This window comes from Salinimicrobium flavum, assembly GCF_042684505.1.
In the GTDB taxonomy this organism is placed as follows: domain Bacteria; phylum Bacteroidota; class Bacteroidia; order Flavobacteriales; family Flavobacteriaceae; genus Salinimicrobium; species Salinimicrobium flavum.
Genome location: NZ_JBHULT010000008.1, coordinates 1 through 115343 on the forward strand (window position 1 = coordinate 1; position 115343 = coordinate 115343).

Here is a 115343-nt window from a genome sequence, read left to right on the forward strand (position 1 = left end):
TGTTAAGCCTGCCGCTAGCGTTCATCCTGAGCCAGGATCAAACTCTTCATCGTTAAATCTTAAATAAATTTACAATTACTAAGGAATTCCTCTCCGTCCCGATTTACATCAGGACAAAGCTCAAAACGTTCTTCTAGTCTTAATTCTTATTTGCATTTGTTGTTTATAAAAACAACATACGCGCTGTCAATTCAATATGTCAATGAACTTACCCCTCTTGTGCATTCCTCTCGCTTTCGCTCGTCGGATGCAGACCGGACATCTCCCCTTAAAAAAGGGGAGAAACTATTCCTTATTCAGGAGGCGTTTCTTGTGGAAATAAAAGGAGTTGAACCTTTTCTCTGTTACCCGTCCCGGGATTCCTTTTCAGTATAATTTAATGAACATTCGCTCTCGTTCTAAGCGGCTGCAAATATACAACCGATTTTAAAACCTGCAAGAAAAAAATTTTATTTTTTTTCAGGGAACTCCCCGAACTTGTTTTGTCACAAAAGCGGATGCAAACTTACAACCTTTTCCCGTTACAACACAAACAAAATTTCAATCTTTTTTCAGAGAACTTGCCAACCAATCAAGGTGGGCTTTTTCGCTTTGAGACTCCTGCCCTATTGGGCTCGCAACTCCCGGTCTAAAGACCCTTTGTTGTTTCTCAAAGCGGCTGCAAATATACGCCTGTTTCTTTCTCCCGCAAGTCCACAACCCATCTTTTTTAAGGTTTTTTTAAGCCTGTGGAATAAGGGGCTGAAAATGTGGTTTTTGGAGGGGATTTTTTTAGATTTCTTTGAAACCCTGTCGGGGATCAAAACTGCTGACAGGGTTGATAACGAAAGGGCGAGAACCGGTAATTTGGTCGTATCGCCGTTAGCGGGTGGAGCGGCATCTTTTAAAGCGCTTCCACATAAGGCGCTTTAAAAATACAGCGGAACACGCGACCCACCAAAGCCCTTTGCGAAGGTGGGGAACGCCCACATTTAAAAAAGAAAAATTCTACTCATATATATAATAGTATTGTAAAGCACCTATTATCCTGTTATCTTTGCAGCTTAATTGAGAACTATGATAAAGATTACGTTGCCAGATGGCAGTATTAAAGAGTTTGAGAACGGCACTACTCCCCTGGAGGTAGCTAAAAGCATTAGCGAAGGACTTGCCCGGAATGTACTTTCGGCCAAATTCAACGACACGATTGTAGAATCTACCACTCCTTTAACTACCAACGGCAGCCTTACTTTATATACCTGGAATGATGACGAGGGAAAAAAGGCTTTCTGGCATTCTTCTTCTCACGTGATGGCACAGGCCATCCAGGACCTTTATCCCGGTGCGAAACTTACCATTGGGCCGGCGATCGAGAATGGATTCTATTATGATGTGGATTTTGGCGAGCAAAAGATCTCTGAGAACGATTTTAAGAAGATCGAGGACCGCATGCTGGAAATCTCCCGTGGAAAGCATGACTTCCAAATGAGGGAAGTTTCCAAACAAGAGGCACTTGATTTCTATAAAAAGGAGAACAACCCCTTCAAAGTTGAGCTTATCGAGAACCTGGAAGACGGAACCATTACTTTTTGTGATCACGACACCTTTACTGACCTTTGCCGAGGGGGACATCTTCCCAATACGGGGGTGATCAAAGCTGTAAAGTTAATGAGTGTTGCAGGAGCGTACTGGAGAGGGGATGAAAAGAATCCGCAGCTTACAAGGGTCTACGGAATTTCATTTCCCAAACAGAAAGACCTGAAGGAATATCTGGAATTATTGGAGGAAGCCAAAAAAAGAGACCACCGAAAGCTCGGAAAAGAACTCGAATTGTTCACTTTTTCACAGAAAGTAGGTCAGGGGCTGCCATTATGGCTACCTAAAGGTGCAGCTTTAAGAGAGCGCCTGGAGAACTTCCTGAAAAAGGCTCAAAAAAGAGCCGGCTATGAAATGGTAGTTACTCCTCATATTGGCCATAAAGAATTGTATGTGACCTCGGGTCATTATGAGAAATACGGGGAAGACAGTTTCCAGCCTATCAAAACCCCGAATGAAGGGGAGGAATTTTTACTGAAACCCATGAACTGCCCTCACCACTGTGAGATCTACAACAACGGGCACTGGAGCTACAAAGATCTCCCCAAAAGATTTGCCGAATTCGGAACTGTTTATCGCTACGAGCAAAGCGGGGAATTACATGGCTTGACCAGGGTTCGGGGCTTTACCCAGGATGACGCCCATATTTTCTGTACACCCGATCAATTGGATTCAGAATTTAAAAAGGTGATCGACCTTACCTTATATGTGTTCAATTCTTTAGGATTTGAAAATTTCACTGCGCAGGTATCTTTAAGGGATCCTGAGAACAAGGAAAAATATATAGGATCTGACGAAAACTGGGAAAAAGCGGAGAGTGCTATCATCAATGCAGCCAGGGAAAAGGGGCTAAACTTCGTGATTGAGACCGGGGAAGCCGCTTTCTACGGCCCAAAGCTAGACTTTATGGTGAAGGATGCCCTGGGAAGACAATGGCAATTGGGAACCATTCAGGTAGATTATAACCTTCCCGAAAGATTTAATCTTACCTATAAGGGAAGTGATAATGAAATGCACCGCCCGGTGATGATTCACAGGGCTCCTTTTGGAAGTATGGAACGCTTTGTAGCTATCCTGCTGGAACATACGGCCGGAAATTTCCCTCTTTGGCTAATGCCGGAACAGGCTATTATTCTCTCTCTCAGTGAGAAATATGAAAAATACAGCCAAAAAGTTTTAACTTTGTTGGAAAATCACGAAATTCGCGCCCTTACAGACAACCGAAACGAGACCATTGGGAAGAAAATTCGGGAAGCTGAAGTGAACAAAGTTCCGTATATGCTGATCGTTGGAGAGCAGGAGGCAGAAAATGGAACGGTTTCTGTACGTAGACACGGGGAAGGCGATATTGGCACTATGTCGGTTGAAGACTTCGCAGAAATCATAAATAAAGAAGTAAACAGTACTTTAAAATCATTTGAAGTTTAATTTAAATATTTGAGCCATAGCAATACGTAGAAAAAGATCAAGAAGACCTCTTAGAGAAATCAAAGAAGATCCGCACAAAATTAACGGTAAGATCCGTGCGGAGGAAGTTCGCCTCGTAGGCGATAATGTGGAGATGGGTGTATATCCTCTCAAAAAAGCTTTAGCCATTGCTGAAGAACAGGAACTGGACCTGGTGGAAATCTCTCCCAACGCCAAACCTCCTGTAGCCAAAGTAATGGATTACAAGAAGTTTCTCTACGAACAGAAAAAACGTGAAAAAGCGCTTAAAGCCAAAGCCACACAGGTTGTGGTAAAGGAAATACGTTTTGGACCGAATACTGATGATCATGACTATGAGTTTAAGAAGAGGAATGCTGAAAAGTTCCTGAAGGACGGTGCCAAATTAAAAGCCTTTGTATTCTTTAAAGGACGTTCTATCGTTTTCAAGGAACAGGGGGAAATTCTCTTGTTACGCCTTGCCCAGGATTTAGAAGAAGTTGGAAAAGTGGAACAAATGCCGAAGCTTGAAGGAAAGCGAATGACGATGTTCCTCTCTCCGCGCAAAACCAAATAACACACTTAGAAATTTCAAATTTTTAAGTTTACAATAATTAGTGAGATAATTAAAAAGAAGGACACAATGCCTAAAATGAAGACGAAGTCCAGTGCCAAAAAGCGTTTTAAGCTTACCGGTACCGGAAAAATTAAAAGAAAGCATGCGTTTAAAAGTCACATCTTAACAAAGAAGACCAAAAAACAAAAGCTTGCGTTGACTCACAGCACTTTGGTGCATGAAGCCGACGAAAAAAATATCAAACTTCAATTACGTTTAAAGTAATTGGACCTTTGATGGTTTACCAAATTTAATAACCCTGGAGTTGGGCAAATAAAAGTATTCAGAATTCAAAATTCAAAATTTTGAATGTATGGGTCGCCTGCTACAAAAAAATTTAAAAATATGCCAAGATCAGTAAATTCAGTTGCAAAGAGAGCCAGAAGAAAAAAGGTTCTTAAGCAAGCAAAAGGTTACTTTGGACGTCGTAAAAACGTTTGGACAGTAGCTAAAAACGCGGTTGACAAAGCAATGTTATATGCTTACAGAGACCGTAAGACCAAGAAAAGAAATTTCCGTTCACTATGGATCATCCGTATCAACGCTGGTGCCCGTATGCACGGAATGTCTTATTCGCAGTTCATGGGGAAAGTGAAAGCCGCCGGAATCGAATTGAACCGTAAGGTTCTTGCAGATTTGGCGATGAACCACCCTGATGCGTTCGAAGCTATCGTCAAAAAAGTAAAGTAATTAAAAATTTTATCTCACTATAGAAAGATCCCGTTCGAAAGAGCGGGATCTTTTGTTTTAATCAGATTTTGAGTTTTTTTGCCACGAATTCACTAATGAATTATGTTTTCTTTCTGCGGAAGGGTTCTTTTGTCATTCAGAACGGAGCGCAGCAGAGTGATGAATCTCCTGACCAGGCACAAGCAAGGATTCCTCCTGCGTCGGAATGACAATATCCCGAAAGGATCCTGAAACAAGTTCAGGATTACGGTTCTTTCTTCCTGCGTGGTGGGAATGACAAAGATTTATTTCTCCCCCATAATAGTAAGAACCAGTTTCCTGCTGCCGCCGTTGTTCCTGTGTTCACATAAATAAATTCCCTGCCATGTCCCAAGATTCAATTTACCGCGGGTGATGGGAATTTGTAGTGAGGTATCGAGTAAAGAAGATTTGATATGTGCAGGCATATCGTCTGGACCCTCCAGGGTGTGTTTGTAGTAAGGCTGATTTTCAGGCACCATTTTATTAAAGTGGCTTTCAAAATCCTCTCTCACGGTAGGATCGGCATTTTCATTTATGGTAAGGCCGGCGGAAGTGTGTTTAATGAAGATCTGAAGAAAACCTACAGAGATCTCTTTTAACTCCGGAATTTGTTCCACCACCTCCTCTGTTACCAAATGAAAGCCTCTTGGTTTAGCCGAAAGTTTTATTTCCTTCTGAAAAATATAATCCAAATTTCCCATTTTCAATACCTATGATTTTTCGGTTTTCATTTTTTAATCTGGTCAAAATCTTTCGATCGCCGATGACTCCTTAATAGGAAGTGCTTAGAATCAGGGTGTATCTTGAATGTTTTTATGATCTACTTCTGTAACTACCATTTCTGAAGCTGTTTCATTGGCATCTTCCTTATTAGTCTCCAAATAGTCTTTCACGTATAATTCTTCAATAATCACTATAAGTGCAGCAAGAATTGGAGTAGCCATTATAAGTCCGAGAATTCCTGTAAGCACTCCTAAAAGTACCATCCAGAAAAGAGTAAGCGCGGGAGGGAGATGAACCATCTTCTTTTCGATCATAGGAGTAATTAAGTAACTTTCTACTATCTGAATACCGAAATAAAGTATAAGAACATAAATAAACATATTACCTCCCTGCATTAAAGCAATCAATACTGCGGGTGCCAGAGCCAGATAAGGACCAATATTGGGGATAAATGAGAATAAAGCAGCTATTAAGGCCAGTGCATAAGGCATAGGCATTCCTAGAATTTCGAGACCAATGGCAGTAAAAACCCCCACTACTAACATGGAGATCAATTTGGCCATCATCCAAAGGCTAAGGGAATATTGTGTCTTCTCCATTACTTCTCTTAATCGCGGACGAAAATCTACCGGAAACAACCTGGTAAAACCTTTCGTATAAATACCTGGACTTGAGGCCAAAAAAATTCCGGTTACAATGATGATAAAGAAATTTGCTATAGCACCAACGGTTGTCGAAAACGAGCCGACGATCCGGGACATTACTTCTTCCCTGTTTTCTAACAGGGCGCCAAGATCAGAAGGAAGTTCTTCAAATAAACTTCGCCCAATAGATGTTTCTTTTATCTTATCTCTAAGATTCTGAAGAGACCGGGGTAAAGTATCAGTCATATCCTGTACCTGCTCAACCATAGAGGGGCCTATTAATCTAATTATCAGATACAAAATCCCCGTCATGAAAAGCAGAATGAGAAATAAGGCCAATCCATATTTTAGTGGTGTCTTACTAACTATCCAGCTGGAAGCAAAATTTAGCAATACTGAAAAAAAGATACCCGCAAAGACTAACAGGAAAAAATTAGCGTGAAAAATAAGAAGAGCGAAAGCTGAAAGCATCAGCAATGCGATAAAAATCGTTTTAGTGGTCTTTTTGTTGAAGTTATCTGATTTATCCATAGATGAGTAAAGATAGGAATTACTCCCCTAGGTTTTTTGTTTCTGTTTTTTGGCAGCGGGAAAAAGTACGTTGTTTAGGATGAGGCGGTATCCCGGGGAGGTAGGATGCAGTTCCAGTTCAGTTTTTGGATCTCCCACCATGTGCTGATAATCTTCGGGATCATGGCCTCCGTAAAATGTGAAAAATCCGCTTCCCTTTATTCCATGCAAATATCTCGCTTCCCCGTTTATCTTATTCTCCCCCAACACTAACACAGTGGGTTTAATGGTTGCGGGATCATACGCTGTAGTTTGCCCCATAAAACCCTTCACCAGCATGGTATGGTTCTGAGTGAGCATAGTGGGAATAGGATCCCATTTTGCAGAGAATTCCATAAGGGTAAAATAATCCACATCCATGGGAACTTTTCTTTTGTTGGTCATATCAATTGAAGAAAATTCATAGACCATGGGATCCCGTTCAAGCACGAAATCTGTAAAAGCGAAACTTTTACTGTAGTCTATACTTTTTTGATAATCGGGGTCACTGGGATCGCCATCGAACATAGGTTCAGCAATATCCACGCCTTCTGCAGCAAGAGCAATATCAAAACTGTCTGTTGCACTGCACATGGCAAACATGAACCCACCGCCAACCACATAATCCCTGATCTTAAGGGCCACCGCCAGTTTCTCCTCAGAAACCTTGTCATATCCCACCCGGGCAGCAAGGGCTTCGGCTTCTTTTTTATCTTCAATATACCATGGTGCTGTACGGTATGCGCGGTAAAATTTTCCATATTGCCCGGTAAAATCTTCATGATGCAGGTGCAACCAGTCGAAAAGCAATAAGGCATCGTTAAGGACTTCCTCGTCATAGATGGTCTCATAGGGAATTTCAGCATAAGTAAGCACCATGGTCACGGCATCATCCCAGGGTTTATTTCCTTCAGGGGAATAAACCGCGATCCTTGGAGCTTTCTCCAACAGGACAGCCTCCATATTCTGCGACGGACTACTGATCTCTTCCAGGATCTCTCCGGTTTTCTGATCACTCAACACCTCAAAAGAAACTCCGCGAATTCGACATTCTTTTCTTACCTCTTCAGAATCGGGCATAAGGAAAGAACCTCCCCTGTAATTCAGGAGCCACTGTACATTTACCTTCTTTTCCAGCAACCAGTAGGTAATTCCGTAGGCTTTTAAATGGTTTTTCTGGGTTTCAGCATCCATAGGAATAAGGATCTGTGATGAAAAAGCCGGAATAGAAATCAGGAATATGAGGACCGGAAGGATCATATATCTTACAAAAAAACCGGATCGGGAAGAACTCCCTGATCCGGTTTTCGGTTTATTAAAAACAAAAGAATTTTTTCCGGATATCCGGAAATCAGAGTTTTTAGAATGGCACGTCGTTATCATCATTAAGGTCATTCATTGAGCTTCCAAAAGCTTCATCGGCACTAGGAAAATGGCTTGTACCAAATCCATTATCCCCCGAATCATCATCATTCATCTTTGAATAGAATTCTGAAGGGGAATCAAAGTCATCTAAGTTATCGAATTTACCTAAATGTCCAATGAATTTCAACCTGATATTCTCGAGACCCCCGTTACGGTGTTTCGCGACGATAAACTCCCCTTGTCCATCTGTTGGTGATCTCTCTTCATCATCCCATTCTTCTATCTTGTAGTATTCGGGACGATAGATAAAGGAAACAATATCGGCATCCTGCTCAATTGCACCGGATTCCCTAAGGTCACTCAATAATGGTCTTTTACTTCCTCCCCTGGTCTCTACTGCCCTTGATAACTGTGAAAGTGCAATCACAGGAATGTTCAATTCCTTTGCAAGCGCCTTAAGGTTTCGGGAAATTGTTGAAATTTCCTGTTCCCTGTTCCCTCCTTTTTGGCTTCCCCCTGCGGTCATCAACTGGAGGTAATCAATCACGATCAATTTAATGCCGTGTTGAGAGGCAAGCCTCCTTGCCTTGGCCCGAAGGTCAAAAATAGAAAGAGAAGGGGTGTCATCTATGAACAAAGGTGCTTTTTCCAGACCTTTTACTTTTACGTTCAACTGCTCCCACTCATGCTTTTCAAGATTTCCCGTTCTCAGTTTTTCTGAAGACAATCCGGTTTCCGAAGAGATCAATCGGGTGATCAATTGAACTGAAGACATCTCAAGGGAGAAGAAAGCTACAGGAATATTCTGTCCCACGGCAATGTTACGGGCCATAGAAAGGGTTAAAGCGGTTTTACCCATACCCGGACGAGCGGCCACAATGATAAGGTCACTGGGTTGCCATCCCGAGGTAAGTTTGTCCAGTTTTTCAAAGCCGGAAGGAACCCCACTTAAGCCTGATTTGTTAGAGATCTCCTCTATCCTCTTCTTTGCCTGCATCACAAGGTCCTGGGCAGTCTCTGAAGAACGTTTGATGTTTCCCTGGGTTACTTCGTATAACTTTGACTCTGCTGTGTCCAGGAGGTCAAAAACATCTGTGGTTTCATCGTATGACTGTTCAATGATCTCATTGGAGATCTTAATAAGGCTTCTCTGAATATATTTTTGAAGAATGATCCTTGCATGGAATTCAATGTGTGCAGAGGAGGATACTTTTTGAGTAAGTTGCACCAGGTAAAAATCCCCTCCTGACTGCTCCAGTTTTTGATCTTTCTTCAATTGATTGGAAACCGTTAATAAGTCCACCGGTTCAGAATTTTCAAACAACTTGAAGATAGCTTCATAGATATGTTTATGAGCACTCTTGTAAAATACCTCGGGATGCAAAATATCTATGATCTCGTCAACTCCTCGTTTGTCGATCATCATAGCTCCCAGTACAACTTCCTCTAAATCAACAGCTTGTGGCGGAATTTTTCCTTTTTCAAGATTAATGACATTTCCTGGGCTGTAATTATAATTCTGGGGGGACTTGGCTTTTTCCATATAGCGAAAGTAGAAAAATAGACTTTAGAACGGTCTTGTAATTCGGTTTACTTAGTTCACAGGTTATGAACAATTTAACTGTTAAGAACTTTAATATTTTGTTGATAAGGCTAAAAAAATCCGAAGCAGCTGCTCCGGATTTTGAAGGTTGTATATGTTTACGGGTATTAACCCTTAAAAACACCCATAGATGAATATTTATCCATTCTCTTTTTCACCAGGTCTTCTGGTGATAAGTTTTTAAATTCGTCATAAGCATCAATAATAGCATTTTTGACAGTTTCAAAAGTCATTTCCCGGTTGCTGTGAGCTCCACCCACAGGTTCCTTTACGATCTCGTCAATTAGCTTTTGCTTTTTCATATCCTTAGCGGTCAGTTTTAAAGCTTCCGCAGCTATCTCTTTGAATTCCCAGCTTCTCCATAGAATTGATGAACAGGATTCCGGAGAGATCACAGAATACCAGGTATTCTCAAGCATCAAAACCTTGTCTCCTACTCCAATTCCCAAAGCACCACCACTGGCACCTTCGCCAATGATCACCACAATGATAGGCACTTTAAGCCGGGTCATTTCCAGTATATTTCGGGCGATAGCCTCTCCCTGTCCACGCTCTTCGGCTTCCAGACCCGGATAGGCTCCCGGGGTATCCACAAAGGTCACTACAGGAATTCCAAATTTCTCAGCAGATTTCATAAGGCGCAGGGCCTTGCGGTATCCTTCAGGATTAGCCATTCCAAAGTTGCGGTACTGGCGGGTTTTGGTATTATATCCTTTTTGCTGACCCACGAACATATAGCTCTGGTCTCCAATCTTTCCAAGACCGCCAATCATGGCTTTATCATCCTTGACATTACGATCCCCATGCAACTCTAAAAAAGAGGCACCACAAATGGAATTAATATAATCAAGGGTATAGGGGCGATTTGGATGTCTTGACAGCTGCACGCGCTGCCAGGCAGTCAAATTCTTATATATCTCTTTCTTGGTCTCGATTAGTCTTTTTTCTATCTGCCTGCAGGTTGCGGATACATCAACTTCACTCTCCTGACCAATGGCACAAGCCTTTTGGTACTGCTCTTCCAACTCCTTTATAGGTAATTCAAAATCTAAATATTCCATAATGAGTTATGGGGTTTGTTTAAAATTAGCTTACAAATATAAGAAACTTTAAAAGGTAGCTTTCCTTTGTCTTTTAATTTTTCGTTTCGTTTTCAAGATTCCATTAAGGATCACGGTAGACAGGATTATTACTGCCCCATAATAGAAACCCGGAGACATTTTTTCTTCACTTCCAAAGATCCAGAAAGCCAATAAAATTCCGTAGACCGGTTCAAGGTTAATCGTCAGCATAACGGTGTAAGGACTCAAATGTCTCATTACTGCTACGGATGCTATAAAAGCGTATGCGGTACAGACCGAAGCCAGAATGAGAAGATACATCCAGTCTTCGGCAGACACACTGAAGAATGCCGGACTAAAACCATTATCGCTTCCCAGGAAGGTAAGGATCAGCAAATAAATACTGATTGCCACGGTTCCTGTAAGAAGTTCATAAAATGATATTACCGAAGCATCCTCTTTTTGGGCCAGTTTCCCGTTGATGAGTGAAAAAACTGCGGAAAGGAATGCGGAAGCCAGGGCAAGTAGTATTCCAAGCACATATTCTGTTTCCACTTTGAAGATTATATAAAGCCCCAGAATTACGATCAACCCGAACAGGATCTCATACCAGATCACTTTCCGTTTATAAAAGATGGGTTCCATTATTGAGGTAAAAAAAGCGCCGGTTGACAGCAGAGCAAGGGTGATAGATACGTTGGAAACTTTGATAGCACCAAAGAACGTGAGCCAGTGAAGTGCGATCACTACCCCGGCAATAAGCATTACCCAGGTCCTTTTGGCGCCCAGTTTAAGGTCTTTTTTCCTCCATTTGATCCAGAGAAGAATAAAGAAACTGGCCATCAACATCCTGTACCATACCAGCGGCACAGCATCTAAAGATATTAAGGCACCCAGCACTGCGGTGAATCCCCAAATGAAAACGATCAGGTGAAAATGCAGGTAACTGCGCAGCTTATCGTTTGGCATTGAAAAGCAGGTAAATAGCTAAAATTCCGAAGAGAACATTAGGCGTCCATACGGCGATCAACGGGGAAAAGCTGCTTTGTTCGGCGATGGTCCCAAATACTTTGTCCATAAAGATGAACACGAAGGCCAGGGTGATACCCAAAGCCAGATTTACCCCCATTCCTCCCCTTCTTTTGATTGATGAGACAGCGACAGCAATAATGGTAAGGATATAGGCAGACACGGGCAGACTCCAGCGTTTATAGGCAACAACCCTATACCGGTTGATATTACCCGACCCTCTGCGCTGCTCCTGCTCAATAAATGCAGCCAATTCATCGTAATTCAGCGTTTCTGCCATATAGGAAACAGGGGTAAGTTCGTCAAATTCAAAGGGAAGTACCGTGTCTTTACTTATCTCGGTAAGGATCTCATCTTCATTTTCCCCAATGACCCTTTTATTAAAATTAGTGAGGGTATAGGTAGAATCCTCCTCATTTAGTTTTAAACGTGAGGCACTGATTTTGAACAAAAGTTTGTTCCCTTCAAAATGTTCAAGGGTAAAATTACGGGCCGATTTTGTTTGCGGTTGAAAATGCGAAGCGTAGATATATTCATTATCATTGATCTGCCTGTAGACATCACTGGTCTCCTGCACATCACTACCTCTTTTTAAATAAGTATATTTAAAATCATTGAAACCCTTACTTGCACTGGGAGCAAGATACATACCCAGGACCAGGGCACCCAAACTTACCAGGGTCGCACCAATTATATATGGCCTCAGAAACCTCCAAAAGGAAACCCCGCTGCTCAAAAAGGCAATGATCTCTGTGTTCTGCGCCAGTTTTGAAGTAAACCAAATTACAGAAAGGAACAGGAATAACGGAAACAGGAGATTGGCAAAGTAAATCGTGAAATCTATATAGTAGTTCACTACCTCCCAAAACGGAACTTCATTTTCAAGGATCTTATCTATCTTTTCTGCAAGGTTAACCGTTATCCCAATAGGTATAAAGAGAAGGAGCATCATTATAAAGGTGCCCAGGTAGCGTTTCAATATATACCAGTCGAGTATCTTCAAGTTACAAACGTTTATCCATTTGCTGTACCATCCTGTTCTTCCAGGATGCGAAATCTCCCGCTAAGATATGTTTTCTGGCCTCACGAACCAACCACAGGTAGAAGCCCAGGTTATGCATGGTGGCAATTTGTTTGCCGAGCATTTCATTTACCGTAAACAGGTGCCGCAAATAAGCTTTGGTATAAAAGGTATCGACATAGGTGACGCCGTTTTCATCAATAGGAGAAAAGTCATCTTCCCATTTTTTGTTCTTGATATTAATGGTTCCGTGAGAGGTAAACAGCATTCCGTTCCTCGCGTTCCTCGTAGGCATAACGCAGTCGAACATATCAACACCCAATGCTATATTCTCCAGGATATTTATGGGGGTACCAACGCCCATGAGGTATCTGGGTTTTTCCTTCGGAAGGATGCTGGTCACCACTTCAGTCATGGCATACATTTCTTCAGCAGGCTCCCCAACAGAAAGTCCCCCAATGGCATTTCCTTCAGCCCCGGCATTTGCTATATATTCTGCAGACTGTTCTCTTAGATCTTTATAGGTACTTCCCTGTACAATAGGAAAAAGTGCCTGTGAATATCCATATTCAGGTGGGGTTTTATCGAAATGAGTTATACAGCGATCAAGCCAGCGATGAGTGCGGTGCATGGAATTCTTCGCATAGTTATAGTCACAAGGATAGGGAGTACACTCATCAAAAGCCATGATAATATCTGCCCCTATGAGGCGCTGTATTTCCATAACATTTTCAGGGGTGAAATTATGAAATGAGCCGTCAATGTGGGACTTGAACCTTACTCCCTCCTCCTTGATCTTTCTTCTCTCAGAAAGGGAGTAAACCTGGTACCCGCCACTGTCTGTAAGAATATTTCGGTCCCAGTTCATGAATTTATGAATTCCTCCCGCCTTTTTAAGTATTTCGGTATGGGGACGTAAATAGAGGTGATAGGTATTTCCCAAAATGATGTCCGGGTTGACCTGTTCTTTCAGGTCTTTCTGGCTTATGCCCTTTACTGTAGCAATGGTCCCCACCGGCATAAAGATGGGAGTTTCAATGGTTCCGTGGTCGGTAGTAATAATTCCTGCCCTGGCACTACTGCCGGGATCATTAACTGCTAATTCAAATTTCATAGAATTCTTTAAGGGCGCAAAGATAACCAACTTGAGGCCATTTTTTAAAATTCAATACCTAAATTGGCTTCTTCTATTAAAGAGGTGCAAGAATTGACCGGCATTGGTTTTCAAAGCATTATTAAAATGCTATTTTTGCAGCACATTTAATCAAACACAAATGCCAAACACACAACAACTAAACGATTTTGTTACCCAGGTGAGAAGGGACATTCTCAGACAGGTTCATAAGGTAAATTCGGGACATCCCGGAGGTTCTTTGGGCTGTGCTGAATTCATGACTGTCCTGTTCCAGGAAATTATGGATCGCAAGGAAGGTTTTGACATGGACGGAAAGGATGAAGATATCTTCTTTCTTTCAAACGGACATATCTCCCCTGTATTCTATAGTGTATTATCCCGAAGCGGTTATTTCCCTGTGGAAGAACTAAACACCTTCAGACTTATCAACTCCCGCCTGCAGGGTCATCCTACGACTCATGAAGGACTTCCGGGTATAAGGGTGGCCTCAGGTTCACTGGGCCAGGGATTATCTGTAGCCCTTGGAGCCGCAAACTCCAAAAAACTTAACGGGGATAACCACCTGGTGTATTCCCTGCATGGTGACGGGGAACTTCAGGAAGGACAGAATTGGGAAGCGATCATGTATGCAGCCGCAAAAAAGGTGGATAATATTATTGCCACAGTAGACCGCAACCACCAGCAGATCGACGGATGTACAGATGACGTACTACCTATGGGAGATCTTACTGCCAAATTTGAAGCTTTTGGATGGGATGTGCTGGAGATCAAGGATGGGAATAACATTGAAGAAGTAATAAATGGGCTTAAGGAAGCCAAAAGCAGGACCGGAAAAGGAAAGCCTGTTTGTATACTTATGACCACCGTTATGGGCCATGGGGTAGATTTCATGATGCATACTCATAAATGGCACGGAGTTGCCCCAAATGATGAGCAGCTTGAAAACGCGCTGTCGCAAAACCCTGAAACTCTCGGAGATTATTAATCCCACCTGTCAAAGGTCAAAAAACAGATTTCCGCCTGCGGAAATGACAAAACTGAAACAATGAAAAAATATACAAATACAGGAAATAAAGATACTCGTTCAGGATTTGGGGACGGTCTTACTGAACTTGGTAAAAAGAATCCGAATGTGGTAGCGCTTTGCGCCGATCTTACAGGATCTTTAAAAATGGGCGACTTTGAGAAAAACCATCCCGAAAGATTCTTCCAGGTAGGTATTGCTGAGGCTAATATGATGGGAATCGCAGCAGGGATGACCATTGGTGGAAAGATCCCATTCGCGGGTACCTTTGCAAATTTTGCAACAGGACGCGTGTATGATCAGATAAGACAATCAATCGCCTATTCAGACAAGAATGTGAAGATCTGTGCCTCTCACGCCGGCTTAACCCTGGGTGAAGATGGCGCAACCCACCAAATCCTTGAGGATATAGGATTAATGAAGATGTTGCCCGGTATGACCGTGATCAACACCTGTGATTACAACCAGACCAAGGCTGCAACCCTTGCAATCGCCGAACATCATGGTCCTGTTTATTTACGCTTCGGAAGGCCCAAAGTTGCCAACTTTACTCCCGAAGACCAGAAGTTTGAAATAGGAAAAGCTAACACGATGACCGAAGGAAATGATGTAACCATTATTGCTACAGGTCACCTTGTATGGGAAGCTTTGCAGGCAGCAGAGCAACTGGAGAAAAAAGGGATTAAAGCTGAAGTTATTGATATTCACACCATCAAACCGCTTGACGAAAAAGCCATTCTGGATTCTGTCAGAAAAACAGGTTGCGTGGTAACTGCCGAAGAGCACAATTTCCTTGGTGGCCTCGGGGAAAGTGTGGCCAGAACTTTATCTCAGCACGATCCCGCCCCACAGGAATTCGTAGCTACACAAGATACCTTCGGGGAAAGCGGAACTCCCGAGCAACTTATGGAAAAATATGGGCTCAACGCTGAAGCTATCGTGAAAGCGGCAGAAAAAGTGATGAAAAGAAAATAAACCTGATTTTTCTTAACTTAAACAAAACCCCTTTAAAAGTAATTTTTGCAGGGGTTTTGTTTTTATTTGAAATATTATCAATAAAGGATCGTTTTATTTCCTACAAAAACAAACCTACAATTATGAAAAAAGGAATTTTAATTTTAATGCTAATAATCTCGGGAGCAGTAATGGCCCAAAGCGGGTTCGGGGTTAAAGCCGGACTCAATTACGGAGATAACGGGGATGTTGAATATACAGATGTTACAGGTGCGGGAGAAGATATCATGAAAGGTGGTGACAGCAAAGTAGGATATCACTTCGGACTTTTTTACCGGGCAGAAATGGCAGGATTTTTTTTGAAACCCGAATTGTTGTATACCCAGACAAAAAGTTCATATGACTTCAACAATGAGGACGCAGAATACAAGATCTCAAAAATCGATCTTCCGGTACTTCTTGGTATCAGGGTATTAGGTCCTGTAAATGTATTTGCAGGCCCCTCCTTTAAGTATATTCTTGATAACGACTTTCAGGGAGTGACCGTTGGGGATGTAGAAGATGAATTTACCATAGGTGCACAATTTGGTGCCGGGATCCAGTTCAAGGGGATTGGGGTAGATGTTCGATATGAAAGAGGCCTAAGTGATAACGAAGCACAGGTGTTGGACCTGGATAACCCCAATGGGGTTAAAAGGGTGGATGCCCGTCCCAACCAGTTTATTTTAAGTTTATCCCTTAACCTGTAATAGAACCATCTCAAATAAATATAGACCATCAAAAAAGCCTCAGAAATGAGGCTTTTTTGATGGTCTATATTTTTCTTTAATTCTTGGGATCCAGGTAATCTGGCGTTCCATCGCTGTTTGTATCAGGGAACGTTATGCTTCCGTCTTCATTGATGATGATCTCTTCACGCGTTGGTATAAAATCCCCGTCATCATCTGTATCAATGTAATTTGGCAGGTTGTCAGCGTCTGTATCGTCATTTCCAATGACCTCGTCTCCATCAAGGTCTTCCATCCATGAAGGAATTCCGTCACCGTCGTGATCAGCCTCATTCACACCATACAGGTGGAAAGTAAACACCAGCGGACTGTAAGATGGAATAGTAGTTTGAGAGGTAGCGAAATAACCAAGCCCTGAAGGCATGAACACGGCACCAATTCCATAGTCGTTCTCCCACTTGATCGTATTGTCACTTAAGATCTCAAAGCCTGAAGCCCCTTTAAATTCGGTCATAGCCTGCCCAAATCCGGGAATAGTCCTGGTAAGGTCAAACCAAATAGGAGTTACCGAATTATCGAACATAGAACGGTCAAGTAGTTCACCCCGGTAACTTACAAAAGTAGAATCTGTAAATTTTGGCTGATCCTTTGCCCCTTCCCTTACTTTCAAAATATATACAGTATAGTCAACTTCGTTCCTGGTAACGATCTTGGTTTCCAAAAGATCAGATTGGATCAATGGCATCTTATCTGAATTGGCTTCATTGATGGTATCGATACGAATGGTGTAGTCAAAAGATTCAGCCGGATTCTCAAAATCTTCATAATTATAGAAATGAGTTTCCAGGTAGGCCTTTAACGCTTCCTGGTCCTCTATTTCTTGTTCAGTCCTATCCCTTTCGGGTATTGGTTCAAAACCCGGATCATCGTCCTTATCACAAGACATCAGCAAAGCTGTCGAAAAAACACAGGCAATTAAAAACTTATTCAATCTCATCAATACTTAATTTTAAAGGCCGCAAGATACAATATTCTTGTATTTTTGTTTAGGAATAACCGAGTTTTACTGCAAAAATATGAGAGTAGATAAGTTTTTATGGGGAGTGCGGTATTATAAGACCAGGAGCATTGCTACAGAAGCTTGTAAACAGGGGAAGGTCAGGGTCAATGAAGCAGTGATCAAACCCTCCCGGGATGTTCATCCCGGTGATAAGATAAGCATACGAAAGAACCAGATCAATTACCAGATAGATGTGCTTGACCTGCCCCCTTCCAGAGTAGGTGCAAAACTGGTAAACTTGTATATAAATGACGTTACTCCAAAAGAGGAATTCGATAAGCTGGAACTACTGAAATATTCCCGTGATTATTACAGAAAAAAAGGAACGGGAAGGCCCACCAAAAAAGACCGTAGGGAACTGGACGATTGGTTTGAAGGACCTGAGGAGGAGGAAAAGAAAAAGGAAGAATAAGTATTTCCTAAATCAAAGCAACAACCCAGACAGCAGTTTAGTATATTTAAAAAAACAAGATCCCCATGAACAAGTCAGAAGTTTTTATCCTTGACCATATCCAGATAAGTCACAAGATCAAAAGGATCGCTTACCAGATCTATGAAAGCAACGTGGAAGAAGACAGGATCGTGCTCGCCGGAATTTTAAAAAACGGTTTTGAACTTGCTAAAAAACTAAAGGATGATCTTGAAAGGATCTCAGATCTTGAGATTGAACTTTGCGAGGTGAAGATCAACAAGAAAAACCCTCTGGACGAGATCGAGACTTCACTGCCTTCTTCAGAATATGAAAACCGCTCGATCATCCTGGTAGATGATGTTCTAAATTCAGGAACTACTTTGATCTACGGGGTTCGACACTTTCTTAAAGTTCCTTTAAAGCAATTCAGGACTGCCGTCCTGGTAGACCGAAGCCATAAAAAATATCCTGTAAAAGCAGATTTTAAAGGGATCTCACTTTCTACATCGCTCAATGAAACCGTGAAAGTGGATTTTACGGAAGGAAGGAACAGGGTAGAGTTAATTTAGGCATTTGAGAACTTCCTCTGCCACTGCCTCGGCAGTTTTCCCATCCGTACCAATTATTTGATCACTTTGATTGTAATAGAAGGTGCGCTCAAAAAGATGTTTTCTAATAAAATCTTCCAGGGCTTCAGGTGAATCCAGGTGAGCTATCAGGGGTCTTTTATCCCGTTCCTTAAAAAGCCTTTCCTTAAGCTCCATAAGGCTCGCCTTAAGATAAATAAGGGTACTGCCGGGATCTTGCTTTAGCAATTCGACATTTTTCCCGTAACATGGGGTTCCCCCTCCCAAAGCAAGTACAAAGTCCTCGGGAGAATTAAGCAGGTCCTTCAAAATTTCGGTTTCTTTTCTTCGGAAATAGATCTCCCCTGACGATTTAAAGATCTCGGAAATACTTCTGCCTTCTCTCCTGCTTATTTCATGATCGAGATCCAGAAACCGGAAGCTCATTTTTTTAGCCAGCAGTGTGCCTACCGCCGTTTTTCCGGATCCCATATAACCTGAAAGAATAATTTTCATGCCCTTAAAATGATGATTTTGAGGAGGTTTTCCTACCCATTTATATAGATGCACAAATTTATATCATTTTGTCCTTGAAAAATAAATTAATGATGGTATATTTGCACCCGCATTAGCAAAAATGCAACAAGGAAGATCTGGTAGCTCAGTTGGTAGAGCATCTCCCTTTTAAGGAGAGGGTCCTGGGTTCGAGCCCCAGCCAGATCACTAAATGAAATTCTGATCTTTCTGGGCGAGAAGCCTGTCCCGAGCAGCTGAACGAAGTGAAGCGTGTCGAGGGAAGCCCCCCGTCCGAATGGTGTTTGGCCCGGCGGACAGCCAGATCACGAAAAATGTTCAGGTCTTGTTAGATGGGAAATTCTCCCAACCAAAGATCTTCTTATTGTTTTTATTTCAATGATCTGGTAGCTCAGTTGGTAGAGCATCTCCCTTTTAAGGAGAGGGTCCTGGGTTCGAGCCCCAGCCAGATCACTAAATGAAATTCTGATCTTTCTGGGCGAGAAGCCTGTCCCGAGCAGCTGAACGAAGTGAAGCGTGTCGAGGGAAGCCCCCCGTCCGAATGGTGTTTGGCCCGGCGGACAGCCAGATCACGAAAAATGTTCAGGTCTTGTTAGATGGGAAATTCTCCCAACCAAAGATCTTCTTATTGTTTTTATTTCAATGATCTGGTAGCTCAGTTGGTAGAGCATCTCCCTTTTAAGGAGAGGGTCCTGGGTTCGAGCCCCAGCCAGATCACTAAATGAAATTCTGATCTTTCTGGGCGAGAAGCCTGTCCCGAGCAGCTGAACGAAGTGAAGCGTGTCGAGGGAAGCCCCCGTCCGAATGGTGTTTGGCCGGGTGGACAGCCAGATCACGAAAAATGTTCAGATCTTGTTGGGCGAGAAACCTGTCCTGAGCGAAACCTTTTAGCGAAGTCGAAGGAAGCCCCAACCAGATTTATATTTATTGCCAGGTCTTTTGAAAAGGATTTACCAGGCCCGAGGCCGACAGATTTCCGTTATTTTCACAAGCAAAATTGCCCAGGTGCTGGAACTGGTAGACAGGCATGGTTGAGGGCCATGTGTCCATTAGGGCGTGCGGGTTCGAGTCCCGCTCTGGGCACTTTTTTATTACTTATTACCCCTTTCAAACTTTCTCCGCTAAAATTCTCTTTTCTGTTAAAAGCATCAACCTTTTACAGAATCCCCTTACATTTATACTAAAAATCTGTTAATCACTCATTTACAGAATGAAGAAGCTGAAAAAATTTCTATTTTTATAATAGTTAATAATAACAGGCTCACAGGAACGTCATGCAAATTCAGTTATACTCCCAGCTACTACGCCTAGATCTTTCTAACGATCATCTTCTTCAGATGTATTATGTTCTTTATTATGATCTGCCGCAGGAAGAAAAGGAAATGACTGATAATATAGCACGACTCATCGAAATAAGAGAAAAGACCAAGCTCGAATTAAGAAGACTGTTGTTCAACATCAAGAATTCCCTTCACCTGAATAAGATCACTACAGCTATCCTGGAGTTTCTTCCTGTATTTCTGAAACTGGATTATTTGGCAAGAAACACCTTCAACACCCCTAACTGGAAGCTGTGTTATGAAAAAGAGAAAAAGAATATCAGATTGTATTACGAAACCCTCTACAATCAAAACATCCCGGCTTCAACAGTAGATATGCTGGTGAAACAAAAAAAGAAGCTGGAGTCCCTACCATAACATAATAGATGAGAATCAGAGTAATTTTTACTGGGGGGCAAAAATTACTTTACGAAACTTCGGTGGTAAAACACCGGAGCCTTCTCATCTACTTTTTGAGAGGCAATCCTTTTGGATTGCCTTTTTTGTTTCTTTATTATTCAATCAGGCATCCCCACCCTTTAACAAAGAATTGATCTGCTGATTCATTACAGCAAGCTCCTGTTTAAGATGGTCTACAACCTCCTCCAGAGACTTTATTCTCCCCTTAAAGTCCTTATTGTCTGGAGCCAATAGAACACTACTTATTTTTCCTTTAACCAGCATGAGCTCCCGGAGTTCTTTTCTGGAAATATTTTGCTCCTGTAGTTCACCATCTTCAGGATTATCACTTTCAAGCAGAATAACGTCAGGATCTGGATTCACCCTGAAACGTTTGATAAGTATCCTATCTGTGAGTACCGCAAGTACGACCGAACCCTCGAGGGTATTATCTATTTCTTTTTGAGGCTCACAGATCACGATGTCACCCGGTATGATAGTGGGTAACATACTTTTACCATCTACCTCAAAAAGTTTCTGGCCTTCGATAGGTTCAAAACCCGGTATGCGGTACCAGTCATATTCCTGATGGTTTTCCTTGTCGGGATAATTCTTTAAAAATCCCGCCTGTGCTTCTGCACGTACCAATGGGATGAATCCGCTTGAATTGGAGATTTCCACAAGGTGTTTGTTACCAGTAAGAATATAATCTGCAGGAATACCATAAAGCTTGCTTAATTTAATGATGTGTTCAGCGACGATACCGTTTTGCGAATTTTCTATAAGCGAGTAGGCTGCCTGAGAGATAAAGAGTTTTTGGGCAATAAATGATTGAGAAAACTTACGGGACTTCCGCAGTTCCTTTATGCGCTTTCCTATTGCTTCTCTGGTTTTCATGTAGGGATGATGACTTACCAAAAACAAAGGTCGCACTAATAATGTTTTATTCAATAAGTTATAACTATTAATAATAGAACCTATTAAAATTTAGCTAAAAGAACATAAATATTACCATCAGTTTTAAGAGGAAAATTCCGGTCTTATTAATGGGCTGATGATTCAATCCATTCATTACGGAAATTAAAATTTTTTTGCCGGTTTTAACATTGCAGAATTATTGAATGTTAACATATTGCAGAAAATCTTACAAAAAAACTCCCGCCGGTGGCGGGAGACTTAATCATATATTTTTTGACCTGTTTATGCAGCATTATGCTTTTTGATAAGATTAAGAGCAGAACCTTCCTTGTACCATTCTATTTGGGGTTGATTATAGGTATGGTTTGCCTTAATGGTATGGTTGCTACCGTCTGCATGTACGATCTCAATGGTCAGTTGCCTGTCTGGCGCGAAATTTTCAAGATCTGTAAAGTTAAAGGTGTCATCTTCCTGTATCAGGTCATAATCACTTTCATTAGCGAAGGTGATCCCAAGCATTCCCTGTTTTTTAAGGTTTGTCTCATGAATACGGGCGAAAGATTTAACCAGCACCACTTTCACCCCTAAATGTCTTGGCTCCATTGCCGCATGTTCCCGGGAAGAACCTTCCCCATAGTTATGGTCACCTACAACCACCGTTGGAACTCCTGCTGCCTTATACGCACGTTGTACATTAGGTACACCATCATACTCACCGGTTATCTGGTTCTTGACAAAATTGGTCTTTTTATTGAAGGCATTTACAGCGCCAATCAACATGTTATTCGAAATGTTATCCAGGTGACCTCTAAAACGTAACCACGGCCCGGCCATGGAAATATGGTCTGTAGTACATTTCCCGAATGCCTTGATAAGGAGTTTCGCACCCATAAGGTTCTCACCGTCCCATGGCGTAAAGGGCTCCAGCAATTGCAGTCTTTCTGAAGTAGTACTCACTTTAACTTCTACCGAAGCTCCGTCTTCGGTGGGAGCCAGGTATCCAGGATCTTCTACATCAAACCCTTTTGGCGGTAATTCCAATCCTGTTGGTTCTTCCAGTTTCACGTACTCCCCGTCTTCATTCAATAAGGTGTCTGTTGTAGGATCAAAGTCCAGTCTTCCCGAGATCGCTATTGCGGCCACCATTTCAGGAGAACCAACAAATGCGTGAGTATTGGGATTTCCGTCTGCTCTTTTAGAGAAGTTTCGGTTAAAGGAGTGTACAATGGTATTCTTCTCCTCATCTTTGCGGTCACTTCGGTCCCATTGACCAATACAAGGTCCACAGGCATTCGTGAAGATAGTAGCATCAAGATCTTCAAAGATCTGTAACAAGCCATCTCTTTCCGCAGTAAAACGTATGGTTTCAGAGCCCGGGTTAATCCCAAAATCAGATTTCGCTTTTACTTTTTTCTCAACTGCCTGCCGGGCAATAGATGCTGCACGGGTAAGGTCTTCATAAGAGGAGTTGGTACACGAGCCTATAAGCCCCCAGTCCACATTGATAGGCCAGTCGTGCTCTTTTGCTTTTTGTCCCATTTCTGAAATAGGGGTTGCCAGATCTGGAGTAAAAGGACCGTTTAGGTGAGGTTTCAACTCAGAAAGGTTGATCTCTATCACCTGATCAAAATATTGCTCAGGATTAGCATAAACTTCAGCATCGCCGGTAAGGTGTTCCTTCACTGCATCAGCAGCCTCAGCTACATCTGCCCGGTTTGTAGCCCGCAGGTATCGAGCCATAGATTCATCATATCCAAAAGTAGAGGTAGTTGCTCCTACCTCAGCTCCCATGTTACAGATAGTTCCTTTTCCTGTGGCAGACATAGATTCTGCGCCTTCTCCAAAGTATTCAATGATAGCTCCTGTACCACCTTTTACAGTAAGTATACCGGCCACTTTTAAGATCACATCCTTAGGAGCGGTCCACCCTGAGAGTTTTCCGGTAAGTTTGACTCCTATTAGTTTCGGAAATTTAAGTTCCCACGCCATTCCTGCCATAACATCAACAGCATCTGCCCCTCCTACTCCAATGGCCACCATTCCAAGTCCTCCTGCATTCACGGTATGTGAATCTGTCCCAATCATCATTCCTCCGGGGAAAGCGTAATTCTCAAGGACAACCTGGTGAATGATACCGGCTCCCGGTTTCCAGAACCCTATCCCGTACTTATTGGAAACAGACTCTAAAAAGTCAAAAACCTCATCGCTTGATTTCTTTGCACTGGGAAGATCGAACTGAGCTCCCAGCTTTGCTTGTATTAGGTGATCACAGTGGACGGTGGTTGGTACCGCAACATTCTTTTTTCCAGCCTGCATGAATTGCAACAAAGCCATTTGAGCTGTTGCATCCTGACAAGCTATCCTGTCCGGAGCAAATTCCACATAATCCTTACCACGAGTAAAACCTTTTGTTGTATTTCCTTCCCATAAATGAGAATAAAGGATTTTCTCTGAAAGGGTTAAAGGTTTTCCAACGACTTCACGTGCAGTATTCACACGTTCTGCCATTTGACTGTAAACCTTTTTGATCATATCAATATCGTAAGCCATAATCTTGAATTTTATTTTTTTCTGAAGTCCAGCAAAATTACTAATTATAGACGGTAATTAAAAATTACAACCAAATACGAATATTAAATGAATTTAATTCAATAATTGTAAAAAATTACCATCGTAATTTAAGCACAAGGCATAATTTTGGGTTAGAAATGAGAAAATGATAATTTCGGAAGGCTTTTTATCGCTTTCTGAAAAATGAAGTTTGAAGATGTTTTAATTTTTTCCGCAGAAAGAGGTAGATCGCCGGGGCAAGCCAGGGGAAGATTAGCATAGAAAACAACCAGAATGTTTTGTTGTAAATCTCAGTCCTTATCATGTCGGTCAAAACTATGATCCAGAACGATGAAAGGAAAAGTAAGCTGATCCATCCCGGAATTTTGAGACTTTCCAGGTGCAGGAGACTATTGTTACCCGACAACCATAAAAATTGGAAAAGGAAGAACAATATAATTAAAGGGATACGGTATCTAATAAAGTGACCAATCATTACCCAAATATAATAAAATACTTAAAACAAGGTCTTTATGATGTCTTCTTCAGAAATCCCTTCGGCTTCGGCCTTATAATTCTTGATAACGCGATGCCTTAAAATACCGTAAGCTACCGCCTGTACGTCCTCTATATCCGGAGAAAATTTACCATGTACGGCCGCATTTGCCTTGGCTCCTAAAATGAGGTTTTGAGATGCTCTTGGTCCTGCACCCCAATCTACGTATTCCTTCACCAGATCTGTAGATTTATCACCGGCCGGTCTTGTCTTGCTAACAAGGTTGACAGCATATTCCACCACATTGTTGGCCACAGGGATTCTCCTTATCAAATGCTGGAAATCCACAATCTCCTGCGAAGTAAACAACGGATTGATGGTCACCTCCACGTCTGAGGTCGTGCTTTTTACAACATCAATCTCTTCCCGGAAGGACGGATAGTCAAGCTTAATGGCAAACATGAACCGGTCAAGCTGAGCCTCAGGTAATGGATAGGTTCCTTCCTGTTCTATGGGATTCTGAGTGGCCAGTACAAAATAAGGCAGGTCAAGTTTGTAGTGCTGCCCGGCCACTGTTACCGCCCTTTCCTGCATTGCCTCCAGCAGAGCAGCCTGAGTCTTGGGCGGTGTTCTGTTAATTTCATCTGCCAGGATAATATTCCCGAAAACGGGGCCTTTGATGAATTTAAAATGCCGGTTCTCATCCAGGATCTCCGAACCGAGGATATCACTTGGCATAAGATCTGGGGTAAACTGAATCCTTTTGAAGTTGAGACCCAGTGCCTGGGCAATGGTATTTACCATAAGGGTCTTGGCAAGACCCGGCACCCCAATCAATAGCGAATGTCCTCCCGAAAAGATCGATAAAAGGATCTGGTCTACCACCTCGTTCTGTCCAATGATCCTCCTTGCAATTTCCTGCCGGAGCTCTTGGTGACGGGTGACCAGGTTCTTTACCGCTTCTACATCAGACATAAAACTTTTTTATTTTTTCAACCAGTTACTGCTATATTCACAGTCCCTGTATTCCCCGTTTACCTTGATATAGGTTTCCCGGATCTTTTCTTCCATCCATTTTTCAATCGCCTGCAGCTGCTTATCCCGCAAAGCTAGATCTTTTATTTTGTTGTAATCCTGTGCATAATTTGCCTCATGTTCAGGATATCTGTTTGTGACTGTGATGATCTTGTAAAAAGGTCTTCCGGTATTATCCTGATCGGTTAATACGGGTGATATTTCCCCTTCTTTAAGGTTCACTACCTGCTCGTACAGCAAAGGATCGATTTTCGTTAGCTCAAACCTGGTATCTCCTGTGGTAGGGTTGACCAACTGGCCACCGCTTTCCCTTGTTTCTTCCTCATCTGAAACGTCACGTGCGGCATCTGCGAAGTCCAGTTCCCCGGCTTCAAGTTTTTGACGTACATTCTCTATTTCCTCACGGGCCTTTCTTTTAGTTTCCTCGGTTACATCAGGGATCAAAAGAATATGCCTCACGTCTACCTGCTGTCCACGAATCTTATCTACTGTTAAGATATGAAATCCGAAGATAGTTTCAAAGGGCCTGCTCACTTCTCCCTCCTGAAGGCTGAAAGCTGCATCTTTAAATTCCTTTACGAATGGATCTTTCCTGGAAAGGGTGATCTTACCCCCAGAAGATTTGGATCCAGGATCCTGGGAATACAATACCGCTTTGGTATTGAAACTTGCCCCATTTTCTACGACATCCTCTCTCATATCATTGAGCCTGTCAATGATCTTCTGCTTTTCTTCCTGAGGAATTTCAGGTTTGATCACGATCTGCGAGATCTCTACTTCATCACCAAACACCGGACGTTCGTCTTCAGCGATACCGGTAAAAAAGGTTCGCACCTCTTCAGGAGTGATTTCAACATTGTCAACTATCTTACGTTGCATCTCTCCCGCAAGTCTGTTTTGCCTGTTGATCTCAAAAAGCTCTGCTCTGAAATCGGCTTCATTCTCTTTCTTATAAAATTCAAGCACCTTTTCTAAAGAACCAACCTGTTGGGTCATATAGGCGATTTGCTGGTCTACCTCTGCTTCTATTTGGGCGTCGGAAATGATGATACTGTCCTGGATGGCATGATGGGCATATAATTTATTCTCCATAAGCCTCCCAGCAAGGCTACAGTTATTCACATCTTTGATGGAAGCACCCTGGCTCTGCATCTCGATATACATTTTGTCAATATCGCTCTCCAACACCACGAAATCACCTATTACGGCTGCAACCCCGTCAACTTTAAATTTCTTAAAAGGCTTAATACTGTCTTGTGCCGGGATTACTTCATCATTGATCGCGGTACTGTCTGTCACCACTACTTCCTGTGCATAGGCTGTTCCCGCTACCGAAATAAGCAGAAGAAAAGCTGCCCGGTTAATTATAGATCTCAAAATTGTCATTTTTAATTGCATCTTGGGTAATATCTTTTTCTAGTTTCTTGATAAGTTCCAGCTTCCGTTTATTCAGCAGGATCTGTTTAATGTTTGGCAGTGAATACTCCAGGGGGGCTTGTTCACTGCGCAACCTGGTATCTTCAACAGAGATCAAATATACTCCTAATGAATCTTCAAGTTGTAAAAAATTCTGTTTTTTTAGGAATTGTCCTTCCATATCAGGGGATAAGGGTCTTATTTTGTCGTAAACCTGTTTGGTCTTCACCCATACAGAGTCATTCAGAGAATAGGAGTTGAACTGGATAGCCATATTCAGTAATGCCTCCTTGTCCTCTTCATTAAAACGCCTGAAACGGGTCCTTATGTCGTCGAAGTCCTTGTTGTCTTTGGTAAGGTTAATATATCTTAATTTAACAAGGTTCTCATTGAGTATGAAGTTCTCCCCGTGCATCTCATAATATTCCCGGGATTCCCTCCTGCTCACAGCAGTATCCAATTCCCTGCCTATAATGGCATCTGTATACGCTTTTGCATAAAGTTCGTTGTGATAATTCTGCACCAGCATATCAAATTCCTTTTGCTGTTTCTCGCTAAGATTGACACGGGCACGGTCTATAAGCAATTTTTGGGTAGCCCAGCGATTAATGTAATTGGAAACTATAAAAGCGCTGTCTTCCGGGGAGGTGTTCTCAAAAATGAGGGAAGCGATATCATCCTCATACAGATAGGAGTCATTCACCCGGGCAATGACCACCCGGTCTTCAGTTTCTTTAAATAAATTGCAACCGGTCACCATGATCAGCAACAATGATACAATGGTTACTCCTTTTCTTTTACTCAACTTTTTCTTCAGGATTTATGAATAGGCAAAAATAAGAATTCTACTATGTTTACCAACTTCTATGGTTAACGATACCCGCTAAAAAAAAGTACTTTTACAACTATTTTTCAGCTTTGTAAAATACACACAAATAAAAGACCAAAAATGGAACCGGAAAGAAAACTTAAACTTATATGGGATTTTAAAGGTCCCGATGCCAATATCACCGCCCGTCATCACGCTGCACATCTCAGGGATTTTATTCACATTAACAAACTTTCAATGGAGATAGTGAAAGTGGAAGAACTCTCCCCCGCACATTCAATCGCTTCTATGGTTGTAGCAGATAGCGAAATGCCATCGGTTAGGGATGCCCTGAAACCTCACCGCGGACAGGTTTACGAAAATTAAATTTAAAAATCTTCATGTAAAACAGAAGAATAAACAACCACCCCTTTATATTTGCCACCAAACAATAAGATTTATGAAAAAATTTATAGTATTATCCGGTTTGATCCTTTTAAGCTTTTCAACTTTGGCCCAATCTAAAGTAGGTAGCATTGATGCTGATTATATCCTGGCCAACCTTCCTGAAATGGCTGAAGTGAACGAAGACCTTAAGTCCTATAATGAGGAGTTGCAAAAGGAGCTTCAAACCAGCATTCAAAGTTATGAGACCCAGGTGAAAGATTACCAGGCGAATAACGCTACCTTTTCTGAAGAAGAAAAAAAGGTAAAGGAAGAAGAGATCATCTCCCTTGAAAATGAAATCAAAGGCTTTAGACAAAAAGCCGGGGTCATGATGCAAATGAAACGAAATGAACTAACCCGTCCCCTTTACGAAAAGATCAACACCGCAATGCTCAAGGTTATAGAGACAGAGAATTACACCCAGATCCTGCACGCAGGAGGTAACAGTATTGCCTACTCCTCTCCGGAATTTGATATCACCTTGAAGGTACTTGAACTGCTTGGGATCACTATTGAAAACTAGCACCTTTAAATAATTATATATAGAAAAGGCTTTACCAAATGATAAAGCCTTTTTTTTGTTCTCTACCAGAAGATATACTATCTGCTGTAGTTAGGGGATTCTGCAGTTATGGTCACGTTGTGCGGATGACTTTCGTGAATTCCTGAAGCCGTGATCTTGACGAATTTTGCAGTTTCCTTTAAGGTAGCAATATCTTTAGCGCCACAATATCCCATTCCTGCACGTAGACCGCCGATGAACTGGTGTATGCTTTCAAAAAGGTCCCCTTTATAGGGAACACGGCCCACAATCCCTTCTGGCACCAGTTTCTTGATATCATCTTCCACATCCTGAAAATAACGGTCCTTAGAACCTTGTTTCATGGCTTCTACAGAACCCATTCCGCGGTAAGATTTGAATTTTCTTCCTTCGTAGATAATGGTTTCTCCAGGAGATTCTTTAGTACCTGCCAGTAATGAACCAAGCATCACGCAATCGGCTCCGGCTGCAATAGCTTTTGGTATATCCCCGGTATATCTTATTCCACCGTCGGCGATAACAGGTACGCCGCTGCCCTTAACTGCTGCCGCTACTTCAATCACAGCTGAGAATTGAGGGAAACCGACCCCCGCCACTACCCGGGTAGTACAGATAGAACCGGGTCCAATTCCTACCTTGATGGCATCTGCTCCAGCTTCTACCAAATATTTAGCAGCTTCGGCAGTTGCAATGTTTCCAACTACCACATCAAGCTCCGGAAAATTCTTTTTAATATCCTTTAATACGGTCACCACTCCTTTGGTGTGACCATGGGCGGTGTCTATAACGATCGCATCTACTCCTGCATTCTTCAGGGCACGAGCCCGGTCAACAGCATCCGGCGTAACCCCAATAGCAGCTGCAACCCTAAGCCTACCGTAGGTATCTTTATTGGCTATAGGTTTTTGGGTGAGTTTGGTAATATCTCTGAAAGTGATCAAGCCTACCAGTTTTTTCTCTTCATTCACTACAGGCAGTTTCTCAATCTTATTCTGTTGCAGAATTCCTTCAGCTTCCTGTAGGGAGGTGCCTTCTGCCACTGTCACCAGATTTTCTGAGGTCATAACCTCTGAAATGGGTCGGGAATTGTTCTTCTCAAACCTAAGGTCACGATTGGTTACGATCCCCAGCAGTCTACCCTGGTCATCTATAATAGGTATTCCCCCAATACTGTGCTCCCGCATATTGTCTTTAGCATCTTTTACGGTAGCAGTGATTGGTAAGGTAACAGGATCAATGATCATCCCGCTTTCTGCCCTTTTGACTTTACGTACTTTCAGGGCTTGCTGTTCAATGGTCATGTTCTTGTGCAAAACTCCTATTCCTCCTTCCCTGGCCATGGCAATCGCCATACTGGATTCAGTTACGGTATCCATGGCTGCGGAAACAATGGGTACATTAATAGTAATATTCCGGGTGAATTGGGATTGAATGTTGACTTCGCGCGGAAGGATTTCCGAAAAAGCGGGAACTAAAAGTACGTCATCGTACGTAAGTCCTTCGCCAACAATTTTAGAGTTGTGTGCAATCATGGCAATTAATATTTAATTGCGTGCAAATATACGTTCTTTAAATAACAACAATAGAATAAAGAAGTGTAATTATTTGCTTTTCCAGCATTTACATGTTTAGATGGAAGAAGCTTAATGAGAAGCTCTCGTTTTTACCTTTTGGAAGAGCAACTGGTAAAGCACAATGCTTACTGAAGTGATGAAGATGACCGTCATTAAAATACCTGAAACCAACACAACATACTTCATCCAGTCTACCCCTTTCCAAACAAAATAGATCCCGCCAAAGGTGGCCAAAATAGAAAAGAAGGGTTCCAGAATAAGAAAAAATTTCAATTTCTCAGGAAGATCTGCAAATACAAGAATACCTCCCAGCAGGAAAAAAATAAAAGATATGGAAAGGATATGGGTATGAATAATGGTGAGCATTTCCCGCTCCCCTTTTTCAAATTTCATTACTTCTGCATCGGGATCATCTTCATTTCCCAGATAATTCTCTTCGATGCCTTCAGGAGTAGTGGTCTCGGTTTGACCAACAAACAATAACCCGGTAAAATAACCTACACTCAGCACTACCACAAAAATGGCTAAAAAAGATTTTATTTCCCGCGGAAGGGTGAGTAGCAGCGCATTATATTGCATTAAAGCACACTATTTTGTTCCATTATTTCAATACTTGAAAGAATATTTTTAACTGCCTTTTTCATTGACCTCACAGAAATAGTAGCCCCTGAAATGGCTGCAATATTATCAAGTTCCCCTGCTTTTGATTTTCCCGTGAACTGTCTCAACCAGCGTCGGCTGCCAATTTCCCCTCCATATTCTTCCCGGTATACCAGCACTTTAGTACGGGCAATAGCCAGGTCTTTGTCAAAGATAACCAGATAATCAAATTCTGCAGTTTTACTGGGCGCCTGGTTCAGGTAAACATATCCCAGTAATTCACCTTCACTTTTAAGCCTGAAAAAATTATCATTTGAAACTCTTGACGGCATTTGTTGCTGAAGTTCTTTTGAAACCTCCACCCCTTCGTGGGTATAATGGGATACTTCGAATTCATCTTTTATTTCGCGGTCTATCTTTTTTTCCAAACCCTTCATAATACCAAAAGATAGTATCACAGGCAGGGCCATTAAAAGCGCGATAAGAATGCTGAGTTTTTTCATCGGTTCAAAATTAAGTATTTATTACCTCATTAGGCAAATTATATGCCAACAGTCGGAAAGAACCAACGCTCTTCCCGACTGCGACATAATCAATTTTATGATTTAGAACCAAACCCCAACGCCAAAGTTGAGCTGGTTCTTTGCATCTGCGCCTTCAACAGCGTTGTCCTTGATTTGATAATCTCCTTTGAAAACAACACCCGGTGCAATGTGGTAACTTAACCCAAGAGTTACGTCATTCCTGTCATAAGCAGGGTTTTCAATAAGACTTCCCTCAGTTTCTGCATGGGTATCATAATCTTCGTAACGTGCGAAAGCAAAAAGTTTTTGTTCATTGCTTATTGGTAAAAGGTTGTATGCAGCTTCTGCGTACCAACCTGAAAGGGCACTACCAAGATCCCTTCCGGTTAGAGTATTGTAATCATCGGTATCTGAAAGTGAGGCATAGATGAATTCACCTCTTGCAGTGAAACGTTGATATACATAACGCGCATCCAGACCTACCATAGACATTCCAACATCAGCACCGTCAAGCATATCCACCTCATCTGCAGCCTGGGTTCTTCCGAAGTAACCGGCAAGACCCAATCTCATTCCCAGGATACCATAGTATTCAAGCTTGGCAGAAAGGTTTGGAGTGTTGACCGTAGACTGGATCCCTTTTTGGCGCCCACCGCGAAGTCCGCTGCTTCCACCAATAAGACCTTTACCACTGGCATCTGTTGATTTAAAACCGTTGAATACATAAGCCTGGTAAGTCAAAGAAGCCGAGTTGATCCTTCCGGTCACCCCAAGCCCGATTTCTCTCCAGGTAGTAGGAACAATTGAACCTGCAATAGCCGGTCTTTCTACTCCATTAAAGGTAGTAGGTTCGTGGTATTCATTGATGATCCCCATTGGCACCAACATAAGACCTGCTCTCAAATTCACATTACTGGCAATGTTGTAATTCACAAAAGCCTGCTCTACATATACTTCTTCTACGTGCTCAAATTCAATTTCGGTAAAGAACTGCACTCTATCACTAAACTGGTATCCCAACAACATAACAAGACGCTGCACATCCAGCTCTCCATTGTCTCCTTCTGGTTGGTTATAGGTGATCTCCCCATAAGCTCCAAGAGTTACGGCTTTATTGTCAGCAGACAAAACCCGCTGGGCAGAGTTTTGTTGATATTGAGGATCAAAAGTGATCGAATCCTGCTGGGTTTGTGCAACTGAAACTGCCGCAGTGGCTCCTATTGCTAATGATAATAAAAAATTTTTCATGATTCTTATTTAGACTTGTTTAAAATAATAACGCAGCAAATATATATCAGCAGCATATTTCTCCCAAGCTTATTTAGATTAAATTCAAATAAAATTTATCGATCAAAAAGCCTCAAATGCATTGTATTTACTAATGATAGGCAGAGAAAACTTTAGTTGCTTCATTATGAGCAGATTCAAAACTCATCATTTTGACATGGGTCTCTGCTTTTCGCGAGGTAAAGTAAGAAAGAAGCTTTTCTGTAGGCATATTTCCGGTCAATTCATCCTTGGCCATAGGACAACCACCAAAGCCCTGGATGGCTCCGTCAAACCGCACACAGCCAGATCTATATGCAGCATCAACTTTTTCAAACCAACTGGAAGGCGTAGTATGAAGGTGTGCGCCAAACTCTATTTTTGGATACTTCGGAATAAGATTTGAAAACAGGTATTCAATGACCTCGGGGGTCGAACTTCCAATGGTATCAGAAAGTGAAAGTATCTTAACGCCCATCCCTGAAAGTTTCTCGGTCCACTCCCCCACTATCTCCACGTTCCAGGGATCACCGTATGGATTTCCAAATCCCATGGAAAGATAGGCCACCACTTCTTTACTGCTCCTGCCGGCAATATCCAGGATCTCCTGCAAGGTTTCGACAGATTGCGCAATGGTTTTGTGCGTATTCCGCATCTGGAAGTTTTCTGAGATCGAAAAAGGATATCCCAGGTAATCTATTTCCGGGTGCTGCGAGGCATCCTGTGCCCCACGGGTGTTGGCAACAATGGCCAGTAATTTACTACGGGTCCTGGAAAGATCAAGTTTAGAGAGTACTTCGGCGGTATCGGCCATTTGAGGAATGGCTTTGGGGGAAACAAAACTTCCGAAGTCAATGGTATCAAATCCGCAGCGCAACAGCGACTGGATGTATTGCACTTTTTGCTGAGTGGGTATAAATTCCTTAATGCCCTGCATGGCGTCGCGCGGACATTCGATTATTTTAATTTCGGCCATGGGTCAAATATAGAATTTAGATTTGAGATATGAGAATGGAGATCTGAGATCTTGAAAGGTAGAAAAAATACGTCTTTGCGAAGAAGCCGGCAAGACTACTAAGCAATCCCCTGATGGTGGAAAACAGCCTAATCTATTCTGCGAAAATTTGTGTTACCCGGGAAAATTAAGCGCTCATTCCAAAAGCTAATGGCCAAAGGCCAAAAGCCAATAGCTAATAGCTAATAGCTGAAGGTTAACGGTATTTTCTCTCCACCTATACTAACTACTCTATATCAATATAAAGATCCCGATCCCTATAAATACCAGAACCTGAACCCATTTGAACACCACCCCTGAACGCGGATGTTTTTGAAGATATACCGAGATCTTTCCTGCCAGGACCGCCACGGAAGAAAAGATCACGAAAGCCTGCAGCATGAACAAAAAACCCAGCAAAAAGAATTGATACACCGTATTCTCTTGTGGCTCCCACAGGAATCCCGGGAAAAAAGCCAGGAAAAATATCGCCACTTTTGGATTGAGGACATTCATTAGAAACCCCCTTTTAAAAAGGGAAAAAAGCTCTTTCTTTTGACCCTCGGTACCTGCAGACACTTCGATTTGTGCCTCACTCCGAAGAACCTTGTAGGCCAGAAAAAATAAATATAAGGCCCCAAGGATCTTGATGATCAAAAACAAGGTTTCTGATTGTTTAATGATGGCAGATACTCCGAAGGCTACAAGGCTGGTATGGACAATGATTCCCGACACCAGGCCAAGGGTAGTGACGATCCCGTGCTTCTTCCCATTGGTCATTCCCTGCACCAGCACATAAATAATATCGGGGCCCGGGGAAATGGTCAACAAGATTGAAGCCGTTAAAAAAGGAATGATCTGCTCCAGCACTACGAGCGTTTTAAAATTTCCTTATTGATATCCCTGATCAATCCTGGTCCTTCATAGATAAACCCGGTATAGACCTGGACAAGGCTGGCGCCGGCTTCCAGTTTCTCTATGGCATCTTCGGGAGACATGATCCCCCCCACTCCAATTATTGGAAAGGCTCTGTTACTTTTTTCTGAAAGGAACCTGATCACCTCTGTAGCACGATCCTTTAATGGTTTTCCGCTTAAACCGCCTGCCTCATCCCGATCCCGAGAGGTAAGACCTTCACGTGAAATGGTCGTATTAGTAGCGATCACCCCTGCAATCGCGGTCTCTTTGACAATATCAATAATATCCAGCAACTGTGAGTCAGTAAGGTCTGGAGCGATCTTTAAAAGGATAGGCTTGGAAACCGGTTTTCCGTTATTTCTCTTCTGAAGGGTATTTAAAAGATTGGTTAGCGGTTCTTTGTCCTGAAGCTCCCTTAAGTTGGGAGTATTTGGCGAACTTACATTCACAACAAAATAATCTACATAGTCGAAAAGAGCATCAAAACAAATTATATAGTCGTCAACCGCATTCTCGTTAGGAGTTATCTTGTTTTTCCCAATGTTTCCGCCAATAAGTACATTTTTGTTCTTCTTCAAACGTTTTACAGCATCCTCTACACCGCCGTTATTAAAACCCATCCTGTTAATAATGGCTTTGTCTTCTTTCAGCCTGAAAAGTCTTTTTTTCTCGTTCCCCGGCTGTGGCTTGGGAGTAAGGGTACCTATTTCGATAAATCCGAAACCAAAATTGGAAAGCTCCTTATAAAGTTTTGCATCTTTATCAAATCCCGCAGCCAGGCCAACCGGATTTTTGAACCTCAGGCCGAAAACTTCCCGCTCCAGCCGTGGGTCGTTCACCAGGAACTTCCGCCGAACTATTCCCGCAAGTGCAGGTATGCTGAATAACTTCCGAAGCATGGAAAAGGTGAAATAATGAACCTTTTCAGGATCCATTTTAAAGAGAAGCGGCCTAACTACACTATTATACATAGAACGGGTTTTCAGCAAAATTAAAATAAACCGTATTAATAGCAGGCGGAAAAGATAAAACGTTTTGAAGCTGACCGGCAGTTCATTATTTTTGATGAAACTAGACTAAGCATGACCAATAAACAAGAGATCATAGACCGATTTTTAAGCTATGTAAAAATAGACACCCAGAGTGACGAGAACAGTCAGACCACTCCCAGCACACAGAAGCAGTGGGATCTTGCCAATAAATTAAGAGATGAACTCAGTGAGATGGGGTTACAGGACGTAAGCATCGATGAGAATGCCTATGTTATGGCCAGCTTACCTTCAAATGTAGAGCACGAGGTGCCGGTGATTGGATTTGTCGCACATTTTGACACTACCCCCGATTTCTCGGGCACCAATGTCAATCCTCAGATCATCGAAGATTACGACGGAAAGGATATCGTACTCAATAAAGAGAAAAACATCATTCTTTCCCCAGATTATTTTGAGGACCTGCTTCAGTACAAGGGACAGACCCTTATAACGACCGACGGGAACACCCTTTTGGGGGCCGATGACAAGGCCGGGATAACTGAGATCATGGAAGCTTTAAAATACCTGCTCCAAAATCCTGAAATAAAACACGGGAAGATAAGGGTGTGTTTCACTCCCGATGAGGAAATTGGGCGGGGAGCGCATAAGTTCGACGTGGAAAAATTCGGGGCCGAGTGGGCCTACACTATGGATGGCAGCCAGATAGGTGAACTGGAATATGAGAATTTCAATGCTGCCGGTGCGGTGGTGACCGTTTCTGGAAAAAGTGTACATCCGGGATATGCCAAAGACAAGATGATCAACAGCATGTACATCGCCACAGATTTCATTAATTCCCTTCCCCGCCTTGAAACCCCTGAACACACAGAGGGAAGACAAGGATTCTTCCACCTTAACGGAATAGAGGGCGATGTGGAAGAGACCAAACTGCATTACATTATTCGTGACCATGACAGGGAGCATTTTGAAGCACGGAAAAAGATGATCCAGGACCTCGCCGGAGAAATTTGCAGCCAGTATCAAAGGGAATGTGTACAGGTGGAGGTGACAGACCAGTATTTCAACATGAAGGAAAAAGTTGAACCCGTAATGCATATTGTTGACATAGCCGAAGAAGCCATGCAAGAGCTGGGAATCCTCCCGGATATCAAACCCATTCGCGGGGGTACAGATGGGGCACAGTTGAGTTTTATGGGACTCCCCTGCCCTAACATCTTCGCAGGAGGCCATAATTTCCACGGAAAATATGAATATGTTCCGGTAGAAAGTATGCAAAAAGCGGTGGAGGTGATCGTTAAGATAGCTGAGTTAACTGCGGAAAAATATCAGCAGTAGTTATAAAGTTCAGCAGTTATCAGTCGTTGGTCCCATTAACCAATCAATAATTAACCAAATAAAAGAATGGCTATAAAATCAGCTGAAGATTACATTTCTGCTCATCCAAAATGGGAAACTGAGCTAAGGGAACTAAGGGAGATGATCCTCACTACCGAAGTGGAAGAAACCATAAAATGGGGTGCTCCCGTTTACACCGTAAATGATAAGAACGTGGTTGCTATAGCTGCTTTTAAGAACCATGCGGCACTTTGGTTCTACCAGGGTGCGTTATTAAAGAAGCATACTGCCCTACTTGAGAATGCGCAGGAAGGGAAGACAAAGGCATTGCGCCAGGTGCGGTTGGAAAAAGGAAAAGAAATTCCGTTGAAAGAACTCCGCAATTATGTTCTTGAAGCCATTCAGAATCAGAAAGAAGGAAAAGAAATAAAACCACAGAGAGGTAAAAAAGTAGAGATCCCGCCTTTTCTGGCAACTGCATTTGAAAATGATGACGACCTTAAAAAGGCCTTTTTTGCCCTTACTCCCGGGAAACAGCGTGAGTACTGTGAACATATAAGTGAAGCTAAGAGAGAAACCACTAAATTCAGCAGGTTGGAAAAGATCTCTCCCATGGTCAAGGAAGGACAGGGGCTTCATGATAAGTATAAAAACTGTTAGAACCCTTACGGTTTGGAATTCTGAAAGGTTGATCCACCCACAGACCTACAAGGTTCCAAAAACCATGCAGGTCTTTTTTTTTCATGAAAAACCTATAAAGTTCAAATAGGTCCTTGCAGGTTAAATTGGAATTCCAAGCTCCATAATCAAAATACAAAAAAAGCCCCACGCGAGCGATTGCGTGGGGCTTTTAAATGAAATCCTTCAGGATCTATTTCTTTTCCTTCACAGGTTCATTCAGCTTGCGGCTCATCTCCATGGAAATGGAAGATCTGTCGAAAGTGATTTTTCCAGCTCCGGTCTCAATGATCACAGCATTTTGTTTTTCACTAAAGTCAATAATTTTACCGTGCATTCCACTTTTAGTGATGACCTTATCACCTCTTTTAAGTTCTGAAGCGAATTGTTTTTCTTGTTTGGCACGTTTCATTTGTGGGCGTATCATAAAAAAATACACCACTACAAACATTAAGATAATTGGGGCAAACTGGGTTAATTGATCCATAGATAATTTTGTTGCTCTTGCGACTTCTTAAGACTGTGTGTCTTTAGGATTTACAAAAGCTTTAATTTTTAATTGTTCTTTCCCAGTTTCGGTGTTTGCAGTAATATTTACTGTCTTTGTAACCTGGTTCTGGCCGGTACCATTGAATTTAACAAGCATTTCTCCTGTTTCACCCGGAGCGATAGGGTCTTTTGTCCAGGTAGGAACGGTACATCCGCAAGAGCTGGTAGCATTAGTGATCACCAATGGTGCTTTCCCGGTATTGGTAAAAGTAAAGGTATGTTCAACATTGGTTCCTTGTTCAATGGTACCAAAATCGTGCTCGGTTGCATCAAAACTGATGGCAGGATAAGTAACTTCCTGTGCGTCACGTGCTGCAGCTTCCTCTACATTCTCTGCTTTTACTTTGTTAGAGGCATCCTCTTTACAGGAAGTGAATGCCATAGCAATTACTGCTAAAAATAAGATTCCTTTTTTCATGATTTACAATTTATAGTTAAAGGTGATAAAATTATAAAAATTTGCAGGACTACATAAGACCCCTGCCCATTTTGTTTAGTTTGCCCTCCTCTTTGTACTCTTTTGAGAGTTTATCAAGGATCCCATTGATAAAAATACTACTTTTTGGAGTACTGTATTCCTTAGCAATTTCTAAATATTCGTTAATAGTCACCTTTACCGGGATAGATGGAAACTTTAAAAATTCACAAATTGCCATTTTAATAAGTATGGTATCCAGGTCGGCGATGCGTTCTTTATCCCAGTTTGGCGTTTTGCCTTCCATTTCCTGAGCAAGGTCTTCATCATTCAGCAGGGTTTTCCGAAAAAGCTGCACCGCATATTCCTTGTCCTCCTCATTCTTGAAAAGACGGGTGAGTGCATGTTGTTTGCCCTCCTGCAGCTTTTGAAGCATTTTTACAATGGCCGTGTTGACGAGCGGAAGGTCGTCAATCCAGGTGATCTTCTTATCTTCCAGGTAATCATACAACTTTTCATTTGGCGCGATCACCTCTTTAAAGATCCTGATAACAAATTCCTTGTCGTCCTTAAAAGTGCTGGTCCTTGACGCCATGTAAGATTCAAAAGCATCACTATTTCTTATCTCATCCCAAAGTATCGCGACATATTCGTCATCATTTTTCCAGTTATTGAGTTTCCTGGTTTCCAATCCGGTTTGCAGGGCCTGATTCTGTTCCAGAAGTGCGATCACTTCATTGTTGACAAACTTGCGGTTTGGATCAATCTCTTCCTCAGAAGGCAGATGTTTTTGCCGCGATTTCTCCATATACTCCTCAGAATAATCCTTTATCTCCACAAAAAGGTTCAGAAGTAAAAGGTACAGGTTGTACATCTCATCCATACTTTTCAGAAGAAATTTTTCTTCCGATTTCAAATCGTCATTTTCACTCTGAGAGTAAGCATACAAAGACTGCATTACTTTAACTCTTATGTGTCTTCTGGTTAACATAGCTGTAAAAGAACTTTTTAAAAAATTAAAGGGCGAAAGGTTTTCCTTTCGCCCCGCAAAAATACTATTAAATTGAAAAATGGCTTAGCTTATCTTCGATTTTTTCTATCGGCGATTCGCTGCTGCGCCACCCTCAACGCAGCCTCATGTGTTGTGATGTTTTTAACATCTGCCTCATTCAGGATCTCAAGTGTGGTGTGGTAAATATTCTCGGTCTTCTCCATGATCTCCTTCTTACCATATCCTTCTATTTCAGCATATACATTGATGATACCACCGGCATTGATGAGGAAGTCTGGCGCATATACAATCCCTTTCTCCCTTAGCACAAGACCGTGTTTGCTGTCATCTGCCAACTGGTTGTTGGCAGCACCTGCGATAATGTCTGCCTTGAACCGTTCGAGAGTAATGTCATTAATGGTAGCTCCCAGAGCGCAAGGCGCATAGATATCAACATCTGCTGCGTATACATCTTTGCCTTCAAAAATAGTAGCATTGTACTGCTTGCTTACCTGTTGCAACCGCTCTTCATTGATATCGCTTATAATTACTTTAGCCCCTTCTTTGGTCAGGTGGTCTACAAGTGACTCCCCTACGTGTCCTATTCCCTGCACCAGTACAGTTCTGTTCTTTAAATTATCTGAACCATATTTGAATTTTGCAGCAGCTTTCATTCCCATAAATACCCCATAAGCGGTAATAGGTGAAGGGTTACCCGCGCCACCTTTATCTTCAGAGATCCCAGTAACATAAGGGGTCACTTCGCGAACGATATCCATATCGGCAGTTTCCATACCTACATCTTCAGCGGTGATATATTTACCACCCAGCGAATCCACAAATTCACCAAACCTTCTCATAAGCTGTGGAGTCTTTTGTGTTTTGGCATCACCAAGGATAACGGCTTTACCGCCTCCAAGATTTAGACCGGTGATCGCACTTTTGAAGGTCATTCCTCGCGAAAGTCTCAAGACATCATTTACCGCATCCCACTCACTGCTGTAGTTCCACATACGGGTACCCCCCAATGCAGGCCCTAAAACTGTGTTATGAATTCCAATAATTGCCTTTAAACCTGTATCTTTGTCGTTGCAAAAGACCACTTGTTCGTGGTCATCAAAAGAAAGCTGCCCAAAGACCGGAGCGGCTTTTTTAAGTTCATTTGCCTTTAGAACATCCACTGTCATAAATATTGATTAAGTTATTGTAATCGAAATTATTATTGGCAAAAATAAATAATATTTCAATTTGAAAGGGGTTTTTCATTTGATAAATAGGAAATCGCCAAAAAACATCCGGATTCATCCGCTATGAAAGAATTAAAACATCTTAATAAATATTTCTTCAAGTATAAATGGCATCTCATAGGAGGTATCATTATTACTATCATAGCGCGTATTTTTGCCATTTTGACCCCCAGGTTCATTGGGGAATCTACAAGTGCCATTGAGAGATACATCAATGGGGAAACCACATCAGAAGCTGCGGTGCGTTCTGAGCTAATGACCAATATTTTACTCATTTTAGGAGCTACCATCATGGCAGGGCTTTTCACCTTTTTAATGCGACAGGCCATAATCGTGGTTTCCCGGCACATTGAATTTGACCTGAAAAACGAGGTTTATCAAAAATACCAGGATCTATCCCTCAACTTTTACAAAAAGAACCGTACAGGAGATTTGATGAACCGTATTAGTGAAGACGTATCCAAAGTCAGGATGTATGCCGGCCCCGCCTTTATGTACAGTATCCAGACAGGGATCCTTTTCATCATTGTGATCCCATATATGTTCCTGCAAGCCCCTGAGCTTACTCTATACGCTGTGGCCCCATTACCCATTCTCTCTTTTGCCATTTATAAACTAAGTGTGGCGATCAATTACAGGAGCACCATAGTGCAGCAATACTTGTCCAAACTGAACACTTTTACCCAGGAAACCTTCAGCGGGATCTCGGTTATAAAATCCTATGGACTCGAACCTCAGACAAATAACGGGTTTGTCAATCTCTCTAATGAAAACAAGGACAAGAACATAGACCTTGTAAAAGTTCAGGCCTTCTTTTTTCCGTTAATGGTGCTGCTTATAGGAGCAAGCAACGTGCTGGTCATTTATATTGGCGGTAGAAAATTCATCTCCGGTGAGATCGATAATCTGGGGATTATCGTAGAATTCCTTCTGTATGTGAACATGCTCACCTGGCCTGTGGCCACAGTGGGATGGGTAACCTCTATCGTGCAACAGGCCGAGGCATCTCAAAAAAGGATCAATGAGTTTCTAAAAGAAGTTCCCCAGATCCTTAATCCTTCAGAAGGACATGAGGATATAAAAGGATCAATATCCTTTAAGAACGTTTCTTTCACCTACGAAGACACCAATATCACAGCACTTAAAAACGTCTCTTTTGATGTAGAAAGCGGGGAAACCCTTGCCATCATTGGAAAAACCGGTTCGGGTAAATCAACCATTCTGGAGCTTATAGGTCGGCTTTACGATGTGGAATCGGGGGAGATCTGTATTGATGGAAAGAACATCAGGGAAATGAACCTTCGGGAATTACGGGACAGCATAGGTTATGTGCCTCAGGATGCCTTTCTGTTTAGCGACAGCATTGGGAATAATATTAAATTCGGAAAAGCAGATGCCACGCAGGAAGAGATCGTCACGGCAGCCAAAAATGCTGCGGTTCATCGAAATATTCAGGGCTTCAGTAAAGGTTATGATACTGTGCTGGGGGAAAGGGGAATTACTCTTTCCGGCGGACAAAAACAAAGAGTTTCCATTGCCAGGGCTATCATTCATGATCCAAAAATCCTGCTTTTTGACGATTCACTTTCCGCAGTAGACACTGAAACTGAGGAAGAAATCCTTAACAACCTCTTCAAATTATCCCGAAACAAGACCACAATTATCGTGAGTCACCGAATCTCTTCAGTAAAAAATGCCGATAAGATCATCATCCTGGAAGCCGGTCAGGTCGTCCAGCGGGGGACACATCAGGAACTTCTGGGCACAGAAGGTTACTACAAAGAACTTTACCTGAAACAATTAAGTGAAAAAGAAATGTAAAAATTTGTTGTAGAATGTTAATTTTTTTTGGATTTTTGACATTATGATTTACAAACCGTAAAAGATATTTTGATTATGAGCGACAATGGAACGATTGAAAAAGAAGAGATTTTTTCCAAGGTCTTAAGAGCCGGAAGACGCACCTATTTTTTTGATGTTAGGGCAACTAAGGCAAACGATTATTACCTGACCATTACTGAAAGTAAAAAATTCACTAACGAGGACGGATCTTTTCATTACAAGAAGCATAAGATCTACCTTTATAAAGAAGATTTTGCCGGTTTTAATGAGATTTTAAAAGAGATGACAGATTACATTCTTGACGAAAAAGGTGAAGAAGTGATCAGTGAGCGCCACCAAAAAAACTTCAAAAAAGAATTCGAAGACGAGGCTGAACCAAAAGCCGAGCCAGCAGGAACCCCTTCTGCCGCTGCCTTCACCGACATTAGTTTCGAAGATATTTAAAAAGAAATAATGCAGATCATTTAAACCGTCCGGGCGCAATCCGGGCGGTTTTTTTATATTAGACCCTCAAAAAAAATTCCATGAACAAGATCCTTTTTTCCCTTATCCTACTGTTAAGCCTGCAACTCACCGCTCAGGAAGACCTGGACCTTTCCTATTATTTACCACAGGACGTCTCCTATAACGATGAGATTCCCAAGCCTCAGGACATCCTGGGATACATTCCCGGGGAATGGCATGCCAATCATGACCAGGTAGTTAATTATATGAATACCCTGGCTGAAGCCTCTCCCAGAATAAGACTTGAAAATCGTGGCCGCACCTTTGAGAACCGGCCACTTATCCTGTTGATCATCACTTCGGAAGAGAACCAGGAAAACCTCGAAGAGATACGCCGGCAACATGTCGCGCTCACAGAACCGGGATCTGAAGATCTGGATCTTGAAAACATGCCTGTAGTGGTGAACCAGGGCTTCTCTATCCACGGAAATGAGGCCAGCGGTACAAATGCCGCTTTACTTGCAGCATATTATCTGGCTGCCGCCGAAGGGGAAGAAATTGAAGATTTACTTGAGAATACCGTAATTCTATTTGACCCTGCGTTCAACCCTGACGGCCTTCAGCGTTTCTCCTACTGGGCCAACACCAATAAGAGCGCCAATATCAACCCCGATCCCCAGGATAGGGAGTACAGTGAAGTATGGCCGGGAGGTCGTACCAACCACTACTGGTTTGACATGAACCGGGACTGGTTGCCGGTTCAATTACCCGAGAGCAGGGTAAGAATAGAGACCTTCCATCAATGGTATCCTAATATCCTCACAGACCACCACGAAATGGGACCCAATGCCTCCTTTTTCTTTCAACCGGGAATCCCCTCCAGGACGCATCCCCTCACTCCTGCCCTTAATCAGGAACTCACAAAGGAAATTGGGACCTACCATGCTGCCGCATTAGACAATATTGGGTCTTTATATTATACCGAAGAGAACTTCGATGATTTCTACTATGGAAAAGGTTCTACCTTCCCAGACATCCAGGGAAGCATCGGGATCCTGTTTGAGCAGGGAAGCTCCAGGGGACACGCCCAGGAAACCGATAATGGGATCCTTACTTTCCCATTCACTATAAAAAATCAATTCACAGCAGCTTTCTCTACTTTGGAGGCGGCGCAAAAAATGAGGGTTCAGCTTTTGGATTACCAGAGAAATTTCTACAGGAATGCCCGCAGGGAAGCTAAAAAAGGAGCTTACGCCTTCGGGAATTCCAAAGATGCTTCTTCGGCTTACCATTTAGCCGAAATTTTAAAACGGCACCAGGTGGAAGTGCGGGAGGTAAAAGAACAATTCAACGTCAAGGAAAAGACCTTCAAACCCGGAAGCAGTTTTATTGTTCCGAAGGACCAGAAACACCACCGACTGCTGGAAGCTATGTTTGAAAAAAGGACTCAGTTCACAGACAGCCTTTTCTATGATATTTCTGCCTGGTCACTGCCTCTTGCATTCAACCTCGATTTCACCGCAGGTGCTCCAATAAAGAATGCCGGCCAGACCATAGACAGCCTGACCGGGCCGGTAATAACCCTGCCCGAAAAAAGCCGGTATGCCTACTTGATGGAGTGGCATCCATATGAAGCACCTAAGGCGTTAAACCGCATCCTGAATCAGGGTATTAGAGCTAAAGTTGCTATGCAACCTTTCAGAAATGCAGAGCGCACTTTTGACTACGGCACCATTATGATCCCGGCTCAAAATCAGGATATGGATGCAGAGGAAATACACAAGTTCCTGGTCGATGTTGCTGAAGATGCCCACATTGGGATCACTGCCATAGAAACCGGATTGACCGCAGGTGTTAACCTGGGCAGTAATCAGTTCCGTGCCCTGGAACCTCAAAAAGTAGCCCTGCTGGTAGGTGACGGGATCACTCCTTATGACGCCGGCGAGGTATGGCACCTTTTTGATCAACGGTATGATATGAAGATCACCAAACTCGATCTTTCCCGGTTCTCCCGTGCAGACCTCAGCAGGTATACAGATATCATTCTTCCAAATGCCTGGGGAAATGCCGTGGGGGAAGAAGAAATGAAAAAATTAAAAGAATGGGTTCAAAACGGGGGTACTCTCATTGGATTTAAAAATGCCGCACAATGGTTTGAAAAAAATGATTTCATGGACCTGGAATTTATTGAAAATGACGTACAGGCCAAAAATGTCACTTTTGAACAACGTCGGGATTTCCGTGGTGCCCAGGGAATTGGGGGAGCCATTTTCGAAGCCAAACAGGACAGGTCGCACCCTGTCAACTTTGGATATAAAGATGATAAACTCGCTCTTTTCAGGGATACTACCATTTTTGTGAAAGCAGATTCCACCTCCTATAAAAATCCTTTGATGTATACTGAAGAACCCCTTTTGAGCGGGTATATCAGCGAGGAGAACCTGGAAATCCTGCCGGGAACTGTGCCGTTCAAGCACAACTCCATGGGTAGGGGAAATGTGATCCTGTTCACAGACAACACGAACTTCAGGGCTTTCTGGTATGGAACCAATAAGTTGCTTATGAACGCGATTTTCTTTGGTGATGAAATGTGATTTAGTAATGAGTAATGAGTAATTAGTATTGAGTATTGAGTATTGAGTATTGAGTATTGAGTACTGAGTATTGAGTACTGAGTACTGAGTATTGAGCTCTATATTCACTAAAAAAAAGAGGTTTCAAAAATGTGATTTTTGAAACCTCTTTTTTTTTGGCTAAAGCCCTGTATTTCTTGTTTTCCTCAACCCTCGGCTGAAGCCGGAGGTAATTTATACAAAGGGCTTTAGCCCAATGCGATCGTGTTATCAGTTTTTATAACCTGATCTTCACTCCCCCATTAATTACAAAACCATCAACAGGTGCATAAATATCCCTGAATTGTGGATCTGAAATGGAACCGGTGTAAATAGTATCGAAGCCGGTTTGGCGGGTATCGGTGAAGTTCTCAAAATTCAGGAAAATAGAGAAGCTCTCCCATTTTTTCTCTGTCATTAGTCCGAAGATCCAGTACTCCTGCCCTGTGGCACCGTCACCGAGTTCCTGTGGGCCAAAATAATAACCTTCAAGACCTATAACGAGGTTATCCTCCAGTTCATAAACCAGCACATTATTAAGTCGGTGCTGCGCCACCAGGGGCATTTCAGTTGACTCTCCGCCGTAGTGCTTATTGACATCGGCCAGAGTATAACCTGTGAACAGCTTAAAATTGCCGTAACCGAACCTCATGTTCGCTTCAAGACCTTTGGTGTCAATATATCCCTCCGGTTGAGTGTACTCGTAGAATTCCCCACCGGCATTACTAAGGATCAACGGGTCATCAACCTTAGTGTAAAAAAGTAAAGTATTCAAGCTGAAATCAATAGTTTCAAAAAGTTCAGTGCGGTAGTTAACATCAAGGTTGAGACCTATAGACCTTTCCGCTTCTGTTTCAGAAACATCTATTGGCATTACATTCTGGAACTGTATCCTTTCCGCATCTTCGGTAAAGATCGTCGGGGTTTTATAGCCCAGCCCCCCGCCTACCCTGGCGGTAACATTTTCAGAAAAATTGAACATGGCCGAAAGGCGCGGTAACAGGAAAAATCCGTAGTCATTTTGGTAGTCGGCACGTAGCCCTGATTCCAGGCTAAAGCTCCTGGATACGCTCCAGTTGTTCTGTAGAAAAGCCCCATAAGTGATGTGGTTATAGTCCACCACCTGTGAAGAAGGATTTGGATCTTCCTCAAAACGGTCAACGTTCAGGTTAAGACCTGCGATCCATTCCATCTCTGTGCTTCCAAAATTGTAAGCCACCTCATTAAAAGAAGCGAATTGATTTCCCGAAAAAACAAAATCGGGGATCTCGATCTTCCTGTCAAAAAAGCTGAAACTGTTCTTAATACTTAGATAAGAGCCGTCCAGGTAAAATTGATCAAATCCTACACGAGTAGTGATGCGCTCGGTATTATTGCGTTCAAAATAGGGATTCTGCACCTGCTCCCCTTCGATATAGTCAATATTCCCACCTGTTCTTTCCTCCACCACGGTATTTACGCCCACCTCTAAAGTAGTGCGGTCATTGAAATAGTAGAACAATCTAGGGTTCACGGTATACCGATTGAATTCGGGAATCGCGGTAAGCCCAATATCTGCCGGGTCATAAGGATTTCCGTAGTTATAAGAAGCAAAGACAGTAGTCCCTATCTTGTTCCAGGTATTGGAATAAAAAGCGCTCGCGTCAAGGCCGAGGGCAGAAGTTCCGTTCAGCAGAAGGTTAAGTTCTCCCTCCTTAGCTGGTTTTTTGGACACCAGGTTAACCAGGCCGGCAATGGCCCCGCCCCCGTACAAAGTGGAAGACGCCCCTTTGATCACCTCAACCTGTTGCAGGTCCAGTGGTACGATCTGTAAAAGACTCAATCCTCCCGAGAATCCGGAGTACAAAGGATAACCATCCTTGAGCAGCTGAGTGTACTTACCATCCAGTCCCTGTATCCTTATACTGGAATTATACGAGGTGGCAGATGTCTGCTGAGTCTGGATCCCGGTAGTTTCATTCAGTAACATCCTGATGTCCCCGGGTTTCATATTTCCTTTTTCCCCCAGTTCTTCCCCCGAGATCACTTCCACCCGTGTAGGCAGATCAGCAATTGTTCTTCTTGAACGAGTGGCTGAAATGATCACCTCCTCCATCTCTTCTCCCTTCGGAAACAAATAGATCACCACAGGCTCCTCATCTTTACTCGGAAATTCGAGCTGCATTTCGCGTGTCTCATAACCAACAAAACTGATAATTATGGTCTGTTTTCCATCAGGTATATTTTCCAGGACGAGCCGTCCTTCCTGATTGGTTGTCGCACCCAGGGTGGTTCCTTTAACTGAAGCGTTCGCACCTGGTAGCGGGCTGTTAGTTTGCGCATCAAGGATTTGCGCTTCAAACCGGTTTTGGGCATTTACCAGAGCTGTCATCAGCATAAGGGCAAATACCGCTAAATATTTTGGATTCATGATTTTCTTGATAATAAATAATGATACTTAAAAAGGAGATTATCCTTTATTTGAAAAGCTAAAGTTCATTATGGGTTTGGGAGGCTGCCAGATGGTTTCTGAAAATTCAGAAAAAAAGCGGTTTTCCGGCATCTTTATTTCTGTGACTGAGGGTTGCAGGTACAGGCTTATCTCCGGCAGCTCCTCCTGCAACACAAAGCCCACACAACTTCCACAACTTAGAAAAGGGGAACAGGTCTGTTCTGTACCCGTATGTTCTTCCACAGGCTCCTCTTCTGAACAGCTCTCCCAGCAACAGGGAATGGCATTCAAACTCAAAATAAGGATAGAAAAAATGATCCCGGCAATTTTCATGGGTGCAAATTTAAAAAAGCCTACCGGTTTAGCCCACTCTTAAACCATTTTCTACCTTAAAATCTGTATTGAGGAGTACTATGTCATTCTGATCCCCCACTGCTCCCAGCACCAGGCATTCACTCATGAAATTGGCGATCTGTTTCTTCGGAAAGTTCACCACTGCAATAACCTGCCGGTCCAACAATTTTTCTTTGGAATAGCGACGGGTGATCTGGGCTGAAGATTTAAGGATCCCGATCTCGGGACCAAAATCGATCTTTAACTGATAGGCGGGAGTCCGGGCTTCAGGAAAATCTGACACTTCAGTGATCGTTCCCACCCGCATTTCTATCTTTTCAAAATCATTCCAGGTAATCAAGTCTTCCATTTGGTTAAATGATTTAAGATAACAACTTTCAAAAATGGCATTTTTAAACGAATTTCAGAAGAATTCTTTTTTCAGAAAGCTTTTTCACACAAAACCCACGAAGATGAAAAGATGATCACAAAGAGAGCTGTGGAAATTTGCGAGATCTGCGGGAAACTTTTAATCTCACACCCCTTCAATTCTATTCATCCATCAAATAAAAAAATCAAAGCTCCATGAAAATCTGCGGATCCAGGAGGAAAGAAAGCTTAGAGCCAACAGCTTATGGCAGGCAGCTATTGACCAACAGCCATTCCACTCAATACTCACTACTCATTTCTCAATACTAAATCATCCAAACATCTTCTTGATCACCCACGCCGGGCCAATCAACAGAAACTGTACATCCTTCAAAAATGAGGGTTTTTTGCCTTCTATTTTATGTCCGTAGAACTGGCCGATCCAGGCTATGACAAAGATAATCAGTGAAACCAGCCAGAGGTTTGCTACCAGTGATATATAATAATTACCTGCAATGCAGAGCCCGGCAAAGATCAGGATCTTCAATCCCATGGAGAATGATAACTGAAAGTAAAAAAGCAAAACCAAAATAAGAGCTACTACTGCCCAATTCTCCAGAAATGGAATATACATGGGAAAAATCCCGGTTAATGGTCCCGGCGGAATGCTCATTAGCAAACCCACGATAGAAAAGAAGATCGCCGGTACACAGATGTAATGGATGGCTTTATTGGTCTCGTTCTGATGGCTCACCGAATATTCAGAAAACCACTCATCTAAAGTTCTCATCTTTCTGATTTTACCGGAACAAGATAGGAAATTTGGAAAAATTCCGGTAGAAATTCGTATTTTCAGGACCTTAAACCTTTCCGAAGAAATGGCTGAAACAGCATCAAACATGATCCCTCTGGGCACGCAGGCACCCGAATTCGAATTACCCGATTCGGTCACCGCTAACCTATATTCCCTAACCGACTTGCAGGGCGAAAAAGGAACGGTAGTAATGTTCCTCTGCAACCACTGCCCTTTTGTAAAACATATAGCAGATGAGATAGTGCGGGTGGCAAATGATTACAGAGTGCTGGGATTTGGATTTTTAGCCATTAGCAGCAATGACGTGGAACAGTATCCCGAAGACCACCCTGACCTGATGTGGAAATTTGCACGGAAACACAACTTCACTTTTCCCTACCTCTATGACCGCACCCAGGAAGTGGCCTGGAATTATAAGGCAGCCTGCACGCCAGATTTTTATTTGTTTGATGAAGACCTTAAACTTGTTTACCACGGCCAGCTCGACAATTCCCGTCCCGGCAACGGCATTCCTGTGAATGGTCGCGATCTCAGGGAGGCTTTAGATGCACTTATGAACAGCCGTAAAGTTCCCGGGCCTCAAAAACCAAGTGTGGGCTGTAGCATTAAATGGAAATACCGTCCTTAATTTTTAAGATAAGTTTACATCTTTAAAATAAGACTTCCATCTCTTTTATTCCGAAATTTAAGCTTATAAACCTTTAAAAATCAGAAACAATGAGTTCACTTAAATTAGGAGATAAAGCGCCGAATTTTGATGCGGAAACTTCAGAAGGAAAGATCAATTTTTACGATTACCTGGGAGACAGCTGGGGGATACTTTTTTCACATCCTGCAGATTACACCCCGGTGTGTACTACAGAGCTGGGTGCCGCCGCAAAATATAAGGATGAGTTTGAAAAACGGAATGTCAAAGTAATGGCACTTAGCGTTGACGGAGTGGAATCTCACAAAGACTGGATAAAGGATATAAACGAGACCCAGAATACCACGGTAAATTTTCCTATCATCGCAGATAAAGACCGAAAGGTTTCTGGTCTTTATGACATGATCCACCCCAATGCAGATGATACTCTTACGGTGCGCTCTGTCTACGTCATTGATCCCAACAAAAAAGTGAGACTAATGATCACCTACCCTGCAAGTACAGGAAGAAATTTCAAAGAATTGCTGCGGGTGATAGACTCTCTGCAGCTTACCGAAAATTATAAAGTGGCTACTCCTGCCGACTGGAAAGAAGGTGAGGATGTGGTGATTAGCACTTCCATTTCCAGTGAAGATGCAAAAAGCATGTTCCCAAAAGGTTTTAAAGAGATAAAACCGTATTTGAGAATGACTCCCCAGCCTAATAAAAAGGATTAACGGCTAACGGCTAACGGCTAACGGCTAACGGCTAACGGCTAACGGCTAACGGCTAAAATAAAAAACCTCAGCTCCTTGATGATACTGAGGTTTTTTTATTTTTAAAAAAGTCTTTACTTCACCTTAACTAACTCAACATCAAAGATAAGAGTAGCGTCGGGGGGGATTACTCCGCCGGCACCTCTGGATCCGTATGCCAGGTCTGAAGGGATCACGAATCGTGCCTGGTCTCCTTCTTTTAATAATTGGATTCCTTCATCCCATCCCTCGATCACATGACCTTTTCCCAGTGGAAATTCAATAGGCTGTTTTCTTTTGTATGAAGAGTCAAACACAGTCCCATCCGGGAGCATTCCTTTATAATGAACAGAAACCGTCTTACCCTTTTCGGCTTGTTTTCCATTTCCTTGAGAGATCATTTTATATCGAAGTCCGCTATTGGTCTGTTCAAAACCCTGGGCCAGTTCGCCCATTAGTTCTTCCTGTTGTTTTTTGGCTGCAGCTTCACGTTCGGCTTTCGCCCCGTTGAACTGCCTGAAGGTCTCTACTGCATTGAAATTCTTTGCAGCATCGCCTTCCCTGATGATCTCGAGCTTTTCGATCTTATCGCCTTGTTTGATGGCATCAACCACATCCTGCCCTTCAACTACGTGGCCAAAGACCGTATGTTTACCATCAAGCCAGGGAGTTTCCACGTGGGTAATAAAGAACTGGCTTCCGTTGGTTCCCGGCCCGGCATTTGCCATGGAAAGAATTCCGGGGCGGTCGTGTTTCAGGTCGGGGTGGATCTCATCCTCGAACTGGTATCCCGGTCCGCCAACTCCTGTTCCTTTAGGATCGCCTCCCTGCACCATAAAATCGGGGATTACCCGGTGAAAAATAAGTCCGTCGTAATATGGATCCCTCTGTGGTTTAGCCTCGTTCTCAAGGTTCCCCTCGGCCAGACCTACGAAGTTTCCAACCGTTCCCGGTGTTTTTTCATATTCAAGCTCTATCAAGATCTCTCCTTTAGAGGTATGGAATTTTGCATATAATCCGTCGTTCATAACTGTTTTTTAGGTTAAAAGTACAAAGATAAAGAAATGAATAATGTTTAATGTATAATGAATAGTGAAAGCAGGATCTTTAGAAGCAGGTGGGGGATTTTAGGAGGTGTTCCAACGTCAATTTGCATGGCAGGTAGAGGATGATGCCTTTCTCATACAAAATTCCGATCTCCATGTAGACTATTATGAACGATATATAGAGAAAAACCCCATTTGATATTTCGTCCCTACGGGACTTTTTGGCAGGGGTAAAATAACTCTGCTACCGGTAAAAGGTCCCTACGGGACCAACTTTAATCAAAATGAATTTCCTTTATAGAAAGAAGTAATTCCTCGTTCAGCATAAGCTGCGCTCTAAATAACAAAGGAGCGTGATGGTCATTTCACCTCGACATATCTTTAGAAAAATCTGCTCTGCGCACTAAAGATTCTTCACTTCGCTGCGCTTCGTTCTGAATGACAAAAGAATGCGACTGTCATTCCGACGATAGGAGGAATCTCTTCCTCGCACGAAAGATTTTAAACTACGCTGCGCTTCGTTCTGAATGACAAAAGGATGCGACTGTCATTCCGACGATAGGAGGAATCTCTTCCTAGTACTAAAGATTCTTCACTTCGCTGCGCTTCGTTCTGAATGACAAAAGGATGCGACTGTCATTCCGACGGAAGGAGGAATCTTAACTTATTCGATCTCACCATTTAAAAATTTCCATTCTGGATTATATTCCTTTATCATTCTTTCCTTTTTTTCTCTTCTCCAGCCTTTAATCTGCTTTTCCCTTTGGATAGCCAAATTAACATCCTGGAAATGCTCAAAATGGATCAGATAATAGCACCTATATCGGGTAGTAAAATGTTTGCTCAAAGCATCAGGATGGGTATGGAAATAAAGTCGAGCTTTTAAATCATTTGTAACTCCTGTGTACAGAACTGTTTTATTCTTATTCGTAAGGATATACACATAGTAATTATGAGTACCAAGAGTTTTCATATCTCAATTTAAGAAAAAAAGAAATTCCTCGTTCAGCATAAGCTGCGCTCTAAATAACAAAGGAGCGTGATGGTCATTTCACCCCGACATATCGGGAGAAAAATCTGCTCTACGCACTAAAGATTCTAAACTACGCTGCGTTTCGTTCTGAATGACAAAAGAATGCGACTGTCATTCCGACGATAGGAGGAATCTCTTCCTCGCACGAAAGATTCCTCACTTCGCTGCACTTCGTTCTGAATGACATGCGAGCTGCGCTTTGAATGACAAAAAATAAAAAAAACCGAAACTCTCGTCCCGGCTGTTATTCCTTAGTCATTATACCTTAAACCTTTAGTTGGCTACTTCACTGATAAACTTGATCCTGTATAATCTCAATTCTTCTTCATCGTAATCGCCATCAAATTCCTCGAGGGCATCTTCGATCTTATCGGTTTCGGCATCGATGAAATATTCATGGATCTCCTCCTGCTGGTCTTCATCGAGGATCTCATCGATCCAGTAGTTGATATTCAGTTTGGTACCACTGTAAACAATGGCTTCCATTTCTTTGATGAAATCATTCATCTCCATTCCCTTGGCAGCAGCGATATCATCTAACGGCAACTTCCGGTCGACATTCTGAATGATGTATAATTTAAGTCCGCTGTTTGCACCGGTTGTTTTGACCACCAAATCATCCGGTCGGGTGATGTCATTTTCTTCCACATAGCGGGCGATAAGGTCAGCGAATTCGTTTCCGTATTTCTTAGCCTTTCCTTCTCCTACTCCATGGATATTTCCCAGCTCTTCAACAGATACGGGGTACTTTAATGCCATATCTTCGATAGAGGGATCCTGAAAAACAACAAACGGGGGTACCCCCAATTTTTTGGCGACCTTCTTCCGAAGATCTTTTAGCATCTTCACCAGTTTCTCATCGGTGCCACCGCCGCCTTTGGCTGCAGTCACAATGCCATCATTACGGCCTACTTCATAGGTATGGTCTTCAGTCATCATGAAGGATTGAGGCTTCTCAAGGAACTTCTCTCCTTTCTTCGTGAGTTTTACTACTCCGTAGGATTCGATATCTTTCTTTAGATAACCTGCTACAAGCGCCTGGCGTAATAAGGCCATCCAGTATTTTGCTTCCCGGTCGCTTCCCTTTCCGAAGAGCTTATGCTCATCTGTATGGTGGGATTTGATCAAGGCATTGGATTTCCCAACCAGGGTGTTCACAACTTCCTTGGATTTGTACAGCTCTTTAGTGTCCTTTACGGTCTTTAACAACAGTTCCACCTCCTCCATGGCCTCATGCTGTTTCTTCGGATTACGAACGTTATCATCCATATCTGAACCTTCCCCGGTCTTCTCGTCAAATTCTTCCCCAAAATAGTGGAGAATGAATTTTCTTCGGGAAATGGAAGTTTCGGCAAAAGCGACCACCTCCTGCAAAAGAGCCTGGCCAATCTCCTGCTCTGCCACCGGTTTTCCGCTCATGAACTTTTCCAGCTTCTCAATATCCTTGTAGGAGTAGAAGGCAAGACAGTGGCCTTCGCCTCCATCCCTTCCGGCACGGCCGGTCTCCTGGTAATAACTTTCTATACTTTTTGGAATGTCATGGTGGATCACGAAACGCACATCGGGCTTATCGATCCCCATTCCGAAGGCAATGGTGGCTACCACCACATCAACATCTTCCATAAGGAACATGTCCTGGTGCCTGGATCGGGTTTTGGCATCAAGGCCGGCGTGATAAGGCACTGCCGAAATTCCGTTCACCTGCAGGGTCTGGGCGAGTTCCTCCACCCGCTTCCGGCTAAGACAATAGATGATACCCGTTTTTCCCTGGTTCTGTTTGACGAACCTGATGATATCAGCATCGACGTTCTTGGTCTTGGGCCTTATTTCGTAATACAGGTTAGGCCGGTTAAAAGAGGCTTTAAAAGTCCGGGCATCAGAAATACCCAGGTTCTTGAGGATATCCTCCTGTACTTTTGGCGTAGCTGTAGCCGTTAGACCAATGATAGGGATATTATCTCCTATTCGTTTTACGATATGTCGCAGGTTGCGGTATTCGGGCCTGAAGTCGTGTCCCCACTCACTGATACAGTGGGCTTCATCAATGGCCATAAATGATATCTTTACGTTGCGTAAAAACTCAACGTTCTCTTCTTTGGTAAGGGATTCGGGGGCTACGTATAATAGTTTAGTAATTCCGTTGGTAATGTCTTCTTTCACCTGTTTCACTTCGGTCTTGTTCAGGGAAGAATTCAACACATGCGCAATGCCGTGTTCCGAAGAAATTCCACGAATGGCATCTACCTGGTTTTTCATCAGGGCAATAAGCGGGGAGACCACAATGGCGGTCCCTTCTTTGATTAGGGCAGGCAACTGGTAGCACAAGGATTTTCCACCTCCGGTAGGCATGACCACAAAGGTATTATGGCCATTTACTATACTCTTTATTACCTCTTCCTGAAGGCCTTTGAACTGGCTGAAACCAAAGTATTTTTTAAGCTGTTCGTGTAAGTTGATTTCCTGCGAAGTCATTCAATTGTGTTACAATTTTACATACATTTGCACAATTAAAGATACATTTTTCTTTAGTTCATGCAATTCATAATTCTACAAATTTGACACCTCAAGAAAAAATACTTTCTGTTGCCAGAGAGACGATTTTAACTGAAGCAAAAGCGATAACAAATTTAGAGCAATTATTAGACCAAGATTTTGTTAAAGCGGTCCAGGCCATATACGAATCCAAAGGTAGAGTTATTATTACAGGAATAGGAAAAAGTGCGGTAATTGCTACAAAAATTGTTGCTACTCTTAATTCCACAGGCACCCCTGCCGTGTTCATGCATGCGGCAGATGCGATTCACGGAGATTTAGGTACCATTTTGCAGGATGACGTGGTAATATGCATCTCCAAAAGCGGAAATACCCCCGAGATCAAGGTGCTGGTTCCGCTCATAAAGAACTTCAAAAATACCCTTATCGGGATCACCGGAAATATCGATTCTTTTTTGGGACAGCAAGCAGATTTCACGCTGAACTCCTATGTAGAAAAAGAGGCTTGCCCCCATAATCTTGCACCAACAACAAGTACCACGGCACAGCTTGTGCTAGGAGATGCCCTGGCAGTTTGCCTTTTGGACCTGCGTGGCTTTTCCAGCAAGGACTTCGCTAAATACCATCCGGGTGGAGCACTGGGTAAAAAGCTCTATTTAAGAGTAAGCGACATTGCTGACCAGAACCAAAAACCAGAGGTTACTCCTAATACCCCCATTCCCCAGGTGATCATTGAGATCTCCGAAAAAATGCTGGGAGTGGCTGCAGTTGTTGAAAATGATAAAATTATTGGTATAGTGACCGATGGAGATATAAGAAGAATGCTCCATAAAAGCACAGAAATTTCGGGCTTGCTCGCCAAAGATATCATGAGTAAAAACCCAAAGACCATAGATCATAATGCCATGGCAATAGATGCTCTTGATGTGCTTGAGGAAAATAAGATCTCGCAATTACTGGCGGTGAAAAATGACAAATATTATGGGGTGGTGCACTTACACAACCTGATAAGAGAAGGAATAATCTAGGATGGCGAAAATAAAAAAACCATCCGACGAAATGTCTTTTTTGGATCACCTGGAGGATTTGCGCTGGCATTTGATCAGGGCGACCCTTGCTGTGGTGATCGCAGGTACAGCTGCTTTTTTGGCCAAAGGCTTCATCTTTGACGTCTTGCTCTTCGGCCCCACCAATGCAGATTTTTTCACCTATGATATCCTATGCAGGCTTTCAACAGCCGTAGGACTCGAGGGTGGCTTCTGCTTTGAAAAGATGCCGTTCACCATACAATCCCGTACCATGGGTGGGCAATTCTCGGCACACGTCTGGACGTCCATCACGGCAGGCTTCATTATTTCCTTTCCATATGTGATCTATGAATTCTGGAGATTCATTTCCCCGGGGATGTATGCCAATGAACGAAATACCGCAAGGGGTTTTATTTTCATCTCTTCCCTGCTGTTCTTTTTAGGGGTTTTGTTCGGGTATTACCTGGTAACCCCCTTGTCTATTAATTTCCTCGGAAAGTACCAGGTTAGCGACGTGGTACTTAATGAATTTGACATTGGCAGTTATATTAGCCTGGTAAGATCTTCGGTGCTTGCCTGCGGCCTGATATTTGAGTTACCCATTATCATTTATTTCCTGACCAAGATTGGGCTGGTGACGCCCGAATTCCTTCGGAAGTACAGGAAATTTGCACTGGTGATCGTTTTGATACTATCAGCTATCATAACTCCTCCCGATATATTGAGTCAGATCATTGTAGCGATTCCAGTACTGGTGTTATATGAATTAAGCATAGTGATCGCCAAAATTGTAACCAAAAAAGAAGAAAAGAAACTAAGAACACAGAAGTGATGAAGAATCAGGTAGAAGAATTCAATGAATACCGCCAAAAGATGAACGATAAGATCCTTGGCGACAACAATAAGATCATTAAACGCATATTTAACCTCGACACCAACGCCTTTTCCGCAGGAGCCCTCGATGTCAAGACCAAGGAATTACTCGGCCTTGTAGCATCGACCGTACTGCGATGTGATGACTGTGTGAAATACCACCTCGAAACCAGCTACAAAGAAGGCATTTCCAAGGAGGAAGTTATGGAAGCTTTAAGCATCGCTACCCTGGTGGGAGGAACTATTGTGATCCCGCATTTGAGGAGAGCATATGAGTATTGGGAAACTTTGGAAACGTATAAGGATTAATGAGTAAGGATTAACGTGGCAATCTTATTTTCCGACGATCCTCATTAAATAATCCATCCTGAAAATTTCATATATTTAGTGAACCTCAATATCTCAATACTCATATCTCAATACTAATATCTACAGAATGAAGTTATACGCTGAAAGTCTTGTAAAATCCTACAAAGGAAGAGAAGTTGTAAAAGGAATTTCCCTGGAAGTGAACCAGGGAGAGATCGTGGGACTATTGGGTCCTAACGGGGCCGGAAAGACTACCTCTTTCTATATGATCGTGGGATTGATCAAACCTAATGGCGGAAGGATCTTTCTGGACAGGGAGAACATCACAAAATTCCCCATGTACAAACGGGCCCAATACGGGATAGGTTACCTGGCGCAGGAAGCTTCTGTTTTCCGGAAGCTAAGCATCGAAGATAACATCATGAGCGTACTGGAATTGACAAAACTTTCAAAGAAAGAACGGGTAATGAAGATGGAATCCCTCATTGAGGAATTTGGATTGGGGCATATCAGGAAAAACCGCGGAGACCTTTTGAGTGGTGGGGAACGCCGTCGAACCGAGATCGCCCGTGCCCTGGCTACAGATCCTAATTTTATCCTGCTTGATGAACCTTTCGCGGGTGTCGACCCTGTTGCGGTAGAAGATATTCAGCGTATCGTGGCACAGCTAAAGGACAAGAACATTGGGATTCTCATAACAGATCACAACGTACAGGAAACCCTGGCGATTACAGACCGTACTTATCTAATGTTCGAGGGTCGCATCCTTAAAGCCGGAATTCCTGAAGAACTCGCCGAAGACGAAATGGTAAGAAAGGTGTACCTGGGACAGAATTTCGAACTTCGTAAGAAAAAGCTTTTTAATTAGATTTTCCCGGCCACCAATAACTTTCCGTTTGGTTTTGTTTAGACACAGGTAGAAGTTAAAATAATTTTCAGCTCTCCGGGAAGCTATATTTTCCTGCTGCGTTTCCATTTTACCATTGCAAAAAGAAAGATGAAAAGTGCAAGGAATTGGGAGATCCTAGCAATATAATCGCCGTGCCGGGTGTAAAAGGTGATCTTGTCATTAAGGCTAACCTTTCCACGCAGAGCACCCTGTTCCTCGTATCCTAAGGAAGCCGTAATCTCCCCTTTTTCATTGATAAAGGCAGAGATCCCTGTGTTGGCGCTGCGGGCAATAGCACGACGGTTCTCAATAGCACGTAACCGGGCATAACTAAGATGTTGTTTATGTCCCTGGGTTTCCCCCCACCATGCGTCATTGGTGATGATGGCAAGAAAATTTGCCCCGTTGTTGACATAGCCCGTCACAAAATCTCCGTAAACAGATTCATAGCAAATGATAGGTCCTACCCCTTCAGAACCTCTGACGTCAAAAACGCCCCGCTCCTCTTGAGTGGTTTTCATGGCTACCGTACCTCCCAGATCGATCATGACATCTCCCACTACCGGCCGCAAGACTTCCTGATAAGGAAAATTTTCCACCCCTACCACCAGTTTGGATTTATGGTAAAAGCGCACAGAGTCATTGGCGCTTATCATAAAAGCCGAGTTATAGTCATCATACCAGTCTCCTGGCTGGATCTGGTTACTTTGACCGGTTACCCGCGAAGGATCACTGAAGCGGTCATACATGGAGATCCCGCTGAGGAAGTCAATTTGAGGATGCCTGCGCACGATTTCCCGGCTAAAGAAGTTAGCTTCAGATTCCTCAAACCTGCTCAACACAGTCCCGTCTGCAAACACAGTTTCAGGGGCAATGACAATTTGGGTTTCAGGGGTGATATTCTCTTCGGCCAGTTTGGTGAGCAGTTCCCCTATCCGGGTATCATTGGTATTGTATTTTTCGGTGTAGGGATTCACATTCGGCTGGAGCACAACAGCTTCAAGACTCTGCGGACTCTCCTCATAATTTGCCAGGATGATATAGGAAATAATTATGGGCAGCAGGATAAGGAGTCCGGTTTTCAGCATTCCGCGAAAAATAATGGCTTTATCCCGGTGCTGCCGGTAAAGCAATATCATTTTCAGGATCCCAAAATTCGCGAGCAATACCCAAAGCGTTCCGCCGAAGGTTCCCGTGTATTCATACCACTGTATCCATTGGGTATGTTCAGAAAAAACATTTCCCAGGTTAAGCCAGGGCCAGGAAAATTCCCAGTTGAGGTGCAGGTATTCAAAAGCGATCCAGATGGAGATAAAAAAAGAAGCAGCAGCCTTAAAATTTACCCTTTTCGCTACTATATGAAAAATAAGGAAAACCACCGCCATGAGCAGTGAGTTGACCGTTATTGCGAATATTCCTCCAAATGGAGTTGAGAAATAGAGCCAGTAGGTGGTAATGAGGTTCCAGAGAAAAAAACTGAGGTACGACAAGCCGAAGATCTTCCATTTTTTCCACCTGCTCCCAGACGTTCGGACCGAAAATTCTGCCAGCAACAGGGGAACAAAAGCGAAGAAAAGCACCAGCGGGACTCCATAAGTAGGCCAGCTCATCGCCAATAGGATACCTGAAAGTAATGCGTAAGAGAAATTTTTCATTGGGACCTTTGATGGCCAAATTTACAAATAATAAAAACTTTATTTATTAAAAAGCCTGCGGCTCCTTGATTATGGTTTGCTCAAGGTTCCAAATTTATTTTTGTGCTTAAATCCAGACATTTGTTGGTCTTTTTTCCTGCGGAAATCTGAGAGCTCTGCGGGAAAAAATTTCAACCTTGATCTTTCAGTGCTCTTAATTGAAAACTTCGTGATGTGTGAGATTAAGTAAGAGAGCCAAAAATGGAAAAAATACACCTTGCGGAAGTTTTTACTATTTTTACCCAAAACCAACCATATGAGCTTCGCCAGGCATATTCCCAACAGCATCACTTTACTTAATCTTCTCTGCGGAAGTATCGCTACCATTTTTGCGGTGCAGGGAAACCTGGTCATGGCAGCGATCTTTGTCGCCCTGGGGATCTTCTTTGATTTTTTTGACGGACTCGCAGCAAGGATGCTTAATGTCAAAAGTGAGCTCGGGTTGCAGCTGGATTCCCTTGCTGATATGGTGACAAGCGGGGTGGTTCCCGGCATCATTATGTTCCAGCTCTTTCTGAAAGCACTACCCGGAGATCAGACTACCAATAGAGACTGGACCTCGGGACAGGACCTGCTGGAATGGAATTTTCCGGTTTTGGCGCTAATTGGCCTGCTGGTGACCCTGGCTTCGGGATACCGGCTTGCGAAGTTCAATATTGATGACCGTCAAACCGATTCCTTCATCGGACTCCCTACCCCTGCAAATGCTTTGCTGATCATAAGTCTGCCGTTGATCCTGATATTTCAGCCGCAGCCGTTCCTGGTAGATATCATTTTGAACCCATGGTTCCTTACCGCACTTACACTTTTTAGCTGCTTTATGCTGAACGCTGAAGTTCCCCTCTTCGCGCTCAAGTTTAGTACCTGGTCTTTTGCGGATAACAAACTGAGATATTTCTTTTTGTTGTTCTGTGTCCTCCTGCTGGTCTTCCTGCAGTTTGCCGCCATCCCGCTGATCATCTTTAGTTATGTGATCCTTTCCCTGCTCTCTAACAAAAGAAAAACCGAAGTTCAGGCCTAATTAAGGATCAATTTCCATCGCAAATGTTGGAAAGCGAGCCAAATAAATATCAGCAGAAAATCAGCTTTCCAAATAAGCTTCACGACCGTTACAAAACATTTGGGCCCTCTGCGTGAAATAAAGTTGATTAAAAAAATTGATCATTGTTTATTGATAATTGAACATTGCATTACTGTCCCCTGAAGAAAATAACCGTACTCATGGTTTTTGTAAGGATAGTAATATCGAGGAAGACATTCCTGTGTTTGATGTAGTAGAGGTCGTACTGCAGCTTTTCAAGACTGTCGGCGTGGCTGTTGGCATAATCTGTCATTACCTGCGCCCAGCCTGTGAGACCCGGTTTGATGAAGTGACGGGTATCGTAAAAGGGAATCATTTCAGAGAGTTCTTTCACGAAAATGGGACGTTCCGGCCGCGGACCGATCAGGCTCATTTCCCCTTTCAGGATATTATAGAACTGCGGAAATTCATCCAGTCTGGATCTTCGAAGGAACTTTCCGAAGCGGGTGATGCGCACATCGTTCTTCTGTGCCCATTGAGCCCCGTTAGGCTCAGCATCATCTTTCATCGTGCGGAACTTAATGATCTGAAATGACCTTCCGTTCTTGCCCACACGTTCCTGTTTATAGAACAGGCGGCCTTTATTGGCGATCAAATTTCCGAAGAAAATAAACGGAATAAGTAAAGCCCCCAGAAAAAGACCCGGGATAGAAATTAGAATATCAAATACCCGATGAAAGAACAGGTAGAACTTGTTTTCGTTACTCCGGCTTAAAGGGAAAAACTTGTAAAAATTACGTTCGATGTGCTGAACTGGTATTCGGTGGGTCTTTTCCTCATACACCTGGTTATAGTCCCTCACAGGAAAACCACGCTTCACCAGGGCCATAATGTCTTCATAAAGAGGGGTGCCCGGGCCTGAGATGCTCCCACCCGAGATCAGGACCTCATCCACCCCGTTCCTCTTCAGCGTATCCTCAAGGTCTTCTGAAGGGTACTGGGAAAGACTGATGGTTTCATTGGATAAACTGAGGCCACCGCATTTGATGTAACCTATAATGTTATAATTAGGATCAGATTTCTCCAGTTGTGAGGCAATGATATCCACATCAAGGGGCTCCCCTATGATCAGGACTCGCCTGTAGAACCTGGGGGAGGAAATAAGGGTTATGTATGCAAACCGCCATAATAACATCGTAAAGACGATGGCGAGGTAGAAGTAAATGATCTGCACCCTGTTTTCTGGAAGGACAGGCGTAAGGACCGGGGTAAGCAGAAAGAAGAGTACGGTCACAGAGGAAGCGAGCACAACATTTTTAAGTACCGTGTAATATTCACTTGCCTTTTGCAGGTCATACAGTTCAAATATGCTGGAGAAAAGGCTGAGATAAGCGGCCAGTACCAGGCTCCAGCGCCAGGAATGATCATTTATACTGAAATATTCAAGCTGGAAGAGGATTCCCACCACATAAAGTGCGAACAGCACCCATACCACGTCAAAGATGCGCAGGAGCACCTTGCGCTCAGAGATCGCAAATTGTAAGGTAGACTTGGGGGACATGCTAACGCTTTTACGGCGTAAAGATAATGAAGAGTTTAAAGCCGACAGGTTAAAGTCGGTGTTTTTTGAAAGTAACTCTGATTGTTCCATAAGCTCCCGGTTTCTGCAGCAGCAGATACTATTTGGTTAAATTAATTTTTCAAAATAGCCTGACTTTGGGAGGAGCAGTCAAAAGGCTTTTTCAGGAAGAAAAGATCCTCCTTTGAAGTTCCCTCTGTTCAATGGAAAAGAAGGAAAAATTTTGTTATTGGTTATAGGGGAGAAAATATAATATGAAGTTAAAGTAGTAATTTACAGATAAGTATGAAAATTTTTTGAAGATTTTTTTGCCCTGCCTCAAATCTTTTCCTCTCCCCGATCTTCTCCAAAGGTGAGGGAGTTTATTGGATCTTGGTCCCCGTCATTGATTGCAAATCCGCGCCAGCGGAGGGTAACGAAGTGATGGAGTAACGGAGTGATGAAGTGACGGAATGACGAAGTAACAATTATCGAATTAGCCATTCACTATTCACGAATTAACGGCCCTCCAATTAACAAATCAGGCTTTAATCTTGTCCCGCCTTCATAATTCCTTCAATCACCCTCATCCTCTCCCAGGGAAAGGGAGCTATTGGCCTCCCCGTCACGGATTGCAAATTTTCACCAGCGGCAGAGATTCAAAAAATTCCGGATTTACCTTAAAGTCTTGATTCTTGTCTCTTGATTCTTGTTTCTTTTATAACTCATAAATGTTCCCGTACTTCATATTCCGGTTTACTTGCTCAGTAATTCCTTCCAGGATTTTTTTACCCTCTCCCAATCAAAAGCCTCCACTTTCTTTCTCGCTGCAATGGTTCTTTCATGGGCACGGTCAGGATCCTGAAGGAGGTTTTTTAAGGCAGAAACCATTCGTTCGGGGTCATCGGGGTTGACGAGAATTCCATCTATGTCGGCAGAAATGAGGTATGGGAGTCCGCCGACGTTAGTAGAGACCACGGGCAGACCTAAAGCCATAGCTTCGATGACGCTTACGGGAGAGTTGTCAATATTGGTGGTATTGAGGAAGATATCATAGCTTTCAGAAAGAGCCATCCATTCTTCTTTAGCCAGGCGGCCAGGGAAACGAACCGGCAGCTGGTGCAGCTTGGCGTAGCGGATGCAATCTTTCCAGGAATCATCCTTCACCGGGCCTATCATGCAAAGTTCAGCTCCGGGATAATCGGGCAGCAGCAACTCCAGTACCTTCAAAGCCTGCATCGGATTGTAAATCTCTGCAAAGGCACGTACCCATAGCAGCTTTGGACGAAGTTCAGAACGCTCTTTAAAATGATAATCTTCCAGATTAATAGAATTGGGAATGTATCGCACGTTAGTGAAGCCGGCCTGCTGGAAAACGGTTTTCATATACAGCGAAGGAGCCACATTTATAAAGGCCTTTCCAAATAGCTTTTTTGACACCTTAGGAGAGTGTTCGAGTCGGCCGGGAAGTTCCCCGCCGTGGAGAATGGGAATGTACTTTAAACCCAGCCTTTGGCATAGCATCGCAACTGTATAGGCATACCAGAAGTTCTGGGTGCTGTAGGTATCGATGAGGAAGTAGTCTGCGGTATTCCTGTTCCTGTACACAGTCGATACCATATCTACGAACCGGAACAGCTTGTTCTTTTTTGCTGAAGCTGTTTTTACTGTAAATCCTTCTTCTCTGAGTAGGGGTGCCAGGGTGTCAATGGAGGTGGGAATGCCACCGCTGGTGTATAATTTGTTACCTATGTAGATTAGGTTTTTCAGGATCTGCTTAAGATGTTTGAGTAAAAGTAATTAAAATTAATACACTGTCACCTTGACCTCGCGACGCATAAACAATTATCCTGTTCAATGTTAGGCGAAGATGGAAAGGTAGGTGTTAGATTAAACTTCTAAGTTTAGGTCCATTGAAATGTCTTCCTCTCCCCCAGGTCAACAGTAATTCTTATAAATTTCATGATTGTTCATTTTTTTGCTGTGCATTCCTCTCCCTGCGGTCGTCGGATGCAGGCAAAACGAACCAAAAAAAGGACACTTTTTTGAAGGTGTTTTCAGCTTTGCTTCTGCAAGCTGAAACCGAAATCTTCCGGCTAAATTTTCTCCAAGGCTTCAAAAATTATTAACGCCGAAAGATTTCTACACTGCCAAAAAAGAAACTAACCAACAATAATCTGGATATCAACGGATAAATTTTATTCTCGGGACAGTACTCCTCCTAACGTCCCAAAGACTAAGAAAACGTTAAGCATCGACAGGTAATAGCTTTAAATTAGTAGTACTTAAATATTCAATATAAATTATTCAATTATTACTCCTTATTCCTTAGACATTATTCATTTAAGACAGCAATCCACTCTTCCTTCACGATCTCCCAATCAAACCTTCTGACTTTCTCATAAGCTGCTTGTGCGATTTCCCTGCATTTTTCGGGATCCTGAAGCAGATCTTCTATGGCGCTGACCATTGCGGAGACATCGTTTTGAGGTACCAGAATACCGTCTTTTCCGTCTTCAATGAGGTAAGGCATACCGCCGACATCTGTAGAGATCACCGGGAGGCCGAGGGCCATGGCTTCTATGACACTTATTGGGGTATTGTCAACATCGGTGGAATTGATGAAGAAATCATAATCAACTGAAATAGCGGCCCAATCTTTCTTTTTCATTTTCCCCGGAAATTCTACAGGTAAATTTTGTCTCGCTGCATATTCCATGCATTTCTCAAGAGAGCCGTCCTTCTCGGGTCCAACCATACTCATCTTAGCATCGGGATGCTTGCGGTAGATCTGCTCAAAAACCTTTACAGCCATCATTGGATTGTACCGGTCCTGAAACCTGCGCACCCACAGAAATTTAGGCCCGAAGGTCTTCCTTTCCTTAAAAGGATAATTTTCCAGCGTAATGGAGTTAGGAATTATGCGGGAGTTAGTGAAATTGTGAGCTATAAAGATGTCGTATAAAAAGTGGGAGGGCGCAACGTTGAGTCGGGCGTTGCCGAAAAGCGACTTCGAAAGGTTAGGAGATTTGTCGATACGTTCCTTTAAATTTCCTCCGTGTAATATTGGAATATATGGCAATTTTAACTGTTGACACAGCTTGCCGATGCTGTAGGCATAATAGAAGTTTTGTGCACCGTAAGTATCAATAAGCACGGTGTCTGTCTCCTTGCGGTGGGTCCAGATAAGGGAGAGCATTTCCACCAGCCGCAGGGCTTTGTTATCCTTACTTGAAGCAGTTTTCACCCAATACCCCTCCTGCTTCAATACTTCGCTAAAAAAAGAAATATAGGTAGCGGTAAAGGTGGGATTGGAAAGATTGTTACCTATATAAAGAATTCTTTTTTTCATCAACTATTCTATAACCGTACCGGCCGTTTTTGCTTCAATGCTTTTTATTTTCCCCGGTCTTTTCTTGTCCTCCACAATGTATAGGAGGGCCAGTCCATACACAAAAGCCGGTAGGGCAATTCTCATGGCCGAATGGTTAATGGTGAGGAACCAAAAGGCTAAGAAAGCTAAAAAATAGTAATTGTTTCTAAACTTTGTCCAAAATATAATGGGGACAAATATAAGAATTAGAATGGCTACCACACCTAATAATCCATGTTCAGAAAGTAATCTACTAATTTCATTATGAGTGGCAATCTCCACTCCTAAATTCTCTTCCCTAAATTCAATACCCTTTCCAACACCTATGCCGGTAACGGGATTTTTATAAAACCCGTACAACTCAGTTTTTACCAATTCCACTCTACCCGTTGTAATATCTTCCTTAAGATTCCCAGCTGCATCCCTTCCTTCGTAACGGTTTTCTAAAAGACCAAAAGTCTGGGTTGAAGTAATAAACCAAATAGCCAAAAACGATAAACCTAATAAGATTGTTTTGAACCTTATTTTTCCTTTTTCTCTAGAGCTCTGTTTATAATAGAATAGAAGAATAAAAGCCAAAACACAAACTAAAGCCGTAAAAACACCACCTCTAGAAAAGGTCACCAAAGCTCGATATCCTATCATTAGAAGTAATATAGTATCTAGTAAATTGATTGTTTTACTTTTTAAAGTGAAAATTCGGGTAACAAGCAGAAAAGTCCCAAATCCAAAGACAGTAGAGATTTGATTAGGTCCATATCCACCCGTCGCAGCATAATTTCCTGATAAGCTAACTATCCCTTCATGCAGAGTTGGTGTATATAAGTACAAATAAAACATTTGAGAAAGGAGAGGTAAAAGCAACATTAGTATCACCTTCTCAAAATCTTTCTTCTGAATCTTTTTATAGTAGCAATATAAGGCTGAAACTCCTAAACATACAGGGCCCGCCAAGTTAAATGCAATACTTTTTCTGAATTCAGCTTCATAACTCATTGTTATGGAAGCCACTACAATACCGGGAATTAGAATTAGGAGATAAGTCCAAAAAGGGACTGTTTTTGATGATGTTCCCTTAAAAAACATCCCAATGAGAAGAAAAAGAATTACCGCATATTTCCCTGTCTCGTAAAAGAACAGAGCCTCCGTCTGTCTCCAAAAAACCTCTACACCGGCAATATAGGCCGCTGCCATTAAAGCTTCATTATTGCGGTTACGATTCTGAAGAGTGATAAATAAAAAATATCCAAATACACCTAAGAAGTAAAAAAAAGAAGCTCCTTTAAATAAGTAAATAGCAATGGCAATTCCTAAGTGAAGCAGCAACAGTTTGACGTACTCCATTTTTGCCAACCTGGAAAGAGTGGCAGAGTAACGGTGGTTAAAGGATGCGACTGCAGGCATAACTCAAGATCAGAATACAATAATACGGAAAACAAAAAGTTCAATGTTCAAGGTTCCATATTTAATGTTTAAAAAAATCCAGCACCTCTGGTATTATAATTTCTTCGGAATAAGTCTTTTTAATTACCTGCTGAAAAGATAGGGCATCTGATTTTCGAACCTGATCATTTTCAATATATTCCCTGATTGCCTGTGCCAGGGCTTCCGAATCTTGAGGAGCAACTAACTTTCCGGCCGATCCTATAACCTCGGCACACTGACCCACATCGGTAGAGATTACCGGAATTCCGGCACGACCGTATTCGAGGAGAGCCATCGGCAGACCTTCTGATTCAGAAGATAAAATCCCAAGATCAGCCTGATCAATATATGATGAAACATTTTCCTGCTCTCCATAAATAAAAACATCCTGATTTAGATCCTGGTGGTGAATATATTTTTTAATTTTAACTGAATAAGAATCCTGCTCATTTTTTCCCAACAGGTGCAGGGTAGTTTTCGGGTGATCCTTTTTTATAAGTTCGAAAGCCTTAAGCAAATTCAGGTGGTCTTTCTGCGGCCGGAAATTGGCGACGCAAATGATCTTAATACTGTCTCCTCCTTTTAATTTCATATTTTCTCCTGAACCGAAGTTTTCCGGAAGAAAATTTTTAAAGAACCGCACCTCCTTGGAGGAAAGGTTTTTCTTTGACCATTCTTCAAGGTCGTTATTCACCGCTATAATTCCGTCAAAATATTTTGAGGCAGGTTTTAGTAAGCCTGGTTTTCTACTACTCAACTCCCTTCCGTAATGATCATGCCAAACCAATTTTACACCCGGCAGACTCAGCTTGACTAATAATGCCAGAAACCAGGAACTGCTATGGGCCTGGATGAGATCGATCTTATTTTCTTTTACAAATCTTCGCAGTTTTATAAATGCCTGCAAGTCCAACGTGTTTTTTTTATTCAGAAACAAGTAACCTACATCTGATGACAGCTGCTTTTTCAGCAAACCTTCTTTTCGGGTACAGCATAGAAATGATGCGTCGATGCGCTTTGCCAAGGCGCTGGCATATGTTACAGACATGCGTTCAGCTCCACCACTTCTAAGGGAATCGATTAACTGTAATACTCGCATGTTATCATTTGACTGAATATTATATTCCCTATCATTTTTGTTCAATGTTGAACGTTTAACGTGCATCCGTTTTCACTTCAGGTTATTAGTTTTTCTTCTTAAACTTTGGGCCTTTTAAATTGGATCTGTTCAGAAAATTAATTAAAGCTGTGATTTTGGCAATTTCCTTTTCGCATTTATCAGATAAACTTTTAAACTCCATTTCCGAAATTAGGTTTTTATCCTGTGCGCGGTACAGTTGAGACTTTAATTCGGTACAGGAGCCGCGGGAGAAACTCATAAAATTTCTGAACTCCATATTTCCACCTCTTCCGAATCCTTCTGCTATGTTATCCATTATAGATCCAGAACTCCTATCCATTTGATCCTTTAAGGAATACCTTTTACCAACGGCTGTGGTTTCAAATAAAGTTTCAACATCAACACAAATTTCTCTCGCTAAAACCCAAACCTCCAGATCTTCAAAACTTTCTACTTTCCCCATACCTTTAATTTTAGTTCAAGAGCACCTTGAACTTTAAACGTTAGACGATGAACCTTGCTTTTGCTACTTTTTATTGTTTAGCACCTCTTTTATCGCCTCCTCAAACCTTTCTAATGTATATTCCTGACTCCATTTTTTAGCTTCCTCAGACATACGTTTCATTTCTTCCTGATCTGTTAACAATTTTAAAATTTTCGCAACATCCTGTCCTCTGTTCTCTGTCCTCTGTCCACTCCTTTTTAGCTGTTGGCTATTGGCTGTTGGCTGTTGGCAACAATCTTCCAATAATACTCCTCTACTACCGTACTTGAGCATCCACGGTACACAGCTTACAGGGGTCGCTATGGGAATACCGCCAAAGAACATGCCTTCTGCAATGGCTTTGGGCCAGCCTTCAGACATGGATGGCAAGATCACGAAATGAGCTTTTTGATAAGCTTCTTTTAATTCTTCAATAGGTCGGTTTCCTTTGAAGATCACTATTTCCTCCAGTTCATTCTTCGTAACGTATTTCTCCAACCTCTTTCTTTCCGGACCAACTCCATAGATGTGCAGGCTTGCGCAGATCTCCCGATTGGTACCATTTTCACTTACTGAATTTATCGCTTCTACTAGCTTCACTGCTTCCAACGGCCGCTTCCCCTTCACCAGGTTCCCCACAAATAAAAAAATTAAATGTTCTGAAAAAGCCTTTTCAGGCACCTCAGCTATTTCCTTTTTGGAAAAAGAAGCGGTAAAAAATGGGACAACATTCTTCGACTGCCCCGGCCATTGACCGTAGACCAGCACCTGCATATTCCGTGTCAAAAATGAATTGCTAAGAATCCATTTTTGAAGCCTATAGGTCCAGGGTTGAACTGACTGTGGATCCCAGTTGCCGGCATATTTTGCTGATTTTGGTTTTGAAGGAAAAAAGACCTGGCAAATACAGGCCAGAAGCCCAATATTCCCAGGACACCGTAAATGCAAATGGTCTGCCCTCCTCATCGCACCGAACATTTTGAAGAAGATATATGGAATTTTAATAAAAGCCTTTACAGCAGACAAGAAACTGAGAAAATTAAAAGAAGGAATTTCATTAAAGGTCAACTTTGAATGTTCGTATCTAATTACTCCCCCCCCCAGTTCCTCAGTCCCAGAGGCCCCTCGTTCCCAAGTTGTCAAAGGTGCAATCATCTCCACTTCCTCCACATGATTCCACCATATGTTCATCTCTCGCACATAAGGCGCATAGGCGTAATACCACCCCTCCCGCTCTTTATGTTCTACATGAGTGAAGATCGCAAATCGCATTAATCCTTCTTTTTCATCAGCATACTCAAGTGCATACATCTAAACATGTATTCATCATCCACTGCCGAACGATCCCAGTCTTTCCGATGCCAAGCTCTGGCTTTTTCCAGCTTTCTGTCATTAGAACCTGGAAACAGGTTAAATAATGGCAGCCATTTAGTCTTTCCTAAAACTGCCCGACGCTCCACTATGTCAAACGAACCGTCAAATTTATAATAGGTTTTCCTTGAAAAAGGCCATTCCCAGTCTCTATCGCTCTGGAAGGGACGATAAATACTACGGATAGTTTTTATGGGCAGACTAGTCTGTAGCGGATCATGGCTCACTATCCTTCCGCCCGATTTCAGCTTTTCCTGCAGCTTCAATATTAGTTCATCCACATCTTTAAAATGATGTAATACTCCGTAGGCATAGATCAGGTCAAAATCTTTTTCCTTAAAATTTTCTGAAAGAAAGTCATTTACCTCAGCTTTAGCTCCGGTCACCTTTTTAAGTCTTTTGCTCAATATATTGATCCCCTTCGGACTTAAATCTATTGCTAAATATTCTTTGGAATTTTCTGCAAGAAAATAGCTAAGTGAATTTCCTGCATAACATCCGAGATCTAGCACTTTTTTTCCTGAAAGATCACCTAACCATCTTTTATGCAGTTCATAGATATCTACCTCAATGCCAATTTCTTTCTTTATACGATTTAATGCTCCATTTCGAAAGTAGGACCAAAGGCGAGTAGCCAGATTTTTCTCCTTTTTATCGTAAAAATCCTTTTGACGCTTATTAACATCTGTTCTCGATCTTTTCATTTATCGGAATAAATTAATTAGATCATAATAATTGTATTTTAAAGAAGCTTTCCAACTGGTAAGTTTAGGAGCAAGAGTATCTTTTACGTCCCCATCAAAAACTGTGTAAAAGTGGTCTTTCACCTTAATGAGAGAAAGGTGATGCATCCCCCTATTAAACCATACAATCGAATCTGAACTTTCAAGAAAAGAATCTGATACCTTTACAAATTTCTTCTGGTTTTCTTCAACTATAAATTGATAAAGTGCAAGACCGGTTCCATATCCATCATTATTCTTCTGAAACGGTAAATACCAGCTGTTATTGACTTTAAAAAAGTTCCCTCCAGCACGTGTTTGATCACCCTGCCTATCCTGAAAAGCAGGATCTTTTACCCATGGTCCTTCGAGAGATTTTGAAGTAAATAAATGTTGTTTCAGATTATGATCACTTGCACTTATTACTTTAAGAGAATCAGTCATTAATAGCGCTGGATCCTTCAAGTGAACGTTAGTAATTAAGGTATCATAGATTTTCCAATTATAGGGAAAATCTTCAGCTTTATAAAGTAAAATGTGACCAGCTTGTTTAGTTTCAGGAAGCATATAAAAATCTTCTTGATATTTGAAAACATTAGGAAAAGATAAATGAAATTTTTCATCAAGAACTTCTCCCTTATAGATAAAATTATAACCATCGTGTGACTGTAATAGTCCGATATTGGCGTTACCAACTCCCTGATGTTCAAAGAACACAAAAAAGGTATCCCTCTCATGAATAACAAATGGATCGGCTAAAAAGATGGTTTTTTGATCTGTTTTTCTGTCTAACCATTCCAAATCCAAAACTTGAGAACCCATTGGTTCTACTTTTCGTAATGGATCTTCTATAAATCTATATCCAATTGACCAACCTCCACCCTTAGAAGTAAAAAAAGAATAGCGATTATGGGCCAACAGCAAGAAAACAATAACTGCTAGGGTAAAAACTGCAAAAAATATAAATACTTTTTTGTAAGACCTTTCGTTCATCAGTAAATCTTAATTAGCTAAACATCAGGCGCAACCATCCTATAATTCTTCCTGCACTCTCAGAAAAAGCCTCTCTTTTTTTAGGGGTGGTAAATATATTCGAAATACGCACACTAATTAAAAGAAAGGCAGTAAGATGCCATTTTAGTTTTCCCTTAAATGAAGGTTTTGAATATTTTACCCGCCAAACATGCCAACCATTCCTAATTACCATCTGCCCGTACTTAAACCTGTTCGGTCGTCCCGCCTCCTCATGGTGATGCGTTACCCTGGCCGCTGTATTCACATAATTGGGACCAAATCGAGAAGCGCGCAAACAAAAATCCATATCCTCATACAAGCCATAACCCTTAAAGTAATCCGAAAATGAGATTTTTTCAAAAATCTCTTTACGGTAAGAAGCAACTCCACCCATAAAATATTCTACGGGATAAATATTCCCTGAGGGTGGCAGGAATCCAATTGATAATCCATTTGAAAATTCGGGCATCACTCCCGGGGCCTGATCACTTAGCAATCCAATTTTTTTCCGAAGTAAATTTCGGCTGCCTAATTTTCGAATGAATCCGTCTATTTTATATTCATCAAAATCAGGGGAAGTTTCACTTTTTTTCCAAACGACTTCATTGGAAATATATCCGCCGACACCAACCGCAGTGGGACAGAATGTGTATGTCCTTATCAGGTTTTCAAAATAATCAGGCTCTAGAATAATATCATCGTCCAAAAAGCAAATTACTTCGATTTCCTTACTTGTCTTACTAATCCCATAGTTTCGCTGCCGGGTAAGACCACTATTCTTTTCATTAACTTTAAAATATTTAAGTGCCGTATAGCTAAATTCCTGGAGTAAATTGGCAGTTAAATTATCAGGCGAAGCATCGATCACTAGAATTTCATCTGGATACAAGGTTTGACAGGCAACCGAATCTAGTAAATCTTTAATGGATTTAGGCCGCTTAAGAGTACAGATGATCAGATTAAACTTCACGAGCTTTTCTTAAGGTGCTAATTAAATGGAGTTCAGCATTTAAAGCCGCCGCACCGATTATATTGATATTAGCAAAGGGCCATTGTTTTAGATCTCTTCTTTCCAGTGCTTGATTTTTTATACCCTGTACATAAGCCTTCCCTAAATAATTATCTCTAAAATACCCCTCAAGAATCTTTTCTAAGTCGGAGTTTTGGTAAACTCTGGCCCAATTTATAGATTTCAACAATCGATAACGTTTTTTCGGGTTTTTTGTCTTCATCATATGCCTAATCAGTGCCTGATCAACTTTAGATCTTAATCCCCAACTTGCAAATTTTAAAAAATCTGGAGCATTTTGAGATACAAAGGGTGCCTGACTCGTAGGTACTTTCCGAAATTTTCTCAACTCTTCAGTATTTTTGAAAAGCTTATTTATAAAACGGTAATTTAGTCTAAGGTTTGGATGGAGATTGGAGGTTTTTCTAAGCATCTGCAGTGACATAGCCGGTGAAAAAGCATCAAATTTATTGCTAACCACTAAAAGTTGTTTTGAAAGATGCATTCTTGTATAGGTATACCATGAGAAAAGTTCGTCATACAATTCTACATAAGGTAAATTATGGACCTCGATTCTTTCAAATACTTCATTGAGATCTGCAGCAAGCTCTTCTCTCACCACCTCAAAATCGAAATCAAAATCAAACCTCAACAAATTCTTTTCATGAAAATAAATTAAATAATTCCTAAGCTTTTTTTGTTTCCATTGCTCAAAAGCCTCAGAAGATGATTTTTCCAGATGATAATCATCATTCTTGACATAGTACTTTAAGAAATTCTTCTGTCTAAATTTTCTCGTTGAATATCTAGCTATTTTTCGCCCCGGAAGGGCCTCACACAATTCTCCTAGCAACAACGGTTCCTTAACTTTCTTTTCAACGCTTTCAGTTATTTCCAACCATGAACAAAGCTCAAGAGCTTCCGTTCCCCAGGTATATTTGTACAGAATTTCAGAAGTAGGGAAATATAGCTCTGGACGATAGCAATTTTGAAAACTTGCAGCTTTCAACTTTGCCAGTCGTGCCGCTATCTTCGTCTCATAATTTTTAATACTGCCAAAAGTATAGCAAGTCAATTTTTTAGAATCTGAAATGGCTCCAAGAGTAATTCTACTATCAACACCACCACTTAATGCCAAATTCACACTATTTGCATTGTTCAAACAATATTCCACCTCCCGCTTATAAGCCTCCCAATAACCCTTAACTAAATTATGGTTCTGGTTGGCATCACTTAAATCTGAATAAAGGCTATTATCAAATTGAATGGAAATTAGGTTCCCTTCCAGGTCATACTTGCGCCTTTCCCCAGGTAAAAGTCGCTTACAATTTTTCAAGATCGTTCTAGATCCCTGATTAGCAAAATCGGGTCCAAGACTCCTCTGCAAAATTCCAGTCGGATCCATCTCCGCTCCCGAAATCGCGCCCAATAATATTATTGAATTAGAAAAGAAGAATTTATTACTGTCGATTCGGTAATACAGGGGATAAAGGCCAATCAAATCGGTAGAAAGATTGACTAATTTTTCCTGTACAACTATTAGTATTGCAGAAAATGATCCTGTAATATTACTGGGTAACGGCCACTCTCCAGACAATGCTTCTATGACACTTTTTTCCTGCTCCTTTTTCTCATGTACCTCCTTGTTAAGATCTCTTAAATATCCATCAACCGATATAATTTTATTGTCAATTTTCTCCGGGGGGATTACACTCTCGGTTATAACAGAAAAATTTTCAATTTGATGTTGAAAAAGGCCCTGAGGCAATTGCTCAGGAGTCAACTCAGTATTATTTGTGATCAAAAATTTTTTCATTTAAACGGAGGTTTTCGGAACTGTAGCAAGTGTTTTCTTCAATATTTTTTCCGCCCATTTCTCACTTATCAACCAGCGCTTTCTCATTGTTTTCAGATATGTTACCGGATTCTTAATTTGCTGACTAAAATAATAGCGAAAAAACAGTTCAGCTTTAAAACCTTTTAATTGTTCCTGAGTATAATATTTCTTTAAATATATCATCAAGGTGGGTGAAGGCTTAGGTTTATCCTCTACCCAGGGAGCTGCGGTTATTTCCCTAAAACCTCCTCGCGGAGCTTTGAGATGAAGAATTTGCAGCGCAGGATGATAAATAATATCACAGCCGGAATTTCGTAGTTGCATGCCATAATCTTTATCTTCGGCATAACCATATTCAAAAGCTATGTCAAATCGTAATTTGGAAGCAAACTTTCCGGCTACTATACTATTCCCCGCACCAAAGGTCCCCCATTGTTTCAATTTATCAAAAACTAAAGATTCTCCTTTCTGGCGATAATTCAGAGTTAACAGGTCAAGACCATATTTTTTAATTTCTTGTATTGACTTTTGTAGTATATCTTCTTCCATACGATTATCATCATCTGCAAAAAAAACCCAATCGGCATTGACTTCTTCCAAAGCTACATTTCGGGCATTACAAGCTCCTGTCTGATGGGTGAAATGATGAACCAGTTTAAATGGCCAGGGCTGTTTTTCTATTTCCGGTATATCCGTCTGCGAATTGGGATCAGGATTTTGTTCCACAACTATTACCTTTTGAGGAAGCAGGGTCTGGGATTTTAAATCTTCCAATACTGTTAGAAGATAATCCCTCCGGCCTAAGGTAGGAATGATTACATCAATAGATTCCCCGTGTTTATTTAATTTTTCTGACTTTACACAAATATCCGACAGATCGACATCTTTTTTAAAAAATTTCTTTTTGAAAAAGGCAGTTATTAAAGACCCTCCAGGAAAAGATTTTTCATATTTGACGAAACACCAGAAAAGTAACCAAAGCCGAACGATTTTGTAATGGGAATAAACAAAAGAGAACAAGTCTCTTTTTGATGCTTTTGATCTCACTTCAACGGGACGGTCTGAATGACAGCAGTCCTTTATTAATAAAGGTTCACTGTAACAAAAAAGTCCATTTTGCTGCCCCAGTTTGGCTATGCTGTTGAGTAGAAACCCAAGATCATCAATATGTCCGAAAATCTCGCGAAACTTTAATATCACCTCACCCTTTATCCCCCCAACATCACTACTCATTTGCCAGGTGCCATATTGCACTTCCCTATTAATATTAATGAAAGGCAGCTGATCGATGTAACCTATTTCATCTGAAAAATAAATTGAATTTATTGGGTAAGAAGCCATGATCAGGTCATGGTGAAAGATCTCATCAAGCTTTTGAAAATTAATATCCTCAAGAAAACTTTTTTCCACCCAACAAATAAGTTCTTCAGGAAATTCTAAAGCCACTTTCCAGAGTACTGAAATATAGCTTGAAGAACCAAACTCTAATTTCTCTTCTCCTATGAGAGCTTGCTCTAAAATTTCTCCATTACTATGAACAAGTAGTATCATCGGCCTCTATTTAAAACGATTCTCCAAAACCTGTTGATAGAAAGCAATATTCTGTTCAACTACAACCCTGGTGCTGAATTTATTTTCAACTTCTTTCCGGGCTGCCTTTCCCATTTTTGAAGCAGTTTTAAGATTCTCCATTAAATATAAAATTCTCTCAGCATACGCTATATGATTCTTAGGATTAACTGTAAATCCTGTTACTCCATTGATCATCACCTCAGGTGCCCAGCCTATGTTTGAAGTAACCAATGCTTTTTCCATAGCCATCGCCTCCAGCCAAGTCATCGGAAGAGCCTCAGCAAAACTCGGGAGCACTACTAAATTGGCTTTTTCGATCTCTCTTTTTATCATGGAATAATTCATGGATCCAATATATTCGAAGTTCTTTGCTGCTTCAGTAGAGAGTTTGTTTTTAAATAGTTCCAGGGTAGAAACCTGTTCAAAAATATCAACCACATCCCTTCCCGCCAAAATGAGTTTAGCTTCTTTATTCTGCTTCACAACCTCATTAAATATACTTGCCAGTTCTAAAACACCTTTTTTCCTTATCAATGTTCCAAAATAAAGGATTCGGTTTGACTTCGGGTTATTATAATACGGCATAAAATTCTTAACGGAAATACTGTTCGGTATTACTTCATAATTTCTGTTAAGATTTAAAACTTCTAAAGTTTTTCTTCCTGTAAAATCACTTACTGAAATTATACTGTCGGCATCGTGTATCGCCTGCCTTTCAAATAATCGATTTTTAATTTTTTGTTTTCGGTTCTCAAGTGCGCAGAAATAGGCATCTGTACCGTTCATTCTTATTACCAAGGGAACATTAAATTTCATAAAAGCGGTAATCCCTGTCCAATCAGGAGCTTCAATAAGGCTAATATTTTTATCCAAAATAATCTCTGAAACTTGTTTTTCCAGATATTTTCTATAGAGATACCAGCCTCCGATAGAGTAATTTTTCTGTCTGATAAAATAGAATTGGATTCCGTTTTCTTCCAGGTTCTTATCCTGCGCCTGACCATAAAGAATTACGCTAACTCTTACTCCTTTCGAGACCAGCGCTTCAGCCATATTCTTAATGCTGGTTCCAAGGCCACCCGAAGTGGAGCAAAGTACGTGAGGGTATTCGGGGGTTAGGTAGGCGATGTGCATTTTACCTAATTTTTAATAAGTTCCTTAAGATAATTACTTATTCTGTCAGTAGCCTTATCCGCCGGTTGTTTGTTAATTCTCTTAAACCATACCTCAGCATTTTGAATAACGTTTCCAGCTTTTAATTCCAGTACCTGTTTTATTACCTTATCCACTTCATTTCTGTCATTGATCCAATATACCGCTCCTTCCGGCATGGATCTGAAATGTACATAATCATAAATAACCGCTACATCTTTAAGCATCTCTGCTCCACCGGGATTATAATTTATAAAAGCACAAGGTTTGCTATAACTGGCGTAATCGAAAACCATAGAAGATCCAAGATTGATCACCATAAAGCTATGAGCTATTGTATTTGCTTGAATTGTTTGATCTTCTTCTTTCGGGATCACCTCATTCCAGTTATCTCCTTTTTTTTCCCATGCAGGAGCAATTGGTGTAATTATACTTTTGTAAACATCTAATACCCGGTCATAGCGGTCTGAAAGGTCAACCGGTGATCTCCTAAAAATAATACCGAGATTTTCTCCCTGGGAATTTAATTTTTCAACCGCTCTGGCTACATCTTCCAAATATTCATGGTCTCCGGGGGAAGTGGTAATATCATCTCCCGAAAAACAAAGATATTTTCTTTTATTGTCTAAACCGAAAGTATCAAAAAACTGCTTTCTTTCCCACTTGTATTCGTTCTCAAAATGAACTTCGAATTGTGGACTTCCTGTAATCTTAATTTGCTCTGGCTGGATATCGGGATAATATTTCAATAATTCGTCTTTCATTAATTCGCTCCACACGAAATAATAATCAGTATTCATAATTTTTGTTGCTTTTGGAAGATTATCCCAGGAAAAAATGAAGCAACCAGTTTTTATACCGAGATCCCTGGCTGCAAGTATTGGAGCAAGTGCTTTTATCGGTCTTTGATTGGTACAAAAAAGAAGGGCAGGTTTTTCTTTTTCAAGCAATGTTCTACATTGGCTATAGAAAAAAGATCTCCTTTCGCTCTGCTCCATTTTTTCCTGCAGCTTTCGAACACCTTTCTGACCAGGGTAAAGGCCTATCAGAAATCGGACAATCCGGTTCTTCAGTTTATTCTTTATCCCGACAGAAGAAGACGGAAACTTATAAGTGTCATAGACCGGATCTTTAAATCTCTCTTTGAAGCAGTTCAACTCATTTTCAATCTTAGCTCTTTTGAAAAGATCGGTAAATATCCCAGGCTTTCCTTTTAATTTTATCTCTTGCAGGCCTTCTTTCTTCAAGTTTTTGGAAGTCTGGTTCCAGTACACAATTTCCATTCCTTCACCCGCTGCTATTTCAGGAAAACTGCTGTAGACGAAATTTCTTAGTCCGACACCATCAGGGATCAAAACAAATATTTTTTTCAATTTAGCTGATATCTCTAAATTGTTTCTGATGTTCGATTTTCCAGATATCTTCACTTCTTATAACGTTTAAAAATTTCCCTGCACTGTCTCCGTTCCCGAAATCGAATCGTTCTTTCGGGAAAGAAACAACTTCTGTTTCACCAATTGATTTTAAAATATCCTCGATTGAGTAACCACAATTAATGATTTCCGCATTTGTTGACCTGTTTTGTTGACGGGTCCCGATATTTATTGAAGGAACTTTATAGTAGTGAGCCTCTCTTATTCCAGCACTGCTATTGCCGATAATAAAATCGCTGTTTTTCAATAGACTTAGAAAATATTCAAACCTCATCGATGGTATAATTCTAAACCTGGAATTATTTTCAAGACGTAAATACTCTTTTAAAATTCTTTCGCTCCCGTGATCATTATTAGGATATATCACTACATAGTTTCGGTCTGTGTCCAATAAAGCGGTAACAAAATTTGAAACATGATCTTGAATTCCATGCACCTCAGTGGTAACGGGATGGAACATGGCGATCGCATATTGATCGAATTCAATGTCATAGTATCTTTTCACCAAACTCAGATCAGGAAGACTTTCAGAAAACATAGTATCAATATCTGGCGAACCTATTTCGAAAATAGAACTCTCTAATTCTCCCATCTGCATAAGTCTTTTTTTAGCCTCTTGATTAGAGACGAAATGCACATGGCTTAATTTTGTGACACTGTGCCTTATAAGTTCATCGATGGTTCCTGAAAGTTCTCCTCCCTCTATATGTGCAACTAAAATATTGTTCAGAGAACCTACAATGGCACCCGCCAAAGTTTCAATCCTGTCTCCATGCACCACGATTAGATCAGGTTTTTCTTCTTTTACCCAACACGAGAGTCCTTCAATGGTTTTTGCAAGGCTCAAATCCATAGTCATTTCACTCGTATGGTTATCGAAGGTTCTTATGTTTTCAAAACCGGATTTCTCAATTTCCAGCACAGTATACCCATACGTTCTTTGCATGTGCATTCCTGTGGCAAATATTATATAGTCAAATTCAGGTTCTTCTTTTACAACCTGCATTAAGCTTTTAAGTTTTCCGAAGTCAGCACGTGTGCCGGTTAGGAACAATATTTTTTTTGATGCTATCTCTCCCATCTAAAAAATTAAGTTTTCATATCATTCCATACAATCAGCTCATCTGCATCTATGTTTTTGGCAGCAACTTTTCCCAGCACCTGATTAAAAAATTCAGCTGAAATTTCACCGGTTCCTGGTCTTTTAACCCAAATGTTTTTAGGAGTAAAAGTCTCACCAGCTTTAATTGGTACAATGCTACATACACTGGCAAAGGCAAAATCACTGGTTATTTTTTCCTCATCGGCCGGACCTTTTTTACCACCGCGCATCAATGCAATTTCTGCAGAAAATTGTATCAAATTCCTACAATCATTCTCATCCATACTACAAAGAATGTCTGGCCCTACACGATCCTTTCGGTCCGTAAAATGTCTCTCTAAAATTGAAGCTCCCAGTGCCACGGCCCCAAGACAAGCGTTATTATTTAAGGTATGATCAGACAATCCAAAAACTTTATCAGGAAATGACTGATGAAGTTCCATCATAGCCCCATATCTAACAAGCTTCGGCGGTGTAGGATAGAGATTTGTAGTGTGTAATAAAGCACAAGGAATGTTATGATTATCGAATATAGAAACGGCTTTACTTATACTTTGAATGGTATTCATACCAGTACTCAAAATTACCGGTTTGCCAAATCCGGCAATATGTTCTAACAGTGGATAATTATTACACTCACCACTGCCAATTTTATAGGCAGGAACATCAAAAGAATTTAACCTATCAGCAGCTGCCCTGGAAAAAGGTGTTGAAATAAATATCATATTGTTCTTTTCAACATAATTCTTTAGCTCCAGCTCATCTGCCTCGCTCAAAGAACATCTCTTCATAATTTCATAAATGGAAACGTCGGCATTTCCCGGAATGACCTTCTTTGCTTCCTTTGTCATTTCATCCTCTACAATATGCGTTTGATGTTTTACTACCTCTACCCCGGCTCTTTTAGCCGCATCAACCATTAATTTTGCCACATCCAGAGAACCTTCATGATTAATTCCTATTTCTGCTATTACAAGAGGTGGATAATCCAATCCTATCTTTCTGCCTGAAATTTCCATATAAGGATTAGCGGGCTTTGCATTTTCTGACTGTCTCATTATAAATCATCATTTTTTAATCTGTCATTTTCATACAAGAATTGGGCATACCTCAAGTCTTCAATGGTGTCAATATCCACATTTGCAAATAAATGATTAACCTTAAAAGGTAAATTTTTCTCAGCTAACAAAAGATTATTCATAACAATTTCGGAACGTATTATATACAGCAGACCATTTTCGTAATATAGAGGTTCGAGGTCCTGACTTCTTTGACCCATCTTATAATTAAACGGAATAAATTTACCCTCTTCTATTTTTCCTAATTTATGATAGCTCCTACTGACTGTCATCAGGCTATCATATTTGCCATTTTCAAATTCTTTAAATGCATCTTTTAGTAAGTTAGGAGGACGCAAAGGGTTCGTTGGCTGTAATAAAACTATTACGTCATATTTCTTGCCCAACTTCAACAAAGTATGTTTAAGGACTGATATCGTGGAACTTTCGTCTCCGGAAAGTTCTGCTGGCCTTTCCACCACAGTTGCACCCGTGTTTTTAGCCACTTGAATAATTTCCTTGGAATCAGAACTTACGACTACATCATCAATAATCCCGGCATTTCCCATAGCGTAATTGATACTATGCTCTACCAAAGTTTTACCTCCAATCAAACTTAAATTCTTATTGGGTAATCTTTTTGAACCTCCACGGGCCGGTATAATAGCAACAGTCCTTTTAGCCAATACTATATGTTTTGATTTTCTAATCTAAAAATTGATTGTTTTCTCCACTCCAGATACTCCATCACCTTAAAACCTTTCCTTTCAAAAATATCTCTTAGATCTGAATTTGTATAATCACTTAACCAGCCCTGCTTTAATCTATTCGCTCCTGAAATATCGGCACAGGCGTATGTCAAATTAATATATTTAAGAGATTTAGCAAGTTTTTCGAATAGATTATCCAGATCATAAACATACTCCAGCACTCCGCTGAAAATGGCCGTATCATAATTTTCCAGATCTATCATCTTATCCTCATTAAGATCACAGTAAATCACTCTGGAATCTCTTATATGTATATCTGATGGTGTATATTCACAGTTTGGGGGAAGATAATCTTTCAAACGCATTTTCCCAGCACCAAACTCTATAACTTTAGCTCCACTATTCACCATTTCCGCAAGAATAATTGACCTTTCATTCCAGTCTTCGTTTAATTCACCGGTCTTCTTCCATCTTAATAAATCAGATCTTTTTTTTTCTTTAAGCTTTTTTGTCTTAGTCACTCTCCGTTTTAATAATAGTGATTCATACAGCCTGTTGATTCTAAAGGCGAGGATTACTATGATTTTTTTCAATGTTTTCAATATTCCTTCATTTCTATTTTAAATGCTATCGATCTAAGATCCTTTGAAATCTTATAAGAATAATTATAATTATGATATTTAAAAATTATATGCATTAAAATGAGATCATTAATCTCCTTCAGGGAGCTATAAACCTGGGTCTGCCTATTCAGCAACTTTTTTAATTTATATTTGAAAGAACCAAAATAGGGAGATTGAACGACCTCTACTTCAACAATCTCCCCATGTGAATTGGGTAACTCAAATAATAGTAAATGTTCAATTTCTGCAAGAATATTGGTGAGCCTGATTTTCTTAGTTGGAGATTCAAGCAATCTTTTTCGAGACATTGGAATAATTTCTCCCCAACAGGTCTGTTTAGCTGGAACCACCGCTTTTTCTCTCTTATGGTAAATGTAATGCTGTTCATTAATTCGAAGAACATTTTTTAATCGGGGGTAATGATCCAATTTTCTTGTTTGGGAATTTTCATAAGAATCATGCCATATGTGATAAAAATAAGTGTCTTCAACAAATTGAGATCTCAATCCATAGTTTTTCAAACGTGAATAAAGATCTACATCTTCAGATCCATAGAAGTGGTAAAATTCATCATACCCTTTTACATGAAATAAGGATTCCCGGGAGGTCAAAAGCATACCATTCACATTTCCAAATCTGCCAGGATTAAATCCTTCAAAATTAGTCTCTCTTTTTATTTTTTTGGATTCCTCCTGATCAAGATATCCCATTTTAAACCTATAGAAGTATTCCGGATCTGCAACTTCTTTTAAGAAAGCAATTGCATGGGGATGAAAAATGAGGTCTATATCAGCAATAAAAATATACGGATTTGTTGCTCTTTTAATTCCATAGTTCAAAGCCCGGCTCTTATTCCATAATTGATGGGATACATCTAAATAAAAGTACTTGACAAAGTGGAATTTTTCAGCTAGCCTCATAGCGCTCTTTGCATTTATTTCACTACTGCCGTAATCTATGAAGATCACTTCAAAACCTTCTCTGACCTGTCGGTCCAATGATCGAAACGAGGCCTCTATTCTTGCAGCCTCTCTATCTCTATAGGCATATATTATACTAATTCTATCCATGTTTTATGGATATTAAATCAACCTGCTTATTCAATATTACCGATGATTTCATTAATAACATCCTTAAGGTGATTTGAATCTAAATATTTTGAGAGGTCTGGCCTGTTGAGGTAGAAATCTTCAGGGGATGACTTCCATCTTTTATACAATTGTTCAATTATACCGGCAATCCCTTCTTTGTCATCAATTACAGTGGAATAAGGGTAATCTTTCCCTAATAATCTGTTTGATTCACTTAAACAGGGTCCTAAATATAAAATTGGTTTATTTGCCTGAATACAATGAGGAAATTTCCCAGGTAAAAACGGACTTATCTCAGATTTTGCCTCTAAAATAATATTAACCGAACTTAATCTTTGTAGAGTATAAACAGAATTAAAAGGCAACTTATTTTCAACCAGAATCAATTGCTTTAGTACAGACTTCTTGTTTTTTAACCAATCTGAAAATATGCTTTTTCCTCCTACAAAAATAAGATTAGATTCTTTTTTCGCATCAGGATTTCTTTCTAGAAAAGTATGAAATGCTTCTACAAGAATTTTAGGGTCTCTTGGCTTCAAAAGAGCACCGGCATGTAGTAGGTTGAAATTTTCAATTTTGAAATAATCAGGAAGATCTTTTTTTTCCACATCAAGATCCGATATTTGATGGGGAATTATATAGCCGGTATCATTAAATTTTGGGTAATAACTTCCCATCCAATCTTTAAGTAACAAACTTGGGAAGCCACTAAATTTAGCCTTTTCTGAAATATCTCTTATAAGTTTCCATTTTTTTCTATATCCGGGTTCTACCCATGCAAATGGTCTTGGATAAAGATGCATCGGGTAGGGATCATGTACATAGGCCAGCCATTTATAATGTAATTCCGGAAGTTTTAATAGCGCATGATGAGGGCGAAAGCTGCCTGCCTGGCTCAATGTAATAACCAAACGAGACTTAGTATGCTTGCTCTTTTTAAGAGTTGACACGATGCTATTTCTATCATTAAAAAGAGCAAATGAAAACCCAAAAAGTTTTTCCAACTGCTTATTAGGCTCTACCTTTAAAAAGTATCTGGTATATCTCTCAAACCGACTTAAAAAAAATAGAAGGCTCCACCTGTTTTCTCGAATATTAATACATTCTATATCATCTAAATGAATATTTTTCTGAGAGTAGTGATGAACTTTTACATCAAATCCTGCTTTATGCAAATTTCTTATAAGTGCTACATTGGCTTTTGCCCCACTACTCCCATCCACATCGATTGATTCAACTACTACTAAAATCGTTTTATTAGCTGGCAAATTCTTGTGCTTTTATTGAGTAAAACTATAAATTTAGCTGGATATAAAATTACTTCTTAGTAGATGTTCCAAATGTCTCTATTTCTCTTGTGAGAACAGCAGTAATTCATCTACAATTTTTACTGCCGCATTACCATCCCCATATGGATTAGAAATATCCGAAAAATTATAGTCGGCATCTAAATATTTTCCTGCTTCCATAAGAATTTTAGATTTATCTGTTCCCACCAAAGTTGCCAAACCTGCCTCTACCACTTCCATTCTTTCTGATACGCTTCTGGTAACTAAAATAGGGGTTTTAAAGGAAGGGGCCTCTTCCTGGATTCCCCCGGAATCAGAAATAATAAGTTTGGCTCTCTTTAATAACCAGATCATTTCGGGATATCCTACAGGCTGAATTAAATGAACATTGTGAATATTTCCAAGAATTTCGTGCACAGGTTCTTTTACATTAGGATTAAGATGTACAGGGTAAACAATCTCAACATCTTCCCTCCTGGAAAGTTGCTTAATAGCTTCACAAATTTGTAACAAACCCTCACCGAAATTTTCTCTCCTATGGCCCGTCACAAGAACTAACTTCTTGTTACTATGGAATAAGTCTTTAAAAAAACCATAGGCATTCGCCTTTGCACCCATCTTCTTTTGTGCCCATTCTAATGAATCTACAATAGTATTCCCCACCAGTCGGATGCTGTTTTCCGGTATATTTTCCTTCAATAAATTAGCAAGGGCTTTTTGTGTCGGCGCAAAATGTAAATCTGCAATTCGGGAAATTATCTGCCTGTTCACTTCTTCAGGATAAGGTGCTGCCTTATTATAAGTTCTTAATCCCGCCTCTACATGGGCCACCGGGATCTTTTTATTAAAAGCTGCAAGTGAAACCAGTGTAGCACTGGTTGTGTCTCCCTGGACTAGTATTATGTGTGGCATTGCCAACTCCAAAATCCTATCTGCTTCTGAAAGAATACGAGAACTTATCATATTAAGGGACTGTTCCGCTTGCATGATTTCCATATCATGGTCTGGTTGGATCTGGAAGAAATCGAATATCGGAGCTAACATCTCCCTGTGTTGTCCGGTTGACATTATACTAAATTGGATATTCCTCTTTTTCAACTCGTGACAAACCGGAGCCATTTTTATTGCCTCGGGTCTTGTACCTATACAAATAAGAACTTTCAATACAGTATCCTATTTAAAATTTCGTTTGTACCAGGGCATAATTGCCTTGAATATTTTATACCTGGCAAGGTAATAAGGATATCGCGAAGGAAACAGACCATTTTCAATAAAAAGGTATTTATTAGCCATTATGACTTCCTTATCTGAACTTCCAAACATTAAGAGTAATTTCTTCAACTTCCATTTCATGAAATTTTTAGCTTTCACATCTCTTAGTTTTTGATGCGCCTGTATCAACTTATAACCATATAAAAGAGAAGCTAAATTTTTGGAATTAAAGGAACTGCTTATCCTTTCTCCACTATGCATTCTATAAAGAACGTGACATCCTTTAGTATTTATTAATCCATCTGAAACCAAGATTATTCTAATAAAGTATTCAGCATCCTGATTTATGGATAAATGCGTGTTCCAGGGGCCGGCCAGTACCGCCAGGGTTCTTGGAATTAAGTAAGCGTGCGGTGGAACAAATGTTTCCTTTTTTAACAATGAATGACAAAACTCTTCTGCTCTCAATACCTCATCATCATCAATTACATTGTGAGGTTTAAAATCTTTACCTTGCCAAAAGACATCCCAATTGCAGGTGGTGAAATAATTCTGAGTTTTATCCTCCTCAAGTTTTAAAACCTGCAGTTCCAGTTTGTTCTCTGAAAGAAGATCATCATCATCTAACCACTGAATATATTCTCCGCGGCTGTTATAAAAACCATAATTTCTGGCACCACATGCTCCCTTAGGAAAATCACCACTTCGAAGATAATATCTAAAGCGCGGATCCATGTTTGTGAATTTCTCTACCACCCGAGCCGTATCATCTGTACTGCCGTCGTCCACTACAATACATTCCCAATGTGCATAAGTTTGATTTCGAACAGACATCAGGGTTTCTTCCAAAATACTACTCCTGTTAAAAGTAGGAATAATGATCGAAATTAGTTTATTGGTGGTAAAGTCCATTAAATTATGTTTTAAACCCAGGTAGAAATCTTACCGAGAACCTTATAATGTAGCTTGCTTAGAAAAAGACCTCCTTTGATAAAAAACTCCAGTTTAGTCCCAAGTGTTGTGCTCTTTTTCACGTAAACCAATAACCTTTCGACTACTTCGGGATTGTACTGATAGGTCAAAAAAGATCTGGTAAAGAAAATAATACTTTTTTTAGTGTGCAGGTTGTTATCTGTCAGGTAATTGACGAGGATCAACCGGCTTACCGAGGTCGACTTCCTTCTCTCATAATCTGCATCCTCTCCCATGGTTAAAGTACCTGGATGCTTTCGATAACCAAAAAGAAAATGATCTACCACCTCATAGTTATTAGGGTATTCATATCCAATTCTTATAAACAACTCCCATTCCTCTGCATATCTGAGTCTTTCATCAAAACGGAATTTGTCAATAAGGTCCATATTCCAGAGACCACTCAGACTATTCATCTTAAATCTCCCGGTTAATACTGCATCTCCAATATGTTCATGTCTCAAATTCAATTCGGGGCTGGCAATGATCGTTTCGTCCCCATTCATTTGGATTATTTTTTCATATTTGCACACTGTAAAGTTCAGAGTCCTATTTCTTATAAATGGTTTAACCTGCAACTCCAGTTTTTTAGGATACATGATATCATCATCATCAAAAAACTGGATGAGTTCAGCACCTCCTGCCCGTGCCAGGTCCATTCCAAAGTTACGTGTACCCGACAATCCTTTTTTATAAGTAGCGGGTTTGGTGTGAAAGCTGAATCTGTCATCGCCCTTGATAAAATCTTTCACTACTTCCGCAGTCCTGTCAGAAGAATTATCGTCAGTTATGTAACAAACCCAATTAGAATAGGTTTGATTTTTAATGGATTTCAAAGTCTCCACGATAAATGAGGCTCTGTTATGCGAAGCTAGTAATATCGTAACCTGTAGATCCTTCATACTATTTTCTAATAATTGATCTAAAGGTTTGAAATGGTTTTAGAAGAGCCTTACCCAGACGGTATGTTATTTCATTCTCTATTTTCTTCTTGTCGCCTGATTCCTTTTCAATTCTTTCGAACAGGTTTCCTACTAATTCTTCGAAATTTTTTTGATATAAATCCTTATGCTTTAAAATAATATATTTGAATTTTTCCTGCCTTAGATGACGTATTCGTTGGGTAGTTGAGTTTTCTCTTATCTGATAATGAAAAAGGAGTTCGGGGATAACATAGGCATGACCGCCATTTTTAAGAAGCTGAATATAAAACTCCCAATCTTCAAAGCCTAAAATTGGCAAATTTTCCTCGTACCCACCCGTAGTCTCCCAATCCTTCTTCCTGAACATAGAACTACCTACCGCGGCATTGGCAAAAAGAAAATTTTTAATATCCCCACCTGCAGGCTCAAAGATACCAATATCCTGCCCATGATAAGTTCTATTTACTTTACAGGTCACAATCTTCACATCTTGATCTCTCTCAAAAACCATTACTGCTTTCTCGCAAAAGCTGTTTTCAAAATAATCATCTGAGTCAAGATTTAAAATGTAACTTCCGGAGGATCTTTTGATACCATTATTCCTCGCAACACTTTGGCCTTTGTTCTCCTGATCGATTAATATATCTATCTTATCCCTTACCGATGAAATGGCCTTTAAAGTATCTTTGTCGTCAGATCCATCATTTACCACTATAATCTCCTTGTTGACATAAGTCTGATTTACAGCAGACTTTACAGCATTAGCCACATTAGGATCATTATGACAAGGAATAACAACCGAAATTAGGGATAAAGGCTTTTTCTTATTTCCTTGCATAAAGCATAATTTTATAACCTTTATTGAAATATTTTGCTCCTAATAACGCTACTAAAAAAGCCATCCCCTTTGCAATAGAGTAATATCTACATATTAATTTAAATGCCGGTATAAAAAAAGGAATACTGGCTTTTCTAATTCCTAATTGAAAAGAATATCTCATATAGCCTGCTAAGAACCAGCGTATAAGTTTTTTATCATCATAAATAACTAAATCACGGGCAGTTTGAAACTTGAGGGCAGTAATGATTTTTTCAAAGTAAATTTCATTTTTTGTACTTTCTGAAGTAATAGAGTCAATATGGATTCTTCTGTGAGTTACAATTTCGTTAATAAAACAGCCCGAAAAATGTTGATGCAAAAGTTTGATAAAGAAATTATATTCATCTCCATAAAAAATTTCTTCATTGAAAGTAATATTTTCAACAATTTCCCTTGTTCCTAAGAAATCATCTGTTATCCAACCGATTTTATTAAGTGCTAAATTTTCTGCCGTTATTTCTGCTTTCTTTCTATCAAATACAAAATGTTCTCCTAAGAATTCTTTCGTGTTACTATCAAAGTTTAAAGAACTAGTAATTACGAAGTCGAGTTTATTCCTTATTAATGTTTTCGAAGCAATCTCAAGATGATGGGAGAGCATTATATCATCACTGTCAAACCATTTAATAAGGTCTCCCTTGCTCTGGGTAAATCCATAATTTCTACAAGAATTAGCTCCTTTTAATCTATTTTTGGGTCTCCTATAAAATTGGAAACGCACATCCTCTTCTGAATACTGGGCTATGACTTTTTCGATGTCATCTTCACTTCCATCATCCACTATTATACATTCCCAATTTTTATAACTCTGTTTTTTTATACTGTCGAGCGTTTCCTTAACAACATGTGCACGATTAAATATTGGAATGATTATGGAAATTAACGGGTCGTGCATTAAATAAGATTTTCTTTTTACACCAAATACCTCAAACCAATTCTGATTTTACCTAACGGAAGAATACTTTTTAAAGATTTGACTTTTCTTTTATTCCTATTAAATTAATAACTATGTTTTAAACGTAGTGTAAAAAACACCTGAAATAAAACCTTCGAAACGGCTTTTAAAATAAGGTTTAAAATACTTCCCTCTAAACCTATTGAATACTTCTACTAATAGGCTTTTAAAGTAATAACTCCTCACCTGGGGAAAGTTAGGGTGATAATTTTTACAAAATATCAACTTATTACGCATAAAATAATAATGAAAAACAGATTCCTTTGCACTGGTAAGATTAAAAACTACTGCATTAGAATTTAATGCAAGGCGCCATTTCTTTTCTCGAGCCCTAAAACACCAATCCGTTTCTTCAAAATACAAAAAATATTTTTCCGGGAATTTCCCTATATCTCTTAGTGCTATACAATTTAATAGAATACTGCTTCCATTAATGTAATCGATTTGGTAATCAATAGTTTTTGGTATTTCTGAAATTATACGATTATAATTTTTTTGAGTTGTGCTACACTTCTTATCCATTACCAACATTTCACCATCAGAAAAAATCTTCAAGGTATTGCACCTATGAATAATCCGCGGTCCCACTGCAGCTAAGGTCTCATCTTCTGAAATTGTTTTAAGAAGTATAGGGAGAGTTTGATCATTAACCCTTATATCGGGATTTAATACCCAAACATAGTCTGCTTTCTTATTTAGAGCAATTTCAATTCCAATATTATTCCCGCCGGCGTATCCTAGATTCTTGTTGTTAATGATTAAACTTTCGGAAGGTATATTCTCTTTTAATTCGAATTGATCCGATTCAGAAGAATCATTATCAATTACCAGAATCTCTAAGAATTTATAATTCTGTTCTTCTAAATTTTTAAATAAGGTAATGCTTTCTTTTGCACTGTTGTAATTCAAAATAACTGCAAAAACTTTAAACCACTTAGGATCAACGGATGTAATCAATTTCGTTCAATTTAATGTTATAATCTTTTTTTATTAAATAGAGAGAAACCAAAAAATGTCTTACAAAAAAGATTAATTACAAACTTTTCGCTTTTCAATATGGCTGACATTTCATTCTCTTTTTTCTGTAAATCCTGATTCATCGCATGAAAAGAACCAAAATAGCGAACAAAAAAGTCGGCATGTTTTACACTAAGGTATTCAAACAGATAGGTATATTGATCTCTGCTTATCCTTCTATGCATATTATTATCGGTTATTCTATAATAAAAACCAACAAAATCGAGCTTCTTAACGTCACCTCCATTTTTTAGGATAGATATCCAAAATTCCCAATCTTCCCAACCGTACTTCATGTTCTCATCAAATCCTCCTACCCTTTCCCACTCGACTCTCCTAAAGAGGGCACTACAAAAAATCATATTCATTCTGCTCAGATTGAATAGCGAAAAAGTTTCTAATTCCCAGAGTCCACTTTCCTTTCCAAATTTTTCAGCTTCACAATACACTACTTTAATTGACGGATCATCTTGTAATACCTTAAGTGCTTTTTCAATATAGTCACCTGAAATTTTATCATCAGCATCTAAAGGCAGAAGAATACTCCCAACCGATTTATCTATTCCAAAATTACGAGCACTACTGAGCCCTCTATTTTCTTGATAAAAATACTTGAACCTGGGATCTTTTGAAATAAACAATTCAGCTACTTCTTTCGTTTTATCCTGACTTCCGTCGTCTACGATAATACACTCCCAATTTAAATAGGTTTGATGCAGAACAGATTGTAAAGCTTCACCTAAATATTGAGCTTGATTATATGACGGTACAATAATTGAAACCTTAAAATCCATTTTATTTTTCCAGTAGGTTGTTCATTTTCTTTCTTACCTTCTTACCAGAAACATCCAGGATAAGGAGGGTATAATATTGAACGTACAAAGTTAAAAACTGGTAGAAAGTTAAAATGTTATTTTTATAAAAGACCTTAAAGAGGACAAGATTATTTTGTCTACTGTTATATTGAAGTGACTCCCTCAGATAATCTTTAAGATATCCTTTTAAACACGGGAGTAGGTGCGGAAGCAAATTTTCTTTTAATTCTGAAGATATATCAGGAATAAAGAGCATTAGTGATTGAAAATATTTACGGGCAATGTCGAATCCTATTTTTGAAAATGCAGGTCTATAAACACTATCTGGATTACTTTCCCAAAACACACTGTAGTTTAATTGGGAATGGATCATTGCTCTGATATGGATTTCAGGATCGTTTAACCTGGGATAAGATTCCTTAAATCCTTTAATAGATCTTACGAAATTTCTATCCCAGAGAGTACACATTGTCTGCCAGTAAATTTTACATTTTAGAAAATCCTGCAAATATGATTTCTTATTTGGAATTTTTACTTCTTGCAATTCTTTTTCATAAGTATTTACATACATCGGGAATATCCAGAAATCCTTGTTTCGATCTGCTTCAATTCTTTTAATCCTATCTTCTATACAGGATTGGAGAAGTATGTCGTCTGAATCCAGAAAAATGCAGAATTCTCCTTGCGCCTTCTCCAAACCAATGTTTCTACATCGTGAAGCTCCTTTAGGAGCTGAATCTCTTAGAAGATATTTTATTTTAGAGTTTCTGCTGCTATAGAATGACAATAATTCTTCTGTGTAATCTTCAGATTGGTCATCTACTACCAAGCATTCCCAATTATCATAACTTTGAGAAACTATGGAATCTATAGTTTCTCCTATTTGAGAAGCTCGATTATAAGTGGGTATAATGACGGAAACAAGAGGTTGCACTATAATTTTTCAGCAAGATATCAAATGAAATTTAAAAAAGTTCTCTTTGGGTTTATCTTGTTAATTCCCTTTAAGAAAAACATATCCTTTTCCGAATAAAGAAAAAGAAATAACAGCAAAAGTATATTTCACGAACCAAATGACGAAATGAATACTAGGAAAGGCCAGTCGATAAAACAACTGATAATTTCGCCTTGTTATTCCCTTCATTTTCCACAAGTACTGATATTTCTTCAACTGATCCTTTAAATAATAATATTTAATCTCCCGGGATGCATTCTGCGCCAAAACCGTCTCTAACTGTCGGTTTACGGCTTCATAATTTGATCTTACGACTTCTATTGAAAGGTCATTGGAAATTGAGTACAGGGACTGCCGGTATTGGGTAAGGTACTTATCTATGAAATAAATTTGAGGCCTCTCAAGAAGTCTTCTAATATGAAAATCACGATCCTGTCCTCTGTGCAATTTCTCATCAAAAAGCTCTTTGTTCTCCAAAAAGGATCTTCTGTACATAGGGTCCGGAAGATACCAGCTCACTTCAAGGCAAACATAGTCTTTTAGAAGATTCTCACTTGGCCGGGTTCTTTTCTCTTCTCTAATAAATTTCCCTTCATTGCTCACCAGCTCATGTTTTGATATCACAATATCTATCCCCTTATCAAAGCTTTGCACCTTCTCCTGAAGGAAATTCTCCTTCATAAGGTCATCACTGTCAAACCAATTCACAAAACAGCCTTTACTCAAGGAATATCCGTAGTTCCTGCAGGAATTGGCCCCCTTAAGTTTTGAAGTCGGCCTGGAATGGAATTGGATACGAGGATCTACAGCTTTGTAGAATTCAATTAATTCTAATGTATAGTCATTAGAACCATCATCTACCACAATACATTCCCAATTTTTGTGTGACTGAGCTATAATACTCTCAAGGGTTTCACCGAGGAATTCATATCGATTGTAAGTGGGTACGATAATGGAAACAAGTGATGACATATATTCTGAAGATAAGCGGATTAGCTTGTTCCTTTCCTGAAAGATTCGCTAAGTGCTTTAAAAATAAGTTTATTGAGCAGAGAAATATGTCTTTCCATGGTAAAATTTTGTTGTATATATTTCTTTCCTGCCGCACCCATCTTTTTGGCATAATTCTGCTGTTCCAGAACCTGAATCATTGCTGCTGCCATAGCCTCCACATCATGTTCCTCTACAAGTAAACCTGTTTCTCCATTAATGATCACATCTTTTATACCCGCATGCTGGGTGGCAATTACCGGCAAGCCTGCTGCACTGGCTTCAAGTACAGACAATGGCGTTCCTTCAGAATCTCCATCCTCTGCTATAATGGAATGTTGAATTAAAGCAAGAGAGCCTTCCATATGATGCCGAAATTCTTCGGAGCTAATAACCCCCAGAAAAATAATATTTTTATCAAGCTTAAAATATTTTACGAGATTTCTACTGGAGTTTAATAAAGCACCTTTACCGGCCATAAATAATTTGGCTTGAGGATATTTTTTAAGAACCTTACTAAATGCCAAAATATTGTAATAAGGTGCTTTTTTATCTACAAACCTTCCAATCGAAATAAAATGGGGATTTTGAAATCCGGGTGATACTTCAAAGAACTCATCTCTTGGACCATATACATTATACACCAGTTTTTCTTCGGGACAGCCTAACTGTAATAATTTGGCATACATCTCCTTGGATACTGTAATTACATAACTGGCGTACTTGAAAACTTCCCTGTAATTATCATTATTCTTGATAACATCATATTTGCTGGCATCCACACCATGAAAATGAACTATTAAAGGCAAGGTTAACTTTTTGCATATAGGAATCATCCGGGTTCCTGTTGGCCCAAATTCGGCAAAAACAAGAGCAATTTTATTCTTTTTAAATGAGGTAATAAGCGCCTGCTCTCCTAAAGAATACTTGTTCAGATGGAAATGTCCTTTAAAAATATCGATAATCCTACTTTTCCTGGAATTTATAACCAGGCCATTTTCCAACCTACCAGGCAATTCACTGGAGTAGTAGTAAAAAACATTTCCTTTCAAAAAATCCTTGTGAGCCTGAATAAATGTCTCAGAATAAGCATTTTTGGAGGGAGAACAGAGAGCTATATTCATGATATTTTTTTATAGATTTTTTTTACCAAGCTTCTTATTCTCTTAGCAATAGTAATGGTTTGCCTCTCGGGAGTAAAATCTTCTTCGCTCCAAAGTTTTTTAAATCTTACTTTCTTTGAAAATTCTTCTATTATATCCACATCTGAATATTTTAAGAGATTATCCCTATACTGCTCTAAATGAAAACTTAATAGCTTATCATTCTTATAAAAAACACCAGTTAGCAGCGAATTTGTGAAATGAACGAAAACTATAGGAAAATGATTATTAATAGTCACTTCTCCATTGTCATTTAATGTGCGATTGCATAAAATTTTATTCCAGTTAGCGACATTACATCCTTTATGCCTTAAAATTCCAGTATTTTCAAAAAGCACTGGGAGTAAATCAAGATATCGCTGATCATCATAAAATCCTTCCGCTGTATTCACTTCACATTTAAATAGGATCATTTTAGCCCACCAGTTCAGGGCAAGTTCGGCACCCCGTGAAGCACCTATAAAACCTGCATTATAAAGACCTTCTAAAAAATTAAGTTTAAAATTATCATATTCCACCAAAGGATTAGAATTTCTCCAATGTGGGGTTAATAGTAGGGCCACGTGATTTAATTCTTCATATAAGAAATGGAAATCACTAAAAAAATAAATATCACAATCTAAATAAATAACTTTCTCAAATGATTCCAAAAGAAAGTTTATGAAAACAGGCTTCATTCCCCACCTAAAAGCATCGTGCCGTTCCTCACAGTATTTATCTTTAAGATCCTTAGCATAGGAAAAATTTTGAAGATCCTTAAAATCATATAACTGAACATATTTTCTTCTTAAAAATTCTTTTTCAAATGCTTCAGAAAGTCCTCCTTTGCTCAAAAAAACGGAAAAGTGAAAGGTTTTATTAAACCGACATAGGGAATCATGCAAGACTAATGCATAGGGCGCGTAATCAGCGGTTATGATTGTACAAAAACTTATATTTTCTTCTCTATTCAACTTAAAATTTATATCCAAATAATTTCAGATCCTTCTCATAGTATTCTTCAAGAATTTTTTTTGATGTTTCATCTATCAATTCTCGATAATCCAGCTGGTGAGAGGAAGAATTCAGAACAGGAAAACTTGAAATAGAGAAATCGAGCTTGTTTAGATCTTTTCGCAATTCTTCCAAATTTTCAAAACGATATATCTTTTTCACCAAAGATTTCCTTCCCTTTTTATCATATAGCCAAGTATACTGCGGCACCCATTGATTCCATTGGGCATCATGCTTCAATTTATCATTTTTCAAATACTCGGCACATTCTCTAATAGAGGCATTCTTTAATAATTTAAAATCAAGATGTCTAGGACGGGATAGATCCACTGGCTCTACAATATTGTCGTGGTAATAACTTTTTTCCATTCTAGCATAATTGTACAAAGAAAGAAACCTGTCAAAAGGATTTCTAACTATTCCAAACGAGAAATTATTTTTTAAGAGATGATTATTGCCTGAAGCTTTTACCTCCCATGCTTTTATGTGCATATAACTTGTAAGACCAAGTGTTTTAGCAACAGATGTACCACCATTTTTAGGAACATGAATAAAATAAACTTTCCCAATAAGGTTTCTCTGCGGGTCTTTTAAAGGTTTATATAATTTTTTAAATAAAAACATTTGCTATAATCTTTTAAAAATCTTGTCTATCCAGGTATATTTTCTTGTCCGTTCAAGATACTCCATTTGGTTTAGTAAATTATCTTTAGAATAATTATCCCCTGAGAGATTCACGAACTCAAACCCTTTGTGATTTTTTGAAATAATAAATTGATTAAATGGCAGAGCAAAAATTTTGAAATCTACTGCTTCTGCAAAATAAACAGCATAAGGAAAAACGAGGGTAGGTTCATACTTCTCTTTGTGTTGCCAAATATTCGGACAGAAATCATCCCCGGCAATAAATCCATTGTTTTTTATCTTATTCCAATATGTCAATAAATCTATACTAATTCCTTTGAGGGTATGATCTCCATCAATGTAAACCAAGTCCAACGAGTTATCAGCTATGTCTCCTGCAATCTCTTTTGTTCTCCCCCTCAAAATTAAACGTTTGTTCCTCGCAAAATCAGTTCTTGATAATGTTTCATTGTAATACTTCTCAAATTCCCGATTACTTGTATTGGCAGGTTTGTTCCAATCAGAAATATATCGCCAAGGATCAATCATAAAGTATTTTTCAAGTGACTGACAATTTCTAAGCATGGCTTCCGCGAATTCACCTCTATAAACACCGATTTCGGCAAAATATTTTATCTCAAATTTTACTATGAATTTTTCCCACAACTCGAATCTGTTTGGGCTATTTAGAACTACATTTTCTAACTCTCTAAACATGTCTTTAATCGTTCTGATGAAATTCCGTTTGTAATAAAAAAGGTGGAAATATATCCCGTGGATGGCCTACATGAAAAGAAATTGCACCACTTATTCTTAATATGGGCTCCCGGGTTTTCATAGCATGTACTGATACATCAATGGTATAATAACCTTTAGAAAGTTGTAAAGTTTTATGCTTTACTGTGAATTCCAAAGATCCTCCTTTACATTTCAGATTTTTAGTATTCTCGTGGAGGTAAGCAATTTCACGCTGCTCTTTATCATAAATAACAAGAATGAATATAAATGGTGATTCTCTTTGGAAACTGAAGTGCAACTTAATTTCTAAATCTTCCCCCCATTTAATCTCTGGCACTCCTTGAAATGAATTATTAAAATTTATAATAGTACTATTTTTCAATTCAAGGTTCCCATCTGTAAAAATTATATTTTGTTCATTATTACGAAAACTTGAATAATAATAATCTAAACCTTTGCCGATATCAAGTCCAGAGAATTTGACATTTCCTTTTTCCATTAATAAAATTTGATTACAAATTCTGGAAACTTTTGGCATACTATGGGAAACAAAAACAACCGCTGTTTTTGGTAAAATATTATCTATGGTTTTAAAACATTTTAAAATAAACCCAACATCTCCAACTGCTAAGACCTCGTCAATCAATAGTACATCAGGCTCCATCTGTGCAGCAACCGCAAAGCCTAACCTCACCTTCATCCCACTACTGTAATTTTGTACTGGCATATCAATAAATTCCCGAAGTTCTGCAAATTCTATGATTTCCTCTAGCCTGGCATCTATTTCTTTACGGGTAAAACCCAACACCGCTCCATTGTTATAGATATTTTCCCTTCCGGTTAAAATGGGATTAAAACCGGCACCAAGCTCTATCAGGGCCCCAACCCGGCCTTTAATAGTGATCTTCCCGGCATCGGGATTAATTAGGCCATTCAACATTTTTAGCAACGTAGATTTTCCGGCACCGTTGTGACCTATAAGTCCAAGACATTCGCCTCTGCGCAACTCAAAGTTAATATCCTTTACGGCCCAGAATTCTTTATCCCTTAGAATTCTCTCTGGTTGATTCCCTTTTAAATTGCTCACCAGGTCTTTAACTCCATACCACAGGCTGGTTTTAAGATCTTTACAGAACTTTTTGGAAACACCCTCTGCCTTTACCAATACCTCTTTTTCTTCCATCTTATGCACTCATTCGTTCAACAATAATAGGAATGGATACCCTGTAAAATACCAGCCCCACAAGCAATAAAGAAAAGGATACCAGGGCAGTCACGGTATAATATGGCAGGTATTCCGGCATGGTACCGGTTAATACATTACGGCTGGTTAGTATTATTGGGCTTATGGGATTTATTTCCATTAGGGCCTTCATTATCCCCGATTCTGGGATGGCATACACTACTGGAGTCGCATACATCAAGAAGGAAAGGCCAACCGAAACGATCTTTCCGATATCCTTATATAGCATACTAAGCGGTGTTAAGAATAATCCTATGGTAGTTCCAAATACCAAAGCAATAAGGATAGCTAAAGGCAAAAGAAATATGCTCCAGTGAAAGCCAATACCAAAAAGAAAAACAAAAGCCAGCAGGAGAACAATTTTGACGGATGAATTAAATAGCAATTTATAGATTCCGGAAATGATTAAAGCTTCTTTTGGGAAATTGATCTTGGTCAGTATGCTCCGAGCAGAGTTGGTGCTCGCCGTTGGAGCGTTAATAGCTTCTACAATTATAGACCAGATCAATGTTCCTGAAAACGCATAAACCGGATAAGGGATACCGGTGTCGGTTACTTGGATAGTGCCCGAAAGGTTTAGAAAGACCCACACTGCAGCTGTGGCCAGTGGAGTTATAAAAGCCCAGATAATTCCAAGATAGGACTGCCTGTATTGAGCCTTAATATCCCTTTCGGCTATCTGCCTTGCCAGAAACCTGGAGGTATAAATATCCATAAGGCTGGCCTTAAGCAACTGACTCACCTTTAGATTATTCTCCTTTTGATATATTCGGGTTTCTAAAGCCACTTTTATACTTTTTTACTTAATTGATGTAATGTTTTCCTTTTCTCATATTCAACTCTCTGCTCTTTATGATTTCAGGTATTATTCTTCTGATCATTGTTAATTCTGTGAAATAGAAATGCGCTTCTTTCCAACGCAAAAATAAAATGTTCTTTAAAATATCTTTTTTGAGTTCGGCTAGTTTTCTTTTAAGTTCATCAGAAATCGGAGTGGTTATACTGGCAAATCTAACCTTATAGTTTCGTTCCTTATAATCCAAATAAGCTTTAGTGAAGTTTTCCAGGTTGTGCTTTCTTGTCTCGCGATCGTGGACAATATAATTGTCTACACTGAGACCAATCTTAAATCCATGATATCTTACTCTGCTGCAATAGTTAATATCTTCTCCATAATGGAAAAAGATTGGGTCAAATCCACCGACAGTCTCAATACATTCCCTGGAAATCAACCATGCCGCTGCATTAATAAAAGGGAAATCATAGAGGTCTTTTTGCTCTTTTTTAAGAACCAGATCGGATAAAAAATATGGATTATATTCGAAAGATATATGTTTAGAGAACATAACATCCATTTTGTCCTTTTTGGCGTTTAGGTGAACAGGGCTTAAGACTCCATATTGAGGATTTTTCTTTTGTAGATCTACCAGATTGTCCACACAGCCTTCCAGTATCCAGGCATCTTGATTCAAGAGAAAAAGATGCTTTGCCCCACTTGAAAGTGCCCGACTCAATCCAATGTTATTAGCCCGTCCAAAACCAAGATTTTCAGATTGTTCTATTAAATTTACTTGGGGAAAATTTTTCTTTATTAAATCTTTTGTCCCATCGCTGGAGTTATTGTCCACTACAATTACCTGATATTTTGAAACGCTCTGTAAACATTCCTCCAACCATTGAGTGGCATTATAGGCAACTATTATTACGTAAACATCACTGAGCATGTTTGCAAATTATTATATACTGGAATGTTACTAAATCCTTATTAAGGATCTTGATCAAATTATATCTCCAGTTAAACTTTGACCCTAATGAATCTCTAGCCCTGAAATTTCTCCTAATGGCCAGAACATCCAAACCGCTGTCGAGAACTAAATCTATGGCATCTTTTCTCGTATACCAGCGCAAATGAGTCTTATCAAATATTCCACGATTGTTCCTTGGCCATGTCCCTTTTATAAACAATTGAATAAAGGTTTCAAGATGACCAACATTTGGCAAGGAAATAATTATTTTACCATTTTCCTTTAGTATATCTTTAAGTTCCTTTAGAACCGTTTCCGGTTCAACCAAATGCTCTAACACATCCCCAAAAATAATATAATCACATTCAGGTATTTCTTTTACAATACTAAGCCTAAATCCTTCATCATTTAAATCTCCATTAAATACCCTTTCATAAGTTTCCGCTGCCTCTTTAGACATGTCTTCAGAATATTCTATTCCATAAACTTTCTGTGCAATTTTGTTCTGTAAAAGAAATTTTCCGGCAGAACCCGTTGCACAGCCCACATCCAATACCACATTGTCAGCTCCTGATATTTCTTTAATGATATCATATCTCAAGCCAGTATAGGAAGGATTGTAAACCATTTCCACTTCACACATTATAAGGTAGATCTTTAAGCTTTTTAAAAAGCTGAGAGTCAATCTTTACATCAAGAAAACTTTCTTTTGTTTTAATAATTCCCAAGCCAAAATCTTCTTTTAATACTGTAATTTCCAATTTCTCTGGATACTTTATTTTCAGATATTGAATTGTTTTCCATACATCCCCGCACCACTGCCCTGTCCATCCTTCAATTTCCATTCTCTCAGCTTCATGAAAGGAAGGTGCTGCAGTAGCAGCAGCTTGGTGAGGAGGAACACAATCATGCATAACTATAATGCCATTTTTATCCAAATACTTTAAACTATTCAGAACATCTTTAAGACTGGCTTCAAAAGTATGTAAGCCATCTATAAAAAATAAATCCACCCCTTTTTCTTTGAACAATATTGGAGCCTTTTCTTTAAAAAATTCATCACTGGTCAACTCGAAATATCTGTTATTAAGATTATATATGTTCTTTATAACCCAAACGAGTCTTCCACGCCAATTTATCTTCATTACCGGATCAACAGCAATCTTTTTCTTGCATCTTAAGGGTAAAAAAAGTCTTCCCCGATATACTCCTACTTCTACGTAGGAGGTATAATTATTTTCCTTTATGAGCTTCTCGATTAGCTGAAACCGATTCATTCTAAAATTTAATTACTTTTGTTAAAACTACTGCCTCTATGATCACCTTTTCTAAACTGGAAAAAAAAGGAAATTTAGGTAATCAACTATTTCATATCGCCTCTACTATAGGCATTGCTAAAAAAAACGGGCAGCCCTATGCTTTCCCTTCCTGGCGGCTGGAGGAATTCTTTGATTATACATTTCCAAAAGCCCCAGAGAATAATAATTTTAAATATATAAAAGAAAAACAATTCCACTTTTATGAATGGGAGCTGCAAGATATGGATTATGACATTGAAGGATGGTTGCAGTCTGAAAAATATTTTGATATTCCGTTTACACGTAATACCGTCTTTAAGTTTAAAGAGAGCTTTATAAAGCCCCTTCTAGAAGAATACGAATACTTATTTGACAGAAAGAATATTTTAATAAGTGTTAGAAGAGGAGATTTTATTCATCATCCTTTTTATTTTCAACTATCATATAGATTTTATTTTACCGCCCTGCTAGAATATTTTCCAGATTGGGAAGAACGCAATCTTATTTTTATAAGCGATGATATAGCATATTGTAAATTCCATTTTTCCCATTTTCCCAACGCGTATTTTCTGGAAGGTTTAAGTCCAATAGAACAGCTTGCCTTAGGTTCCAGAAGTGATGACTATATAATCAGTAATTCCACATTTTCCTGGTGGGTTGCATGGCTTGGTGAAAAGGAGAACTCCAAAGTAGTAAGACCATTGAGCAAGTTTAGAGGAGAAAAAAGTACTCTTTCCAATGAAAAGGATTTCTTCCCCGATAGATGGACCATACACGATCACCGGAAAAAGACTATTCCTTCCAGATATTCCAAGCTCTATATTAAAGCTAATACCTATCTCTTGGGAAGATTCATTTACAATAAGCTAAGGGGAATGAAATATAGGATCATCAGGCTACCAAAAAAAATTAGGCTGGTCTTCTTAGTACGATAAGCTGGCTTCTTGCCATGCTAATATTTAGAACCTCCGGTAAGTGTTTTTCATTTTTTAGTGCCCACTTAGTGTATCTCCCGCTTAGCTTTCCTACTTTGAAAAGCCTCCTGAACCTTTCCAGCGAACCAATTGGAGTAATTTCAACTTCCTGAAAAAACTCCTCTCCTGCTTTTTTGAAATGTCGGCTGCTAAAACTCCTGTCGGGATGAGGATCATTAAATTTCCATTGCTCAAAAGCCTGCTTGTTAAATTTTGAAGGCCTGTCTCCTACTGGCATATACCATCTTATTTCATCCAGGATCATATTGTTTACTGCCGGTTCAAAGAAACGGGCTTCACCTGACTCTTTAAGAAGTCGGGATGTTTCGGCTAAAAATTTTCTTTCAACAGGCACCGTTAGATGATGTAGAAAAGCCTTACCTACTATAAAATCAAAGGAGTCACTTTTTAGTTTATTGTCCAGGAAATCTCCTGGAACAAATTGAATAGGATATTTAAACTTATACTTATTATTTAATTCATCAACAATCTTACCACTGGAACTGGCCAAATCATTAGCATATACTCTTGCTCCAAGAGCAGCCATAACAGCAGCATTGTTACAATCTCCGCACCCCATTTCCAACACCTTTTTATCGATGATTTTTTCTCTAAAATTATACTGGTAAAGCCCATACCAGCTAGTTTCATGTGTAGTAACAAAATTGAAGTACTCCTCCAGATGATTAAGCCACCAAAGAATATTCTTAAGAGAATAATTCTCATACACTTTTTCGTAATGCTGCTTATTTTTTTCCTGATTTGCGTCTGCCATTAATTTTAGATTCTAGGAATAGAAAAGTATCTTGATAATAAAGTTTCTGAATATTAGCGAAATGGACAAGAATTTAGTAATCCATTCTGAAGATCATTAACAATGGCTTGTTCCGGAAGAGCAGGATTTTTCCTGAGGAGAGTTTCCAACTCCTCTACAGGTAATTTTTCAGCAAGAAAGGAAGGTTCATAAACCGGAAGTTGCACTGATTCCAGATAATCCAAAAATTTCACCCCATCTCCAAAGAGTCTATTGGAAAATTTGACCCATACACAGGGAATTTCATATGCGTGAGAGACTATAATGCCATGAAGCGAAGAAGAAATCACCTGTTCACAGCTTAAAATCTTATCAGTAACTTCTTCAATTCTCATTGTCATAATATCCACTACTAAAACCTCGACTTCACCTTCATATCTTTCCTTCACAATTTGATAATCGTGGTAATGAGGTACAATACCTAATTTGTATTTCTTTTCTATAATTGGAGAGTAGAATTGTGGTAATAACAATGCGGGATCTCCAAAAATTTCAGGACACGTATATCCTCTGTTTATCAAATAATTTCTTGTTCTGGGACCGCGTACAGCTAAAAAACTGGCGGCAGGAACTGGATGGCTCATATCAATTATTCCACTTCCCCAGACTATACTTTTCTCAGTAGCATGATGTAAAATGCTTCCAATTACCAAATAGTGCTTTCTTTTCTTTCTATACCAAGGCTTTTTTTTAGGGTGCACCCATTCTACTGGCCTTCGGGAAATTTCTTTAACTAAAAACCAGGAGAGGAGATCACCATAATTTTCCCTGGCTTTATTCATTAGACGGGTTTCACTCCACCAGAATAATGGTATTTTACCTTTCAATTCTTTTAATTTTTGAACTTAACATCTGAAAATCCCTTGTCATATTTCATATTGAGATATTTGATGTAACATTTTCTTACCCATTCTTCCTTTCGAATCTCTTCATCTCCGGAATTCAGAAAGAAAGTGTTTGAAATCGACTGAAGCTCAATAACTTCTCCCTCTGCATTCTGAATTTGGTTTTCTCGTTTCTTCATTTCTTTTTTAAGATGTAAATAGTCTTTAGATAAAAACCCCTCGTGAAGAGCAATGTAATTCTTATTTTGACTTAGGGAGAAAATAAATCCTACTAAAATTAATGAATTTAAGTACTTCGGAATTCTGAGATTAATTTCTTTTTCCTTGAGAAAACAAACTAAATTAAAAATATTGACAACAAATAAAATAAAGGTGATCAATCGCAGAAGATTAAATGCCCTCCATTGGCCATAACTTTTAAAAGTTCCCATCGCATAATACATAATAAATACCATGCTCAAGACTGAGATATAAGAAAGAATACCAAGGATAATTGGATTAATAGGGTTTAGTTTCTTTTTAAAACCCTTTTTTAATTTCCACAGGAAAAAAAATGTAAAAAGGTAAAAGAGAATCTGCGTAAGACTAAACATGGAGACCCCTATAAATTTTGTCCCATAAAAGAGAGCAACTTTTGCAGACCCCCATAGATCACCACCATAAGTAAATTGGTTTTGTCTTTGTGTCATTCCCGGCGCATATATCAAAAGTAAGGTAGATACCCAACTAATAAGATTAAGCAGAAATAACCGAAAATCGAAATTTCTAGTTCTGATGTAATGAAAAATCAGGGTAGACAAAAGAAGGAGATTTGTAATTCCTATCACTAGTTCACTGTTCCCGTTAATTAGAATGGTGAGAATTCCTAATCTATAAAAGTTTAATCTGCCTTTAAACCAGAAATTCAAAAGTTCCGTAAAAAGAAAAATCAGGAAAATACCAGACACTTCATAGACTATAGCAGCCGCATACCAGTAGAAAAACTCGTCTAATGAAGGCAGCAAAGCTATCATAGCAATAAAACTTACGACCGCCAAAAGAAGCGGAGAATCTGAAGAATCACTCAATCCATATCTTTTGAAAAGGAACTGCATTAAATAGACAAAAGCGCAAAACAATGTAACCATCAATGATATCAGAACTATTCTATAGACACTAAGGGTATAGACAGGAAGTAAAGCCATCAAAGCATTAATATATCTACCATTATGCTCTGCAAACCATAATACTACTTGACCTGGATAATCGGCCAGAGAGATTCCCGCCCGGCAATAATCATCCATTAAAAGCTGGGTAAATCCCCCAAGAAAAATAAAGGGAAAAATTAGCGCCAAAAAAAGCACTACACCTATACCTGTTTTAACTGAAATATGGGGCATTACTTATAATGTTGCTTAATTAAATACAGTTGATAAAGTATTTTATGCCCACTAAGTACTTTTGAAGTTGACTTTAAGGCATTTTTGCTGATTTTTAATGGGACCTCGACGATTAAATTACGAGCATTATACCGGTGCCTTTTTAATCTTAAAAAAATTTCTATGTCGAAGAGCCATTGTGATACAAACTTTTGTCCAAAGCACAAATCCACTAAGTCTGCCTTCAGCATTTTGCAACCGCACTGAGTATCTTTTATAAATGGCCTGAAACCAATTATTCCATTGGCTATTTGAACCATAATTAAACTAATATAGGACCTAAGCCGAAAGAATTGAAACTCATTATAAAACCCTCTATTGCTAATTGCGAAGGATGCTTCTGTGTTTTCCAGGCACTCATAAAGTTTTAACACTTGATGCAAAGGAATATCCAGATCGGCATCTATAAAACCATAATACTTGTAATGCTCACAAGCTACATTTTGAATTCCATATCGAATTGCATTTCCTTTTCCCAGGTTAGAAGAAATAGGTATTAAAAAACAGTTTTTTGCTTTTGTAAGGGAAGATCTTATTATTTCGGAGGTATTGTCACTGCTTCCATCATCAACAAAGTAAAAATCGATTAGGTTATTTTGTTCTTCAATAAATTTCTGAAGGGAAGAAAGATCTATTCTTTTAGCCTCATTATAACAGGGAATAAAAAGGGCAACTCTATTCAATTTATCTATTATTAAAATACAGCTGAAAATAACAAATTTATGTTTGGGCCTTTTTCAGAATATCACAGCGCCTCTTGCAAGAATATAATTTTCTGTTGAGGTCAAAAATATATAATTATTTTTTAGCACATATATTAAACAAAATAGACAAAAACCATTAATTTGCCTCTACACAGTTTTTACATTTTCAAACTCCGCAGTTACTGAGCTCACGGTTCAAAATTGACCTAAAAAGCAGAAAAAATAAATAGTTAGGATTTATGTGAGCTTCAAAATGAAATAAAAATTGTTATTTGTTCCACAAATCTAAAAGTATAGACTTGCAAAAATTATCTGTTCTTATTCCTGCTTACAACGAAGAAAAAACTATTGTTGCCATTCTGGAAGTTTTAAAAGAACTGAAGCTAGATTTCTCTCTTGAAAAGGAGATCATAGTAGTAAATGACTCTTCAACTGATAAAACAAAGGTATTATTGGAAGAATTTAAGCTTGCTAATCCTGAAACCGACATAACCATTTACCACCAAACTTCTAATTTGGGAAAAGGAGCGGCACTTCATCAAGCGATAAAACTAGCAGCAGGCGATTTTATAGTTATTCAAGATGCCGATCTTGAATATGATCCTACAGAATATAACAGACTTCTAAAGCCTGTAATTGCCGGTAAAGCTGATGTGGTATATGGATCAAGATTCATGGGAGGAAATCCTCACCGCATATTGTTCTTCTGGCACTCCATCGGAAATAAATTTTTGACAACTGTTAGCAATGCCTTTACAAATTTAAATCTCACTGACATGGAAACCTGCTATAAATTATTTCGTGCAGAATTTTTAAAGGGCTTGGACTTAAAAGAAAAAAGATTTGGATTTGAGCCAGAAGTAACGGCAAAAATCTGTCGAATTCCAAAAATAAGAATTTATGAGGTAGGCATATCATACTATGGAAGAACGTATGAAGAAGGAAAAAAAATTAACTGGCAAGATGGACTCAGAGCCTTATGGTGCATTTTAAAATACAACACTATTTCAAAGTAATATGTCAGATTATTTAAAGAGGATCAAAATTTTTGCCATTGCTCTAGCTCTTCCTATCCTTCTTTATAATTTTTTCACCGCAGAATCGATGAAATATGATATTGGAGGTGATGCATATGACTATGTCAGCCTAGGAGTCAGCCTGGCAAAAATTCAGAAATATGGACATTTGAGCTTTGATGATGGACTGATAAATGAACTTCAAAAAGATACTATTTCTCAAAAGAATTATGAATTTGCTGGCCATAGCACCTGGAGACCTCCTGTTTGGCCGATTTTAATTGCCGGAGTTTTTTTGATTTCAGGATATAGCTTGACTAACATTATTATTTTTAAGTTTCTCCTTCACCTATTAGGAATTTTTATTTTTTACAGGATGCTAAAGCTGCTAAAATTTCATGGGCTGGGGTTGATTATTGGCACTTTTTTATATGCAGTAAGCCCTGCCTGGCAGCTTTACTCTCGGGTTTTTCTCTCAGAGCCTATTACCTTTTTCTTAATTACACTCTGGATTTACATGTTGTTAAGGCACTACCAAAAAGGAACTGTGTTTTTATGGCAAGCAATTGTTGCAGGCATTTTGATTTTATCTCATCCATATTTCCTTTTTTTACCTTTTTCTGTATGGATAGTCCTTTTTCTTCAGAGAAAATTTGCGCTGAAGAAGGTGATAATTTCCTCTTTTATTGCCACATGCATTATATTTTCCTGGATCGTTAGAAATTTTTATGTCCTGGATACTAATGAATTTGTCCTGACAACCTCTTCAGGAGCGGTACTGGCAAAAGGCTGGAACGGGGAGGTGATTAAAAATCACACCAACACCAAAGGAGATCTAGCAGATGAGACTCTGGTTCTTGCGGATTATAATTTTGATCGCTCTAAAAGGTATAATGAGGTGGAAAAAATGCAGCTTTATAAGAATGCTACACTTGATTTCATTAGAAAGAACCCCCATCTCATCCTCCCGATAGTAAGTACTAAAATTAAGAGTGCCTTTAATCCCTTTCCTGAAACTCCCAGACCAGGTATTCTTGAAATTGGGCGTTGGGGCTTCCAGTTTCTCGCTCTACTTTCTCTCTTATATATCTTTGTATTTTTAGGAAATCCGTTAGTTAAATCTTTAGCATGGGGACTGGTTATTTCTACAATTGGGATAACAGTTATTACCTATTCCGGTTTCCGATTCAGAATGCCACAAGTGGGATTGGAGTTACTTTTGATTGTATATGCGGTAAATGACTTAGGAAAAAGAGTGAAATCTAAAGCAATTCAAAACAATAAGGTAAAATAGGGTCGAGAGAAGGGATAAAAGGGTTATGTCTGCCTAACACTACTTCCCTGAGCGGTTCTTACTTTTCTTAGAATAAGTTTAATGGAGGAAACTGCTTATTCAAAATTCCTCATGATCTCCCTCCACTTCCTCTTCAGCTTACTTTTACGTGTTTCCTGCTGTCCGTAGCCTTTCCCGTATTGACCGTAGCCATAGCCGTAACCATAACCATAACCGTAGCCATAACCATAACCGTATTTGGCGCGGTGGACAAAGTGGTTTAAAACGAAGGAGATGTTTTTTACCTCACCTTTGTTGTATTTCTCATTGATCACCTCCAGCATGCCGCGTTTAGTGTAATCCTGACGGATAAGATATAAGGAGGCATCAGCATATTTAATGAGGTTAAGCGCATCAGCCACCACCCCTACAGGCGGGGTGTCCATGATGATATAATCATAACGCTCCTTTAGCTCAGCCATGAGGGTTTCCATCTGCTCGTTCATAAGAAGTTCAGAAGGGTTTGGCGGAATAGGCCCGGCAGTGATCACATCCAGGTATGGCACCATACTTGGCTGAATAATGGTATCCAAAGATTCCTGGCCAATAAGGTAGTTGACTACCCCTACATCATTATTGATCTTAAAGTCATCAAAGATCTTTGGCTTACGTAAATCGGCACCCACCAACACGGTTTTCTTTTCACTGAGGGCGAAAACTGTGGCCAGGTTCATGGCGCAGAAAGTTTTCCCTTCTCCCGAAACTGAGGAGGTAATAAGAACTGTTTTAGACCCGGTGACGCCCTGCTTTTTATACATAAACTGCAGACTCGATCGCAAGCCCCGGAAACCTTCGGCAATGGCCGATTTGGGTTTCTGAAACACCGCCAGGTTGGTTTCCATGCGGCTCTTCCCGATCATCCCGAGAATGGGAATAGGCGATAACCTGGTTACTTCCTGTGCATTATGGACATTGGTATTCAGAAATACCAGCAGAAAAACAAAGGTCAAGGGGATCATTCCTCCAACCATTAAAGCCATTACGTAGTTAAGCTGAGTGTTTGGTCCAATTTGTCCTCCGCCGGTATCCTTGGCGGTGTCGATCACCATCACATCACTAACGTTGGCTGCTTTGATGAGCCCTGCTTCACTGCGTTTTTCGAGGAACAGGTTGTACGTGCGTTCACTCAGCGAATATTTACGCTGGATCTTTAGCAGGTCCTGTTCTTCCTGCGGAAGCTTCCTGATCTCTGATTCAGCCAGGGCGATATCCCTATTGATATCCCGAAGTTCCTGCCGCAGCAAACGCTGGGAGGAATCCATATTTTCAAGCAGCACATCTTTTACCGCATTGATCTGGCGGTCAATGTTATCAAAAACCGGGGAGTCCTCCTGTAGGGAATACTCATACTTACGGCGCTCTTCGGCCAAAGCCAGAATACGGCCTACCCCGCTTACTATACTCCCTTCATTGATACCGGCTACAGAGGGTGCAGGAACATCTGAATAATCGCTGCGGGTCTGCAGGTAGTCCTGCAAGGTCTCATAATAGGCCAGTTGGCGGGCAATACTTTCTTTTCGCACATCAAGACCGGAGAGTTTTGAATTCAGCTGACTGCTTTCCGCGGAAATATCAAGGATGGAATTGGTATTCCGGAATTTATTCAGCTCATCTTCCACCACCTGCAGCTCCATAGCCTTCACATTCAGGCTACTGTCAATAAAACGGATGGTCTTGGTCGCAAACAGGTTCTTGCGTTCAAGCATATTCTGGCTCAGCACCCGCACCGTACCATTAAGGTAGTCGACAATTTCAGCTTTATTATCCCCTGTCATGGACAAGTTTAACACTGACGCGCCCTGGGACTGCGGATTCACAGAAACACCCCTGAATCTGCCAACGGTACCGTCAAAATGTTTGAATTGCAAATAATAGGGTTTGTCAATAACCGGGGCAATAGGTGTTGGCACCAGTTTTCCGCTGAAAAAAGGCAGGTCAATAGGTTCATCGAGATGGTACTCCTTTACAAACTCCCCCTCCTCTACCACTACCGAGGAACTCTCCTTAGTGCGGTAATTGAACACCGGGGTGTTACTTGTCGGAAAATTAGTGCTGAGGGTAAAGGTTTCGGGATCTTTGAATTTTATGGTAAAGGTTTTTCCCTGCGCCTGAAAGGCGGCCGTATCTGCTACCACTTTAAAAGGGGTAAACCCATAGGCATTCACCCGCTGGTATTTACCATCCTGCTGATACCCTATATAGTACTGCAGCCGCTCCACTACCTCTTCGTTATGAGACCGGGAACGCAAAATGGTCATCGCCGTATTCACCTTATCTGAAGTCCCGCCCCAGTTAAAAGTCAAGCTGGTATTACTGGTAAAAAATGGGTTCTGATCGTCTTTTATGGAAATGGAATTCCCCAACCGGTAAACCGGTAACTTCCGAACGTTATTATAGTATGCCACCCCTAAACTAATAGCGATGGAAATAAGGATAAGCTGCCAGTAACTAAAGACCTTGAGGATAAAACCTTTAAAGTCAAAGGTGGAGCCTACGTCTGAAATGTGATCGTCTTCATGTGCCATACATCACCGTGTAAAAATTAAAATACTACTTATCACTAAAGCCAGGACCGAGGTGAAAGTCTGGAAATTGGACAATCCTGTAGTCCCTAAACCCCAGGCTTTCTGCGGAAGCGGATTCACAATGATCAGGTCATTGGGCTGAATATAATAGTAGGGGGACCTCATCGCATCTATGGTCGTAAGGTCAATATGGTGCCTTTTTTCTCCACCCGGATACTGCCGCACGATGATCACATCTGTACGGTCACCGAATTCAGAAATATCCCCGGCATTGGCAATGGCTTCCATAATGGTCACCTGCTCCTTATAGATCACCTGGCTGCCCGAGCCTATCTCACCAATGGTAGTGTACCTTATTCCGGCAAGTTTAACGGTGACGAATATGTTTGCCTGTTCAGTAAAATACTTTTCCAGCAACTCTTTTTCGATCATCTCCCGCACCTCGTCTACCGTATACCCCAACACCTTCACATTTCCCAAAGTAGGCACCCTGATGTTCCCATGTCGGTCCACCAAAAAACCGTCGTAATAAAGTCTTTCTTCCCCTGTTGCGTTAGGATTCTCCTCCCCAATAGGGTTGAACATCCCCACCAGCTCCTGGTCAAGTGCCTTCACCCTTATGCTCAGCAGGTCATTGATCTGAATGCGGTAAGGTTTCTGAATGCGTTCCACCGAGATCACGCTGTCAATGGTGGCTTCACTCTCCTGCAGATATTTCAGCCGCTTTGTCGGCACACAGGAAGAAAGAAAAATTAAAACGCAAACAACAAGTACTAATGGCCTGACACTCATTCGGGACTAATAAGGTTAAGACAAATATAGGTGTTGAATGTTAATAATAAAATAATTGAAGCACTACTTTGTTAATTGGTGTTAATTCGAAAAGCTATTGGCTGTTAGCTAATGGCTGTTAGCCTTTAGCTGTTGGCTTTTGGCCTTTTTGATTGTTGTTGTGGTTTGTTGAATCTGAAGTGTCATTCAGAAGGAGCTCGGAAGAGCGACTGAAGAATCTCTTTTTAGGGGCGATCTAAAGATTTTTCCATCTGCCGGTAGGCAGGGGGGCTCTTAGAGCGACTGAAGAATCTCTTCTACGATACCATTCAAAGTTAGACTGCTGCGGCAAAAAGGCTCATTCTGCATTGAATTATAACAGAAGCAGAGTTCATAAATCCAAACTGAAAATAGATTGCAGCATTCGTACCTCCTTCTCAGTCACAAAATAAGATCTAACTGAATTTATTATGCCTTTAAGATCTGTCAGGACTTTTTTGAAAAAGTTAAAAAGTAAGTACCCAAGAAAGACAATAGAATTTTAATAGCAAGATCTACCTCTGCGGCGTCCTTCATTAAGTCCGGGTCCGCCAATTTTAAAGATCAAACTAACAATAACCTGATTTAACCGGGAATCATTGAACCAGCCCTTGTTAGCTCCTCCCTGATTACCTCCATATTCACTATTTATAAAATCCACTGCTTGTCTCTCTGCATCAGACAACGAATGTTCATATCGCACGTCGACGCCAAAACGTCCGAATTCTACTTTAGCACCTATTTGTGCATTAATGGGAGTATTCTGCACTACAATATGGTCATTTAGTTCCTCGTCAGGAATTTGAGATTCCAGAATATTGGAATAAACCGGACCTGCATAAATATCCAAGGGTCCGTATATGTTGTAACCCAGAAGAACAGGGATTGTAAAAGTTTGAACATTAAATTCCGTATTCTCATCCCTTTTAGGAATTGCAAATTCCTGTGTTAAGGAACTATAAACGATTTCCGGACGGATAAAGAACTTTCCAAAATTTACTTGTCCAAAAACTCCTCCGTGAAATCCAAGAGCTCCTTCCCCTTCTGCTATTCCGTCCCAATAACTAAGTGTAGAATTATTACCCTGGATCTCGCCGCCCATGGAATAGTTAATTCCTCCTTTAAGCCCGTAACTAAAGGTTTGAGAATAGCCGGTAAGTGTAGCAGCCAAAACAAAGAGTAGGCCTAAAAGATATTTTTTCATAAGATTTGGAATATGCTTCAATTGGTTTACAAATAAAAAGGATTTTTCTCTATACCTCCAACAAATTTGCTCTATTCTAACGGGGAAGATAAAAAAATATTTTGTTTACGCTCCCGGAAGTGATTCTACAAAAATATTACATAGCTCTATTTCATTCGATTTGCAATGGCATTCAAACAAAGCCTAGCCTGGCAATGAGAGGAATTAATAATCCTTCTTCATGGCAAAACCATTCCTTTTCGTTCGCAACATCATATTAAAATTCTTTCCGTCTTTGCGAACCTGTCTGCCGGTAGGCAGGGGAGCTCGGCAGAGCGACTGAAGCAATCTCCTTCTTTAGGACCTCCAATTTTTCTTTTTTACTTTTCACGAAAGAACTCTCCCCAACGTGAGATTGCAGCGGTCGGGTTGTCCCCTCCCTCGCAAAGACGGCTTAAAAATCTTCTAATAGTCTCTGCTAATTGTTAATTGCTCATTGATCATTGAAATCCCTACTTTTGCAAAAAATAACTGCGTGAATTACTTATCGGTTGAAAATATAGCCAAAGCTTACGGGGAGCGGGAACTCTTTCGGGGAATTTCCTTCGGGATCAATGAGGGACAGAAAGTGGGTTTTGTGGCCAAGAACGGAACGGGAAAGACCTCCCTGCTCAACATCCTCTCAGGAGCAGACACTCCCGATGAAGGTCGGGTGGTGTTTCGAAAGGATATTACCACCGCTTTCCTTCCGCAGGAACCAAACCTGGATCCGAAACTTACCGTAGAGCAGACCATCTTCGCTTCAGACAATGAGATCCTGAAGGTAATAGAGCGCTATGAAAAGGCCCTGGAGAATCCGGAAGATTCCGAAGCCTATCAAAAAGCATTTGAACAGATGGAGGCCCACCAGGCCTGGGATTTCGAATCCACTTACAAACAAATACTTTTCAAGCTCAATCTGGAAGACCTGCATGCCATGGTGGGGAGCCTGAGCGGAGGACAGAAAAAAAGACTGGCGCTCGCTTCCATGATCCTCAACAAACCGGATCTTATCATCATGGATGAGCCCACCAACCACCTCGACCTGGACATGATCGAATGGCTGGAGGAATTCTTCCGCAAAGAGAATTTTACCATTTTCATGGTTACCCACGACCGCTACTTCCTGGAACGGGTTTGTAATGAGATCGTAGAACTGGAAGATGGTAACCTGTACACATATAAAGGAAACTACTCCTATTACCTCGACAAAAAGGAAGAAAGGATCTCCCTTGATCAAACCAATACCGATAAGGCTAAACAGCTTTTCAAGAAAGAACTTGACTGGATGCGGCGACAGCCAAAAGCCCGTACCACCAAGTCGAAATCCCGCATCGAAGATTTCCACGAGATCAAGGACCGGGCTTCCAAACGCCGTAATGACCACCAGGTGCAACTGGAGATCAATATGGAACGTATGGGCAATAAAATTGTAGAGTTCCATAATATTTCGAAAAGCTATGGCGACCTGGAACTGTTGCATAAATTCAATTACAACTTCCAGCCGGGTGACCGCCTGGGGATCATTGGCAAGAATGGAACAGGAAAATCCACTTTCCTGAACATTATGACAGGCGCTGTTCAACCAGATTCGGGCAAGGTCGTGATCGGTGAAACCGTGAAATTCGGGTATTACACCCAGCGGGGAATTGAGGTAAAACCAGGTCAGAAGGTAATAGACGTCATCAGGGAATACGGGGATTATATTCCGCTTAAAAAGGGAAGGCAGATCTCTGCGCAGCAGTTGCTGGAACGTTTTCTCTTTGACCGCAAGAAGCAATACGATTTTGTGGAGAAACTCAGCGGGGGCGAGAGAAAACGCCTTTACCTGTGTACCGTGCTTATTCAGAATCCAAAT

The 115343-nt window shown here is 40.3% G+C and carries 109 protein-coding genes and 4 tRNA genes (1 of these 113 running past the window's edge); 33 read left to right on the forward strand and 80 right to left on the reverse strand.

Annotation, left to right across the window (positions count from 1 at the left end):
* Positions 1 to 642: 642 nt before the first annotated feature.
* The 5 genes from ACFSTG_RS08095 (at position 643) to rplT (ending at position 4306) form a co-directional block, all read left to right on the forward strand.
* Positions 643 to 912 (forward strand): hypothetical protein, encoded by a 270-nt coding sequence (locus ACFSTG_RS08095; RefSeq protein WP_380750852.1) that lies wholly within the window; start codon positions 643 to 645, stop codon positions 910 to 912.
* Between the two features lie 144 nt (positions 913 to 1056).
* Positions 1057 to 3003 (forward strand): threonine--tRNA ligase, encoded by a 1947-nt coding sequence (gene thrS, locus ACFSTG_RS08100; RefSeq protein WP_380750855.1) that lies wholly within the window; start codon positions 1057 to 1059, stop codon positions 3001 to 3003.
* 58 nt (positions 3004 to 3061) lie between these two features.
* Positions 3062 to 3577 carry a translation initiation factor IF-3 gene (gene infC / locus ACFSTG_RS08105; protein ID WP_380751821.1) on the forward strand — a complete coding sequence of 172 codons (516 nt, stop codon included), beginning with the start codon at positions 3062 to 3064 and terminating at the stop codon, positions 3575 to 3577.
* 66 nt (positions 3578 to 3643) lie between these two features.
* Entirely contained in the window at positions 3644 to 3841 is a 198-nt protein-coding gene (gene rpmI / locus ACFSTG_RS08110; protein WP_380750858.1) for a 50S ribosomal protein L35, read from the forward strand.
* Between the two features lie 120 nt (positions 3842 to 3961).
* Positions 3962 to 4306, forward strand: a complete 345-nt coding sequence (gene rplT / locus ACFSTG_RS08115; protein ID WP_266069989.1) for a 50S ribosomal protein L20 — start codon at positions 3962 to 3964, stop codon at positions 4304 to 4306.
* A gap of 284 nt (positions 4307 to 4590) precedes the next feature.
* On the opposite strand, the gene ACFSTG_RS08120 is transcribed toward rplT, so the two are convergent.
* The 8 genes from ACFSTG_RS08120 to tgt all read right to left on the reverse strand — a co-directional run bounded on the left by ACFSTG_RS08120 (position 4591) and on the right by tgt (position 13436).
* On the reverse strand, positions 4591 to 5028 hold the full coding sequence (locus tag ACFSTG_RS08120) for a secondary thiamine-phosphate synthase enzyme YjbQ (protein WP_380750863.1): 438 nt from the start codon (positions 5026 to 5028) through the stop codon (positions 4591 to 4593).
* 90 nt (positions 5029 to 5118) lie between these two features.
* Complete coding sequence (locus tag ACFSTG_RS08125) at positions 5119 to 6225, reverse strand: AI-2E family transporter (RefSeq protein WP_380750865.1); 1107 nt, start codon at positions 6223 to 6225, stop codon at positions 5119 to 5121.
* A gap of 27 nt (positions 6226 to 6252) precedes the next feature.
* Positions 6253 to 7503 (reverse strand): asparagine synthetase B, encoded by a 1251-nt coding sequence (locus ACFSTG_RS08130; protein WP_380750868.1) that lies wholly within the window; start codon positions 7501 to 7503, stop codon positions 6253 to 6255.
* A 100-nt stretch (positions 7504 to 7603) separates the two neighbouring features.
* Entirely contained in the window at positions 7604 to 9151 is a 1548-nt protein-coding gene (gene dnaB, locus ACFSTG_RS08135) for a replicative DNA helicase (RefSeq protein ID WP_380750871.1), read from the reverse strand.
* A gap of 167 nt (positions 9152 to 9318) precedes the next feature.
* Positions 9319 to 10272 (reverse strand): acetyl-CoA carboxylase carboxyltransferase subunit alpha, encoded by a 954-nt coding sequence (locus ACFSTG_RS08140; RefSeq protein WP_380750874.1) that lies wholly within the window; start codon positions 10270 to 10272, stop codon positions 9319 to 9321.
* 48 nt (positions 10273 to 10320) lie between these two features.
* Positions 10321 to 11241 carry a DMT family transporter gene (locus tag ACFSTG_RS08145; protein ID WP_380750877.1) on the reverse strand — a complete coding sequence of 307 codons (921 nt, stop codon included), beginning with the start codon at positions 11239 to 11241 and terminating at the stop codon, positions 10321 to 10323.
* Positions 11228 to 12304 carry an LptF/LptG family permease gene (locus ACFSTG_RS08150; protein WP_380750880.1) on the reverse strand — a complete coding sequence of 359 codons (1077 nt, stop codon included), beginning with the start codon at positions 12302 to 12304 and terminating at the stop codon, positions 11228 to 11230. The genes ACFSTG_RS08145 and ACFSTG_RS08150 overlap by 14 nt, the downstream gene beginning before the upstream one ends.
* Position 12305: 1 nt before the next feature.
* Positions 12306 to 13436 carry a tRNA guanosine(34) transglycosylase Tgt gene (tgt, locus tag ACFSTG_RS08155; protein WP_380750883.1) on the reverse strand — a complete coding sequence of 377 codons (1131 nt, stop codon included), beginning with the start codon at positions 13434 to 13436 and terminating at the stop codon, positions 12306 to 12308.
* Between the two features lie 160 nt (positions 13437 to 13596).
* On the opposite strand from tgt, the gene ACFSTG_RS08160 reads away from it, so the two are divergent.
* From ACFSTG_RS08160 to ACFSTG_RS08170, 3 genes are all read left to right on the forward strand, one after another.
* Positions 13597 to 14442 (forward strand): transketolase, encoded by an 846-nt coding sequence (locus ACFSTG_RS08160; RefSeq protein ID WP_380750886.1) that lies wholly within the window; start codon positions 13597 to 13599, stop codon positions 14440 to 14442.
* Positions 14443 to 14502: 60 nt separating this feature from the next.
* Complete coding sequence (locus tag ACFSTG_RS08165) at positions 14503 to 15456, forward strand: transketolase family protein (protein ID WP_380750889.1); 954 nt, start codon at positions 14503 to 14505, stop codon at positions 15454 to 15456.
* 122 nt (positions 15457 to 15578) lie between these two features.
* Positions 15579 to 16184 (forward strand): porin family protein, encoded by a 606-nt coding sequence (locus ACFSTG_RS08170; protein ID WP_380750892.1) that lies wholly within the window; start codon positions 15579 to 15581, stop codon positions 16182 to 16184.
* Positions 16185 to 16260: 76 nt separating this feature from the next.
* On the opposite strand, the gene ACFSTG_RS08175 is transcribed toward ACFSTG_RS08170, so the two are convergent.
* Positions 16261 to 17160: an FKBP-type peptidyl-prolyl cis-trans isomerase gene (locus tag ACFSTG_RS08175; RefSeq protein ID WP_380750895.1), complete on the reverse strand. Its 900-nt coding sequence runs from the start codon at positions 17158 to 17160 to the stop codon at positions 16261 to 16263.
* 79 nt (positions 17161 to 17239) lie between these two features.
* Here ACFSTG_RS08175 and ACFSTG_RS08180 point away from each other — a divergent pair, with 79 nt between their 5' ends.
* A complete protein-coding gene (locus ACFSTG_RS08180) occupies positions 17240 to 17635 on the forward strand; it encodes an RNA-binding S4 domain-containing protein (RefSeq protein WP_380750898.1) in 396 nt (131 codons plus the stop codon).
* Positions 17636 to 17700: 65 nt separating this feature from the next.
* Positions 17701 to 18204, forward strand: coding sequence for a phosphoribosyltransferase family protein (locus ACFSTG_RS08185; protein ID WP_380750901.1), 504 nt, complete (start codon positions 17701 to 17703; stop codon positions 18202 to 18204).
* Here ACFSTG_RS08185 and ACFSTG_RS08190 read toward each other — a convergent pair.
* Positions 18196 to 18717: a shikimate kinase gene (locus ACFSTG_RS08190; protein ID WP_380750904.1), complete on the reverse strand. Its 522-nt coding sequence runs from the start codon at positions 18715 to 18717 to the stop codon at positions 18196 to 18198. The genes ACFSTG_RS08185 and ACFSTG_RS08190 overlap by 9 nt on opposite strands.
* 134 nt (positions 18718 to 18851) lie before the next feature.
* Between ACFSTG_RS08190 and ACFSTG_RS08195 the strand changes: the two genes are divergently transcribed.
* From ACFSTG_RS08195 to ACFSTG_RS08215, 5 genes are all read left to right on the forward strand, one after another.
* Positions 18852 to 18924, forward strand: a tRNA-Lys gene (locus tag ACFSTG_RS08195).
* Positions 18925 to 19115: 191 nt separating this feature from the next.
* Positions 19116 to 19188, forward strand: a tRNA-Lys gene (locus tag ACFSTG_RS08200).
* A gap of 191 nt (positions 19189 to 19379) precedes the next feature.
* Positions 19380 to 19452 (forward strand) — tRNA-Lys (locus ACFSTG_RS08205).
* Between the two features lie 282 nt (positions 19453 to 19734).
* Positions 19735 to 19818: transfer RNA gene (locus ACFSTG_RS08210), tRNA-Leu, on the forward strand.
* Between the two features lie 191 nt (positions 19819 to 20009).
* A complete protein-coding gene (locus tag ACFSTG_RS08215; RefSeq protein WP_380750907.1) occupies positions 20010 to 20432 on the forward strand; it encodes a hypothetical protein in 423 nt (140 codons plus the stop codon).
* 144 nt (positions 20433 to 20576) lie between these two features.
* On the opposite strand, the gene ACFSTG_RS08220 is transcribed toward ACFSTG_RS08215, so the two are convergent.
* The 6 genes from ACFSTG_RS08220 to ACFSTG_RS08245 all read right to left on the reverse strand — a co-directional run bounded on the left by ACFSTG_RS08220 (position 20577) and on the right by ACFSTG_RS08245 (position 27673).
* Positions 20577 to 21350 carry an XRE family transcriptional regulator gene (locus ACFSTG_RS08220; protein WP_380750910.1) on the reverse strand — a complete coding sequence of 258 codons (774 nt, stop codon included), beginning with the start codon at positions 21348 to 21350 and terminating at the stop codon, positions 20577 to 20579.
* 303 nt (positions 21351 to 21653) lie between these two features.
* Positions 21654 to 23921 (reverse strand): aconitate hydratase, encoded by a 2268-nt coding sequence (locus ACFSTG_RS08225; protein ID WP_380750913.1) that lies wholly within the window; start codon positions 23919 to 23921, stop codon positions 21654 to 21656.
* A gap of 187 nt (positions 23922 to 24108) precedes the next feature.
* Positions 24109 to 24417 carry a PLDc N-terminal domain-containing protein gene (locus ACFSTG_RS08230; RefSeq protein WP_380750916.1) on the reverse strand — a complete coding sequence of 103 codons (309 nt, stop codon included), beginning with the start codon at positions 24415 to 24417 and terminating at the stop codon, positions 24109 to 24111.
* A gap of 21 nt (positions 24418 to 24438) precedes the next feature.
* Entirely contained in the window at positions 24439 to 25392 is a 954-nt protein-coding gene (locus ACFSTG_RS08235) for an AAA family ATPase (RefSeq protein ID WP_380750919.1), read from the reverse strand.
* A 9-nt stretch (positions 25393 to 25401) separates the two neighbouring features.
* Complete coding sequence (locus ACFSTG_RS08240) at positions 25402 to 26838, reverse strand: peptidylprolyl isomerase (RefSeq protein WP_380750922.1); 1437 nt, start codon at positions 26836 to 26838, stop codon at positions 25402 to 25404.
* A complete protein-coding gene (locus ACFSTG_RS08245; protein ID WP_380750925.1) occupies positions 26813 to 27673 on the reverse strand; it encodes a peptidyl-prolyl cis-trans isomerase in 861 nt (286 codons plus the stop codon). The genes ACFSTG_RS08240 and ACFSTG_RS08245 overlap by 26 nt, the downstream gene beginning before the upstream one ends.
* A gap of 144 nt (positions 27674 to 27817) precedes the next feature.
* Here ACFSTG_RS08245 and ACFSTG_RS08250 point away from each other — a divergent pair, with 144 nt between their 5' ends.
* Both ACFSTG_RS08250 and ACFSTG_RS08255 read left to right on the forward strand, forming a co-directional pair.
* Positions 27818 to 28063: a hypothetical protein gene (locus ACFSTG_RS08250; protein ID WP_380750928.1), complete on the forward strand. Its 246-nt coding sequence runs from the start codon at positions 27818 to 27820 to the stop codon at positions 28061 to 28063.
* Between the two features lie 73 nt (positions 28064 to 28136).
* Positions 28137 to 28646: an OmpH family outer membrane protein gene (locus tag ACFSTG_RS08255; protein WP_380750931.1), complete on the forward strand. Its 510-nt coding sequence runs from the start codon at positions 28137 to 28139 to the stop codon at positions 28644 to 28646.
* A gap of 77 nt (positions 28647 to 28723) precedes the next feature.
* On the opposite strand, the gene guaB is transcribed toward ACFSTG_RS08255, so the two are convergent.
* The 7 genes from guaB to ACFSTG_RS08290 all read right to left on the reverse strand — a co-directional run bounded on the left by guaB (position 28724) and on the right by ACFSTG_RS08290 (position 35511).
* The gene (gene guaB / locus ACFSTG_RS08260; protein WP_380750934.1) at positions 28724 to 30196 is read right to left on the reverse strand and encodes an IMP dehydrogenase; all 1473 of its coding nucleotides are present in this window, start codon (positions 30194 to 30196) and stop codon (positions 28724 to 28726) included.
* A 111-nt stretch (positions 30197 to 30307) separates the two neighbouring features.
* Positions 30308 to 30817: a hypothetical protein gene (locus ACFSTG_RS08265; RefSeq protein WP_380750937.1), complete on the reverse strand. Its 510-nt coding sequence runs from the start codon at positions 30815 to 30817 to the stop codon at positions 30308 to 30310.
* Positions 30817 to 31341 (reverse strand): FMN-binding protein, encoded by a 525-nt coding sequence (locus ACFSTG_RS08270; RefSeq protein ID WP_380750940.1) that lies wholly within the window; start codon positions 31339 to 31341, stop codon positions 30817 to 30819. Before ACFSTG_RS08270 ends, ACFSTG_RS08265 begins: the two co-directional genes overlap by 1 nt.
* Positions 31342 to 31443: 102 nt before the next feature.
* Positions 31444 to 32610 carry a porin gene (locus ACFSTG_RS08275; RefSeq protein WP_380750943.1) on the reverse strand — a complete coding sequence of 389 codons (1167 nt, stop codon included), beginning with the start codon at positions 32608 to 32610 and terminating at the stop codon, positions 31444 to 31446.
* Positions 32611 to 32740: 130 nt separating this feature from the next.
* Positions 32741 to 33604: a hydroxymethylglutaryl-CoA lyase gene (locus ACFSTG_RS08280; protein WP_380750946.1), complete on the reverse strand. Its 864-nt coding sequence runs from the start codon at positions 33602 to 33604 to the stop codon at positions 32741 to 32743.
* Positions 33605 to 33874: 270 nt separating this feature from the next.
* Complete coding sequence (locus ACFSTG_RS08285; protein ID WP_380750949.1) at positions 33875 to 34492, reverse strand: LysE family translocator; 618 nt, start codon at positions 34490 to 34492, stop codon at positions 33875 to 33877.
* On the reverse strand, positions 34492 to 35511 hold the full coding sequence (locus ACFSTG_RS08290; RefSeq protein ID WP_380750952.1) for a quinone-dependent dihydroorotate dehydrogenase: 1020 nt from the start codon (positions 35509 to 35511) through the stop codon (positions 34492 to 34494). The genes ACFSTG_RS08285 and ACFSTG_RS08290 overlap by 1 nt, the downstream gene beginning before the upstream one ends.
* A 111-nt stretch (positions 35512 to 35622) precedes the next feature.
* On the opposite strand from ACFSTG_RS08290, the gene pepT reads away from it, so the two are divergent.
* Complete coding sequence (gene pepT / locus ACFSTG_RS08295; protein ID WP_380750955.1) at positions 35623 to 36867, forward strand: peptidase T; 1245 nt, start codon at positions 35623 to 35625, stop codon at positions 36865 to 36867.
* 66 nt (positions 36868 to 36933) lie between these two features.
* The gene (locus ACFSTG_RS08300; RefSeq protein WP_380750958.1) at positions 36934 to 37527 is read left to right on the forward strand and encodes a YdeI/OmpD-associated family protein; all 594 of its coding nucleotides are present in this window, start codon (positions 36934 to 36936) and stop codon (positions 37525 to 37527) included.
* Between the two features lie 211 nt (positions 37528 to 37738).
* Here ACFSTG_RS08300 and yajC read toward each other — a convergent pair whose 3' ends face one another.
* The 4 genes from yajC to ACFSTG_RS08320 all read right to left on the reverse strand — a co-directional run bounded on the left by yajC (position 37739) and on the right by ACFSTG_RS08320 (position 40687).
* Positions 37739 to 38032: a preprotein translocase subunit YajC gene (gene yajC, locus ACFSTG_RS08305; RefSeq protein WP_380750961.1), complete on the reverse strand. Its 294-nt coding sequence runs from the start codon at positions 38030 to 38032 to the stop codon at positions 37739 to 37741.
* Positions 38033 to 38059: 27 nt separating this feature from the next.
* Positions 38060 to 38512 (reverse strand): DUF1573 domain-containing protein, encoded by a 453-nt coding sequence (locus ACFSTG_RS08310; RefSeq protein ID WP_380750964.1) that lies wholly within the window; start codon positions 38510 to 38512, stop codon positions 38060 to 38062.
* A 49-nt stretch (positions 38513 to 38561) separates the two neighbouring features.
* On the reverse strand, positions 38562 to 39500 hold the full coding sequence (gene nusB / locus ACFSTG_RS08315) for a transcription antitermination factor NusB (RefSeq protein ID WP_380750967.1): 939 nt from the start codon (positions 39498 to 39500) through the stop codon (positions 38562 to 38564).
* A gap of 89 nt (positions 39501 to 39589) precedes the next feature.
* Entirely contained in the window at positions 39590 to 40687 is a 1098-nt protein-coding gene (locus ACFSTG_RS08320) for a Glu/Leu/Phe/Val family dehydrogenase (RefSeq protein WP_380750970.1), read from the reverse strand.
* A 123-nt stretch (positions 40688 to 40810) separates the two neighbouring features.
* Here ACFSTG_RS08320 and ACFSTG_RS08325 point away from each other — a divergent pair, with 123 nt between their 5' ends.
* The 3 genes from ACFSTG_RS08325 (at position 40811) to ACFSTG_RS08335 (ending at position 45627) form a co-directional block, all read left to right on the forward strand.
* The gene (locus ACFSTG_RS08325) at positions 40811 to 42568 is read left to right on the forward strand and encodes an ABC transporter ATP-binding protein (RefSeq protein WP_380750973.1); all 1758 of its coding nucleotides are present in this window, start codon (positions 40811 to 40813) and stop codon (positions 42566 to 42568) included.
* A gap of 75 nt (positions 42569 to 42643) precedes the next feature.
* Positions 42644 to 43033: a PUR family DNA/RNA-binding protein gene (locus tag ACFSTG_RS08330; protein WP_380750976.1), complete on the forward strand. Its 390-nt coding sequence runs from the start codon at positions 42644 to 42646 to the stop codon at positions 43031 to 43033.
* An 80-nt stretch (positions 43034 to 43113) separates the two neighbouring features.
* Positions 43114 to 45627: a M14 family metallopeptidase gene (locus tag ACFSTG_RS08335; RefSeq protein ID WP_380750979.1), complete on the forward strand. Its 2514-nt coding sequence runs from the start codon at positions 43114 to 43116 to the stop codon at positions 45625 to 45627.
* 256 nt (positions 45628 to 45883) lie between these two features.
* Here ACFSTG_RS08335 and ACFSTG_RS08340 read toward each other — a convergent pair whose 3' ends face one another.
* The 4 genes from ACFSTG_RS08340 to ACFSTG_RS08355 form a co-directional block, all read right to left on the reverse strand.
* Positions 45884 to 48055 carry a TonB-dependent receptor gene (locus ACFSTG_RS08340; RefSeq protein WP_380750982.1) on the reverse strand — a complete coding sequence of 724 codons (2172 nt, stop codon included), beginning with the start codon at positions 48053 to 48055 and terminating at the stop codon, positions 45884 to 45886.
* 39 nt (positions 48056 to 48094) lie between these two features.
* Entirely contained in the window at positions 48095 to 48409 is a 315-nt protein-coding gene (locus tag ACFSTG_RS08345; RefSeq protein WP_380750985.1) for a hypothetical protein, read from the reverse strand.
* Positions 48410 to 48437: 28 nt separating this feature from the next.
* Entirely contained in the window at positions 48438 to 48779 is a 342-nt protein-coding gene (locus ACFSTG_RS08350) for a tRNA-binding protein (RefSeq protein ID WP_380750988.1), read from the reverse strand.
* Between the two features lie 330 nt (positions 48780 to 49109).
* Positions 49110 to 49568, reverse strand: a complete 459-nt coding sequence (locus tag ACFSTG_RS08355) for an Mpo1 family 2-hydroxy fatty acid dioxygenase (RefSeq protein WP_380750991.1) — start codon at positions 49566 to 49568, stop codon at positions 49110 to 49112.
* An 88-nt stretch (positions 49569 to 49656) separates the two neighbouring features.
* Here ACFSTG_RS08355 and ACFSTG_RS08360 point away from each other — a divergent pair, with 88 nt between their 5' ends.
* Both ACFSTG_RS08360 and ACFSTG_RS08365 read left to right on the forward strand, forming a co-directional pair.
* Entirely contained in the window at positions 49657 to 50220 is a 564-nt protein-coding gene (locus ACFSTG_RS08360) for a thioredoxin family protein (RefSeq protein WP_380750994.1), read from the forward strand.
* A gap of 89 nt (positions 50221 to 50309) precedes the next feature.
* The gene (locus tag ACFSTG_RS08365) at positions 50310 to 50954 is read left to right on the forward strand and encodes a peroxiredoxin (RefSeq protein ID WP_380750997.1); all 645 of its coding nucleotides are present in this window, start codon (positions 50310 to 50312) and stop codon (positions 50952 to 50954) included.
* Between the two features lie 113 nt (positions 50955 to 51067).
* On the opposite strand, the gene ACFSTG_RS08370 is transcribed toward ACFSTG_RS08365, so the two are convergent.
* From ACFSTG_RS08370 to ACFSTG_RS08380, 3 genes are all read right to left on the reverse strand, one after another.
* Positions 51068 to 52000: a peptidylprolyl isomerase gene (locus ACFSTG_RS08370; protein WP_380751000.1), complete on the reverse strand. Its 933-nt coding sequence runs from the start codon at positions 51998 to 52000 to the stop codon at positions 51068 to 51070.
* Between the two features lie 682 nt (positions 52001 to 52682).
* Positions 52683 to 52991: a GIY-YIG nuclease family protein gene (locus ACFSTG_RS08375; RefSeq protein WP_380751003.1), complete on the reverse strand. Its 309-nt coding sequence runs from the start codon at positions 52989 to 52991 to the stop codon at positions 52683 to 52685.
* Positions 52992 to 53324: 333 nt separating this feature from the next.
* The gene (locus ACFSTG_RS08380) at positions 53325 to 55523 is read right to left on the reverse strand and encodes a RecQ family ATP-dependent DNA helicase (RefSeq protein ID WP_380751006.1); all 2199 of its coding nucleotides are present in this window, start codon (positions 55521 to 55523) and stop codon (positions 53325 to 53327) included.
* 83 nt (positions 55524 to 55606) lie between these two features.
* Between ACFSTG_RS08380 and ACFSTG_RS08385 the strand changes: the two genes are divergently transcribed.
* The 4 genes from ACFSTG_RS08385 (at position 55607) to lptB (ending at position 58622) form a co-directional block, all read left to right on the forward strand.
* A complete protein-coding gene (locus ACFSTG_RS08385; RefSeq protein ID WP_380751009.1) occupies positions 55607 to 56572 on the forward strand; it encodes a KpsF/GutQ family sugar-phosphate isomerase in 966 nt (321 codons plus the stop codon).
* A 1-nt stretch (position 56573) separates the two neighbouring features.
* Positions 56574 to 57404, forward strand: coding sequence for a twin-arginine translocase subunit TatC (gene tatC, locus ACFSTG_RS08390; RefSeq protein WP_380751012.1), 831 nt, complete (start codon positions 56574 to 56576; stop codon positions 57402 to 57404).
* A complete protein-coding gene (locus ACFSTG_RS08395; protein ID WP_380751015.1) occupies positions 57404 to 57754 on the forward strand; it encodes a carboxymuconolactone decarboxylase family protein in 351 nt (116 codons plus the stop codon). The genes tatC and ACFSTG_RS08395 overlap by 1 nt, the downstream gene beginning before the upstream one ends.
* Positions 57755 to 57881: 127 nt before the next feature.
* Complete coding sequence (gene lptB / locus ACFSTG_RS08400) at positions 57882 to 58622, forward strand: LPS export ABC transporter ATP-binding protein (RefSeq protein WP_380751018.1); 741 nt, start codon at positions 57882 to 57884, stop codon at positions 58620 to 58622.
* Positions 58623 to 58705: 83 nt separating this feature from the next.
* On the opposite strand, the gene lnt is transcribed toward lptB, so the two are convergent.
* A complete protein-coding gene (gene lnt / locus ACFSTG_RS08405) occupies positions 58706 to 60298 on the reverse strand; it encodes an apolipoprotein N-acyltransferase (protein WP_380751021.1) in 1593 nt (530 codons plus the stop codon).
* A 295-nt stretch (positions 60299 to 60593) separates the two neighbouring features.
* Here lnt and ACFSTG_RS08410 point away from each other — a divergent pair, with 295 nt between their 5' ends.
* Positions 60594 to 61358, forward strand: coding sequence for a CDP-alcohol phosphatidyltransferase family protein (locus ACFSTG_RS08410; protein WP_380751024.1), 765 nt, complete (start codon positions 60594 to 60596; stop codon positions 61356 to 61358).
* A 169-nt stretch (positions 61359 to 61527) separates the two neighbouring features.
* Here the strand turns inward: ACFSTG_RS08410 and ACFSTG_RS08415 are convergent, their stop codons facing one another.
* The 38 genes from ACFSTG_RS08415 to ACFSTG_RS08600 all read right to left on the reverse strand — a co-directional run bounded on the left by ACFSTG_RS08415 (position 61528) and on the right by ACFSTG_RS08600 (position 101803).
* The gene (locus tag ACFSTG_RS08415; protein ID WP_380751027.1) at positions 61528 to 63009 is read right to left on the reverse strand and encodes a sugar transferase; all 1482 of its coding nucleotides are present in this window, start codon (positions 63007 to 63009) and stop codon (positions 61528 to 61530) included.
* A gap of 663 nt (positions 63010 to 63672) precedes the next feature.
* The gene (locus ACFSTG_RS08420) at positions 63673 to 64536 is read right to left on the reverse strand and encodes a glycosyltransferase family 4 protein (RefSeq protein ID WP_380751030.1); all 864 of its coding nucleotides are present in this window, start codon (positions 64534 to 64536) and stop codon (positions 63673 to 63675) included.
* A 715-nt stretch (positions 64537 to 65251) separates the two neighbouring features.
* On the reverse strand, positions 65252 to 66268 hold the full coding sequence (locus ACFSTG_RS08425) for a glycosyltransferase family 4 protein (RefSeq protein WP_380751033.1): 1017 nt from the start codon (positions 66266 to 66268) through the stop codon (positions 65252 to 65254).
* Between the two features lie 3 nt (positions 66269 to 66271).
* The gene (locus ACFSTG_RS08430) at positions 66272 to 67693 is read right to left on the reverse strand and encodes an O-antigen ligase family protein (protein ID WP_380751036.1); all 1422 of its coding nucleotides are present in this window, start codon (positions 67691 to 67693) and stop codon (positions 66272 to 66274) included.
* Positions 67694 to 67754: 61 nt separating this feature from the next.
* Positions 67755 to 68813, reverse strand: coding sequence for a glycosyltransferase (locus ACFSTG_RS08435; protein ID WP_380751039.1), 1059 nt, complete (start codon positions 68811 to 68813; stop codon positions 67755 to 67757).
* 85 nt (positions 68814 to 68898) lie between these two features.
* Complete coding sequence (locus ACFSTG_RS08440) at positions 68899 to 69297, reverse strand: four helix bundle protein (RefSeq protein WP_380751042.1); 399 nt, start codon at positions 69295 to 69297, stop codon at positions 68899 to 68901.
* 63 nt (positions 69298 to 69360) lie between these two features.
* Entirely contained in the window at positions 69361 to 70629 is a 1269-nt protein-coding gene (locus ACFSTG_RS08445) for a glycosyltransferase family 4 protein (protein WP_380751045.1), read from the reverse strand.
* Positions 70590 to 71393: a class I SAM-dependent methyltransferase gene (locus ACFSTG_RS08450; RefSeq protein WP_380751048.1), complete on the reverse strand. Its 804-nt coding sequence runs from the start codon at positions 71391 to 71393 to the stop codon at positions 70590 to 70592. Before ACFSTG_RS08450 ends, ACFSTG_RS08445 begins: the two co-directional genes overlap by 40 nt.
* The gene (locus ACFSTG_RS08455; RefSeq protein ID WP_380751051.1) at positions 71394 to 72404 is read right to left on the reverse strand and encodes a glucosamine inositolphosphorylceramide transferase family protein; all 1011 of its coding nucleotides are present in this window, start codon (positions 72402 to 72404) and stop codon (positions 71394 to 71396) included. It abuts the gene before it with no gap.
* 13 nt (positions 72405 to 72417) lie between these two features.
* Positions 72418 to 73395 carry a glycosyltransferase family 2 protein gene (locus ACFSTG_RS08460; protein ID WP_380751054.1) on the reverse strand — a complete coding sequence of 326 codons (978 nt, stop codon included), beginning with the start codon at positions 73393 to 73395 and terminating at the stop codon, positions 72418 to 72420.
* Positions 73385 to 75250, reverse strand: coding sequence for a hypothetical protein (locus ACFSTG_RS08465; RefSeq protein WP_380751057.1), 1866 nt, complete (start codon positions 75248 to 75250; stop codon positions 73385 to 73387). Before ACFSTG_RS08465 ends, ACFSTG_RS08460 begins: the two co-directional genes overlap by 11 nt.
* Positions 75251 to 76822 carry a glycosyltransferase family 2 protein gene (locus ACFSTG_RS08470; protein ID WP_380751060.1) on the reverse strand — a complete coding sequence of 524 codons (1572 nt, stop codon included), beginning with the start codon at positions 76820 to 76822 and terminating at the stop codon, positions 75251 to 75253.
* 6 nt (positions 76823 to 76828) lie between these two features.
* Positions 76829 to 77977 (reverse strand): glycosyltransferase family 4 protein, encoded by a 1149-nt coding sequence (locus ACFSTG_RS08475; protein ID WP_380751063.1) that lies wholly within the window; start codon positions 77975 to 77977, stop codon positions 76829 to 76831.
* 5 nt (positions 77978 to 77982) lie between these two features.
* Positions 77983 to 79422 carry a UDP-glycosyltransferase gene (locus ACFSTG_RS08480; RefSeq protein WP_380751066.1) on the reverse strand — a complete coding sequence of 480 codons (1440 nt, stop codon included), beginning with the start codon at positions 79420 to 79422 and terminating at the stop codon, positions 77983 to 77985.
* On the reverse strand, positions 79370 to 80509 hold the full coding sequence (gene neuC, locus ACFSTG_RS08485) for a UDP-N-acetylglucosamine 2-epimerase (protein WP_380751069.1): 1140 nt from the start codon (positions 80507 to 80509) through the stop codon (positions 79370 to 79372). The genes ACFSTG_RS08480 and neuC overlap by 53 nt, the downstream gene beginning before the upstream one ends.
* Positions 80510 to 80517: 8 nt before the next feature.
* On the reverse strand, positions 80518 to 81588 hold the full coding sequence (locus ACFSTG_RS08490; RefSeq protein ID WP_380751072.1) for an N-acetylneuraminate synthase family protein: 1071 nt from the start codon (positions 81586 to 81588) through the stop codon (positions 80518 to 80520).
* Positions 81588 to 82274, reverse strand: a complete 687-nt coding sequence (locus ACFSTG_RS08495; protein WP_380751076.1) for an acylneuraminate cytidylyltransferase family protein — start codon at positions 82272 to 82274, stop codon at positions 81588 to 81590. The genes ACFSTG_RS08490 and ACFSTG_RS08495 overlap by 1 nt, the downstream gene beginning before the upstream one ends.
* 2 nt (positions 82275 to 82276) lie before the next feature.
* The gene (locus ACFSTG_RS08500) at positions 82277 to 82891 is read right to left on the reverse strand and encodes a methyltransferase domain-containing protein (protein WP_380751079.1); all 615 of its coding nucleotides are present in this window, start codon (positions 82889 to 82891) and stop codon (positions 82277 to 82279) included.
* A 5-nt stretch (positions 82892 to 82896) separates the two neighbouring features.
* The gene (locus ACFSTG_RS08505) at positions 82897 to 83991 is read right to left on the reverse strand and encodes a glycosyltransferase (protein WP_380751082.1); all 1095 of its coding nucleotides are present in this window, start codon (positions 83989 to 83991) and stop codon (positions 82897 to 82899) included.
* A 26-nt stretch (positions 83992 to 84017) separates the two neighbouring features.
* Complete coding sequence (locus ACFSTG_RS08510) at positions 84018 to 85280, reverse strand: UDP-glycosyltransferase (protein ID WP_380751085.1); 1263 nt, start codon at positions 85278 to 85280, stop codon at positions 84018 to 84020.
* A gap of 78 nt (positions 85281 to 85358) precedes the next feature.
* Positions 85359 to 86465: a non-hydrolyzing UDP-N-acetylglucosamine 2-epimerase gene (gene wecB / locus ACFSTG_RS08515; protein WP_380751088.1), complete on the reverse strand. Its 1107-nt coding sequence runs from the start codon at positions 86463 to 86465 to the stop codon at positions 85359 to 85361.
* A gap of 9 nt (positions 86466 to 86474) precedes the next feature.
* Complete coding sequence (locus tag ACFSTG_RS08520) at positions 86475 to 87425, reverse strand: glycosyltransferase family 2 protein (protein ID WP_380751091.1); 951 nt, start codon at positions 87423 to 87425, stop codon at positions 86475 to 86477.
* Between the two features lie 11 nt (positions 87426 to 87436).
* Positions 87437 to 88387, reverse strand: a complete 951-nt coding sequence (locus tag ACFSTG_RS08525) for a glycosyltransferase family 2 protein (RefSeq protein ID WP_380751094.1) — start codon at positions 88385 to 88387, stop codon at positions 87437 to 87439.
* 1 nt (position 88388) lies between these two features.
* Positions 88389 to 89246, reverse strand: a complete 858-nt coding sequence (locus ACFSTG_RS08530) for a glycosyltransferase family 2 protein (protein ID WP_380751096.1) — start codon at positions 89244 to 89246, stop codon at positions 88389 to 88391.
* On the reverse strand, positions 89233 to 90183 hold the full coding sequence (locus ACFSTG_RS08535) for a glycosyltransferase family 2 protein (RefSeq protein ID WP_380751099.1): 951 nt from the start codon (positions 90181 to 90183) through the stop codon (positions 89233 to 89235). The genes ACFSTG_RS08530 and ACFSTG_RS08535 overlap by 14 nt, the downstream gene beginning before the upstream one ends.
* Positions 90184 to 90294: 111 nt before the next feature.
* Positions 90295 to 91200: a glycosyltransferase family 2 protein gene (locus tag ACFSTG_RS08540; RefSeq protein WP_380751102.1), complete on the reverse strand. Its 906-nt coding sequence runs from the start codon at positions 91198 to 91200 to the stop codon at positions 90295 to 90297.
* A gap of 17 nt (positions 91201 to 91217) precedes the next feature.
* The gene (locus tag ACFSTG_RS08545; protein ID WP_380751105.1) at positions 91218 to 92054 is read right to left on the reverse strand and encodes a glycosyltransferase family 2 protein; all 837 of its coding nucleotides are present in this window, start codon (positions 92052 to 92054) and stop codon (positions 91218 to 91220) included.
* A 1-nt stretch (position 92055) separates the two neighbouring features.
* Positions 92056 to 93009: a glycosyltransferase family 2 protein gene (locus ACFSTG_RS08550; protein ID WP_380751108.1), complete on the reverse strand. Its 954-nt coding sequence runs from the start codon at positions 93007 to 93009 to the stop codon at positions 92056 to 92058.
* Between the two features lie 60 nt (positions 93010 to 93069).
* Complete coding sequence (locus ACFSTG_RS08555) at positions 93070 to 94002, reverse strand: glycosyltransferase family 2 protein (RefSeq protein ID WP_380751111.1); 933 nt, start codon at positions 94000 to 94002, stop codon at positions 93070 to 93072.
* Positions 94003 to 94022: 20 nt separating this feature from the next.
* The gene (locus tag ACFSTG_RS08560; RefSeq protein WP_380751114.1) at positions 94023 to 95144 is read right to left on the reverse strand and encodes a glycosyltransferase; all 1122 of its coding nucleotides are present in this window, start codon (positions 95142 to 95144) and stop codon (positions 94023 to 94025) included.
* Positions 95141 to 96136, reverse strand: coding sequence for a glycosyltransferase (locus tag ACFSTG_RS08565; protein WP_380751117.1), 996 nt, complete (start codon positions 96134 to 96136; stop codon positions 95141 to 95143). Before ACFSTG_RS08565 ends, ACFSTG_RS08560 begins: the two co-directional genes overlap by 4 nt.
* Before the next feature lies 1 nt (position 96137).
* On the reverse strand, positions 96138 to 96800 hold the full coding sequence (locus ACFSTG_RS08570) for a sulfotransferase family 2 domain-containing protein (protein WP_380751120.1): 663 nt from the start codon (positions 96798 to 96800) through the stop codon (positions 96138 to 96140).
* A 3-nt stretch (positions 96801 to 96803) separates the two neighbouring features.
* Positions 96804 to 97517: a class I SAM-dependent methyltransferase gene (locus ACFSTG_RS08575; protein ID WP_380751123.1), complete on the reverse strand. Its 714-nt coding sequence runs from the start codon at positions 97515 to 97517 to the stop codon at positions 96804 to 96806.
* 4 nt (positions 97518 to 97521) lie between these two features.
* Entirely contained in the window at positions 97522 to 98721 is a 1200-nt protein-coding gene (locus ACFSTG_RS08580; protein ID WP_380751126.1) for an ABC transporter ATP-binding protein, read from the reverse strand.
* Between the two features lies 1 nt (position 98722).
* A complete protein-coding gene (locus tag ACFSTG_RS08585; RefSeq protein ID WP_380751129.1) occupies positions 98723 to 99568 on the reverse strand; it encodes an ABC transporter permease in 846 nt (281 codons plus the stop codon).
* 16 nt (positions 99569 to 99584) lie between these two features.
* A complete protein-coding gene (locus ACFSTG_RS08590) occupies positions 99585 to 100505 on the reverse strand; it encodes a glycosyltransferase family 2 protein (RefSeq protein WP_380751132.1) in 921 nt (306 codons plus the stop codon).
* Positions 100495 to 101169: a class I SAM-dependent methyltransferase gene (locus tag ACFSTG_RS08595; protein WP_380751135.1), complete on the reverse strand. Its 675-nt coding sequence runs from the start codon at positions 101167 to 101169 to the stop codon at positions 100495 to 100497. Before ACFSTG_RS08595 ends, ACFSTG_RS08590 begins: the two co-directional genes overlap by 11 nt.
* Positions 101162 to 101803 (reverse strand): class I SAM-dependent methyltransferase, encoded by a 642-nt coding sequence (locus tag ACFSTG_RS08600; RefSeq protein ID WP_380751138.1) that lies wholly within the window; start codon positions 101801 to 101803, stop codon positions 101162 to 101164. The genes ACFSTG_RS08595 and ACFSTG_RS08600 overlap by 8 nt, the downstream gene beginning before the upstream one ends.
* Positions 101804 to 101841: 38 nt before the next feature.
* Between ACFSTG_RS08600 and ACFSTG_RS08605 the strand changes: the two genes are divergently transcribed.
* Positions 101842 to 102759, forward strand: coding sequence for an alpha-1,2-fucosyltransferase (locus ACFSTG_RS08605; protein WP_380751141.1), 918 nt, complete (start codon positions 101842 to 101844; stop codon positions 102757 to 102759).
* Here the strand turns inward: ACFSTG_RS08605 and ACFSTG_RS08610 are convergent.
* Genes ACFSTG_RS08610 through ACFSTG_RS08625 form a run of 4 tightly spaced genes read right to left on the reverse strand, consistent with a single transcriptional unit; the run spans position 102734 to position 106558 of the window.
* Entirely contained in the window at positions 102734 to 103573 is an 840-nt protein-coding gene (locus ACFSTG_RS08610) for a class I SAM-dependent methyltransferase (protein WP_380751144.1), read from the reverse strand. The genes ACFSTG_RS08605 and ACFSTG_RS08610 overlap by 26 nt on opposite strands.
* A gap of 53 nt (positions 103574 to 103626) precedes the next feature.
* A complete protein-coding gene (locus ACFSTG_RS08615) occupies positions 103627 to 104439 on the reverse strand; it encodes a polysaccharide pyruvyl transferase family protein (protein WP_380751147.1) in 813 nt (270 codons plus the stop codon).
* Positions 104440 to 104444: 5 nt separating this feature from the next.
* The gene (locus tag ACFSTG_RS08620) at positions 104445 to 105836 is read right to left on the reverse strand and encodes a hypothetical protein (RefSeq protein ID WP_380751150.1); all 1392 of its coding nucleotides are present in this window, start codon (positions 105834 to 105836) and stop codon (positions 104445 to 104447) included.
* On the reverse strand, positions 105836 to 106558 hold the full coding sequence (locus ACFSTG_RS08625; protein ID WP_380751153.1) for a glycosyltransferase: 723 nt from the start codon (positions 106556 to 106558) through the stop codon (positions 105836 to 105838). The genes ACFSTG_RS08620 and ACFSTG_RS08625 overlap by 1 nt, the downstream gene beginning before the upstream one ends.
* A gap of 320 nt (positions 106559 to 106878) precedes the next feature.
* On the opposite strand from ACFSTG_RS08625, the gene ACFSTG_RS08630 reads away from it, so the two are divergent.
* Positions 106879 to 107595, forward strand: a complete 717-nt coding sequence (locus ACFSTG_RS08630) for a glycosyltransferase family 2 protein (protein WP_380751156.1) — start codon at positions 106879 to 106881, stop codon at positions 107593 to 107595.
* A 1-nt stretch (position 107596) separates the two neighbouring features.
* Positions 107597 to 108889 (forward strand): ArnT family glycosyltransferase, encoded by a 1293-nt coding sequence (locus ACFSTG_RS08635; protein ID WP_380751159.1) that lies wholly within the window; start codon positions 107597 to 107599, stop codon positions 108887 to 108889.
* Positions 108890 to 108984: 95 nt separating this feature from the next.
* On the opposite strand, the gene ACFSTG_RS08640 is transcribed toward ACFSTG_RS08635, so the two are convergent.
* The 3 genes from ACFSTG_RS08640 to ACFSTG_RS08650 all read right to left on the reverse strand — a co-directional run bounded on the left by ACFSTG_RS08640 (position 108985) and on the right by ACFSTG_RS08650 (position 113467).
* The gene (locus ACFSTG_RS08640; protein WP_380751162.1) at positions 108985 to 111453 is read right to left on the reverse strand and encodes a polysaccharide biosynthesis tyrosine autokinase; all 2469 of its coding nucleotides are present in this window, start codon (positions 111451 to 111453) and stop codon (positions 108985 to 108987) included.
* 3 nt (positions 111454 to 111456) lie between these two features.
* On the reverse strand, positions 111457 to 112245 hold the full coding sequence (locus ACFSTG_RS08645; protein ID WP_380751165.1) for a polysaccharide biosynthesis/export family protein: 789 nt from the start codon (positions 112243 to 112245) through the stop codon (positions 111457 to 111459).
* Between the two features lie 520 nt (positions 112246 to 112765).
* Positions 112766 to 113467, reverse strand: coding sequence for an outer membrane beta-barrel protein (locus tag ACFSTG_RS08650; protein WP_380751168.1), 702 nt, complete (start codon positions 113465 to 113467; stop codon positions 112766 to 112768).
* A 514-nt stretch (positions 113468 to 113981) separates the two neighbouring features.
* Between ACFSTG_RS08650 and ACFSTG_RS08655 the strand changes: the two genes are divergently transcribed.
* A protein-coding gene (locus ACFSTG_RS08655) for an ABC-F family ATP-binding cassette domain-containing protein (RefSeq protein WP_380751172.1) crosses the window boundary here: on the forward strand, positions 113982 to 115343 show its 5' portion. It continues 501 nt past the right edge of the window; the window shows 1362 of its 1863 coding nt (coding positions 1-1362); the start codon lies at positions 113982 to 113984; the stop codon falls past the right edge of the window.

Coding starts and splice junctions, on each gene's coding strand:
- thrS (WP_380750855.1), top strand. CDS start 1,057: ATGATAAAGATTACGTTGCCAGATGGCAGTATTAAAGAGTTTGAGAAC.
- rpmI (WP_380750858.1), top strand. CDS start 3,644: ATGCCTAAAATGAAGACGAAGTCCAGTGCCAAAAAGCGTTTTAAGCTT.
- rplT (WP_266069989.1), top strand. CDS start 3,962: ATGCCAAGATCAGTAAATTCAGTTGCAAAGAGAGCCAGAAGAAAAAAG.
- ACFSTG_RS08120 (WP_380750863.1), bottom strand. CDS start 5,028: ATGGGAAATTTGGATTATATTTTTCAGAAGGAAATAAAACTTTCGGCT.
- ACFSTG_RS08125 (WP_380750865.1), bottom strand. CDS start 6,225: ATGGATAAATCAGATAACTTCAACAAAAAGACCACTAAAACGATTTTT.
- ACFSTG_RS08130 (WP_380750868.1), bottom strand. CDS start 7,503: ATGATCCTTCCGGTCCTCATATTCCTGATTTCTATTCCGGCTTTTTCA.
- dnaB (WP_380750871.1), bottom strand. CDS start 9,151: ATGGAAAAAGCCAAGTCCCCCCAGAATTATAATTACAGCCCAGGAAAT.
- ACFSTG_RS08140 (WP_380750874.1), bottom strand. CDS start 10,272: ATGGAATATTTAGATTTTGAATTACCTATAAAGGAGTTGGAAGAGCAG.
- ACFSTG_RS08145 (WP_380750877.1), bottom strand. CDS start 11,241: ATGCCAAACGATAAGCTGCGCAGTTACCTGCATTTTCACCTGATCGTT.
- tgt (WP_380750883.1), bottom strand. CDS start 13,436: ATGAAATTTGAATTAGCAGTTAATGATCCCGGCAGTAGTGCCAGGGCA.
- ACFSTG_RS08160 (WP_380750886.1), top strand. CDS start 13,597: ATGCCAAACACACAACAACTAAACGATTTTGTTACCCAGGTGAGAAGG.
- ACFSTG_RS08165 (WP_380750889.1), top strand. CDS start 14,503: ATGAAAAAATATACAAATACAGGAAATAAAGATACTCGTTCAGGATTT.
- ACFSTG_RS08170 (WP_380750892.1), top strand. CDS start 15,579: ATGAAAAAAGGAATTTTAATTTTAATGCTAATAATCTCGGGAGCAGTA.
- ACFSTG_RS08175 (WP_380750895.1), bottom strand. CDS start 17,160: ATGAGATTGAATAAGTTTTTAATTGCCTGTGTTTTTTCGACAGCTTTG.
- ACFSTG_RS08180 (WP_380750898.1), top strand. CDS start 17,240: ATGAGAGTAGATAAGTTTTTATGGGGAGTGCGGTATTATAAGACCAGG.
- ACFSTG_RS08185 (WP_380750901.1), top strand. CDS start 17,701: ATGAACAAGTCAGAAGTTTTTATCCTTGACCATATCCAGATAAGTCAC.
- ACFSTG_RS08190 (WP_380750904.1), bottom strand. CDS start 18,717: ATGAAAATTATTCTTTCAGGTTATATGGGATCCGGAAAAACGGCGGTA.
- ACFSTG_RS08215 (WP_380750907.1), top strand. CDS start 20,010: ATGCAAATTCAGTTATACTCCCAGCTACTACGCCTAGATCTTTCTAAC.
- ACFSTG_RS08220 (WP_380750910.1), bottom strand. CDS start 21,350: ATGAAAACCAGAGAAGCAATAGGAAAGCGCATAAAGGAACTGCGGAAG.
- ACFSTG_RS08225 (WP_380750913.1), bottom strand. CDS start 23,921: ATGGCTTACGATATTGATATGATCAAAAAGGTTTACAGTCAAATGGCA.
- ACFSTG_RS08230 (WP_380750916.1), bottom strand. CDS start 24,417: ATGATTGGTCACTTTATTAGATACCGTATCCCTTTAATTATATTGTTC.
- ACFSTG_RS08235 (WP_380750919.1), bottom strand. CDS start 25,392: ATGTCTGATGTAGAAGCGGTAAAGAACCTGGTCACCCGTCACCAAGAG.
- ACFSTG_RS08240 (WP_380750922.1), bottom strand. CDS start 26,838: ATGACAATTTTGAGATCTATAATTAACCGGGCAGCTTTTCTTCTGCTT.
- ACFSTG_RS08250 (WP_380750928.1), top strand. CDS start 27,818: ATGGAACCGGAAAGAAAACTTAAACTTATATGGGATTTTAAAGGTCCC.
- ACFSTG_RS08255 (WP_380750931.1), top strand. CDS start 28,137: ATGAAAAAATTTATAGTATTATCCGGTTTGATCCTTTTAAGCTTTTCA.
- guaB (WP_380750934.1), bottom strand. CDS start 30,196: ATGATTGCACACAACTCTAAAATTGTTGGCGAAGGACTTACGTACGAT.
- ACFSTG_RS08265 (WP_380750937.1), bottom strand. CDS start 30,817: ATGCAATATAATGCGCTGCTACTCACCCTTCCGCGGGAAATAAAATCT.
- ACFSTG_RS08270 (WP_380750940.1), bottom strand. CDS start 31,341: ATGAAAAAACTCAGCATTCTTATCGCGCTTTTAATGGCCCTGCCTGTG.
- ACFSTG_RS08275 (WP_380750943.1), bottom strand. CDS start 32,610: ATGAAAAATTTTTTATTATCATTAGCAATAGGAGCCACTGCGGCAGTT.
- ACFSTG_RS08280 (WP_380750946.1), bottom strand. CDS start 33,604: ATGGCCGAAATTAAAATAATCGAATGTCCGCGCGACGCCATGCAGGGC.
- ACFSTG_RS08290 (WP_380750952.1), bottom strand. CDS start 35,511: ATGTATAATAGTGTAGTTAGGCCGCTTCTCTTTAAAATGGATCCTGAA.
- pepT (WP_380750955.1), top strand. CDS start 35,623: ATGACCAATAAACAAGAGATCATAGACCGATTTTTAAGCTATGTAAAA.
- ACFSTG_RS08300 (WP_380750958.1), top strand. CDS start 36,934: ATGGCTATAAAATCAGCTGAAGATTACATTTCTGCTCATCCAAAATGG.
- yajC (WP_380750961.1), bottom strand. CDS start 38,032: ATGGATCAATTAACCCAGTTTGCCCCAATTATCTTAATGTTTGTAGTG.
- ACFSTG_RS08310 (WP_380750964.1), bottom strand. CDS start 38,512: ATGAAAAAAGGAATCTTATTTTTAGCAGTAATTGCTATGGCATTCACT.
- nusB (WP_380750967.1), bottom strand. CDS start 39,500: ATGTTAACCAGAAGACACATAAGAGTTAAAGTAATGCAGTCTTTGTAT.
- ACFSTG_RS08320 (WP_380750970.1), bottom strand. CDS start 40,687: ATGACAGTGGATGTTCTAAAGGCAAATGAACTTAAAAAAGCCGCTCCG.
- ACFSTG_RS08325 (WP_380750973.1), top strand. CDS start 40,811: ATGAAAGAATTAAAACATCTTAATAAATATTTCTTCAAGTATAAATGG.
- ACFSTG_RS08330 (WP_380750976.1), top strand. CDS start 42,644: ATGAGCGACAATGGAACGATTGAAAAAGAAGAGATTTTTTCCAAGGTC.
- ACFSTG_RS08335 (WP_380750979.1), top strand. CDS start 43,114: ATGAACAAGATCCTTTTTTCCCTTATCCTACTGTTAAGCCTGCAACTC.
- ACFSTG_RS08340 (WP_380750982.1), bottom strand. CDS start 48,055: ATGAATCCAAAATATTTAGCGGTATTTGCCCTTATGCTGATGACAGCT.
- ACFSTG_RS08345 (WP_380750985.1), bottom strand. CDS start 48,409: ATGAAAATTGCCGGGATCATTTTTTCTATCCTTATTTTGAGTTTGAAT.
- ACFSTG_RS08350 (WP_380750988.1), bottom strand. CDS start 48,779: ATGGAAGACTTGATTACCTGGAATGATTTTGAAAAGATAGAAATGCGG.
- ACFSTG_RS08355 (WP_380750991.1), bottom strand. CDS start 49,568: ATGAGAACTTTAGATGAGTGGTTTTCTGAATATTCGGTGAGCCATCAG.
- ACFSTG_RS08360 (WP_380750994.1), top strand. CDS start 49,657: ATGGCTGAAACAGCATCAAACATGATCCCTCTGGGCACGCAGGCACCC.
- ACFSTG_RS08365 (WP_380750997.1), top strand. CDS start 50,310: ATGAGTTCACTTAAATTAGGAGATAAAGCGCCGAATTTTGATGCGGAA.
- ACFSTG_RS08370 (WP_380751000.1), bottom strand. CDS start 52,000: ATGAACGACGGATTATATGCAAAATTCCATACCTCTAAAGGAGAGATC.
- ACFSTG_RS08375 (WP_380751003.1), bottom strand. CDS start 52,991: ATGAAAACTCTTGGTACTCATAATTACTATGTGTATATCCTTACGAAT.
- ACFSTG_RS08380 (WP_380751006.1), bottom strand. CDS start 55,523: ATGACTTCGCAGGAAATCAACTTACACGAACAGCTTAAAAAATACTTT.
- tatC (WP_380751012.1), top strand. CDS start 56,574: ATGGCGAAAATAAAAAAACCATCCGACGAAATGTCTTTTTTGGATCAC.
- ACFSTG_RS08395 (WP_380751015.1), top strand. CDS start 57,404: ATGAAGAATCAGGTAGAAGAATTCAATGAATACCGCCAAAAGATGAAC.
- lptB (WP_380751018.1), top strand. CDS start 57,882: ATGAAGTTATACGCTGAAAGTCTTGTAAAATCCTACAAAGGAAGAGAA.
- lnt (WP_380751021.1), bottom strand. CDS start 60,298: ATGAAAAATTTCTCTTACGCATTACTTTCAGGTATCCTATTGGCGATG.
- ACFSTG_RS08410 (WP_380751024.1), top strand. CDS start 60,594: ATGAGCTTCGCCAGGCATATTCCCAACAGCATCACTTTACTTAATCTT.
- ACFSTG_RS08415 (WP_380751027.1), bottom strand. CDS start 63,009: ATGGAACAATCAGAGTTACTTTCAAAAAACACCGACTTTAACCTGTCG.
- ACFSTG_RS08420 (WP_380751030.1), bottom strand. CDS start 64,536: ATGGTATCGACTGTGTACAGGAACAGGAATACCGCAGACTACTTCCTC.
- ACFSTG_RS08425 (WP_380751033.1), bottom strand. CDS start 66,268: ATGAAAAAAAGAATTCTTTATATAGGTAACAATCTTTCCAATCCCACC.
- ACFSTG_RS08430 (WP_380751036.1), bottom strand. CDS start 67,693: ATGCCTGCAGTCGCATCCTTTAACCACCGTTACTCTGCCACTCTTTCC.
- ACFSTG_RS08435 (WP_380751039.1), bottom strand. CDS start 68,813: ATGCGAGTATTACAGTTAATCGATTCCCTTAGAAGTGGTGGAGCTGAA.
- ACFSTG_RS08440 (WP_380751042.1), bottom strand. CDS start 69,297: ATGGGGAAAGTAGAAAGTTTTGAAGATCTGGAGGTTTGGGTTTTAGCG.
- ACFSTG_RS08445 (WP_380751045.1), bottom strand. CDS start 70,629: ATGTATGCACTTGAGTATGCTGATGAAAAAGAAGGATTAATGCGATTT.
- ACFSTG_RS08450 (WP_380751048.1), bottom strand. CDS start 71,393: ATGAAAAGATCGAGAACAGATGTTAATAAGCGTCAAAAGGATTTTTAC.
- ACFSTG_RS08455 (WP_380751051.1), bottom strand. CDS start 72,404: ATGAACGAAAGGTCTTACAAAAAAGTATTTATATTTTTTGCAGTTTTT.
- ACFSTG_RS08465 (WP_380751057.1), bottom strand. CDS start 75,250: ATGAAAAAATTTTTGATCACAAATAATACTGAGTTGACTCCTGAGCAA.
- ACFSTG_RS08470 (WP_380751060.1), bottom strand. CDS start 76,822: ATGATACTACTTGTTCATAGTAATGGAGAAATTTTAGAGCAAGCTCTC.
- ACFSTG_RS08475 (WP_380751063.1), bottom strand. CDS start 77,977: ATGCACATCGCCTACCTAACCCCCGAATACCCTCACGTACTTTGCTCC.
- neuC (WP_380751069.1), bottom strand. CDS start 80,509: ATGGGAGAGATAGCATCAAAAAAAATATTGTTCCTAACCGGCACACGT.
- ACFSTG_RS08490 (WP_380751072.1), bottom strand. CDS start 81,588: ATGAGACAGTCAGAAAATGCAAAGCCCGCTAATCCTTATATGGAAATT.
- ACFSTG_RS08505 (WP_380751082.1), bottom strand. CDS start 83,991: ATGGATAGAATTAGTATAATATATGCCTATAGAGATAGAGAGGCTGCA.
- ACFSTG_RS08520 (WP_380751091.1), bottom strand. CDS start 87,425: ATGGACTTTACCACCAATAAACTAATTTCGATCATTATTCCTACTTTT.
- ACFSTG_RS08525 (WP_380751094.1), bottom strand. CDS start 88,387: ATGAAGGATCTACAGGTTACGATATTACTAGCTTCGCATAACAGAGCC.
- ACFSTG_RS08530 (WP_380751096.1), bottom strand. CDS start 89,246: ATGCAAGGAAATAAGAAAAAGCCTTTATCCCTAATTTCGGTTGTTATT.
- ACFSTG_RS08535 (WP_380751099.1), bottom strand. CDS start 90,183: ATGCACGACCCGTTAATTTCCATAATCATTCCAATATTTAATCGTGCA.
- ACFSTG_RS08545 (WP_380751105.1), bottom strand. CDS start 92,054: ATGGATTTTAAGGTTTCAATTATTGTACCGTCATATAATCAAGCTCAA.
- ACFSTG_RS08555 (WP_380751111.1), bottom strand. CDS start 94,002: ATGTCATCACTTGTTTCCATTATCGTACCCACTTACAATCGATATGAA.
- ACFSTG_RS08560 (WP_380751114.1), bottom strand. CDS start 95,144: ATGAATATAGCTCTCTGTTCTCCCTCCAAAAATGCTTATTCTGAGACA.
- ACFSTG_RS08570 (WP_380751120.1), bottom strand. CDS start 96,800: ATGTTTTTATTTAAAAAATTATATAAACCTTTAAAAGACCCGCAGAGA.
- ACFSTG_RS08575 (WP_380751123.1), bottom strand. CDS start 97,517: ATGTTTAGAGAGTTAGAAAATGTAGTTCTAAATAGCCCAAACAGATTC.
- ACFSTG_RS08580 (WP_380751126.1), bottom strand. CDS start 98,721: ATGGAAGAAAAAGAGGTATTGGTAAAGGCAGAGGGTGTTTCCAAAAAG.
- ACFSTG_RS08590 (WP_380751132.1), bottom strand. CDS start 100,505: ATGCTCAGTGATGTTTACGTAATAATAGTTGCCTATAATGCCACTCAA.
- ACFSTG_RS08595 (WP_380751135.1), bottom strand. CDS start 101,169: ATGTGTGAAGTGGAAATGGTTTACAATCCTTCCTATACTGGCTTGAGA.
- ACFSTG_RS08600 (WP_380751138.1), bottom strand. CDS start 101,803: ATGAATCGGTTTCAGCTAATCGAGAAGCTCATAAAGGAAAATAATTAT.
- ACFSTG_RS08605 (WP_380751141.1), top strand. CDS start 101,842: ATGATCACCTTTTCTAAACTGGAAAAAAAAGGAAATTTAGGTAATCAA.
- ACFSTG_RS08610 (WP_380751144.1), bottom strand. CDS start 103,573: ATGGCAGACGCAAATCAGGAAAAAAATAAGCAGCATTACGAAAAAGTG.
- ACFSTG_RS08620 (WP_380751150.1), bottom strand. CDS start 105,836: ATGCCCCATATTTCAGTTAAAACAGGTATAGGTGTAGTGCTTTTTTTG.
- ACFSTG_RS08635 (WP_380751159.1), top strand. CDS start 107,597: ATGTCAGATTATTTAAAGAGGATCAAAATTTTTGCCATTGCTCTAGCT.
- ACFSTG_RS08640 (WP_380751162.1), bottom strand. CDS start 111,453: ATGGCACATGAAGACGATCACATTTCAGACGTAGGCTCCACCTTTGAC.
- ACFSTG_RS08645 (WP_380751165.1), bottom strand. CDS start 112,245: ATGAGTGTCAGGCCATTAGTACTTGTTGTTTGCGTTTTAATTTTTCTT.
- ACFSTG_RS08650 (WP_380751168.1), bottom strand. CDS start 113,467: ATGAAAAAATATCTTTTAGGCCTACTCTTTGTTTTGGCTGCTACACTT.